The organism is Pseudomonas sp. HR1 (assembly GCF_030175875.1).
Taxonomy (GTDB): Bacteria; Pseudomonadota; Gammaproteobacteria; order Pseudomonadales; family Pseudomonadaceae; genus Chryseomonas; species Chryseomonas oryzihabitans.
In genome coordinates this window covers 734105-832296 of sequence record NZ_JASNRF010000003.1, presented here as the reverse complement: position 1 = coordinate 832296, position 98192 = coordinate 734105, and the positions used below count along the sequence as shown (strand labels likewise).

At 67.0% G+C, this 98192-nt stretch carries 95 protein-coding genes and 2 tRNA genes (1 of these 97 cut by a window edge); 42 read left to right on the top strand and 55 right to left on the bottom strand.

Translation table 11 applies throughout. The features are described 5' to 3' along the window. Position 1: 1 nt before the first annotated feature. The 6 genes from QKY98_RS15285 to QKY98_RS15260 all read right to left on the bottom strand — a co-directional run bounded on the left by QKY98_RS15285 (position 2) and on the right by QKY98_RS15260 (position 3925). A tRNA-Ala gene (locus QKY98_RS15285) sits at positions 2-77 on the bottom strand. A gap of 99 nt (positions 78-176) precedes the next feature. Beyond that, positions 177-1055 (bottom strand): ParB/Srx family N-terminal domain-containing protein, encoded by an 879-nt coding sequence (locus tag QKY98_RS15280; RefSeq protein WP_284671177.1) that lies wholly within the window; start codon positions 1053-1055, stop codon positions 177-179. Between the two features lie 70 nt (positions 1056-1125). After that, positions 1126-2247: a beta-ketoacyl-ACP synthase III gene (locus tag QKY98_RS15275; RefSeq protein WP_027597597.1), complete on the bottom strand. Its 1122-nt coding sequence runs from the start codon at positions 2245-2247 to the stop codon at positions 1126-1128. Positions 2248-2319: 72 nt separating this feature from the next. Beyond that, on the bottom strand, positions 2320-3309 hold the full coding sequence (locus QKY98_RS15270) for a DctP family TRAP transporter solute-binding subunit (RefSeq protein ID WP_027597596.1): 990 nt from the start codon (positions 3307-3309) through the stop codon (positions 2320-2322). A gap of 187 nt (positions 3310-3496) precedes the next feature. Beyond that, complete coding sequence (locus QKY98_RS15265; RefSeq protein ID WP_007162893.1) at positions 3497-3628, bottom strand: hypothetical protein; 132 nt, start codon at positions 3626-3628, stop codon at positions 3497-3499. Positions 3629-3685: 57 nt separating this feature from the next. Further along, positions 3686-3925 (bottom strand): DUF2789 domain-containing protein, encoded by a 240-nt coding sequence (locus QKY98_RS15260; protein WP_007162892.1) that lies wholly within the window; start codon positions 3923-3925, stop codon positions 3686-3688. Positions 3926-4063: 138 nt separating this feature from the next. Between QKY98_RS15260 and cprA the strand changes: the two genes are divergently transcribed. Next, positions 4064-5215 carry a cationic peptide resistance protein CprA gene (gene cprA, locus QKY98_RS15255; RefSeq protein ID WP_037007239.1) on the top strand — a complete coding sequence of 384 codons (1152 nt, stop codon included), beginning with the start codon at positions 4064-4066 and terminating at the stop codon, positions 5213-5215. A gap of 42 nt (positions 5216-5257) precedes the next feature. Here the strand turns inward: cprA and QKY98_RS15250 are convergent, their stop codons facing one another. Further along, the gene (locus QKY98_RS15250; protein ID WP_027597594.1) at positions 5258-6196 is read right to left on the bottom strand and encodes a bestrophin family protein; all 939 of its coding nucleotides are present in this window, start codon (positions 6194-6196) and stop codon (positions 5258-5260) included. Positions 6197-6479: 283 nt separating this feature from the next. On the opposite strand from QKY98_RS15250, the gene QKY98_RS15245 reads away from it, so the two are divergent. Then, positions 6480-7118, top strand: coding sequence for a DsbA family oxidoreductase (locus tag QKY98_RS15245; RefSeq protein WP_027597593.1), 639 nt, complete (start codon positions 6480-6482; stop codon positions 7116-7118). Here QKY98_RS15245 and def read toward each other — a convergent pair. Next, entirely contained in the window at positions 7115-7654 is a 540-nt protein-coding gene (def, locus tag QKY98_RS15240) for a peptide deformylase (protein WP_144955179.1), read from the bottom strand. The two genes, QKY98_RS15245 and def, sit on opposite strands and share 4 nt — an antisense overlap. A 59-nt stretch (positions 7655-7713) precedes the next feature. Between def and QKY98_RS15235 the strand changes: the two genes are divergently transcribed. Continuing rightward, a complete protein-coding gene (locus tag QKY98_RS15235; protein WP_284671176.1) occupies positions 7714-8904 on the top strand; it encodes a serine hydrolase domain-containing protein in 1191 nt (396 codons plus the stop codon). On the opposite strand, the gene QKY98_RS15230 is transcribed toward QKY98_RS15235, so the two are convergent. The 8 genes from QKY98_RS15230 to QKY98_RS15195 form a co-directional block, all read right to left on the bottom strand. Next, the gene (locus QKY98_RS15230; protein ID WP_284671175.1) at positions 8892-9746 is read right to left on the bottom strand and encodes a hypothetical protein; all 855 of its coding nucleotides are present in this window, start codon (positions 9744-9746) and stop codon (positions 8892-8894) included. The genes QKY98_RS15235 and QKY98_RS15230 overlap by 13 nt on opposite strands. A 3-nt stretch (positions 9747-9749) precedes the next feature. Continuing rightward, on the bottom strand, positions 9750-10652 hold the full coding sequence (locus QKY98_RS15225; protein ID WP_027597590.1) for a response regulator: 903 nt from the start codon (positions 10650-10652) through the stop codon (positions 9750-9752). A 67-nt stretch (positions 10653-10719) separates the two neighbouring features. After that, positions 10720-12579 carry a M48 family metallopeptidase gene (locus tag QKY98_RS15220; protein WP_284671174.1) on the bottom strand — a complete coding sequence of 620 codons (1860 nt, stop codon included), beginning with the start codon at positions 12577-12579 and terminating at the stop codon, positions 10720-10722. A 4-nt stretch (positions 12580-12583) separates the two neighbouring features. Then, positions 12584-13171 carry a LemA family protein gene (locus QKY98_RS15215; RefSeq protein WP_007162885.1) on the bottom strand — a complete coding sequence of 196 codons (588 nt, stop codon included), beginning with the start codon at positions 13169-13171 and terminating at the stop codon, positions 12584-12586. Between the two features lie 123 nt (positions 13172-13294). Then, a complete protein-coding gene (locus QKY98_RS15210) occupies positions 13295-13903 on the bottom strand; it encodes a hypothetical protein (RefSeq protein ID WP_284671173.1) in 609 nt (202 codons plus the stop codon). Positions 13904-14285: 382 nt separating this feature from the next. Next, positions 14286-16925: an aminopeptidase N gene (pepN, locus tag QKY98_RS15205; RefSeq protein ID WP_284671172.1), complete on the bottom strand. Its 2640-nt coding sequence runs from the start codon at positions 16923-16925 to the stop codon at positions 14286-14288. An 11-nt stretch (positions 16926-16936) separates the two neighbouring features. Beyond that, the gene (locus QKY98_RS15200; protein ID WP_027597587.1) at positions 16937-17779 is read right to left on the bottom strand and encodes a DUF2797 domain-containing protein; all 843 of its coding nucleotides are present in this window, start codon (positions 17777-17779) and stop codon (positions 16937-16939) included. Positions 17780-17864: 85 nt separating this feature from the next. Beyond that, positions 17865-18128 carry a YeaC family protein gene (locus QKY98_RS15195; RefSeq protein WP_007162881.1) on the bottom strand — a complete coding sequence of 88 codons (264 nt, stop codon included), beginning with the start codon at positions 18126-18128 and terminating at the stop codon, positions 17865-17867. Positions 18129-18510: 382 nt separating this feature from the next. Between QKY98_RS15195 and pdeM the strand changes: the two genes are divergently transcribed. Next, positions 18511-19170, top strand: a complete 660-nt coding sequence (gene pdeM, locus QKY98_RS15190; RefSeq protein WP_108581923.1) for a ligase-associated DNA damage response endonuclease PdeM — start codon at positions 18511-18513, stop codon at positions 19168-19170. Positions 19171-19188: 18 nt separating this feature from the next. On the opposite strand, the gene QKY98_RS15185 is transcribed toward pdeM, so the two are convergent. Both QKY98_RS15185 and QKY98_RS15180 read right to left on the bottom strand, forming a co-directional pair. Continuing rightward, positions 19189-19413: a hypothetical protein gene (locus QKY98_RS15185; protein WP_027597585.1), complete on the bottom strand. Its 225-nt coding sequence runs from the start codon at positions 19411-19413 to the stop codon at positions 19189-19191. A 67-nt stretch (positions 19414-19480) separates the two neighbouring features. Next, a complete protein-coding gene (locus tag QKY98_RS15180; RefSeq protein ID WP_284671171.1) occupies positions 19481-20362 on the bottom strand; it encodes a polyprenyl synthetase family protein in 882 nt (293 codons plus the stop codon). A gap of 135 nt (positions 20363-20497) precedes the next feature. Between QKY98_RS15180 and fni the strand changes: the two genes are divergently transcribed. From fni to QKY98_RS15150, 6 genes are all read left to right on the top strand, one after another. Continuing rightward, positions 20498-21547, top strand: coding sequence for a type 2 isopentenyl-diphosphate Delta-isomerase (gene fni / locus QKY98_RS15175; RefSeq protein WP_284671170.1), 1050 nt, complete (start codon positions 20498-20500; stop codon positions 21545-21547). Beyond that, a complete protein-coding gene (locus tag QKY98_RS15170) occupies positions 21547-22842 on the top strand; it encodes a nucleotide disphospho-sugar-binding domain-containing protein (protein WP_284671169.1) in 1296 nt (431 codons plus the stop codon). Before fni ends, QKY98_RS15170 begins: the two co-directional genes overlap by 1 nt. After that, positions 22805-23998, top strand: coding sequence for a lycopene beta-cyclase CrtY (crtY, locus tag QKY98_RS15165; protein ID WP_150338428.1), 1194 nt, complete (start codon positions 22805-22807; stop codon positions 23996-23998). Before QKY98_RS15170 ends, crtY begins: the two co-directional genes overlap by 38 nt. Then, a complete protein-coding gene (locus tag QKY98_RS15160; RefSeq protein WP_284671168.1) occupies positions 23995-25491 on the top strand; it encodes a phytoene desaturase in 1497 nt (498 codons plus the stop codon). Before crtY ends, QKY98_RS15160 begins: the two co-directional genes overlap by 4 nt. Positions 25492-25493: 2 nt before the next feature. Further along, entirely contained in the window at positions 25494-26429 is a 936-nt protein-coding gene (locus QKY98_RS15155) for a phytoene/squalene synthase family protein (RefSeq protein WP_284671167.1), read from the top strand. A gap of 172 nt (positions 26430-26601) precedes the next feature. Beyond that, positions 26602-27135, top strand: a complete 534-nt coding sequence (locus tag QKY98_RS15150) for a gluconate 2-dehydrogenase subunit 3 family protein (protein ID WP_007162872.1) — start codon at positions 26602-26604, stop codon at positions 27133-27135. 40 nt (positions 27136-27175) lie between these two features. Here the strand turns inward: QKY98_RS15150 and QKY98_RS15145 are convergent, their stop codons facing one another. From QKY98_RS15145 to QKY98_RS15125, 5 genes are all read right to left on the bottom strand, one after another. Beyond that, entirely contained in the window at positions 27176-27703 is a 528-nt protein-coding gene (locus tag QKY98_RS15145) for a sterol desaturase family protein (protein ID WP_027602819.1), read from the bottom strand. A 22-nt stretch (positions 27704-27725) separates the two neighbouring features. Further along, entirely contained in the window at positions 27726-28670 is a 945-nt protein-coding gene (gene yegS, locus QKY98_RS15140) for a lipid kinase YegS (protein ID WP_007162870.1), read from the bottom strand. 126 nt (positions 28671-28796) lie between these two features. Next, on the bottom strand, positions 28797-29993 hold the full coding sequence (locus tag QKY98_RS15135; protein ID WP_074584674.1) for a molybdopterin molybdotransferase MoeA: 1197 nt from the start codon (positions 29991-29993) through the stop codon (positions 28797-28799). Then, positions 29990-30529 (bottom strand): molybdenum cofactor biosynthesis protein B, encoded by a 540-nt coding sequence (moaB, locus tag QKY98_RS15130; protein ID WP_007162868.1) that lies wholly within the window; start codon positions 30527-30529, stop codon positions 29990-29992. Before moaB ends, QKY98_RS15135 begins: the two co-directional genes overlap by 4 nt. A 218-nt stretch (positions 30530-30747) precedes the next feature. Next, the gene (locus QKY98_RS15125) at positions 30748-31239 is read right to left on the bottom strand and encodes a hypothetical protein (RefSeq protein ID WP_027597574.1); all 492 of its coding nucleotides are present in this window, start codon (positions 31237-31239) and stop codon (positions 30748-30750) included. A gap of 204 nt (positions 31240-31443) precedes the next feature. Here QKY98_RS15125 and mobA point away from each other — a divergent pair, with 204 nt between their 5' ends. The 3 genes from mobA (at position 31444) to QKY98_RS15110 (ending at position 32503) form a co-directional block, all read left to right on the top strand. Continuing rightward, the gene (gene mobA, locus QKY98_RS15120) at positions 31444-32019 is read left to right on the top strand and encodes a molybdenum cofactor guanylyltransferase MobA (RefSeq protein ID WP_284671166.1); all 576 of its coding nucleotides are present in this window, start codon (positions 31444-31446) and stop codon (positions 32017-32019) included. 109 nt (positions 32020-32128) lie between these two features. Continuing rightward, positions 32129-32350: a YgdI/YgdR family lipoprotein gene (locus QKY98_RS15115; RefSeq protein WP_059314378.1), complete on the top strand. Its 222-nt coding sequence runs from the start codon at positions 32129-32131 to the stop codon at positions 32348-32350. 76 nt (positions 32351-32426) lie between these two features. Beyond that, positions 32427-32503 (top strand) — tRNA-Pro (locus QKY98_RS15110). A gap of 100 nt (positions 32504-32603) precedes the next feature. Here QKY98_RS15110 and QKY98_RS15105 read toward each other — a convergent pair. The 3 genes from QKY98_RS15105 to QKY98_RS15095 all read right to left on the bottom strand — a co-directional run bounded on the left by QKY98_RS15105 (position 32604) and on the right by QKY98_RS15095 (position 34423). Beyond that, a complete protein-coding gene (locus QKY98_RS15105) occupies positions 32604-33224 on the bottom strand; it encodes a LysE family translocator (protein WP_284671165.1) in 621 nt (206 codons plus the stop codon). A gap of 109 nt (positions 33225-33333) precedes the next feature. Continuing rightward, positions 33334-33822 (bottom strand): hypothetical protein, encoded by a 489-nt coding sequence (locus tag QKY98_RS15100; RefSeq protein WP_027597570.1) that lies wholly within the window; start codon positions 33820-33822, stop codon positions 33334-33336. Positions 33823-34036: 214 nt separating this feature from the next. After that, complete coding sequence (locus QKY98_RS15095; protein WP_052504098.1) at positions 34037-34423, bottom strand: response regulator; 387 nt, start codon at positions 34421-34423, stop codon at positions 34037-34039. A 235-nt stretch (positions 34424-34658) separates the two neighbouring features. Between QKY98_RS15095 and QKY98_RS15090 the strand changes: the two genes are divergently transcribed. The 4 genes from QKY98_RS15090 to QKY98_RS15075 all read left to right on the top strand — a co-directional run bounded on the left by QKY98_RS15090 (position 34659) and on the right by QKY98_RS15075 (position 40640). Then, positions 34659-36272: a histidine kinase famiy protein gene (locus QKY98_RS15090; protein WP_007162860.1), complete on the top strand. Its 1614-nt coding sequence runs from the start codon at positions 34659-34661 to the stop codon at positions 36270-36272. A 254-nt stretch (positions 36273-36526) separates the two neighbouring features. Next, entirely contained in the window at positions 36527-38020 is a 1494-nt protein-coding gene (locus QKY98_RS15085; protein ID WP_144946199.1) for an ATPase domain-containing protein, read from the top strand. Next, positions 38017-40119: an ATP-binding protein gene (locus QKY98_RS15080; RefSeq protein WP_042135548.1), complete on the top strand. Its 2103-nt coding sequence runs from the start codon at positions 38017-38019 to the stop codon at positions 40117-40119. The genes QKY98_RS15085 and QKY98_RS15080 overlap by 4 nt, the downstream gene beginning before the upstream one ends. 35 nt (positions 40120-40154) lie before the next feature. Then, the gene (locus QKY98_RS15075) at positions 40155-40640 is read left to right on the top strand and encodes a GNAT family N-acetyltransferase (protein WP_027597567.1); all 486 of its coding nucleotides are present in this window, start codon (positions 40155-40157) and stop codon (positions 40638-40640) included. 584 nt (positions 40641-41224) lie between these two features. Here the strand turns inward: QKY98_RS15075 and codA are convergent. Both codA and codB read right to left on the bottom strand, forming a co-directional pair. Continuing rightward, a complete protein-coding gene (gene codA, locus QKY98_RS15070) occupies positions 41225-42466 on the bottom strand; it encodes a cytosine deaminase (RefSeq protein WP_044341383.1) in 1242 nt (413 codons plus the stop codon). Positions 42467-42476: 10 nt separating this feature from the next. Next, the gene (codB, locus tag QKY98_RS15065) at positions 42477-43739 is read right to left on the bottom strand and encodes a cytosine permease (RefSeq protein WP_027602796.1); all 1263 of its coding nucleotides are present in this window, start codon (positions 43737-43739) and stop codon (positions 42477-42479) included. 198 nt (positions 43740-43937) lie between these two features. On the opposite strand from codB, the gene QKY98_RS15060 reads away from it, so the two are divergent. The 9 genes from QKY98_RS15060 to QKY98_RS15020 all read left to right on the top strand — a co-directional run bounded on the left by QKY98_RS15060 (position 43938) and on the right by QKY98_RS15020 (position 52940). Beyond that, positions 43938-44855, top strand: coding sequence for a 3-hydroxyacyl-CoA dehydrogenase family protein (locus tag QKY98_RS15060; protein WP_284671164.1), 918 nt, complete (start codon positions 43938-43940; stop codon positions 44853-44855). After that, positions 44852-46288, top strand: a complete 1437-nt coding sequence (locus tag QKY98_RS15055; RefSeq protein ID WP_284671163.1) for a sigma-54 interaction domain-containing protein — start codon at positions 44852-44854, stop codon at positions 46286-46288. Before QKY98_RS15060 ends, QKY98_RS15055 begins: the two co-directional genes overlap by 4 nt. Before the next feature lie 41 nt (positions 46289-46329). After that, positions 46330-46524: a hypothetical protein gene (locus QKY98_RS15050; protein WP_144946184.1), complete on the top strand. Its 195-nt coding sequence runs from the start codon at positions 46330-46332 to the stop codon at positions 46522-46524. A gap of 123 nt (positions 46525-46647) precedes the next feature. Beyond that, the gene (locus QKY98_RS15045; protein ID WP_074584685.1) at positions 46648-48042 is read left to right on the top strand and encodes a GntP family permease; all 1395 of its coding nucleotides are present in this window, start codon (positions 46648-46650) and stop codon (positions 48040-48042) included. Between the two features lie 10 nt (positions 48043-48052). Next, complete coding sequence (locus QKY98_RS15040) at positions 48053-48805, top strand: 3-hydroxybutyrate dehydrogenase (RefSeq protein ID WP_044341388.1); 753 nt, start codon at positions 48053-48055, stop codon at positions 48803-48805. 19 nt (positions 48806-48824) lie between these two features. Then, on the top strand, positions 48825-49526 hold the full coding sequence (locus QKY98_RS15035; protein ID WP_007162850.1) for a CoA transferase subunit A: 702 nt from the start codon (positions 48825-48827) through the stop codon (positions 49524-49526). A 1-nt stretch (position 49527) separates the two neighbouring features. Continuing rightward, complete coding sequence (locus QKY98_RS15030) at positions 49528-50154, top strand: CoA transferase subunit B (RefSeq protein ID WP_007162849.1); 627 nt, start codon at positions 49528-49530, stop codon at positions 50152-50154. A gap of 13 nt (positions 50155-50167) precedes the next feature. Beyond that, positions 50168-51349 (top strand): acetyl-CoA C-acetyltransferase, encoded by a 1182-nt coding sequence (locus QKY98_RS15025; protein ID WP_027602792.1) that lies wholly within the window; start codon positions 50168-50170, stop codon positions 51347-51349. 169 nt (positions 51350-51518) lie between these two features. After that, a complete protein-coding gene (locus QKY98_RS15020) occupies positions 51519-52940 on the top strand; it encodes a short-chain fatty acid transporter (RefSeq protein ID WP_278388745.1) in 1422 nt (473 codons plus the stop codon). Positions 52941-52996: 56 nt separating this feature from the next. Here QKY98_RS15020 and QKY98_RS15015 read toward each other — a convergent pair whose 3' ends face one another. The 5 genes from QKY98_RS15015 to QKY98_RS14995 all read right to left on the bottom strand — a co-directional run bounded on the left by QKY98_RS15015 (position 52997) and on the right by QKY98_RS14995 (position 56842). Then, complete coding sequence (locus QKY98_RS15015; RefSeq protein WP_007159037.1) at positions 52997-53221, bottom strand: hypothetical protein; 225 nt, start codon at positions 53219-53221, stop codon at positions 52997-52999. 132 nt (positions 53222-53353) lie between these two features. Beyond that, positions 53354-54106 (bottom strand): TerC family protein, encoded by a 753-nt coding sequence (locus QKY98_RS15010; protein WP_007159038.1) that lies wholly within the window; start codon positions 54104-54106, stop codon positions 53354-53356. 111 nt (positions 54107-54217) lie between these two features. Beyond that, positions 54218-55033 (bottom strand): quaternary amine ABC transporter ATP-binding protein, encoded by an 816-nt coding sequence (locus QKY98_RS15005; protein ID WP_284671162.1) that lies wholly within the window; start codon positions 55031-55033, stop codon positions 54218-54220. Beyond that, the gene (locus tag QKY98_RS15000) at positions 55030-55881 is read right to left on the bottom strand and encodes an ABC transporter permease (protein ID WP_027602790.1); all 852 of its coding nucleotides are present in this window, start codon (positions 55879-55881) and stop codon (positions 55030-55032) included. The genes QKY98_RS15005 and QKY98_RS15000 overlap by 4 nt, the downstream gene beginning before the upstream one ends. Position 55882: 1 nt before the next feature. Beyond that, positions 55883-56842 carry an ABC transporter substrate-binding protein gene (locus tag QKY98_RS14995; protein ID WP_284671161.1) on the bottom strand — a complete coding sequence of 320 codons (960 nt, stop codon included), beginning with the start codon at positions 56840-56842 and terminating at the stop codon, positions 55883-55885. A 284-nt stretch (positions 56843-57126) separates the two neighbouring features. Here QKY98_RS14995 and QKY98_RS14990 point away from each other — a divergent pair, with 284 nt between their 5' ends. After that, positions 57127-57963, top strand: a complete 837-nt coding sequence (locus QKY98_RS14990; protein WP_077173204.1) for an MBL fold metallo-hydrolase — start codon at positions 57127-57129, stop codon at positions 57961-57963. A 340-nt stretch (positions 57964-58303) separates the two neighbouring features. Here QKY98_RS14990 and QKY98_RS14985 read toward each other — a convergent pair whose 3' ends face one another. The 3 genes from QKY98_RS14985 to hpxO all read right to left on the bottom strand — a co-directional run bounded on the left by QKY98_RS14985 (position 58304) and on the right by hpxO (position 61379). Continuing rightward, positions 58304-59086 carry a phosphate/phosphite/phosphonate ABC transporter substrate-binding protein gene (locus tag QKY98_RS14985; protein ID WP_284671160.1) on the bottom strand — a complete coding sequence of 261 codons (783 nt, stop codon included), beginning with the start codon at positions 59084-59086 and terminating at the stop codon, positions 58304-58306. Between the two features lie 46 nt (positions 59087-59132). After that, positions 59133-60146: an ABC transporter substrate-binding protein gene (locus QKY98_RS14980; RefSeq protein WP_007159045.1), complete on the bottom strand. Its 1014-nt coding sequence runs from the start codon at positions 60144-60146 to the stop codon at positions 59133-59135. 75 nt (positions 60147-60221) lie between these two features. After that, a complete protein-coding gene (gene hpxO / locus QKY98_RS14975) occupies positions 60222-61379 on the bottom strand; it encodes an FAD-dependent urate hydroxylase HpxO (RefSeq protein WP_284671159.1) in 1158 nt (385 codons plus the stop codon). Between the two features lie 291 nt (positions 61380-61670). Between hpxO and QKY98_RS14970 the strand changes: the two genes are divergently transcribed. Then, positions 61671-62264 (top strand): Yip1 family protein, encoded by a 594-nt coding sequence (locus QKY98_RS14970; protein ID WP_007159047.1) that lies wholly within the window; start codon positions 61671-61673, stop codon positions 62262-62264. Between the two features lie 69 nt (positions 62265-62333). Here the strand turns inward: QKY98_RS14970 and QKY98_RS14965 are convergent, their stop codons facing one another. Together QKY98_RS14965 and QKY98_RS14960 are read right to left on the bottom strand one after the other, a co-directional pair. Next, positions 62334-63110, bottom strand: a complete 777-nt coding sequence (locus tag QKY98_RS14965) for a DODA-type extradiol aromatic ring-opening family dioxygenase (protein WP_284671158.1) — start codon at positions 63108-63110, stop codon at positions 62334-62336. A 23-nt stretch (positions 63111-63133) separates the two neighbouring features. Continuing rightward, the gene (locus QKY98_RS14960) at positions 63134-63532 is read right to left on the bottom strand and encodes a DoxX family protein (RefSeq protein WP_007159049.1); all 399 of its coding nucleotides are present in this window, start codon (positions 63530-63532) and stop codon (positions 63134-63136) included. 102 nt (positions 63533-63634) lie between these two features. Between QKY98_RS14960 and QKY98_RS14955 the strand changes: the two genes are divergently transcribed. The 3 genes from QKY98_RS14955 (at position 63635) to QKY98_RS14945 (ending at position 65691) form a co-directional block, all read left to right on the top strand. Then, positions 63635-64543, top strand: coding sequence for a LysR family transcriptional regulator (locus tag QKY98_RS14955; RefSeq protein WP_284671157.1), 909 nt, complete (start codon positions 63635-63637; stop codon positions 64541-64543). Between the two features lie 106 nt (positions 64544-64649). Further along, positions 64650-65021, top strand: coding sequence for a YkgJ family cysteine cluster protein (locus QKY98_RS14950; protein WP_027596811.1), 372 nt, complete (start codon positions 64650-64652; stop codon positions 65019-65021). 397 nt (positions 65022-65418) lie between these two features. Next, positions 65419-65691 carry an HU family DNA-binding protein gene (locus tag QKY98_RS14945; RefSeq protein ID WP_007159052.1) on the top strand — a complete coding sequence of 91 codons (273 nt, stop codon included), beginning with the start codon at positions 65419-65421 and terminating at the stop codon, positions 65689-65691. 113 nt (positions 65692-65804) lie between these two features. Here the strand turns inward: QKY98_RS14945 and QKY98_RS14940 are convergent, their stop codons facing one another. The 4 genes from QKY98_RS14940 to lpxO form a co-directional block, all read right to left on the bottom strand. Continuing rightward, positions 65805-68879, bottom strand: coding sequence for an error-prone DNA polymerase (locus QKY98_RS14940; RefSeq protein ID WP_284671190.1), 3075 nt, complete (start codon positions 68877-68879; stop codon positions 65805-65807). Continuing rightward, on the bottom strand, positions 68876-70285 hold the full coding sequence (locus QKY98_RS14935; protein ID WP_284671156.1) for a Y-family DNA polymerase: 1410 nt from the start codon (positions 70283-70285) through the stop codon (positions 68876-68878). The genes QKY98_RS14940 and QKY98_RS14935 overlap by 4 nt, the downstream gene beginning before the upstream one ends. Positions 70286-70292: 7 nt before the next feature. Next, complete coding sequence (gene imuA / locus QKY98_RS14930; RefSeq protein WP_007159055.1) at positions 70293-70907, bottom strand: translesion DNA synthesis-associated protein ImuA; 615 nt, start codon at positions 70905-70907, stop codon at positions 70293-70295. Between the two features lie 122 nt (positions 70908-71029). Next, a complete protein-coding gene (gene lpxO / locus QKY98_RS14925) occupies positions 71030-71929 on the bottom strand; it encodes a lipid A hydroxylase LpxO (RefSeq protein ID WP_027596814.1) in 900 nt (299 codons plus the stop codon). Positions 71930-72109: 180 nt separating this feature from the next. On the opposite strand from lpxO, the gene QKY98_RS14920 reads away from it, so the two are divergent. Next, positions 72110-72595, top strand: a complete 486-nt coding sequence (locus QKY98_RS14920) for a DUF4124 domain-containing protein (protein ID WP_007159057.1) — start codon at positions 72110-72112, stop codon at positions 72593-72595. 2 nt (positions 72596-72597) lie between these two features. Here QKY98_RS14920 and QKY98_RS14915 read toward each other — a convergent pair whose 3' ends face one another. The 3 genes from QKY98_RS14915 to QKY98_RS14905 form a co-directional block, all read right to left on the bottom strand. Next, positions 72598-73542, bottom strand: a complete 945-nt coding sequence (locus QKY98_RS14915; RefSeq protein ID WP_027602777.1) for a SphA family protein — start codon at positions 73540-73542, stop codon at positions 72598-72600. A gap of 70 nt (positions 73543-73612) precedes the next feature. Continuing rightward, entirely contained in the window at positions 73613-74380 is a 768-nt protein-coding gene (locus QKY98_RS14910; RefSeq protein WP_284671155.1) for a coniferyl-alcohol dehydrogenase, read from the bottom strand. 199 nt (positions 74381-74579) lie between these two features. After that, on the bottom strand, positions 74580-76052 hold the full coding sequence (locus QKY98_RS14905; RefSeq protein ID WP_284671154.1) for a benzaldehyde dehydrogenase: 1473 nt from the start codon (positions 76050-76052) through the stop codon (positions 74580-74582). A 227-nt stretch (positions 76053-76279) separates the two neighbouring features. On the opposite strand from QKY98_RS14905, the gene QKY98_RS14900 reads away from it, so the two are divergent. Together QKY98_RS14900 and QKY98_RS14895 are read left to right on the top strand one after the other, a co-directional pair. After that, positions 76280-78007: a sigma-54-dependent Fis family transcriptional regulator gene (locus QKY98_RS14900; protein WP_284671153.1), complete on the top strand. Its 1728-nt coding sequence runs from the start codon at positions 76280-76282 to the stop codon at positions 78005-78007. Between the two features lie 54 nt (positions 78008-78061). Continuing rightward, a complete protein-coding gene (locus tag QKY98_RS14895; RefSeq protein ID WP_027602773.1) occupies positions 78062-78526 on the top strand; it encodes a MarR family winged helix-turn-helix transcriptional regulator in 465 nt (154 codons plus the stop codon). Between the two features lie 271 nt (positions 78527-78797). Here the strand turns inward: QKY98_RS14895 and QKY98_RS14890 are convergent, their stop codons facing one another. The 3 genes from QKY98_RS14890 to QKY98_RS14880 all read right to left on the bottom strand — a co-directional run bounded on the left by QKY98_RS14890 (position 78798) and on the right by QKY98_RS14880 (position 82174). Then, complete coding sequence (locus tag QKY98_RS14890) at positions 78798-79730, bottom strand: amidohydrolase family protein (protein WP_284671152.1); 933 nt, start codon at positions 79728-79730, stop codon at positions 78798-78800. A gap of 51 nt (positions 79731-79781) precedes the next feature. Further along, positions 79782-81116 carry an MFS transporter gene (locus QKY98_RS14885; protein ID WP_284671151.1) on the bottom strand — a complete coding sequence of 445 codons (1335 nt, stop codon included), beginning with the start codon at positions 81114-81116 and terminating at the stop codon, positions 79782-79784. Between the two features lie 80 nt (positions 81117-81196). Continuing rightward, positions 81197-82174, bottom strand: coding sequence for a hydroxyacid dehydrogenase (locus QKY98_RS14880; RefSeq protein WP_027596823.1), 978 nt, complete (start codon positions 82172-82174; stop codon positions 81197-81199). Between the two features lie 215 nt (positions 82175-82389). Between QKY98_RS14880 and QKY98_RS14875 the strand changes: the two genes are divergently transcribed. Beyond that, positions 82390-83064, top strand: coding sequence for an RraA family protein (locus tag QKY98_RS14875; RefSeq protein ID WP_074584700.1), 675 nt, complete (start codon positions 82390-82392; stop codon positions 83062-83064). A 381-nt stretch (positions 83065-83445) separates the two neighbouring features. Here QKY98_RS14875 and QKY98_RS14870 read toward each other — a convergent pair whose 3' ends face one another. Both QKY98_RS14870 and QKY98_RS14865 read right to left on the bottom strand, forming a co-directional pair. Beyond that, a complete protein-coding gene (locus QKY98_RS14870) occupies positions 83446-84801 on the bottom strand; it encodes an MFS transporter (protein WP_284671150.1) in 1356 nt (451 codons plus the stop codon). 53 nt (positions 84802-84854) lie between these two features. Further along, a complete protein-coding gene (locus QKY98_RS14865) occupies positions 84855-85775 on the bottom strand; it encodes an SMP-30/gluconolactonase/LRE family protein (protein ID WP_284671149.1) in 921 nt (306 codons plus the stop codon). A 217-nt stretch (positions 85776-85992) separates the two neighbouring features. Here QKY98_RS14865 and QKY98_RS14860 point away from each other — a divergent pair, with 217 nt between their 5' ends. Genes QKY98_RS14860 through QKY98_RS14845 form a run of 4 tightly spaced genes read left to right on the top strand, consistent with a single transcriptional unit; the run spans position 85993 to position 89843 of the window. After that, complete coding sequence (locus tag QKY98_RS14860) at positions 85993-87036, top strand: ABC transporter substrate-binding protein (RefSeq protein WP_027596826.1); 1044 nt, start codon at positions 85993-85995, stop codon at positions 87034-87036. 1 nt (position 87037) lies between these two features. Further along, entirely contained in the window at positions 87038-87862 is an 825-nt protein-coding gene (locus QKY98_RS14855) for an ABC transporter ATP-binding protein (protein ID WP_284671148.1), read from the top strand. Next, positions 87855-88733 carry an ABC transporter permease gene (locus QKY98_RS14850; protein ID WP_284671147.1) on the top strand — a complete coding sequence of 293 codons (879 nt, stop codon included), beginning with the start codon at positions 87855-87857 and terminating at the stop codon, positions 88731-88733. The genes QKY98_RS14855 and QKY98_RS14850 overlap by 8 nt, the downstream gene beginning before the upstream one ends. 42 nt (positions 88734-88775) lie before the next feature. Next, the gene (locus tag QKY98_RS14845) at positions 88776-89843 is read left to right on the top strand and encodes an amidohydrolase family protein (protein ID WP_077173192.1); all 1068 of its coding nucleotides are present in this window, start codon (positions 88776-88778) and stop codon (positions 89841-89843) included. Here the strand turns inward: QKY98_RS14845 and QKY98_RS14840 are convergent. Further along, positions 89827-91029 (bottom strand): alpha-hydroxy acid oxidase, encoded by a 1203-nt coding sequence (locus QKY98_RS14840; RefSeq protein WP_284671146.1) that lies wholly within the window; start codon positions 91027-91029, stop codon positions 89827-89829. The genes QKY98_RS14845 and QKY98_RS14840 overlap by 17 nt on opposite strands. Before the next feature lie 120 nt (positions 91030-91149). Between QKY98_RS14840 and QKY98_RS14835 the strand changes: the two genes are divergently transcribed. Beyond that, positions 91150-92016 carry a LysR family transcriptional regulator gene (locus QKY98_RS14835; protein WP_284671145.1) on the top strand — a complete coding sequence of 289 codons (867 nt, stop codon included), beginning with the start codon at positions 91150-91152 and terminating at the stop codon, positions 92014-92016. 44 nt (positions 92017-92060) lie between these two features. Here the strand turns inward: QKY98_RS14835 and QKY98_RS14830 are convergent, their stop codons facing one another. The 3 genes from QKY98_RS14830 to QKY98_RS14820 are packed head-to-tail and all read right to left on the bottom strand — an operon-like array spanning position 92061 to position 94971. Then, positions 92061-93569, bottom strand: coding sequence for a tripartite tricarboxylate transporter permease (locus tag QKY98_RS14830; RefSeq protein WP_027596832.1), 1509 nt, complete (start codon positions 93567-93569; stop codon positions 92061-92063). After that, entirely contained in the window at positions 93569-94030 is a 462-nt protein-coding gene (locus QKY98_RS14825; protein ID WP_027596833.1) for a tripartite tricarboxylate transporter TctB family protein, read from the bottom strand. Before QKY98_RS14825 ends, QKY98_RS14830 begins: the two co-directional genes overlap by 1 nt. Further along, positions 94018-94971 (bottom strand): tripartite tricarboxylate transporter substrate binding protein, encoded by a 954-nt coding sequence (locus QKY98_RS14820; RefSeq protein ID WP_051399074.1) that lies wholly within the window; start codon positions 94969-94971, stop codon positions 94018-94020. Before QKY98_RS14820 ends, QKY98_RS14825 begins: the two co-directional genes overlap by 13 nt. A 435-nt stretch (positions 94972-95406) precedes the next feature. Between QKY98_RS14820 and QKY98_RS14815 the strand changes: the two genes are divergently transcribed. Beyond that, positions 95407-95625, top strand: a complete 219-nt coding sequence (locus tag QKY98_RS14815; RefSeq protein WP_284671144.1) for a hypothetical protein — start codon at positions 95407-95409, stop codon at positions 95623-95625. A gap of 96 nt (positions 95626-95721) precedes the next feature. Continuing rightward, entirely contained in the window at positions 95722-96456 is a 735-nt protein-coding gene (locus QKY98_RS14810; RefSeq protein ID WP_037007228.1) for an IclR family transcriptional regulator, read from the top strand. 447 nt (positions 96457-96903) lie between these two features. Here QKY98_RS14810 and QKY98_RS14805 read toward each other — a convergent pair whose 3' ends face one another. After that, positions 96904-98192 carry the 3' portion of a feruloyl-CoA synthase gene (locus tag QKY98_RS14805; RefSeq protein ID WP_284671143.1) on the bottom strand. It continues 580 nt past the right edge of the window, so only the last 1289 of its 1869 coding nucleotides appear in the window; its start codon lies beyond the right edge, outside the window; the stop codon is at positions 96904-96906.

The following is a 98192-nucleotide window of genomic DNA, read 5'->3' as shown; positions in this document are numbered from 1 at the left end:
TTGGTGGAGCTAGACGGGATCGAACCGTCGACCTCTTGCATGCCATGCAAGCGCTCTCCCAGCTGAGCTATAGCCCCGTCGGTCAGGACGGGGCGCATGTTAAGAGGCCCGGCCTCCCCTGTCAACACCAATAAGAAAAAAACCTGCTAGTAACAGACACTTAAGCCGGAAACCGACTAGATCGCCCGGCACAGGGCCGCACGCTGGGCGCGGGCGGCCAGCAGGTAGGTGAACTTGCCATCGCTGGAGGAGAGCTTGCGCAGGACCTTCTTGTCCAGGGCGCGATAGGCCCCCATTTCCAGCGCCGTACGGCCCGAGCTGCCGATCAGCATGCCCGGGTTGGCCACCATCAGCCTGGCGGCCTGCTCCACCGCCTTGGCGTAGCTCTTGCGATCGTCGAGATCGTAGTCCCGCAGCGGCAGTAGCATGCGCAGCCACTCGGCCCAGTAGAACTCGAGGAATTCCGACGGCAATACCCGGCCATCCGGGGTGCGCGGCTTGTCGTAGCCGATCTGGCGGGTGAAATAGACCAGGGCCCGGTAGGGGTCGTCGGCCATGGCGGAGAGCCCTAGGGTCGGCGGCAGCTGCTCGGGCAGGATGGGCCGGCCCTGGGGATCCTTGAGCCAGGCCTTGCGCTCGTCGAGCAGGCGGATCCAGAAGTCGGCCATGGTCGCGGCGTCGCTGAAATCGTCGGTGACCCTGACCCACACCGGGGTCTCGGGGCCGCCACCGGGGTGCTCCCAGAAGGCGGAAAAGGTGTGGTGGCCGTCGGTGAGATAGAGCTGCCGCCCCGGACCTATGACGACGGTCTTCATTTCATCCGGACAGCTACCCGGCGGCCGTACCCCGAGGGCGTCGCCGGCCGAGCGCAGACTGGTGCTCGGCTGGAAGCCACCACTCAGGTGCTGGCCGTTGGCTTCGCAGTAGTCGTCGAACAGCTTGCGCCGGTCGCAGGCGTACTTGCCGAGCTTGTACAGCACCTGGTCGTGGCCGATCGCGGGCTGGGTGGGGCGCAGCTGATGCAGTTGCACCTGGAGCAGACTTCCTGGCGGCACGGGGTCTTCCTATTTCAAGAGGTCTTCCCAGGTCCGACAACGGTCATCCCGGGAAGACTCCTGCCGTCGATCAGACCTTGCGCAGCACCACGCTGCCGATGGAATAGCCCGCGCCAAAGGAGCTGAGCACGCCCAGGCTGCCGCTGGCCAGATCCTCATGGTGCAGATGCAGCGCGATGACCGAACCGGCCGAGCTGGTGTTGCCGTAGGTATCGAGAATGACCGGCGCCTCGTTGGGCTCGGGTTCGCGCCCCAGCAGGCGTTTGACGATGAGCTGATTCATCGCCAGGTTGGCCTGGTGCAGCCAGAAGCGCGAGACCCGCTCGACGGGGATGTCCAGTTCGGCCAGGTGATTGCCGATCAGCTCGGCCACCAGGGGGCAGACCTCCTTGAACACCTTGCGCCCTTCCTGGACGAACAGCTTGTCCGGGTGGGTCATGCCCTCCTCCGCCGCGCGGTTGAGGAAGCCGAAGTTGTTGCGGATGTTGTTGGAGAACTGGGTGAACAACCGGGTACCGAGGATCTCGAAGCGGTGCGCCGAGGTCGCCTGGTCGGCACGCTCCACCACCAGGGCGGTGGCAGCATCGCCAAAGATGAAATGGCTGTCGCGGTCGCGGAAATTCAGGTGGCCGGTGCAGATCTCCGGATCGATCACCAGTACCGCCCGCGCCTGCCCCAGTTGCACGGCGTTGGCCGCGGTCTGCAGGCCGAAGGTCGCCGAGGAGCAGGCGACGTTCATGTCGAAGCCGTAGCCCTGGATACCCAGCGCGGCCTGGACCTCGATGGCCACCGCCGGATAGGGCCGCTGCAGGTTGGAACAGGCGACGATGACGCCGTCGATGTCGGCGGCCGTCCGTCCGGCGCGATCCAGGGCCTCGCGTGCCGCGGCGACACCCATCTCGCAGAGGATCGAGGGCTCGTCGTTGGAACGCTCGGGGATACGCGGCACCATGCGCGCCGGATCGAGGATGCCGGCCTTGTCGACCACATGGCGGCTGCGGATGCCGGAGGCCTTCTCGATGAAGGCGGCGCTGGATTCAGGCTGGGGCGCCAGGCTGCCCTGGGCGATGGCGTCGGCATGCTCGGCATTCCACTGGCCTGCCCACTGGTTGAAGGACGCAACCAGCTCGTCGTTGGAAATGCTTTCGGGCGGCGTATAGAGCCCACTACCGCTGATGACCGCGTGCTGCACGGCTATTCCTCTTGTTGTCGGGATGACGCCGTGCCAGTTTGCCGCAAATCCAGGGTGGACGCCCGTGCAATCTCAGCGCCGATTGGCCGCCTCGGCGGCGCGCAGGACATCGCTGCCCACTTCGCTTTCGTACCCCTTGATCAGGGGCGCCACCGCCGCGCGCCAGGCCTCGCGCTCGGCAGCCGTCGGCACCAGGATCTTGCTGGTATTGGCCGCCACCACCCGCTCGCGTGCCTTGGCATTGATCGTTTCGGCATCGCGATTCACCGACTGGGACACCTCGTCGAGGATGGCCTCCAGCTCGCTGCGGATTTCGAAGGGCAGCCCGTTCCAGAAGGTGGTGTTGGTGATGAGCATGTAGGTGAGGAAGCTGTGGTTGTCCTCGACGATGTAGGGCTGCACGGTATTGATCTTCTGCCCCAGCAGGTTCGACCAGGGGTTTTCCGCGCCCTGGACCTTACCGGTGCGCAGGGCGTCGTAGACCTGGGCGAAGGGCAGCTTGACCGCCTGGGCGCCGAGCTGCTGGTAGTAGGCCGCCAGCACATCGGAGGACTCGACGCGGAAGCTCAGGCCCCTGAGGTCGGCGGGAACGTGGATTTCCCGGGTGGCCGAGAGTTGCCGGCCACCGTTGTTCCAATAGGCCAGCCCGGTGATGCCATGGGGGACCAGGCTGCCCAGCAGCTCGCGACTCTTGTCGCGGCGCTGAAAGCGCTTGACCGCCTCGATATTGTCGAACAGGAAGGGCAGATCGTAGACCTTAAGCGGCTTGGCCAGGGCATTGAGCTTGGAAACCGAGGGTGCCAGCAGCTGGACCCTGTTGCTGCGCAGCGCCTCCAGTTCGTCGGCATCGCCCACCAGGCTGGAGTTGGGATAGACCTCGATCTTGACCTTGCCCGCCAGGCGTTCCTGCACCAGCTTCTGCAACTGCAGGGCACCGCGCCCCTTGGGCGTGTCGTCCGTCACCACATGGGCGAACTTGATGACGATGGGTTCGGCCACGGCGAAGGGCATGGCCAAAGCGATAAGCGAGCCGGCCAGGGTGGCGAAAAAGGTCTTGATCATGAGATTCCCTGCGTTGAACGATCCATCGGATCGCCTGCGCGACCCCGGTCGCGATGCGTGCGCGACGCGATTACCTTAGCAGCCGCGGCGGGAAAGGCTGGTCAGCGGAGGAAAACGGCACGACGAAAGTGCAGGAAAGCCGGATCAGGGGTAGGAACAGCGCCGTCGAAACGGCGCCAAGAATCCATCAGGGCGAGATGGGATCGCTCGCGGGAAAGGTTTCCTCGACGGATTCGTCGAGTTGCTCTTCGCTGACCTCGTCCTCGTCATCGGCGACGGGCGGATCGTTGGGCTGCTGCTGGGCATGGACGGCGTTCATGGCAAATCTCCGGACACGAGAGGTGTGGCAGGGCTGGAGACCTCCAGCCCTACAGCATTAGTCATGACTATGCAGACGGACGTTCAGCTCGTCGACGATCGGCGCCCAGTCGGCGTCGCCCATGATTTCGTCCTTGAGAAAGGCCTTTTGCGCCGGCGACCAGAAGTCGGCCTCGGACACCTTGACCTCGTCGGGCAGTGGCGAATGACTGGCGATGAAGTCGTCGATGGCAGCCGGATCGGAGTCCAGGCCCAGTTGTTCGAAGAGGGTCGTCAGATCGTGAACGGGAAGTTCCATGGGGGTCTCCAGGCGGTTATCGGTCGTTACGCTGGGCATCTAGAAAGACGCCAGCCTGGAGGGGTTCCCCGGCCTTAATAAATCCTTCAGCGTCGACCCTTAAGGTACGCCCACGTTCCGCCAACCAGGGCCTCCGCCATGTCGCTTCCCGTCTCTTCCATCCAATTCACCGCCGCGCCGCGCCGTATCCTCGTCACCGGCGCCACCGGCTTTCTCGGCGGCGCCGTCACCCTGCGCCTGCTGGAGCTGGGCCATGTCGAAGGGCTGAGATTCCTGGTCCGGGCCGCGACTCCCGCAGAAGGCCTGGAGCGCCTGCTGCAGAATCTGCGCGTGCATGACGTCGACGAGCGCCTGGCCGCCCTGCTCAGGCCCGAACAGATCCTCTGTGGCGACCTGCTGGACACCCACTGGATCGACGCCGCCAAGCCGCTCCTGCAGACGCTGGACGAGGTCATCAACTGCGCGGCGGTCGCCTCCTTCTCGCGCAATCCGAAGATCTGGCCAGTCAACGTCGAAGGCACCTTCGCCCTGGCCGAGGCCTGCGCCCAGTCGCGGCGGCTGAAGCGCTTCCTGCACGTCAGCACCGCCATGGCCTGCGGTCCGCAGCGCCAGTCACCGGTCGCCGAGACCTGGGACTTCCCCGAGCCGGAGCAGCAACTGGTGGACTACACCGCCTCCAAGGCGGCCATCGAACTCAAGCTGCGCAACGAGTTGCCGCTGCTGCCGCTGGTGGTGGCACGCCCTTCCATCGTGGTGGGTCACCGTCGTTCCGGCTGCAAGGCGTCGGGCAGCATCTTCTGGGTGTTCCGCATGGGTTTCGCCCTGGAGCGCTTCACCTGTGGCCTCGACGAGCAGATCGATGTCATTCCGGTGGACTACTGCGCCGAAGCCCTAGTAGAACTGGCCCTCAAGCCCAAGCTGAACTACAGCCTGTATCACATCTCGGCGGGCAATGCCGGCGCCTGCACCTTTGGTGAAATCGACGAGGCCTATGCCGGCGCCATGGGCGATGCCCCGGTGGGCGAGCGCTATCGCCAGGTGGACAGCGCCGATCTCAAGGAACTGGCGGCCGACTTCAACGAACGTATCGGCCCGGCGAATCCGCGGCTGGTGCTGCGGGCGCTCAAGCTGTACGGCGGCTTCGCCGATCTGAACTACCTGTTCGACAATCAGCGTCTGCTGGACGAAGGCATCGCCGCCCCGCCGCGCTTCACCGACTACCTGGATGTCTGCGTGCATTCCTCGCGCGACATCAGCATCCCGGCGCAGATGCAGTGGGACTTCAAGTAAGGCCCATGCCCGGGGCTGGCGATGGCCAGCCCCGGGCGCCGCTCAGACGGAATCCTTCTCCGGCGAGCTCAACCGCGAATCCCGCACGATCTCGCTGACCGAGGCGTAACCCCCGCGGGCATCGCGCAGCATGGTGCGCAGGTTGCCTTCGATGGTATTGCAGATGGTGCCCATGGTGATCTGGTGCCGACTGCGCTGGAAGGGACTCTGCAGATCGGTTCCGACCTTTTCCAGCGCCAGGAACATGAAGCCCACCACGGTGGAGGCCAGCGGCGTGTACCACTCCAGGCTTTCCACCAGGCCGATGGGCATCAGCACGCAGAACAGGAAGACGAATAGCCGCGGGAAGTTGACGTAGGGATAGGGCAAGGGCGTGTTGGCGATGCGCTCCATGCCGCCCTGCCAGTTGGACATGTCGACGAAGGTGGCTTCCAGGCGCTCCAGGCGGATGCTGTCCAGGCGACCGGCGCGGTACTCCAGGGCGATCAGACTGGAAGAGCCGCTGAGGATGGCGTTGGCGAAGTTGTTGGTCTCCTTGCGCATCGCCCACTCCTCCTTGCCTAGGTAGGTGCGGACTTCCTTGGGCAGCGGGTCGCCGCTGAGCTGGCAGGCCAGGCAGCGGACATAGGCGAGATGGCGCTCGATGAGCACCGTCTTGATGGCGTTGAAATGCTCGTCGCCATCGTCGATGAGCGTCAGCGCCTGCCGGGCGAAGCTGCGCGAGCTGTTGACCATGCCGCCCCAGAGGGTGCGCGCTTCCCACCAGCGCTGATAGGCACTGGTGTTGCGAAAGCTGGTCAGCACGATCAGCGCCGAGCCGATCAGGGTCAGGGGGATGTTGGGCAGCTGCGCCCGTTGGTCGACGAAGATCATGTAGTCGACGGTGACGGCGATGTCCCACAGCAGCAGCCAGAAAACCGACCAGCCGACGTAGCTGAAGGTTTGCCGAAGGAATGTCAGTTTGCGTTCGAAAAAACCCAAGGTGATAGTCCTTAGCGCGTGAAAGAAAGGATGCAGCCATAGGAACCTGGGGTCGGGGACAGGTTCAAGGCAAGCGTCTAGAGCGCGGATCGCCACCCATTTCACGCAATTGGCCGGTGGCCATTCCGTTTCCGGATATGAAGAGGACGTCGGTTGCTGGCTGCCAACCTCCGGCTCGCAACCCGTACTTGGGGGCCCTATCGGCCGTGGATATCGGCACGTTCACCGAACATCCGCTTTCGGGTGCGGTCCGACAGACACCATGCCCTTCCGGAGCACTGCCATGACCGCCACCCCGCGCGTTCGTCTGGATGTCTGGAGCGATTACGTCTGTCCGTTCTGCTACCTGGAGCTGCCCCAGCTGGCGCGTCTGCAGGAGGAATTCGGCGACCAGCTGGCCATCGAGTGGCATGCCTTCGAATTGCGTCCCGAGCCCACGCCCACCCTCGACCCTGCCGGTGACTACCTGCGCCGGACCTGGGATCGCGCCGTCTATCCCATGGCGGCGGAATACGGCATGGTGCTGCGGCTGCCGCCCGTGCAACCCCGCAGTCGCCTGGCGCTCGAAGCGGCGGAATTCGCCCGCGAGCAGGATCGCTTCGACGCCTTCCACCTGGCGGTCTTCCAGGCCTTTTTCGAAGAGGGTCGGGATATCGGCGAGCTGGATGTGCTGCTCGACCTGGCGCGTCACAGCGGTCTGGACAGCGAGGCGTTGAGAGCCAGCCTGGCCCGGGGCGACCATACCGATGTCGTGCTGCACGCCGAGGATCGCGCCGAAGCCCTGGGCATCACCGCGGTGCCGACGCTGCTGCTGCGCTCCGCCGGGGCGCCCGTCGAAGAGGCTCGCGCCCTGGATGGCGCGGTGCCCTTCGCCCAGTTGGCGGCGGCCGTCAGAGCGCAGCTGGAGGCCGCCGGCGCCTAGCGCTGCGCGGCCGCGGTCAGCTCGGGAAACAGTACCTCGGTGAAGCCGAAGCGGGCGAAATCCTGGATGCGCGAGGGATAGAGTCGCCCGATCAGGTGATCGTATTCGTGCAGCACCACCCGTGCATGGAAGCCTTCGGCCTCCTGGTCCACCGGACGACCGTCGCCATCCACGCCCCGATAGCGGATCCGCCGCGGCCGTGGCACCTCGCCGCGCAACCCCGGGATCGACAGGCAGCCTTCCCAGCCCAGCTCCTCGCTGGCGTCCAGCACCTGGATCCGCGGATTGATCAGCACCTGCAGGGGCACCGGCGCCGCCTCGGGATAGCGGACATTGCGCTCGAAACCGAAGACCATCAGTTGCAGGTCTTCGCCGATCTGCGGCGCCGCGAGGCCCACGCCACCGGCGGCGGCCATGGTGTCGAACATGTCCTGGATCAGCCCCTGCAGCTCGGCCGAACCGAAGCGCTCGGCCGCCACCGGCGGTGCCACCCGCAGCAGGCGGGGATCGCCCATCTTCAAAATGTCACGAATCATGCGAGGATTCCTCCTTTGGCCGGTCCAGCCGCCGGCGATTCGCCAGGAGCTTAAACCAGATGTCTTCCCTACTGCTCGCCAGCGCACTCGGCCTCGGCCTGAGTACCCCCCTTGCCCAGGCCGAGGACGCGGCCCTCGCCGCCCGCCTCGATCCGATCCTGGAACAGGCCATCGCCCAGCAGCGCATCGTCGGCACCGTGGTCATGGTCGCTCACCAGGGCCGCGTGGTGTATCGGCGCGCCGCCGGTTTCGCCGATCGCGAAGCCCGGCGGCCGATGCAGGAAGACCAGCTGTTTCGCTTCGCCTCCCTGACCAAGCCGCTGGTGGCCGTGACCGCCTTGCGGCTGGCGGACCAGGGCCGCCTGGATCTGCAGGCGCCGGTCAGTCGCTACCTGCCCTACTTCACCCCGGCTCTGGCCGATGGCACTGCGGCCACGCCGACCCTGGCGCAGCTGCTCAGCCACACCGCCGGCCTGCACTATGGTTTCGGCGAAGACCAGCACGGTCCCTATCACCGTGCCGGGGTATCCGACGGCCTGGATGATGCCTCCCTGACCCTGGAAGAAAACCTCCGACGCCTGGCGGGGGTGCCGCTGGACTTCCAGCCGGGCACCCAGTGGCGCTACTCCCTTGGGCTGGACGTGATGGGCGGCGTGCTGGCGGCCGCCACCGGGCAGCCCCTGCCGGCGGTCGTCCAGCGGGAGGTGGCCGCACCGCTGGGTCTGCACGACCTGAGCTTCCACGTCAGCGAAGCCGGGCGCCTGGCCACGGCCTATCGCGACGGCTATCCGCGCCCCGAACCCATGAGCGAGCCCTATCTGCTACCCATGCCCAAGGGCGGCATTCTCTATTCGCCGGCACGCGCCCTTTCGGCGCAGGCCTTCGCCTCGGGCGGCGGTGGCATGCAGGGCAGCGCGGGCGACTATCTCGCCTTTCTCGAGGCGCTCCGCCAGGGGCGGCTGCTCCAACCGGCCAGCCAGCGCCTGTTCATGGAAGACCAGATCCCTGAGCTGCAGCGCGACGACGCCCCGGGCTGGGGCTTTAGCCTGGGCGCGGCGGTGCTGCGCGATGCCCGGGTGGCGAAGACCCCGCAGACGCCTGGCACCCTGCAATGGGGTGGCGTCTACGGCAATGCCTGGTTCATCGACCCGGCGCGCGAGCTGAGCGTGGTCATCCTCACCAACACGGCGATCGCCGGCATGAGCGGCCCCTTCCCCGACGCCATCCGTGATGCCCTTTACCGCGACTGAGCGGCGTCCAGCCGGGCCTGCAGCGCCTGCAGCTGCTCCTGCAGCGCGGCATGCTCCTGTTGCAGGGCTTGATAGCTGTCGGTGACGGCGTCGGTATCGATGAACACCTGCTCGATGAACTCCTTTTCCACCAGGGTGCGCGACAGCTTCGCCCGCTCCTCTTCGAGACTCTCGCGCAGGGTCTCCAGCTCCTCCTGCGGGCGCCCATCCACCTCGGCCACGCCCGCCGCGGCCGGCGCCGCGGGCTGTTGCCGCAGCCGCAGCAGCTCTTCGCCGAGTCGCTGTACCTTCACCTTGAGCTGATCGCGCTCGCGGCGCACTTCCAGCAGGGTGCCCTGCACCCGATCGTGATCGAGACTGAGGCGCTGCAGCTTGGCTTCCGCACCGCGCATCTCGCGATTCTGCACATGCAGGTTGGTGATCAGCTTGTGCGCCCGGTCCAGCTTGGACTTGAGATCGTCCAGCTTGAATTCCAGACTCTCGCGATGGGACAGCAGGTCGTCGATATAGGGCTGGTTGGTCTTCTTCCAGTCCGGATAGTCGTCACCGCCCACCCCGTCGAGGCGGCCTACCAGATCCAGGCTGTCGCTGATGGCCTGCCCCAGGGGCTCGACATCCGCCTGCCGCGCCGCGTCGATCAGGCTGGCAGCGGTCTCGGCCTGACTGGTGAGCGGCAGCGGCGCGCCGGGCGCAGACGCCGCAGGGACCTCGGGGTCCTCGACCGCGGCCTCGGGGCGTGGAAAGAGGCGCTGCCAGAGCAGGGTCAGGACCAGGGCGATGAGCAGGACATTGGACAGGGTGACCAGCAGGAAACCCCATTCGACGAAGCGCGAGTCGGCCATCCCCTAGCTCAACAGGAAGGCGATGAAGCCGTCACCCAGCCCGGGAAAGGACAGGCTGAAATCGGCGCGACCATTGTTCTGCCGCCAGAGGCTGTAGAGCTTCTCGAAGGGCTTCTGCACCAGGTGACTGGTGCTGAGTACCAGCGGCGCACCACCCTTGCCGGCGGAGATCATGCCGCTGAGGTCGGCGAGGAAGGCGGTGGCGTTCTCGTAGATTTCCCGGCTCAGGGTCGCGCTGGCAATGGCGCTGTGGATGGCTGCCGGCGCGAGTCCGGCCAGGGAGCCACCGAGAATGCAGGCCGCGTTGAGGTCCAGCAGGCAGACGGCTTCCAGTGCCTTGCTCTGCGGATGGCCATAGATGCCGATCACATAGGGCAAGGCCAGCCGATCAACCGGAATCGGCGCCATGGGCTCTATCTGGCAGACGATGGACGAGAGGCCGAGCAACTGGCGGATGCGCTGTGGGTCAGGGTTGAAACGAGTCGGGATCGGCAGGCTCTCGCGACCGGAGGATTCAATGGCCTGTTCGGCGCTGGCGCCATCCTGCAGCACGGTGAGCACCGCCTGCTGCAGGGTTTCCTGGGCGAAGGGCTTAGTCACCACGAAGGCTGCGCCATTGCGGTAGGCCGCCTCGATGTTGCGCGCCGACGACTCGGTGGTGACAAAACCCACGTGGATGTCGGCGCCCACCCGCTGACGGATCGCCTGGAGCAGTTCCAGACCGGTCATGCCGGGCATGTGCCAGTCGGTGAGCACCAGGTTGGGCGTCCAACTCTCCAGCAGCGCCACGGCTTCCTCACCGGTGGACGCCACGCGCAATTCGATATCCCTGTAACCGGTATTCGCCAGAATCCGCTTGATGATGGTCTGGACCGCTCGACTGTCGTCTACCACGAGGAACTTCATGCATCATCCTGAATTATGAACGCCACGTTATCCCTCGGCGAGCTGTCGCCGCGGGCGCCAGTGTGGATCACAGTGCAGATATCACCTGGCCAGTATCAGCCGAACGGCAACCTTTTTGCGAGAGCTTGTCATCGGCGAGTGAAAGGTATTCGTCCAGGGCGGGATACGGCAATTCGAGGACCGTACAATAGAGCCTCAGCAGCTCCAGCTCTGCGGTTTGCACCCTTTCGTCCGCCTCGATGAGACAGAGCAGGCCCTCCAGTACCAGGGTGCGCGCCGCCACGCTCAGTTGGGCGAGCTGCGCCAGGGCGCCGTCCAGCGCCGGACGCCAGGGACGCGGCGGCGCGTAGCTACAGTGCAAACCGGGAAAGGTACGGGCGACGGCGAGCAGGAAGGCCCGACGAGCGGCCTGGACGTCATCGTGGCTCTGTTCGGCGGCCACCGCATAGAAGGTAAGGACCGCGGTCCGGGCCTGCGCCAGCTTGCCCCGCCCCGACAGCCGTTGGCGACCAGGCGCCAAGCTGGCAATCAGCTGACGCTGGATGATCTGCGCCAGGCAGTAGCGGGACAACTCCAGGTCCGGCGCAGCGGCGAAGCCTGCCTTGAGATCGATCAGCAGCTGGCGCAGGACCGGCCGCGGCAGTTGGCGGATGGCTGGAAAGGTCAGTTGCGCCACCGGCAGCCGCAGAGAGGCATGCAGACTGTTCACCCAGCGCGCGCCCTCCCCGCCGCCCGCTGCCGGCGGCGTGCCGGCCAGTGCCAGCAACAGCTCCGCCGCCTGCTGCGGCTGGCGCAGCACTTCGAGCAGGGCCGGTGGAAGGGTGCGCAGGGGCGTATCGGCCAGTGCCGGTGCAACCGGCAGCGCTACGGCGGTCGGCGGCGGCGAAGCGGGCGGCGTACCCCCTGCCACATAGGCGACGCCCATGGGCAGCAAGGCTTCCGCCCGGAGGCGCTCCAACTGCCATTCGTCGAAGTCCGGTTCCAAGAGCTGGATGCGCTCCAGCACCGGGGGATGGGTGGCGAACCAGGAGGCGCCCGAGTCGCCCAGCACCATGTGCGCGACGCTGCGCGCCCGACGGTGATAGAGCCGCCCCTGCAGCGGATGGGCGGCGATCTTCTTCAGGGCATTGGCCAGACCCTGGGGCTGGCGGGTGAACTGCACGGCGGAGGCATCCGCCAGACGCTCGCGTGAGCGCGCCGCCGCGGCCTGGATCAGGTTGGCGAAGAACAGTCCGCAGCCGCCGACCGCCAGCAGCACGGTGCCCAGCAACCAGCCCAGCAGGTGGTTGCCATCGACCCGGGTGATGGTCGAGGTGCGATCCGAGAAGAGCTCCTGTCCGAGGTCGGCGATCAGGCTGATGCCATGCAGCCAGCCCAGCAGGCGCAGATTCAGGCGCATGTCGCCGTTGAGCAGATGACTGAATTCATGGGCGACGACACCCTGCAATTCGTCCCTGTTCAAGAGCTTGAGCGCGCCGCGGGTCAGGCACAGGCTGGCATCTGCCGGTCCGTAGCCGCTGATGAAGGCATTGATGGCCGGCTCGTCCGGCAGCAGGTACAGCCGCGGCACCGGTACGCCGGCGGCCAGGGCCATCTCCGCCACCACGTTGTGCAGCTGACGGGTACGGGGGTCGGTCTGATCGTCCAATGGCACGGCGCCCAGCTGCCTGACCACGGCCTCGCCGCCCTGGCGCGCCAGTTGCCGCACCTTCCAGAAGGAAGCGCCGGCGATGATGCCGGTGAATGCCAGGCCGGTCTTGACCAGCGTCGCCCCACGCCCACCGAGGTAGTCGATCACCTCCCGCGGCAGGAACACCAGGGCCAGACCGGCGCTGGCCAGCGCCATGAGCAGCACCACCAGGGCCAGCAAGGCAAGACACAGCCGGGTGCGCCGGCGCGCCGCGGCCTGGTCGTCGAGAAAGCGCACGCGCTCAGCTCAGGCTGATGCGCGGGGTCTGGCGGGCGGCCCCGTCCGGCAAGGTCAGCGGCTGCGCCAGGCGAAAGCCGAAGCGACGGGCGAGCAGCGATCCGGGGAAAGTCTCGCAGCGATTGTTGTAGTCCATCACCGCATCGTTATGGGCCTGACGGGCGTAGGCCAGGCGATTTTCCGTGGAGCTCAGCTCTTCCATCAGCTGCAGGACCGTGTCGTTGGCCTTGAGCTCCGGATAGGCCTCGCTCACGGCGAACAGCCGCCCAAGGGCGATGCCGAGTCCCTGCTCGCCCTGCTCCAGGGCGTGCAGGGCGACGGGATCCTCCGGCCGGGTCTTGGCCTGGTGCAGGCCGGACTGCGCCTGCTGGCGCGCCGTCATCACCGCCTGCAGCGTTTCGCGCTCGTGCTGCAGATAGCCCTTCACCGCTTCCACCAGATTGGGGATGAGATCGTGCCGGCGGGTGAGCTGGACATCGATCTGGGCGAAGGCGTTGCGGTAGGCGTTACGCGCCGTGACCAGAGCGTTGTAGAGGCTGATCGCGAACAGGCCGAGAGCGACCAGGGCAGCCAGCAGGAGCAGCAGTTTCATCGAATCGTCCTTGAAGGTGCTGAGAATTTCCAGTCTAGGGCGCGCGCCGCTGCGCCCGCTGCACAGCGCGACGGATGCGGCGGTTGAGGGGATGGCTGGTGAATCCGGGGGGCATACCGCGGTTCAAGACGGGGATGGCGTGCCCGGGTCGGTGGGCTGGCGTGGCGCTGCGTCCGCCTTGCGGCCGGGCTGGAGCTGCAGCAGCAGGGCATCGCGCTCCTGACGCATCTGGGCGAGGCTGGTCTGGGTCCGGGTCAGTTCCTCCTGCAGTCGCTGGGCCTGGGCCTCGGAGGCGCGCAATTCGCGATTCTGCGCGCGCAGGCCGGTCACCACCTTGTGCGCCCGCGTCAGCCGCATGACCATGTTGTCGACCTTGAGCTCCAGGGCTTCGCGGTGCGACAGCAACTCCTCGACATAGGGGTCGTCGCTTTTCTTCCACTCGGGATAGTTGCCGTCGTACACCTCTTCCGGACCCTCGTCGAAGAGGTCGACGTTGCGGTTCGCCGCCGGGGCGGGACTGGCGGGAAGTGGCGGCGGCGGAGCGTTGGCAGGCGCGCTGTCGACCACCTCAGGGGCAACCGGCGCCTGCTCCTCGTTAGCGCCCTCGGCCTTGGAAGCCGCGTCGCTGGCGACGTACCGCTGCCACAGCAGAAACACCACCAGCGCGATCAGCAGGATATTGCACAGGGTTATCAGGACGAATCCCCAATCCATCAGCTGTGCATGACTCATCTGCCGCTCCGTGCTCTTCCGGTGACTGGATCCAGGCCTGTCGAGACCTCTCGCCTACCCTGTCGGCGGCGGCGCCTCGTTCTGCAGCCGATTTGAATACAGCTGGCAGCCTAAAGCATTTCTATCAGCCAAGCGGCGCCAGAGCGGAGACGAGTTGTCAGGCACGGGGGTGTGCGCGGTTTTTCCACTGGCCGGCAGAGGCGCTACAGGCTAGGGCCGCGCGGGAAAATCCGGGCGAAAAAAAGCCCGACGCTGGACGTCAGGCTTTGCAACGGTGGGCGGATGTTGGGCTTCGCTGCGCTCAACCCAACCTACGGGAGGAGGTAGGTTGGATTGAGACGGCTCTGTCGTCAAAGCCCCACAAGCAGCCCAGTCGGATCTCCTACGCCAGGCTCTTGCTCACCACCTCGTAGACGTCGCTGGACAACTCGCCGCTGGCCAGGATGCGCTCCAGCTCGGCGCGCATCAGCGCCTGACGCGCCGGGCCGTACTTCTTCCAGCGGGTCAGGGGCGTCAGCAGCCGCGAGGCGATCTGCGGATTGAGGCGGTTGAGGATGATGATCTGGTCGGCCAGGAAGCGATAGCCGCTGCCATCCTCGGCGTGGAAATTGACCAGGTTGCTGTTGGCGAAGGCACCGATCAGCGCCCGCACCTTGTTGGGGTTCTTCAGGGTGAAGACCGGATTTTCCATCAGCGCCTGGACGCGCGCCAGACCACCCGGCAGGGGGCTGGACGCCTGGACGCTGAGCCAGGTGTCCATGACCAGCGGATCGCTCTTGAACTCTTCGAAGAAGCGCGCCAGGACGTCGGCCTTTTCCTGCTCGAAACCGGAATTGACCAGGGCACTCAGGGCAGCCAGGCGCTCGGTCATGTTGTCGGCGTTGTCGAACTGCTCCAGGGCGGCGTCGCGCGCCTCCGGCTCTTCCAGCAGCATCAGATAGCCGAGTACGGCGTTCTGCAGACTGCGGCGGGCGATATGGTCGGCGCTGGCCTGGTAGGGCGTGGTACGCGAGGCCTCGCGGGCGCTGCGATAGCGCTGCCAGAGCACGTCGCGCAGGGCTTCGGCGATGGCCCGACGCGCCTGACGGCGGGCGCCGTGGATGGCCCCGGGATCGGCCTGCTCGGACAGTTCCACCAGATAGGCTTCGGACGGCAGCGAGAGCATCTCGGCGACCATGGCCGGATCGAGGGACTCGTCCGCCGCCACGGTGCGCAGGGCTTCCACCAGCCGGGTGTCCAGCGGCTCGCCGGCGATCATGCCCTGCAGCACCTGCACGGCCAGCTGCTGGCCGGCGTCCCAGCGGTTGAAGCCGTCGCTGTCGTGCTGCATGAGGAAGGTCAGCTGTTCACGGCTGTAGGGGAAGCTGAGCTTGACCGGCGCGGAGAAGCCACGCAGCAGCGACGGCAGCGGGCGCTCGGGCACGTCGACGAAGGTAAAGGTCTGCTCGGCCTGGGTGACCGACAGCACCCGGTCGGTGCCCTGGGCAGCGCCCTCGCCTTCCAGGCGCAGCGGCAGGTCGCGCCCCTGGCCATCCAGCAGACCGAGCTGGACCGGGATCACGAAGGGCTCCTTGGTCGGCTGGCCCGGGGTGGGCGGGCAGCTCTGGCTGAAGGTCAGCCGATAGGTCTGGGCCGCGGCGTCATAGCCGTCGCTGACCGCCAGGCGCGGGGTGCCGGACTGGCTGTACCAGCGCTTGAACTGGCTGAAGTCGGCGCCATTGGCGTCTTCCAGGGCCTTGATGAAGTCGTCGCAGGTCACCGCCTGACCGTCGTGGCGCTCGAAGTAGAGATCGGTGCCCTTGCGGAAGCCCTCGGCGCCCAGCAGGGTGTGCAGCATCCGCACCACCTCGGCGCCCTTCTCGTACACCGTCAAGGTGTAGAAGTTGGAAATCTCGATGAAGTGGTCCGGGCGCACCGGGTGGGCCATGGGACCGGCGTCCTCGGCGAACTGGTTGGTGCGCAGGAAGGCCACGTCCTCGATGCGCTTGACCGTGGGCGAATTCATGTCGGAGCTGAAGCCGGCGTCGCGGAACACGGTGAAGCCTTCCTTGAGCGACAGCTGGAACCAGTCGCGGCAGGTCACGCGATTGCCCGACCAGTTGTGGAAGTATTCGTGGGCGACGATGGCCTCGACGCGCTGATGGGCGGCGTCGGTGGCGGTGCGCGGGCTGGCCAGCACGGCGCTGGAGTTGAAGATGTTGAGGCCCTTGTTCTCCATGGCGCCCATGTTGAAGTCGTTCACCGCGACGATCATGAAGATGTCCAGATCGTATTCGCGGCCATAGACCTCCTCGTCCCAGCGCATGGACTTCTTCAGGCTGTCCATGGCGTGCTGCAGCTTGCCGATGTTCTCCGGCTCGACGTAGATGCGCAGGGCCACGTCGCGGCCACTGCCGGTACGGTAGCTGTCTTCGACGCACCAGAGGTCACCGGCGACCAGGGCGAACAGGTAGGCCGGCTTGGGGAAGGGATCTTCCCAGGTGGTCCAGTGACGGCCGCCCTCGGCTTCGCCGCTGGCCACCGGGTTGCCGTTGGAGAGCAGGATCGGGTACTTGGCCTTGTCGGCTTCCACCGTGGTGGTGAAGACGCTCATCACGTCCGGCCGATCCAGGTAGTAGGTGATCTTGCGGAAGCCTTCGGCCTCGCACTGGGTGCAGAACATGGTGCCGGAGACGTACAGGCCTTCCAGGGCGGTGTTGCTTTCCGGATGGATGCGCACCGAGGTCTTGAGCACGAAGGCCTCGCCCTGGGGCTGCAGGGTCAGGCTGCCCGCCTCGACCTGATAGTCGTCGGCGGCCAGGGCCTGGTCGTCCAGGGCCACCGCCAGCAGCTCCAGTTCCTCGCCATGCAGCACCAGCGGCGGCAGGCCCGCGCCACGGGCCGGATTGCGCTGCAGCCGCAATTCGGCATGTACCAGGGTCTGGTCGTCGTGCAGCTCGAATCTGAGGCGGGTCTCCTCGATGAGGTACTCGGGCGCCTGGTAGTCCTTGAGGTAGATGGTCTGGGGCTGGTCGGTGCGCATGGCTTACGTCCTTACATCTCTGCTGCGGAGGCGGACACGGCCAGCTGATAGGCCGTGTACTTGCGAATGTTGATCACGCCGGTATCGAACATCAGGTATTGACCCTTGATGCCCAGCAGCGTGCCTTCCACCACGGGGGTCTTTTCCAGGTCGTGGCTGACCACCTTGGTGGGATAGACCGTCACCGGATAATGGATCTCGATGGGCGCCATGTCGACCACCGGCTGGATCGCCTGCAGACCGAAGCGGCCCTGGAGATCGTCCAGACCCTGGGCGCAGGCATCGAAGATGCGCTCGCGCACCGCCACCAGGTCTTCCGGTGCGGCCACGCCCTTGAGCATGGCGCGCCAGTTGGTGCGATCGCCCACCTGGCTGCGCAGCAGGTCTTCCACCAGGCCGGACTGCTGGCGCGTGGCGACCCTCAGGATCGGCAGCGCCTGGTAGGCGCCCTGGTCGATCCAGCGAGTGGGCAGCTGGGTGGCGCGGGTGATGCCCACCTTGAGGCCCGAGGAGTTGGCCAGGTAGACGACGTGGGGCACCATGCAATGGGCTTCGCCCCACTCCGGCTGGCGACAGGTGCCATGCTCGTAGTGGCACTTTTCGGGGCTGACGATGCAGCTATCGCACTGGGCCAGGGCGGTGAAGCAGGGATAGCAGTAGCCCTGGCTGAAGCTCTTGCGGGTCTTGCGGCCGCAGTGGGTGCAGTGGATGGCGCCCAGGTATTCCAGGCGCAGGCGACGGCCGATCAGCGGATTGACCGGCACCTCGCGCTCATCGAGGCGAAAGGCGTAGTTGACGGGGTCGGCCAGGGTCACGGCCATCTTGCGCAGGGCGCCACGGCCCAGTTCGGTCATCACGGTAGGAATTTCTCGGTTTCTAAAAGACGCGAGGTGCCTCTTCGTCGCCGAAGGGCACCTCGTCGGGGTAAGGCGCGGACAATCAGTGGATGGCGTCGGACTTGAACAGGATGTTCTCGATGGGCACCGACTTGGAGGCGCACTCCTGGGGACCCATGTAGCCGGTCCGCTGGTCTTCGGGCAGGTGCTTGGCCTCGTAGGCGATCACCGCCTGCAGACAGAGCTCGACCTGGTCGCGACTAAGCTTGCGGCCGTCCGGCCACTTGCCGATCTCCACGGCCAGCTTGAGGCCTTCGTAGATATCGGGGGTGATGTTTTCCAGCATCTGGGCGAAGGATGTCGACATGGGTCGCTCCGGACTCTAGTGAACCGCCAGTTTACCGGGCTGCAGGCGACGGCGCACCTGGCCTGGTTCAATGGTGGTCATAGGTTGTATTTCGGCTCGCGGCCCGGTGTCGCGATAGGCTGGGTTGAGACGGCTCCATCGTCGAAGCCCGACAGGGGCGATGCCGATTGGGCTGTGCTGTGCTCAACCTAACCTACGCGGGTGCGTATTCCGTGGCGTGGAAAACGGCCTGGCCTTTTCCACTGAAGAATTCGGGGCAGGGTCGCCCTCACCCCAACCCTGCCGCAGGGAGAGGGCGTTAGCAGAGCGGCCCTCCCCTCCAACAGGGCTGAACCCCGGCACCTGGCCGCCATCAGAGCAGGAAGCGCTTCCTGGAGAACCCATGCCTGCCTATCACCCTCTCATCCTCGCCGGTGTCGAACTCTGGCTGCTCGCAGAAAAGGCGATCTACTGGCCCGCGCGCCAGGCGCTGCTGGTGGCCGACATCCATTTCGGTAAGGCGGCCGCCTTCCGGGCATTGGGCCAGCCGGTGCCCCATGGCACCACCGCGGGCAACATCGCGCGGCTGGACGGCCTGCTAGCGCGTTATGACTGCCGGGAGATCATCTTTCTCGGTGACTTCCTGCACGCCCCGGAATCCCGCGCGCCCCTGACCCTGGACACCCTCGAACGCTGGAGGGAACATCAGGCCCATCTGCGGCTGCTGCTGATCCGCGGCAACCATGACAGACGCGCTGGCGATCCACCGGCGGCGCTGGGCATCGACGTAGTGGGCGAGCCGCTGGAACTGGACGGCCTGTCGCTGCAGCACGAACCCGATCCACACCCGCGCCTGCCGGTGCTGGCCGGCCACATCCATCCGGCGTTTCGCCTGCAGGGGCGTGGGCGCCAGGCGCTGCGCCTGCCCTGCTTCTGTCTGGAAAATGACGAGGTGCTGATCCTGCCGGCCTTTGGCGACTTCACCGGCGGGCACCTGCTGGCACCCGATCCGGCGCGACGGATCTTCGTGGTGGGAGATGGCGGTATCTGGCCCTTGCGCTAGAGCCAGATACCCCGGCGATCAGCCTTCTTCGGTGATCCCGGTGATGGTGATGCCGTGGCGTTCCAGCAGGGCTACCGTGGGTTCGTCGTAATCCCGGGGGACTTCGCTGTCGTCGTATTCTTCCAAGGCATCGTCTCGGACGATCTGGGCGATCCGCTCCATGTCCGGTTTCTGGTCAGCGTCGGTGGTGACCACCGAGGTGTTGCCGTCAACGTTGCTGTAAGCAATTTTCCACTTCGACATCTCAGGACTCCTCAGGGGGAAACAAGGCTATCGAGAGATTAGAGGGCCGGATCCCCAGTAATTCGCCCTAACGCGGACGAAAGACGATATCCAGCAGGCCGGCCAGGGCGCCGTCGGCGCAACCAGCCTGGGCCAGAGCCTCGCGGGCCTGCTTGAGGTGACCGTGCAACTGGCGTTGCGCATGGTCGCGGCCGAGCAGGCTGACCAGGGTGGACTTGTCGCCATCCTTGCCGGCGTCCTTGCCCAGGCCCTTGCCGTCGTCCAGATCGTCGAGCAACTGGAAGGCCAGGCCGAGCTGGCAGGCGAAGACGTGGAAGGCCTCGCGCTGCACGGCGGTGGTGACCAGGGTGGCACCGGACATGGCCATGGCCGCGGAGAACAGCGCGCCGGTCTTGAGCTGGTTGGTCAGGGCGATGGCATCGGCCGGCCGTGCCTGGCGGCCGCCGTGCAGGTCATGGTACTGGCCGCAGACCAGCCCGGCGGTGCCGACCGCATCGGCCAGTTGACAGACCATCTGGGTGCGGGTTTCCGCCGGTACCCCGGCGAGGCCCGCGACCAGGCGCAGGGCGTGGCTGAGCAGGGCCACCGCAGCCAGCATGGCGACGTCCTCGCCGAACTCGACGTGCAGGGTCGGCCGCCCGCGGCGCAGGCGGGCGTCGTCCATGCAGGGCATGTCGTCGAGGAACAGCGAGGCGGCGTGCACCATTTCCACGGCGCAGCCCAGATCGAGGACGGCCTCGTCGGCCTGACCCAGGTCCTCGGCGGCCAGCACCATCAGCAGCGGACGCAGCCGCTTGCCGGGTGCCAGCACACCACTGCGAATCGCTGCGGCGACCGGATCGCTGCCGGCCGGTAACAGCTCTGCCAGACGCTCGTCGATACGGGTACGCTGCCATTGCAGCGCAGCGGCAAAATTGTCTGTCGCGTTCGGCACTAATACGGTCGCCATGAGTCGAGATACTCCATATGTGGAACCGACGAACGGTCGCACCTTGGTGGATTAGGTCTTCGCAAAGCGAACCCGTCGTCCCCTACCAGACCACAACGACCGACGAAAGGTCATTCAGGGCGGACTCTAGAAGACATGGTGGATTGGGAACTGGCAAGCCGCAAGAACGATCATCTGGACATCGTGCTGGATCCCCACAAGGCCCGCAGCGCCGTTACTACGGGCTTCGACGCCTACCGCTTCACGCATTGCGCCCTGCCCGAGCTGAACCTCGACGAGATCGACCTCGGCACCCGCCTGTTCGAGCGTCCCCTGGCCGCGCCGCTGCTGATCAGCTCCATGACCGGCGGCCCAGAGCGGGCCGCGCTGATCAATCGCCATCTCGCCGAAGCGGCCCAGACCCTGGGCATCGCCCTGGCAGTCGGGTCCCAACGCATCGCCCTGCAGCAGGGTGGCGACCAGGGCCTCACCGGCGAATTGCGCCGTCTGGCGCCGGACGTGCCGCTACTGGCCAACTTCGGCGCCGCACAGCTGGTGGCTGGCTACGGCCTCGACGAAGCCCGCCGCGCAGTGGAGATGATCGAGGCGGACGCCCTGATCGTGCATCTCAATCCCCTGCAGGAAGCCGTGCAGGCCGGTGGCGATCGCCGCTGGCACGGCATCCTCCTCGCCTTGGAAAATCTGGTTACACAACTGGCCGTGCCGGTCGTCGTCAAGGAAGTCGGTGCCGGCCTGTCGGGCCGGGTCGCCACGCAATTGTTGGAGGCTGGTGTGGCGGTGCTGGATGTCGCTGGCGCCGGGGGCACCAGCTGGGCGGCGGTGGAAGCCGAACGGGCCCGTGACGACCAGCAGCGCGCCGTTGCCCGCGCCTTTGCCGACTGGGGCATCCCCACCGCCGAGAGCTTGCGCCAGGTGCGCACCGCCTGCCCGCAGGCGACGGTGATCGCCTCGGGTGGCATCCGCGATGGCATCGATGTGGCCAAGGCGATCCGTCTCGGCGCGGATATGGCCGGTCAGGCTGCCGCGGCCCTGCCCGGCGCCACCGAATCCACCGAGGCGGTGATCGCGCATTTCCAGGTGGTGATCGAACAGCTGCGCATCGCCTGCTTCTGCACTGGCTCGGCCAATCTGGCCGGCCTGCGCCAGGCCGAGCTGCTAGACGCCGCGCCGCTGCGGTGCCCATAGTGGCCGACACCCGACCGGACGCCGCCATGCATGTCGCCCTGATCTCGCCGCCGCTGCCGAGCCACCTGTCCACCCATCTGGTGCTGGGCGAGGCGCTGGTCGCGCTCGGCCACCGGGTCACCCTGCTGCACCAGGTGGAGGTGGGCGACCGGGCGCTGCCGGCGGGCATCGAGTTCGAGGCGATAGGCGCGACCAGTCATCCGCGCGGCAGCCTGGCGCCGCTGCTGGCCCGTACCGCCAGCAGCAAGCCCTGGTCGGTATTCGGCGTGATCGCCGACATGGCGCGCAATACCGAACTGTTCTGCCGCGAAGGCCCTGCCGCCCTGCGTGACATCGAGGTCGACTGCCTGATCGCCGACCAGATGGAACCGGCCGGCGGACTCCTCGGCGACCACCTGGGCCTGCCCTATGCATCCCTGGCCTGCGCCGTGCCGATGAATCGCGAGCCCCATCTGCCCCTGCCCACCCTGCCCTTCGCCTACCCCGCCAGCGAGCGGGAGCGGCAGATCGTCCAGGGCGCCACCCAGGTGTTCGACCTGATGATGCGCGGCCAGGGCAAGGTCATCCAGCGCCAGGCCCAGGCCTTCGGCCTTGGCGACCGCCGGACCCTCGACGACTGCTTTTCGCCCTATCTGCAGCTGAGCCAGTGCCTGCCGGGCTTCGACTTTCCGCGTCGTACCCCGCCGCCCCATTTCCACGAAGTCGGGCCGCTGCGTTCGCCGGCGGTACGCGAGCAACGGCTGGAGCTGGAGATCGATCCGCGCCGGCCCTTCGTCTTCGCCTCCTTCGGCACCCTGCAGGGTGGCCGGCTGCCGCTGTTCCGCCGCATCGCCCAGGCCTGTCGCCAGCTGGGCATCCAGGTGCTGATCGCCCACTGCGGGCGTCTGGATGCCAGCGGCGAGCGCCGCCTGCTCGACGACGGCGCCACCTGGGTCACCGACTTCGCGCCCCAGGAAGCGGCCATTGCCCGCGCCGATGCGGTCATCACCCACGGCGGCTTCAATACCGTGCTGGACGCCCTGGCGGCCGGCAAGCCCATGCTCGCCCTGCCCATGGTGTTCGACCAGCCGGGCATCGCCCGGCGCCTGGAGCGGGTCGGCGCCGGCATCTGCCTGGCTCCGCGGCTGGCCAGCAAGGCCCGCCTGACCCAGGCCCTGGGCGCCGTGCTGGCCGACCCCAGCTATCGCCAGGCGGCCGAACGCTTCGTGCCCATCGCCAGAGCGGCAGGCGGCGTCGCCACGGCCGCTCGCCTGGTGGATGGCCTGGCCCGGCGAGGACTCGAACGTGCGTCCTGACCTGCTGATCGTCGGCGGCGGCCTGGCCGGCGGCCTGCTCGCCCTGCGCCTGGCCGAAACCCGCCCGGAGCTGGACTGGCGCCTGGTGGAAGCCGGTCCGCGCCTGGGCGGCAACCACACCTGGTCCTTCCACGAGCCGGACCTCACCGCGCCGCAGCATGCCTGGATCGATCCGCTGGTCGCCCATCGCTGGCCGGGCTACGAGGTGCGTTTCCCCCAGCGCCAGCGGCAACTCGGCAGCGGCTACGCCAGCATCAGCGCCGAACGCTTCCATGAGGTATTGAGCGCGCGCCTGCCCGCCGAGCGCCTGCTGCTGGGGCGCCACGTGCTGCGCCTGCAGGACGATGGCGTGGTCTTCGCCGATGGCTACACCCTGGCCGCCGGCGCGGTGATCGACGCCCGCGGACCGCGGCCCGATCCGGCGCTCTGGCTCGGCTATCAGAAATTTCTCGGCCAGGAGGTACGCCTCACGCGGCCCCATGGCCTGGCCGAACCCATCGTGATGGACGCCACCGTCGATCAGTTGGACGGCTATCGCTTCGTCTACAGCCTGCCACTGGCCCCCGACCGGCTGCTGATCGAAGACACCTACTATGCCGATGGCGAGAGCCTGCCGGTCGAGCGCCTGCGCCAGCACCTGGCCGACTATGCCGGGCAGCAGGGCTGGGAGATCGCCGAGGTGCTGCGCGAGGAACAGGGCGTGCTGCCCATCACCCTGGGCGGCGATCTGGACCGCTACTGGGACAACGTCACTGCCGGCGCCCCCATCGGCCTGGCCGCCGGGCTGTTCCATCCCACCACCGGCTATTCGCTGCCCGAAGCGGTGCGCCTGGCGGAGCACCTGGCTGCCCAGCCCTTCACCTCCAGCGCCGTGCTGCGCGACGGCCTGCGCCAGTACGCCCAGGGCCGCTGGCAGGGCCAAGGCTTCTTCCGCCTGCTCAATCGCATGCTCTTTCTCGCCGGCCGCCCCGAGCACCGGGTGCGCGTCATGCAAAGGTTCTACGGCCTCGGAGAACCGCTGATCCAGCGCTTCTACGCCGGCCGCCTCACCGCCTTCGATCGGCTGCGCATCCTTTCCGGCAAACCGCCGGTGCCGCTGAAACCGGCCCTGGATGCCGCGCTGGCTCGTCCTCCTCAGTTCAAGGAAGCACCATGACCCAAGGTAACGCGCCCAAGCGGGCCATCGTCATCGGCGCCGGCTTTGGCGGTATCGCCCTGGCGATCCGTCTGCAGTCGGCCGGCATCGCCACCACCCTCATCGAGGGCCGCGACAAGCCCGGCGGCCGTGCCTACGTCTACGAGGACGCGGGCTTCACCTTCGACGCCGGTCCGACCGTCATCACCGATCCCTCGGCCCTGGAAGAACTGTTCACCCTCAGTGGTCGGCAGATGCGCGACTATGTGGAGCTGCTGCCGGTCAGCCCCTTCTACCAGCTGTGCTGGGAAGACGGCACCCGCTTCGACTACGTCAACGACCAGGCCCGGCTGGACGAGCAGATCCGCGCCCTGGAACCGGACGACGTCGCCGGCTACCAGCGCTTCCTGGCCTATTCCCAGGCGGTATTCGAAGAAGGCTACATCCGCCTCGGCGCCAAGCCCTTCCTCAAGGTCGGCGACATGCTCGCCGCCGGTCCCAAGCTGGCCCAGCTCAGCGCCTGGCGCAGCGTCTACACCCAGGTGTCGCGCTTCGTGAAGAGCGAGAAGCTGCGCCAGACGCTGTCTTTCCATACCCTGCTGGTGGGCGGCAACCCCTTCGCCACCTCCTCGATCTATGCGCTGATCCATGCGCTGGAACGCAAGTGGGGCGTCTGGTTCGCCAAGGGCGGTACCCACCAGCTGGTGCTCGGCCTGCTGAAGCTCTTTACCGACCTTGGCGGCGAGGTGCGGCTGAACGCGCCGGTGGAACGCATCCTCACCGAAGGCAATCGCGCCACCGGCGTTTGCCTGGCCGACGGCAGCCAGCTCGCGGCCGATCTGGTGGCCTCCAACGCCGACGTGGTGCACACCTATCGCAAGCTGCTTGGCCACCACACCCATGGCGTGGTCGAGGGCAATCGCCTCAAGCGCAAGAGACACAGCATGTCGCTGTTCGTCATCCATTTCGGCCTGAGCCAGCCGCCGGTGGGTCTCGAACACCACATGGTCTGCTTCGGCCAGCGCTATCGTGGCCTGATCGACGAACTGTTCAAGGGCCCGGGCGTGCCGGACGACTTCTCGCTCTACCTGCACTCGCCCTGCGTCACCGATCCGTCGCTGGCACCGCCCGGCCACAGTTCCCACTACGTGCTGGCGCCGGTGCCGCACCTGGGCAATGCCGACGTCGACTGGAGCGTGGAGGGCCCGCTCCTGAGAGACAAGATCTTCGCCTACCTGGAAGAGCGCTACATGCCCGGCCTGAGGGCCAAGCTGGTCACCTCGCGCATCTTCACCCCGGCCGATTTCCGCCAGGAGCTCAATGCCCATGTCGGCTCGGCCTTCTCCCTGGAGCCCATCCTCACCCAGAGCGCCTGGTTCCGGCCGCACAATCGCGATAGTGTCATTCCCAACCTCTACCTGGTCGGCGCGGGCACCCATCCCGGGGCCGGCGTTCCGGGCGTGGTCGGCTCGGCCAAGGCCACCGCCAGCGTCATCCTCGAGGAGCACGGTTAGCCATGCCAGCCACCCCTGACGTCGTCGACCACGCCGAGCAGAGCATTGCCGTCGGTTCCAAGAGCTTTGCTGCGGCTGCCAAGCTGTTCGCCCCCGAAACCCGCGAGAGCGCCGTGCTGCTCTATGCCTGGTGTCGCCACTGCGACGACGTCATCGATGGCCAGGAACTGGGCCATGGCCAGGTCGACGGCGATCGCCGCGCCGGGGGGGAACGCCTGGCCGAGCTGGAACGCCTGACCCGCGCCGCCTACGGCGACGAGCCGCTGCAGGATCCGGCCTTCGCCGCCTTCCAGCGGGTGGTCAAGCGCCACGGCATTACCCTTGCGCTGCCGCTGGATCACCTGGCCGGCTTTCGCATGGACGTCGAGGAGCGCGTCTATGTGGAACTGGAAGACACCCTGGAGTACTGCTATCACGTCGCCGGGGTGGTCGGGGTGATGATGGCGCGCATCATGGGCGCCGAAGACGAGGAAACCCTGGATCGTGCCTGCGACCTGGGCATGGCCTTCCAGCTCACCAACATCGCCCGCGACATCGTCGAGGACGCCCGCATCGGCCGCGTCTATCTGCCGCGGCTATGGCTCGACGAACTCGGGGTGCCGGCGGACGAACTGGCCGCGCCGCGCCATCGCGAAGCCGTCGCCCAGCTGGCCGAGCGTCTGGTGCGCCTGGCCGAGCCCTACTACGACTCGGCACGCCAGGGCCTGGCCGCCCTGCCCCTGCGTTCGGCCTGGGCCATCGCCACCGCCCGCGGCGTCTATCGCGAGATCGGCGTGCAGGTGCTGCACCTGGGCGCCCATGCCTGGGATCAGCGGGTCAGCACCAGCACCGCCGACAAGCTGCGCCTGGTCTGCCGCGGCGCCGCGCGCGCCATGCTGTCCCGCCACCAGCGCGACGAGCCACGCGCGAGCGAGCTCTGGACCCGGCCGCGGCGCTGACGCCAGCGATCGCGCTTCGGTCACATTTGTGCGCATCTTGGGGCTGCCCACCTGCAAACTTTTATGCGATAAACGGGTCGGATTAAAGCGACCCCTGGTGGGCCGCGGATGGATGGATGCCTGAGCCAGAGCGCTGCATCCGGTAGTCAGCCTACGAGTATGGGATTTGCACATGCACAAGACGGAAACGGCTGTTTCACACGATCGCTTCGCTGCCTCCTCGTCACTACTTGCCCTTGGCCTTTCCGCTAACGCGCAGTCCGGTTACAAGCCCGAATTCTTCAACGCCACCCAGTGGCGCACCCTGGTCGCCCTCTGCGCTCACCTGCAGGCCGACAGCGAGCAGGCCGATGCCCGGCTGCCCGAGTTCATCGATCGCCACATGCTGACCCCCTACGCCCACGGCGACCGTTCCAACATCGTCGATCCCTTCGACGAGCAGGCGCAGGTCCAGCAGGGCGCCAACCTGCGCGATCTGCTGCGTGACGGTCTGGCCGTGGTGGACAGCTATTGCACCGAGCGTCTGGGTGCCGGTTTCGCCGAACTGGCGGCCGGAGAACAGGCCCAGGTGGTCACCGCTGCCGAAGCGGGTACCCTGAATCCGCCGGCCAAGGAATTCATCGATCTGCTGCGTAACGAAAGCGAACGCAGTCAGTACGCCCACTCCCTGTTCGCCGCCTACGACGACACTCCCGCCGTCGCCTGACCCTGCTTAGCGCCTCCTCGGAGGCGCTCCCCTCTCCCGCCTAATCCGCACCTTCCTGCACCTGATCCCGCGCCTTGCGCTCGCGCGAAGAATCCAGGGCGCCGCCGTGTATCTCGCGCAGCTGCTGCTTGAGTTGCTGGGTGGTGGGCGCCAGCAGGAAACCGAAGGACACGCAGCCGTCCTTGCCGTCCACCGCATGATGCATGCGATGCGCCTGATAGAGCCGCTTCAGATAGCCGCTGCGCGGGATGTAGCGAAATGGCCAGCGCTGATGCACCAGGCCGTCGTGGGCGATGAAGTACAGCAGGCCATAGAGGGTCATGCCAGCGCCGATCCACTGCAGGCGCCAGTAGCCGGCATTGCCCAGGGCGATCAGCAGGATCGCGAGGCCAGCGAAGACCACCGCATAGAGATCGTTCTTCTCGAACCAGCCGGTACGCGGGCGGTGGTGGGATTCATGCCAGCCCCACCCCCAGCCATGCATGATGTACTTGTGCGACCACCAGGCGAAGGCTTCCATGCCGGCCACGGTGGCCAGCACGATTCCCGCATTGATCAGTAGCTCCAACGTTACCTCCGCAGGCGCCTGCTCAGGACGTCGCCGCCGGCTCGGCCAGGGTGCCGGCGGTCTCGCCCAGCAGGGGCGAATCCACCGGTAGACAGACCTGCAGGATACCCGGACGCACCTCGAATCTCACCCGGTCTCGCTTGACCGGTTCGCCATCGAGGTTCATGTCCAGGCCTTCGGCGGCTTCCAGCTCCACCCAGGGCAGTCGCGCGCGGATGAACATCTCCTCGGTGCTGAAGCCCTTGCTGAGAAATTCGCCCAGGGTGCCGAGCACGTCCTGGGACGCCGGCAGGATACCCACGTCGAGCAGGCCATCGTTGACCACGGCGGTGGGACAGAGCACGTGACCACCGCCGGCCTGGCGACCGTTGCCGATGCCCAGGGCGAGGAATTCGCCTTCCCATTCGAAACCGGGACCGCGGAAACGGCCATGGGCCGAATGCACCTCGGCGAAGCGGGTCAGGCCGGTGAGGAAGTAGGCCGCACCACCCAGCAGGCGCTTGAGTTCACCCGGGGTGTTGGCGGTGACCTGGGAGCCGAAGCCGCCGGTGGCCATGTTGAGGAACAGCTGACCCTCCGCCTCGACCAGGTCGATGGCGCTGGTCGGACCGTCCAGCAGGGCCAGGGCCGCGGCAGGCTCCACCGGCACACCCGCCGCGCGGGCGAAGTCGTTGGCGGTCCCCAGGGGCAGCAGGCCGAGACGGGCCTGGCTGTGGTTCTGCGCCATGGCCTCGGCCACCGCCCGCAGGGTGCCGTCGCCGCCGGCCGCGACCAGGGTACCGTAGCCTTCGCGGGTCGCCTGCTCGACGAAGCGCGCGGCATCGTCTTCTTCCCAGGTCACCCGCACATCGATGCGATGACCGGCGGCACGCCGTTCGAGAATGGCCTCCCGAACGTCCTCGTTACCGGTTTCCTTGCCATTGAGAATGACCAGGGCTGCGTCAGCCAGGGTGCCTGTCGTCGTCATGTCTGTCGTCCAAGGTTGGCGCTGCGCGGCGAGATGCCGCGTCAGGTACCGGGCAGCGCCCGGCGAGCGAATCTGGAGACTAGGACTGTGGCCCAACGGCCACGTTCAGTCCTGACCGCCGGTTGGCTAGGCCTTGAGCAATTCCGCGAGCGGAATGAAGCGCACCGGGTCACCCACGGCGAAGGTGCGGTCCTCGCGGATCTCCACCAGGCCATGGGCCCAGGCCGCCGTCTGCAGCACATTGGAGCCCTGGTTACGGTGGGGTACCGCCCGGCCATTCTCCAGGCGCGCCCGCTGGTATTCGCGGCGCGCACCGGCACGCGGCCAGTCGAAACCGGCCGGCACCTCGACGCTCAAGGGTGCCACGTCGATCTTGCCGGCCCGCCGCAGCAGATAGGGCCGCGCCAGCAGACCGAAGGTCACCAGGGTCGAGGCGGGATTGCCCGGCAGGCCGATCAGCGGGATCCCACGGAAGCGCCCACAGGTCAGCGGCTTGCCCGGCTTGAGCGCCAGCTTCCACAGGGTCAGCTCGCCCTCCTCGCGCAGGGCCTGCCCCAGGTAGTCGGCTTCGCCCACCGAGACACCGCCGGTGGAAAGGATCAGATCGGCCTGCAGCGCGCCCAGCCGCCGGCGCGTCTCGGCGAGATCGTCGGGCAGGATGCCCTGGTCCGACACCTCGCAGCCCAGCCGCCGCAACCAGCTGATCAGCAGGGCGCGATTGCTGTTGTAGATCTGCCCCGGGCCGAGCGGCTGGCCGGGCGCGACCAGTTCATCGCCGGTGGACAGCACCGCGACCCTGAGGCGCCGAAAGACAGTCAGCTGGGCCCGGCCGAGGGACGCAGCGACGCCCAGCTCCGCAGGACCCAGGGCGGTGCCGGCCGACAGGACCTCGTCCCCCACCTTGACCTCGTTGCCGCGGCGCCGGATGTTGCGGCCCGACCGCAGTTGCTCGACGAAGCGCACCCGGCCATCGTCCAGCACCTCGGTGTTTTCCTGCATTTCCACGCAGTCGGCACCCGCCGGCACCGGCGCACCGGTAAAGATGCGGGCGCAGGTTCCCGGCTCCAGCGGGGCCGGTGCCTGGCCGGCGAAGATGCGCTGGGAGACCCGCAGCGGTTCGCCCTGCCAGTCGTCCAGGCGCAGGGCGTAGCCGTCCATGGCGCTGTTGTCCCAGGGCGGCAGATCCAGGTCGGCTACCAGGGGCGCGGCCAGGATGCGGCCGTCGGCGTCTTCCAGGGCGACCTGCTCCAGAGGCAAGGGACCGTCTTCGGCCGCCAGGGCCAGCAGTCGCGCCAGGGCCTCTTCCAGCGACAGCAGGCTCATCCGCGTGGCCCGCAGGGTTCGGCCTGCTTAAGGTGCGGCACGAAGTTGCAGGGGCGATGACGGTTGTCCAGCTGCTCGGCGAGGATGCCGTCCCAGGCGGTGCGGCAGGCATTGGTCGACCCCGGCAGGCAGCAGACCAGGGTGCCGTTGGCCAGGCCGGCCAGGGCGCGGGACTGCACGGTGGAGGTGCCGATGTCGGCCACGGAAATCTGGCGGAACAGTTCGCCGAAGCCATCCACCTGCTTGTCCAGCAGGCAGGCCACGGCTTCCGGGGTGCTGTCGCGACCGGTGAAGCCGGTGCCGCCAGTGATCAGCACCACCTGCACCTGGTCTTCGGCGATCCAATGGGCGACCTGGGCGCGGATCCGGTAGAGGTCATCCTTGAGCAGCACGCGGTCGGCGAGGAAATGGCCGGCGGCCTCCAGGCGGTCGACGAACAGCTGACCCGAGGTGTCGGTCTCGAAGGTGCGGGTATCGCTGACCGTCAGGACGGCGATGTTCAGCGGTACGAAAACCGCCTCGGCTTTATGGCTCATCTGCTTGGGTTTCCGAAGTGTGCGAAAGAAAGGGTGCAGCGGAAGACCGCCGGACGGGCCGCGGGTTTCCCGAAAGGGGGAGCGCCGGACTGGCACCGGCCAGGAGATAGCCGCGCCGACTGTCGGCCAGGATCGCGGGGAAGGTCCGAGAAGGCTGCATCGTCACAGCCTAGAGGAAAAGCCGGCGCCCCTTCAACCGAGAGGGCGCCTGGCCACGCCTAGCGCTGGCGTTGTTCGCCTTCGGCATGGGTCTCCCATTTGATGGGACGCGGATCGGCGATGTCGTTGGCATCCTGGCTGAAGCGGCCGTACTGGGGCGCGATATTCGGGTCTTCCTCCCAGGTTGCCTGCTGGGTGAAGGTGCCGGCCTTCCGATCGAACTTGAGAAAATGCCGGGCCGTCTTGCCACCCCAGTCCGCGGACGGCAGGGAGATGAAATCCACCTGGTACTGGTCGTCGGTCAGCTTGCCGTGCACCACGTAGACGCCGTAGTGCTCCTCGCCGGGCGAGATGATCTTGTAGACGCCGTTGCTGTAGTAATAGAGGGTGGCGTCGGGATAGGGCTTCTTCTCGTAGAGCTTTTCGTAGAACAGCTTCTGGCGGATGGTCGGCTGGCCAAAGGTGACCTTGACCGAGGGAGGTTCACCACCGCCCGCACCAAAGGCGGGCAAGGCGGCCAGAGCCAACGCAGGGAGCAGCATCGTCTTCATCGTTTCCAAACTCCTTCTGGGCAGGGACTCCCCGCCAGCGCACGGCAGGGATCAAAGGTGTCTAGCACGCCCCTTTGCACGGGGCGCGCCCGAGTCTAGCCCAGCCGTTGCGCCCGGACAAACCCCACTCCAGCCGACCGCCAGCGGCGAAACCGGGCTAGGATGAAAGCCCGCTCCCCACGTCCGAAAGCCGAGGTCCGCTGCATGTCCCTTCTGCCCGCTTCCATCCTGATCCTCGCCGGCGGTCGCGGCCAGCGCATGGGCGGACGCGACAAGGGACTGGTGGAATGGCGCGGCCAACCCCTGGTGGCCCAGGTGCAGGCCGCGGTAAGGCCACTGACCGATGACCTGGTGATCTCCTGCAACCGCAATGCGCCGCGTTATGCCCAGTGGGCCGACCAACTGGTGGCCGATGACCAACCGGACTTTCCCGGCCCGCTGGCCGGCATCCTCGCCGGCCTCGCCGTGGCGCGGCATGACTGGGTGCTGCTGCTGCCCTGCGATGCGCCGCGCATCGATGCCGCCCTCGCCCTGCAACTGCTCGCGGCGGCCCAGGCGAGCGCGGGCCCGGTGATGGCGCGCCAGAGTGGCTTCTGGCAACCGCTGTTCAGCGCCCTGCCCCGGCGCCTGTTGCCGGCCTTGCGCCAGGCCTGGGCGGATGGCGAGCGCAGTCCGCGTGGCGCCCTGCTGCCCCTTGGCCTGGCCGCCGTGGACTTCACTGAAGACGATATTCGCCTGGCCAACTTCAACGACCCCGCGGCGCTGGAAAGCGCGGTCTGAACGCGGCGAACCACCCGGCCAGACGGCGTGACCCACCGGTTCCCGGACGAACTCGGCCCTGCACCCGCGGTCCTAAGCCCGCTTGGTTGCCAAGAAAGGAGACCGTCACATGAACAAGCACCTGCTCCCCGCCGCCCTGCTGGTCGTCGCCAGCGCCCTGCTCGCCGGCTGCTCCACGCCCAGCGTCATCACCCTCAACGATGGCCGCGAGATCCAGGCCACCGACACGCCGAAGTACGATGACGACTCGGGCTTCTATACCTTCAAGCAGCTCGACGGCAAGCCGACCCGCATCAACAAGGACCAGGTTCGCACCATCAAGGAGCTCTGATTCCTGCCCGGCGCGATTTTTTTACCTAACCCCTTGTGCTTGCATGAGTTTTAGGTAGAATGCGCGCCATCCATCACGGAGCGTAGCGCAGTTTGGTAGCGCGTCTCGTTCGGGACGAGAAGGTCGCTGGTTCGAATCCAGTCGCTCCGACCAATTTGATCCGCAAGGATCACCCCAAGGCCCGCCTAGTGCGGGCTTTGTCGTTTCTGGGGTTTGGCCTTGGCGCCCCAAGGAGCGCCGCCCTCCCCCCTCTCTATCGCCGGCTAAACGCCAGCTTGGCGGCGAACAGCAGAAAGACCACCCCCGTCACCCGATCCAGCCAGCGGATCACCGCGGCCTTGCGCAGGGTCTCGCCCAGGGTACTGGTGGCGCCGATCAGGGTCAGGGACCAGAGCAGGCCCAGCGCCACATGGATGGCGACCAGGCCGAAGGTCCAGGCGATCAGAGGTTGGCCCTGGGGAATGAACTGGGGCAGGAAGGACACGTAGAAGATGCCGACCTTGGGATTGAGCACGTTGCCCAGCATCCCCTTGAGGAACCAGTTGGAGCCTGAGCCGCCCGCGCCTGCCGTGGGGGCAATGGCATTACGGGGGCGCAGCAGCAGGTTGAGGCCGAGCCAGCAGAGGTAGGCCGCGCCGCAATACTTGAGCAGCGTATAGGCCCGTTCCGAGACCGCCAGCAGCGCGCCCAGGCCGAAGGCCACGGCGGCGCCCCAGAGCAGGCAGCCGGCGTTGATCCCCAGGGCCGCGCGCCAGGCCTGGGCGCGGCCCTCTACCGCGGCGGTGCGCAGGATCAGCGCGGTATCGAGACCCGGAGTAAGGGTGAGCAGGGACGCGGCCAGGGTAAAGGCCAGCAGGTTGTCGGCGAGGGACATGGCGGGGCTCGTTTCGGCGGGAGAGGCTCGAAACGGTAGCACGGGGTCAGGACGACGATCAGCCTGTCCTCGTACCGCGATGGCCGCCCGCAGGCGGCCATGGCAAGGCTCAACCGGCGGCGCGGAAGGCGGGTTCCTGGTCGGCGATGTAGCGGGCGGCGGCGCGGCGGGCTTCCAGTTCGAAGGCCTGGGGATTGCGATCGACGATGCGCTCCAGGGTGCCGCGGGGAATGCCGTCGGCTTCGAAGTCGGTGCGGCACTGCAGGGCGCCGGCGTGGCAGACGTTACGCTCGACCGCTTCGATCAGACCACCTGCACGCAGGGTCTTGACGATGTTATGGGGCAGACGGCGGCTGCGACGCAGAGCGGCGGTGGCCATGGCCAGGACGTCGAGGATCTCGTTTTCCACCGGGGTGAAGGGGCCGTTGCCGAGCTTTCCCTTCTGCATCAGGTAACGGCGCGAGAGCAGATTGCCCTGGCGTTCGAGGGCTTCTCGCGCGGCCAGGTCGAGGCGACCGCGGCTCTCCAGGCTGCGCTCCAGCGCAATGAGAAATTCCCAATCGGTGATCTGAGAAATCTGGGTGATGACTGCGTCCATGAAGCGCTCCTTGCCAGTCGGGAATAGATGGCACATTGATAGCGTTCAGCGCATTTGGTTCCCTGCAAAACCAGCATGCCGACGGACGTCATATCATTTGGCCAGTCACGACCGGTCGAGGCCGACGAGCGTGTCTATTCGGGGGACAAAAGGCAGGATGACAGGTGCGGGGAGGAAGCCACGGTCAAGCCGCTCTATTCCATGAAGCAGGACACTAGCGACGCGGCAGCAGGCTCTCGACCAACTGGCTGAGGTCGGCCACGCTCCAGGGTTTGGGCAGGAAGGCAGCGCGCCGCGGCAGGACGGCGAGATCCTGGTCGATGTAGCCGGAAATGATGATGAAGGGCACCGTGGGCCAGCTCACCGCCGCGAGCTGGGCGAAGGCCAGACCGTCCAGCATGCCCGGCACGTTGACGTCGGCGATGACCATCTTGGTATCGCTGCCGCGGGTGTCCATATGAGCCATCGCTTCATCGCTGGAGGCGACTGCCACGACATTCAGCCCCTGCTCGGTGAGGATTTCGGTCAGCAGCTCGCGCTGCCCCGGATCGTCTTCCAGAACAAGAATTTGTCTTTGTATTTCAAGGCTTCTCGGCTTCATGGCAGCTCAGACAGCGAAGGCGGGAGAGGTTCTCCCCGAACCTACCTAACGGTCACCTGAGGCAGGTGAGCGGTAGGCTGGCCAATTGCCTTCAAACCCGCGCCACGCCTGGCTTTCAGCCCTTAAAAGAACCATGCCAGACGGCCTCGTGAGGGGCGCGGATGAAGTTTTTTCGCCGCTTGGCTGTCTGAGGGCCAAGACGCCCATTTTTCGCCTGCGCAAGGACCCCGCCTCCGTGAGCCGACAGCCCCCCTCCCGCAAGGCGCGGGTCGACAATTCCGCTACCAGCGATGTTTCGCACGAGGGCAAGAACATCTTCTTTGCCGCGGTGGAAACCACGCGGATGCCGATGCTGGTGACCGATCCCAAGCAGCCGGACAACCCGATCATCTTCGCCAACAACGCCTTCACCGACATGACCGGCTACCAGGTGGACGAGTTGCTGGGGCGCAACTGCCGCTTCCTGCAGGGACCAGAGACGGATCGTTCGGTGGTCGGCCAGATTCGCGAGGCGGTGGAGCAGGAGCGCGAGATCTCGGTGGAGATCATCAACTACCGCAAGGACGGCTCGACCTTCTGGAATGCGCTGTTCGTCTCGCCGGTGTACAACGACGCGGGCGAGCTGACCTACTACTTCGCGTCCCAGCTGGATGTCAGCCGGCGGCGCGACGCCGAGGACGCCCTGCGCCAGGCGCAGAAGATGGAGGCGCTAGGCCAGCTCACCGGCGGCATCGCCCACGACTTCAACAATCTGCTGCAGGTGATGATGGGCTATATCGACATCATCCAGCGCACTGCGGAAAAGCCCAGCTTCGACCAGGAACGCATCGTGCGCAGCGCCACCCACGCCAAGTCGGCGGCGGAGCGCGCCAGTACCCTCACCCAGCAGCTGCTGGCCTTTTCCCGCAAGCAGAAGCTCGAAGGCCGGGTACTCAACCTCAACAACCTGATCCGCACCTCCCATGAACTGGCGGAGCGGACCCTGGGCGACGTGGAAATCCGCACCCAGCTGGACCCCGAGCTGTGGAATTGCCGCATCGATCCCACCCAGGCCGAGGTGGCGCTGCTCAATATCCTGATCAACGCCCGCGACGCCCTGGCGGATTGCCCGCAGCCCAGCGTGGGCATCGAGACGCGCAACGTCGAGGTGCGCGAGCTGGCGAACATGTCCTACGACGGCCTCATGCCCGGGCGCTATGTCAGCCTGGCGATCACCGACAACGGCCACGGCATGCCGGCCAGCATCCGCGATCGGGTGATGGATCCCTTCTTCACCACCAAGGAAGAAGGCAAGGGCTCGGGGCTCGGCCTGTCGATGGTCTATGGCTTCGCCAAGCAATCCGGCGGCACGGTGCGCATCTATTCGGAAGAAGACGTCGGCACCACCCTGCGCCTTTACTTTCCGGTGGATGACAGCCATGTCACCCAGCAACAGGCCGAGCAGCGCTCGGAGCGCCGCAGCGGTACCGAGCGCATCCTGGTGGTGGAAGACCGTCCGGACGTTGCGGAACTGGCCAAGCTGGTGCTGGAAGACTACGGCTACACCGCGCAGATCGCCTTCAATGCCAGCGAAGCCCTACGCCTGCTGCGCGAAGACGAGCAGCCGTTCGACCTGGTGTTCACCGACCTGATCATGCCGGGCGGCATGAATGGGGTGATGCTGGCGCGCGAGGTGAAACGCCTGCACCCGGCGATGAAGATACTGCTCACCACCGGCTACGCCGAGAATTCGCTGGAGCGCACCGACATCGGCGGTTCGGAATTCGATGTGATCTCCAAGCCCTATATCCCCAACGATCTTGCGCGCAAGATTCGCCGGGTGCTGGACGGACCCAACGGGATCGCCTGAGGGTGCGAGCCCTCTTACCCGCGCCGGGGCCGGGCCGTGTCGATGGGTCGGAGTGGCCTTGGACTAGCGACACGATTAGACTTGCGATTAACGGGGCGCGGATCGCGCCCTCCGTTTTTTCCGCTGCATGGTTCCAACGCAGCTCCATCGCTCCCTTCACCTCAGCGTAACGCACGGCGCCTCTGCTCCAGCAGCCGTCTGCGCCGCATGTTTTCCGTGCTCTTCGTTTCCGACGCCGCGAGGTTTGGCCATCCATGAATTCTTCTAGCGCGTCCATTATCGCGACAGGCAATGCCGGCCTGGATCAGGTCCTGCGCGGCGGTCTACCCAAGGATCGGCTCTACCTGCTGGAGGGCACCCCAGGTTCGGGCAAGACGACCCTGGGCTTGCAGTTTCTCTTCGAAGGCGTCCGCCAGGGCGAGTCGGTGCTCTATATCACCCTGTCGGAGACCAGCGAAGAGCTGCGGTGCGTGGCCGAGTCCCACGGCTGGAGCCTGGACGGCGTGCACCTGTTCGAGCTGTCCGCCGCCGATGCCGTGCTCGGCGGTGCGCAGGAGCAGACCATCCTGCATCCCTGGGAGTCCGAACTGGGTGACACCATCGAGCTGATCCAGGCCCGCGTCGACGACCTCCAGCCGCGCCGCCTGGTGTTCGACAGCCTGTCGGAGATGCGCCTGCTGGCCCAGGATCCCTTGCGCTATCGCCGCCAGGTGCTTGCGCTCAAGCAATTCTTCGCCGGGCGCGGCCTGACCGTGTTGCTGGTGGACGACCTGACCACCAGTGGGGGCGAGCGAGACAATCATCTGCACAGCCTCTGCCACGGGGTGCTGACCCTAGAGCGCCTGACCCTGGACTTCGGCGCCGCCCGCCGGCGCCTGCAGATCCAGAAGTTGCGTGGCGTGGACTTCATCGCCGGCTATCACGACTTCGTCCTGCGCCGCGGCGGCCTGGAGATCTATCCGCGCATGATCGCCGCAGGGCACTACCAGGAATTCGTGGGCCAGCCCGTGCCCAGCAACATCGCGGACATGGATGCGCTGCTGCATGGTGGCCCCCTGCGCGGCACCAGCACCCTGATCACCGGCCCGGCCGGTACCGGCAAGACGACCCTGGCCCTGCAATATGTCACCGCGGCCTGCGCGCGCGGCGAAAGGTGCGCCGTCTATGAATTCGACGAGCGTATCGGCACCCTGCTCAAGCGCGCGGAAAGCATGGGTATGCCGCTCCATCGCTATATCGACGAGGGTCTGCTGGTGGTCCACCAGATCGATCCGGCCGAACTGTCTCCCGGCGAATTCGCCTGGCGCGTACGGCGGGATGTCGATGAGAACGACTGCCGACTGCTGGTCATGGACAGCCTCAACGGCTACCTCGCCGCCATGCCCCAGGAGCAACACCTGATCCTGCAGATGCACGAGTTGCTTTCCTACCTGAGTCAGTCCGGGGTGGTGACCTTTCTCATCAATCCCCAGCACGGTCTGGTCGGGACGATGACCTCCAGCCTCGACATCTCCTACATCGCCGATACCGTGGTGCTGATCCGTTTCTTCGAGGCCCAGGGCCGACTGCGCAAGGCCATTTCCATCCTCAAGCACCGCGGTGGCGGCCACGAGGACGCGATTCGGGAATTGCGCATCGATACCCGGGGCATCCGGGTGGGTCAGCCCCTGGTGGACTTCCGCGGCGTGCTGACCGGCACCCCGGAGTACTTCGGTGCCAAGCAACCCCTGATGGAAGAGCGCGATTGACCGAGACCAAGACGTCTTCCTGCGAGCTGATCATCTGTGCCCCGCTCCGGGGCGATGCCGCCAGCCTGCAGCGACTCTTCACCCAGGGCTATCACACGCGCTACCTGTCCACGCTCAACGAGGTTGCAGCCGCGCTGGGCGACGAGACGGGCATCATCGTGTTTACCGAGGAGGCTCTGCGCCAGGAGCTGAACGCTCTGGCGCAGGCCTTGGAGCGCCAGCCGACCTGGTCGGACATCCCGCTGGTGCTGCTGGCTTCCGACTCCAAACGCTCGGGCCGCGGCAACGATCTCCTGCGTCGTCAGCTGCCCGCGGCCGCCACCAATCTGGTCATCCTGGAGCGGCCCCTGAGTGGGGCCTCCCTGCTGAGCAGCGTGGCCGCCGCCTGGCGGTCGCGACTGCGCCAGTTCGAGATGCGCGACCGTCTCGCCGAACTCGCCCAGGAGCGCGAACGCCTGCAGACGCTGCTGGAGAACCTGCCGGTGGGGGTGTGCTTCATGGATGCCCAGGGCCGCACCCTGGTCAGCAATCCCTTCTATGAGCAGTACGTGCCGGGTCAGCGCATTCCGTCCCAGCAACCGCAGGAAGTGGCGCGCTGGACCGCGCTCGACAGCAATGGCCGGCTGCTGCCGCCCGAACGTTTCCCGGGCGCTCGGGCGCTGGGTGGCGAGCGGGTCAAGGGGCAGGACTTCTATCACACCAGTGCCACCGGCGAGGAATCCTGGCTGCGGGTGAGCGCGGTGCCGCTTCACGACGCCGGCCAGCAGATCATCGGTGCGACCACGGTGATCGCCGACATCAGCGAGGAGAAACGCGCGGAACTGGCCTTGCGCCGCTTCAACGAAGAACTGGAAGTCCAGGTCGAGGAGCGCACCCGTACCCTGGCGCTTACCCTTAGCGAATTGCAGCGGGAAACCGCCGAACGCAGTCGCGCCGAAGAGCAGCTGCGTCAGTCACTGAAGATGGAAGCGGTCGGCCAGCTCACCGGCGGCATCGCCCATGACTTCAACAACATGCTCACCGGGGTGCTGGGCGCCCTGGACCTGATGAAGATCAAGAACAAGGGGCAACTTGCCGGCCTGGAGCGCTACATGGAGGCGGCGCAGCACTCGGCGCATCGGGCGGCGGCGCTCACCCAGCGGTTGCTGGCCTTCTCGCGCAGGCAATCGCTGGAATCGCGCCCGATGTCGGCCAACGACCTGATCCTGGCGCTGCAGGATCTGCTGCAGGGCACCGTGAGCGAGCAGATCTCGGTGACGCTGGAACTGGACCCGACGGCGCCCTGGATCCTGGCCGACGCCAACCAGCTGGAGAATGCCCTCCTCAACCTGGTGATCAATGCCCGCGATGCCATGCCGGATGGCGGCGTCGTCACCCTGGCGACCTATCCGGTGACGGTCACCGAGCCGGCGGCCGAAGACGAGGCGCTGCCTCCAGGAGACTATGTCTGCATCGAGGTGCGGGACAGCGGAACCGGCATTCCGGAGCGGTTGCTGGACAAGGTGCTCGAGCCCTTCTTCACCACCAAGCCCCAGGGCCAGGGCACCGGTCTGGGGCTGTCGATGGTCTATGGCTTCGCCCGGCAGAGCAATGGCCGCCTGACCCTCGCCAGTGACGCCAGCGGAACCCGGGTGTGCGTCTATCTGCCCACGGCGGAACAGCGCCGCGAGCCGCAGCGCGCCGAGCCGGCGGAGCTCGTCCAGGGTGCCGGCCAGACCATCCTCCTGGTGGAAGACGACGATGCGGTACGGCTGGTCAATCAGGAGGCGCTGCAAGCCTTGGGCTATCGGGTCTGGAGCGCGGCCGAGGGCAAGGCCGCGCTGCGTCTTCTGGATCAGATCCCGCAGCTGGACCTGCTGGTAACCGACGTCGGTCTGCCGGGCCTCAATGGTCGCCAGCTGGCGGAGGTCATCCAGCAGCTCAGGCCGCGGCTGCCGGTGCTGTTCCTCACCGGCTACGCCGAGGGCGCACTCAGTAGGACCTCCTTCCTGGGTGGTAACATGGAGCTGATGACCAAGCCCTTTACCCTGGACCAGTTGGCTGCGCAGGTCGCCGCCATGCTGTCCGGGTCCGCCAATCGGGCCGTGGCGCCCTCCTGAGGTCGCCGCCGCCCCGCGACCTAGCCAAGGACCCCATGACCTCCCAGATCCGCCCCGCCCGCCGCGAAGACGCCACCCGGATTCACGAACTGATCGTCGAACTGGCCGACTATGAAAAGGCCGTCCATGAGGTGCTGGCCAGTCCGGCCCAGATCGAGGCGACGCTGTTCGCCGCCGACACCCCGACCCGGGCGCTGGTCGCCGAGCACGACGGCGTGGTGGTGGGCTATGCCGTGTATTTCTACAGCTATTCCACCTGGCTGGGCCGCAACGGCATCTACCTGGAAGACCTCTATGTGAGCCCCAGCGCCCGCGGCACTGGCCTGGGCAAGGGCCTGCTGCGCGAACTGGCCCGGGAAGCGGTGGCCAATGACTGCGGCCGCCTGGAATGGAGCGTGCTGGACTGGAACACCCCGGCCATCGACTTCTACGAAAGCCTGGGCGCCCAGGCCCAGAGCGAATGGGTGCGCTATCGTCTGGACGGCGCGGCGCTGCGGGATTTCGCCGAGAGTGGGCGGTAGGATTCACAGGTTGAATTGAGCACCAGCGAAGCCCGACGCGATGGGACGCGACATGGGTAATGTTGGTTGCGGTTATGGCGATCCGCTGTTGCCGGGGGACGCCGATCGCGGCCATGGGCCGCTCCTACGGATTCCGATTCTCCTGCAGGAGCGCCCCATGGCCGCGATCAACGCCGTAGCGTGGAAAACGGCACAGCCTTTTCCACCGGGGACGTCGGCATGGGGCGCGCCCTCACCCCAACCCTCTCCCAAAGGGAGAGGGGGATTTTCGACCAAGGATCAGCGTCGTAGCGTGGAAAACGGCGCAGCCTTTTCCACCGGGGACTGCGGCATGAGGCGCGCCCTCACCCCAGCCCTCTCCCAGAGGGAGAGGGGGTTGTCCGAATGGGTCTCAGTGTCGTAGCACCGTAGCGTGGAAAACGGCGCAGCCTTTTCCACAGGGGACCGCGGCATGAGGCGTACCCTCACCCCAGCCCTCTCCCGGAGGGAGAGGGGCTCTGTCCGAGCGATAATCAGATCTTCGCCAGCCCCGAAAATCGCAGGCGACCGGCACAAGCCTGTCCGCATCGGCGGACCGCCACCCGTTACCGATCCGCCAATTCCACCTGTGCCGGGCGGCGCTGCATCAGTACCTTGCCGTTACGGATGGAGTACAGCGGCAGGCCCTGACTGCGGACCATCTCGTAGTCGCTGTCAGCGGAGAGCACCAGCAGGTTGGCCGGTCGCCCCTCCTCCAGGCCGTAGCGATCGCCCAGGCACAGGGCCTTGGCGCTGTTGACCGTGACCAGATCCAGCGCCGATTGCAGGTTGCGATAGCCGAGCATGTGGCAGATGTGCAGCCCCGCTTCCAGCACCCGCAGGATGTTGCCGTTGCCCAGCGGATACCAGGGATCGACGATGGAATCCTGGGCGAAGCAGACGTTGAGGCCGGCCTCCAGCAACTCGTTGACCCGGGTCACGCCGCGGCGCTTGGGAAAGGTGTCGAAGCGGCCCTGCAGGTGGATGCTCTCGGTCGGGCAGGAGATGAAGTTGATGCCGGCGTGGGTCAGCAGGCGGAACAGCTTGGCGCAGTAGGCGTTGTCGTAGGAGCCCATGGCGGTGGTGTGGCTGGCGGTGACCCGCGAACCCATGCCGCGGCTGCGTGCCTCTTCGGCCAGCACCTCGAGAAAGCGCGAGTGGGGATCGTCGGTCTCGTCGCAATGGACGTCCACCAGGCAGCCGGTGCGCTCGGCCAGGTCCATGAGGAATTTCACCGAGCTCACGCCCTGGTCGCGGGTGTATTCGAAGTGCGGGATGCCGCCGACCACATCCGCGCCCAGGCGAATGGATTCCTCCATCAACTCGCGCCCGTTCTTGAAGGACTCGATGCCCTCCTGGGGAAAGGCGACGATTTGCAGGTCGATCAGGTGGCGGGTTTCCTCGCGCACCTCCAGCATGGCCTTGAGTGCGGCCAGCGACGGATCTGTGACGTCGACGTGGGTGCGCACGTGCTGGATGCCGTGAGCGGCCAGGGCGCGGATGGTGCGTGTGGCGCGGGTCTTGGTGTCTTCCTGGGTGATGGTGGCCTTGCGCTCGCCCCAGCACTCGATGCCCTCGAACAGGGTGCCGCTCATGTTCCAGCGCGGCTCGCCGGCGGTCAGGGTGGCGTCGAGGTGGATGTGCGGCTCGACGAAGGGCGGCACTACCAGGTTGCCAGCGGCGTCGATGTCGTCCGGCCCTACCGCAGGCGGCATGAGCTGCTCGGCGATGGCGGCGATGCGTCCGCCTTCGAGGCGGATGTCATACAGGCCTTCGCGGTCACGCAGGCGGGCGTTGAGGATGCGCATGGTCGATCTCCTAGAGCGAAGCGGGGGCGGCGGCACGACGACCGCGACTCAGGCCATTGAACACGCCATAGCCGAGCGCCGCCACCCCGATGCCCACCAGGGGCGCCACCCAGGGCGAACCGAAGGCGGCGATGGTGCCCAGGCCGTAGGCCGCCAGCCCCGGCCAGTTGTAGTGCGGCAGGCGGGCCTCGGCGAGCAGCGGATAGCGCCCGCGATGGCGCAGCCAGAAGTCGGCGACGATCACCCCGCCGATGGGTGGGATCACCGTGCCGAGCAGTACCAGATAGGGCACCAGCAGGTCGTACATGCCCAGCACGGCCAGGGCGGTACCGATCAGGGCGCCGGCAAGGGTCACCGTCTTGCGGCGGCTGGTACGCACCAGATTGCAGCCGGCCACGGCGAAGTTGTAGATGGTGTTGTCCTGGGTGCTCCAGATGTTGAGCAGCAGCATGGCCAGGGCGGCGGTGGCGAAGCCCTGCAGCATCAGCACCTCCACCACGTCCGGCTGCTGGTAGACGATGGCGCCATAGGCGCCGATCAGCACCATCAGGCCGTTGCCGATGAAGAAGCCGATCAGGCTGGCCAGCACCGCCACCCGGGTGGAACGGGCGAAGCGGGTCCAGTTGGTGGCCTGGGTGGCGCCGCTGACGAAGGTGCCGAACACCAGGGTGATGGCGGTGGACAGGTCCAGGCTGGCGCTGGGCTGGATCGCCAGCAGGCCGGCCAGACCGCCGGCCTTGGCGGTGGTCACGCTCATGGACAGGATCAGCAGCAGCGCCATGGCCGGCACGGCGATCCAGGAGAGGATCTCCAGGCCGCGGTAGCCGATGTAGGCGGTGGCGCAGAAGCCCAGGCCGAACACCGCCATCAGCGCCAGCACCGCGCCCTGCTCCAGGCCGAAGTACCTGCCCAGCACCACGGCAGCGGTGGCCGTCCCCCAGGCGTACCAGCCGATCTGGGTGAAGCCGAGGATGAGGTCGCACAGCTTGCTGCCGCGTTCGCCAAAGGCGAAGCGCCCCATCAGCACCGAGTTGAGGCCACTGCGACAGGCGATATGGCCGAGGGCGGCGGCATAGAGACCCAGCAGCAGATTGCCGAGGGCGATCACCCACAGCAGGTCGGTGAAACCGAAGGCCACCCCCAGCTTGCCGCCGGCGAACATGGTGGCGGTGAAGAAGGTGAAGCCCAGCAGCACCATGGCCAGGGAGGCCAGCCCCTTGCGGGCGTGGGGCGGGACTTCGCTCAGGGGATAGTCGTTGCCGGCGTTGCTCATAAGGCATTCCTCGGGATGGGCGTACCTGAGACTTAGCAGTGGCCGTGCCAGGCTTCGCCAAGCGGCATGGCAGAGGCCAGGACGCCCTCGCCGGCCGGTCCCTGGAGCCCGGCTTTGGTGCAAGGCACAGCCCCGTGCCTTGGCCGGGGGCGGTCAAGTGTGAGACGGTTGCCGCGGCCGTCTCACAAGGAAAAGATCATGACCACGCCACGCCTCGCCGTCCTGGGTTCCGGTCTCATGGGCATCGGCATCGCCGTGCACCTGGCGCGCCACGGCCATGCCGTGCAGCTGCAGGACGTCGACCCCGCCCGCCTCGCCGAGGTGGCCGCCACCGCGCGCACCCTGCTCGCCGAGCTGGAAGAAGCCGACATCGCGGTGGACACCGAGGCAGTCATCGCCCGCCTCAGCACCACCACCGAGCTGGCCGATCTCGCCGACTGCGACCTGCTGTTCGAAGCCGTGCCCGAGCGCCTGGAGCTCAAGCATCGCCTCTATGCCCAGCTCGAAGCCATGCTGCGCCCGGACGCCCTGATCGCCAGCAACACCAGCGGCCTGCCACCGGACGAGTTGGCCGCGCACTTGCGTCATCCCGAGCGCCTGCTGATCGCCCACTTCTGGAATCCACCGCACTTCATTCCCCTGGTGGAGCTGGTGCCCGGCACGGCCACCCTGCCCGCCCATCTGGAATCCGTGCGCCTACTGCTGGAAGCCGCGGAACTGGAAGCAGTGGTCCTGCAGCGCGCCATTCCCGGCTTCGTCGGCAATCGCCTGCAATTCGCCCTGCTGCGCGAGGCCCTGCACATCGTGCAGAGCGGCGCGGCGGACGCCGAGACAGTGGACCGGGTGATGCGCGCCTCCCTGGGTCGGCGCTATGCCATGGCCGGGCCGCTGGAAGCGGCGGACATGGGTGGCCTGGATACCTTTCGCGACATCGCCCGGCATCTCTGGCCGACCCTGGCGCGGGACGAGGCGCCGCTACAGCTGCTGGAAGACCAAGTGGCGGCCGGCCGTACCGGCCTGCGCAGCGGCCACGGCTTCCATGAGTGGGACGCGGCGCGGCGCGAGCGCATCGTCCAGCGACGCCTGCACCAGCTGCGCCATGCGCTGAAGCCATGAGCCGCACCCCGCCGGGTCTGCCCGGGCTGGAAGACTACGCCGACATCCGCCAGCGGGCGATCCGCTCGCTGTTCGAGATCATCGAGCAGACCAGCAACGGCACGGTGATCGTCGACCGCGAGGCGCGCATCGTCTGGATCAACCAGAGATACGCCCAGCACTTCGGCCTGCCGGATGCCGCCGCCGCCATCGGTCAGCCGGTGGAACAGATTATTCCCCACAGCCTGCTGCGCGAGGTGGCGCGCAATGGCCAGCCGATCCTGCTGGACATGCTGGAGACCCGCAACGGACCGCTGGTGGTGATGCGCCTGCCGATCCATACCGACGAGGGCGAGCTGATCGGTGCCATCGGTTTCGCCCTGTTCGACCAGTTGCAGCAACTGGCGCCGCTGGTGACCCGCTACCTGCGTATCCAGGAAGAGCTGGCCACCACCCGGCGCTCGCTGCAGCATGCGCGCACCGCCAAGTACGGTTTCGGCCACTTCGTCGGCAGCGGCCCGGTCAGCCTGGAGGTCAAGCGCCGCGCCCGGCGCGCCGCCGCCAGCGAGGCTGCGGTGCTGCTCTTGGGCGAGACCGGCACCGGCAAGGAGTTGCTGGCCCACGCCATTCACGGCGCCTCGCCACGGGCCGGGCGGCCCTTCGTCAGCATCAATGCCGCAGCCATCCCGGAAAGCCTGCTGGAAGCGGAATTCTTCGGCACCGCGCCGGGCGCCTTCACCGGTGCCGAACGGCGCGCCCGCCCGGGCAAGCTGCAGATCGCCCAGGGCGGCACCCTGTTTCTCGACGAGATCGGCGACATGCCCCTGGCCCTGCAGGCCAAGCTGCTGCGGGTGCTGCAGGAAAAGGAGTACGAACCCCTGGGCTCCAACGAGGTGCTGGCCTGCGACGTGCGCATGATCGCCGCCACCTCCCGCGACCTGGAGACCGCCGTGGCCGAGGGACGCTTTCGCGCCGATCTCTATTACCGCCTCAACGTGCTGCCGATCCGCATCCCGCCGCTGCGTGAACGCCTGGACGACCTGGCGCTGCTGGCCGAGGCCATCCTCGACGGGCTGCCGCAGGTGGGCGGACAGTCGACGCCCGACCTCACCGCCGACGGCCTGGCCCTGCTGCAGCGCCAGCCCTGGCCCGGCAATGTGCGCGAGTTGCGCAACGTGCTGGAGCGCGCCGTATTGCTGGGCGACGACAGCCAGCTGGACGCCGCGGCGCTGGCGGAGGCCTTGGGCGTTTCCGCCGAACTGCCAGCCAAGCCTGTGACGAGCGCTACCGGCGAAACCTACGCCGAAGCGCGCCAGCGCTTCGACCGGGAATTGTTCCAGGCGACCCTGGCCGCCTGCGGCGGCAAGGTGGACGAAGCCGCCCGGCGCCTGGGGTTGGGGCGTTCTACGCTATACAAGAAGCTGGTGGCGTTGGGGCTGATGTCTCGAATATGAGACAGATCCATAGATAGAGACAAAGCCTGTAGGAGCGGCCCATGGCCGCGATTGACGATCTATCGCGGCCATGGGCCGCTCCTACCGAGTCATGCGCAGGCTGGGTGGAGAAGGCTTTATCGTCGAAGCCCAACATGGCCGGCGTCGAGCTGTTGCTGGGCTTCGCTGCGCTCAGCCCAACCTACGGTGTCCAGATTTTGAGACAAAATGGCGGTAATTGGCAGCGATCAAAATAAAAATCCATACAAAACAATAACCTATGAATCTGGCACGGTTCTGGCTCCTGCCTTCGGGCGATCTCTGCATCGCCCTATAACAACAAGAACCGCTTCGCCCCAGGCGAAGCTCTAGGAGAAGCCATGAGTGTCCTGATCGCACTCGCCGCCCTGGCGCTGCTGATGTTCGCGGCCTACCGGGGTTTCAGTGTCATCCTCTTCGCCCCTCTCGCCGCCCTCGGCGCCGTGCTGCTCACCGACCCGTCCGCCGTGGCGCCCGCCTTCACCGGGGTGTTCATGGACAAGATGGTGGGCTTTCTCAAACTCTATTTCCCGGTGTTCATGCTGGGCGCCCTGTTCGGCAAGCTGATCGAGCTGTCGGGCTTTTCCCGCGCCATCGTCGCCGCGGCCATTCGTCTGCTCGGTCGCGAGCGGGCCATCCCGGTGATCGTCGCGGTCTGCGCCCTGCTCACCTATGGCGGCGTCTCGCTGTTCGTGGTGGTCTTCGCCGTCTATCCCTTCGCCGCGGAGATGTTTCGCCAGAGCGACATCCCCAAGCGGCTGATCCCGGCGACCATCGCCCTGGGCGCCTTCTCCTTCACCATGGACGCCCTGCCCGGCACGCCGCAGATCCAGAACATCATCCCCACCAGCTTCTTCCAGACCACCGCCTGGGCCGCGCCCTGGCTGGGCCTGGCCGGATCGCTGTTCGTCATCGCCGTGGGCCTGGCCTACCTCGGCAGCGCTCGCCGCAAGGCGCGCAACAGTGGCGAAGGCTATGCCAGCGTACCGCTGCGCAACGAACCCGAGACCGCTGCCGACCTGCCGCTGCCCAATCCCTGGCTGGCCCTGGCGCCGCTGGTGCTGGTGGGCGTGCTCAACCTCTTGCTGACCCGCTGGATTCCCGACTGGTACGGCGCCACCCATAACCTGGCCCTGCCCGGCATGGCCAAACCGGTGACCCAGGAAGTCGCCAAGCTGACCGGCATCTGGGCGGTGGAAGGCGCGCTGCTGGCGGGCATCCTGCTGGTGCTGGCGACCGGCTTCGGCGCCATCCGTGGACGCCTGGCGGAAGGCAGCAAGACCGCCGTCTCCGGTGCCCTGCTGGCCGGGATGAACACGGCCTCGGAATACGGCTTCGGCGCGGTGATCGCCGCCCTGCCCGGCTTCGTGCTGTTCGCCCAGGGCCTCAAGGCCATCCCCGATCCGCTGATCAACGAAGCCGTCAGCGTGACCCTGCTGGCCGGCATCACCGGCTCGGCGTCCGGTGGCATGAGCATCGCCCTGGCCGCCATGAGCGACACCTTCATCGCCGCCGCCAACGCGGCCGGCATCCCCCTGGAGGTGCTGCACCGGGTGGCGGCCATGGCCAGCGGCGGCATGGACACCCTGCCGCACAACGGCGCGGTCATCACCCTGCTGGCGGTGACCGGCCTGACCCACCGCGAAGCCTATGGCGGCGTGTTCAAGATCACCCTGATCAAGACCGTGGCGGTGTTCTTCGTCATCGCCCTCTACTACCTGACCGGCCTCGTCTAAGGAGACAGCCATGGACCTCACCGGCAAGACCGCCCTGGTCACCGGCTCCACCAGCGGCATCGGCCTGGGCATCGCCCAGCGCCTGGCCGCCGCTGGCGCCACCCTCATCCTCAACGGCTTCGGCGATCCCGCTGCGGCCCAGGCCAGCCTGCCCGGCCGCAGCGGCTTCCACGGCGCCGACCTGTCCAGGCCGGAGGAGATCGAAGAGCTCTTCGCCTACGCCCAGCGCGACTTCGGCGGCGTGGACATCCTGGTCAACAACGCCGGCATCCAGCACGTGGCGCCGGTGGAAGACTTTCCGGTGGAGCGCTGGGACGCGGTGATCGCGCTCAATCTCTCGGCGGTGTTCCACACCACCCGCCTGGCGCTGCCGGGCATGCGCGCGCGCGACTGGGGGCGCATCATCAACATCTCTTCGGTGCATGGCCTGGTGGCCTCCACCGGCAAGGCCGCCTATGTGGCCGCCAAGCATGGCGTGGTGGGCCTGACCAAGGTCACCGCCCTGGAGACCGCGCGCACCGGCATCACCTGTAACGCGCTCTGCCCGGGTTTCGTGCTCACCCCGCTGATCCAGCAGCAGCTGGACAGCCGCGGCAGTGATCCGGACCAGGCCCGTCGCGACCTGCTTAGCGAGAAGCAGCCGTCGCAGGAATTCGTCACCACCGACCAGTTGGGCGAACTGGCGCTGTTCCTGTGCAGCCAGGCCGCTGCTCAGGTACGGGGCGCCGCCTGGACCATGGACGGCGGCTGGACCGCCCAATAACGACAAGAGGATCTCCATAATGAACAAGCTCTATCCCAACGCCGCGGCCGCCCTAGACGGGCTGGTCAGTGACGGCATCACCCTGGCCGTGGGCGGCTTCGGCCTCTGCGGCATCCCCGAGGCGCTGATCGCCGCCCTGAGAGACACCGGCGCCCGCGAACTGACCGCCATCAGCAACAACGCCGGGGTGGACGGCTTCGGCCTCGGCCAGCTGCTGGAGACCCGGCAGATCCGCAAGATGATTTCCTCCTACGTCGGCGAGAACAAGGAATTCGAGCGCCAGTACCTGGCCGGCGAACTGGAGCTGGAATTCACCCCCCAGGGCACCCTGGCCGAGAAGCTGCGCGCCGGTGGCGCGGGCATCCCGGCGTTCTATACCCGCACCGGCTACGGCACCCTGGTGGCCGAGGGCAAGGAGGTCCGCGACTTCAATGGCCAGCCCCATGTCATGGAGCTGGCGCTGACCGCCGACGTGGCTCTGGTCAAGGCGCAGCGCGCCGACAAGGCCGGCAATCTGGTCTTCAACAAGACCGCGCGCAACTTCAATCCGCTGTGCGCCATGGCCGGTCGCGTCTGCGTGGCCGAGGTGGAAGAGCTGGTGGAGGTCGGCGAGCTGGATCCCGACCAGATCCACCTGCCCGGCATCTTCGTGCAGCGCCTGGTGGTCAACGCCAGCCCCGAGAAACGTATCGAGAAACGCACCCTGAGCGAGGAGAAGTAAGATGGCCTGGACCCGCGAACAGATGGCGCAACGCGCCGCCCGGGAGCTGCAGGACGGCTTCTACGTCAACCTCGGCATCGGCTTGCCGACCCTCGTCGCCAACTATATCCCCGCCGGCATGGACGTCTGGCTGCAGTCGGAAAACGGCCTGCTCGGCATCGGCCCCTTTCCCACCGCCGAGACGGTCGATCCGGACCTGATCAACGCCGGCAAGCAGACCGTCACCGCCCTGCCCGGCAGCAGCTATTTCGACAGCGCCGCGAGCTTCGGCATGATCCGCGGCGGCCACGTGAACCTCGCCATCCTCGGCGCCATGCAGGTGTCGGAACAAGGCGACCTGGCCAACTGGATGATCCCCGGCAAGATGGTCAAGGGCATGGGCGGCGCCATGGACCTGGTAGCCGGCGTGCAGCGCGTGGTGGTGCTGATGGAGCACACCGCCAAGGGCGCCCACAAGATCCTGCCAGCCTGCGACCTGCCGCTGACCGGGGTCGGCGTGGTCGACCTGATCATCACCGACCTGGCCGTGCTGGAGGTGACCGAAGGCGGCCTCAAGCTGGTGGAACTGGCCGAAGGCGTGAGCCTCGATGAACTGCGCGCCGCCACCGGCGCCCCCATCCAGGCCTGAGGAGACCCCAGCCATGCAAGACGTCGTCATCGTCGCCGCCACCCGCACCGCGGTCGGCAGTTTCCAGGGCTCCCTGGCCAACGTACCCGCGGTGGAGCTCGGCGCCACCGTCATCCGCGCCCTGCTGGCGCAGACCGGTGTGGCACCGGCCGAGGTGGATGAAGTCATCCTCGGTCAAGTGCTCACCGCCGGCGCCGGCCAGAATCCCGCCCGCCAGGCGGCGGTCAAGGCCGGCCTACCCCACGAGGTGCCGGCCCTGACCCTCAACAAGGTCTGTGGCTCCGGCCTCAAGGCGGTGCAACTGGCCGTCCAGGCGATCCGTTGCGGCGACGCCGATATCGTCATCGCCGGTGGCATGGAGAACATGAGCCTTGCGCCCTATGTGCTGCCCAAGGTGCGCAGCGGCCTGCGCCTGGGGCATGCCGAGCTGGTCGACTCAATGATCAGCGATGGGCTGTGGGATGCCTTCAACGACTACCACATGGGCCAAACCGCGGAGAATCTGGTGCAGCAGTACCAGATCAGCCGCGAGGCCCAGGATGCCTTCGCTGCCCGCTCCCAGCAGCGCGCCGCGGCGGCGGTGGAATCCGGGCGTTTCCGCGAGGAGATCACCCCGGTGGCCATCCCCCAGCGCAAGGGCGAGCCGCTGCTGTTCGACACCGACGAAGGCATCCGCGCCGACACCACCGCCGAGGGCCTGGCCCGCCTGCGGCCGGCCTTCGCCAAGGACGGCAGCGTCACCGCCGGCAACGCCTCCAGCCTCAACGACGGCGCCGCCGCGGTGCTGGCAATGAGCGCGACCAGGGCCGAGGCGTTGGGCCTGACGCCGCTGGCCCATATCGCCGCCTATGCCAGCGCCGGGGTCGACCCGGCGATCATGGGCATCGGCCCGGTCTCGGCCACCCGCAAGACCCTGGAAAAGGCCGGCTGGCAACTGGCCGACTTGGACCTGATCGAGGCCAACGAAGCCTTCGCCGCCCAGGCCCTGGCCGTGGGTCAGGAGCTGGGTTGGGATGACGAGAAGGTCAACGTCAACGGCGGCGCCATCGCCCTGGGCCACCCCATCGGCGCCTCGGGGTGCCGGGTGCTGGTGACGCTGCTGCACGAATTGCGGCGGCGCGAGGGCCGGCGTGGCCTGGCGACCCTGTGTATCGGCGGTGGTCAGGGCGTGGCCCTGGCGGTGGAGCGGCGCTAGTCCCTATCGCGGCCGTGGGCCGCTCCTACAGATACGGACACACTGTAGGAGCGGCCGCATCGGCGGACCGCCATGGCCGCGATATGACCCCAACCGCGTGGAAAAGGCTGCGCCGTTTTCCACGCTACGCCTGATGTTCCCCTGAAAAACAACAACAAAAGGATCTCCCATGAGTTCAACCCCCTCCCGCGATTCGCGCAGCGCGCGGTTCGCCCTGGCCTGTTCCAACTGGGCCGAGCGCTGGTTTCCCGATTCCTGGGTGTTCGCCGTGCTCGCCGTGGCCGTGGTGGCCCTGGCCGCCCTGGGCATGGGCGCGCCGGCGGCCAAGACCGCCAAGGCCTTTGGCGACGGTTTCTGGAGCCTGATTCCCTTCACCATGCAGATGGCCTTCGTGGTCATCGGCGGCTATGTGGTGGCCAGTTCCGGTCCGGCCGGGCGCCTGATCGAGCGTCTGGCGCGGGTGCCCCGTACCGGACGCGGCGCGGTGTGCTGGGTGGCCCTGGTGGCCATGCTCGCCTCCCTGCTCAACTGGGGCCTGAGCCTGGTGTTCGGCGGCCTGCTGGTGCGCGCCCTGGCCCGCCGCGAAGAACTCAAGATGGACTATCGCGCCGCCGGCGCCGCGGCCTACCTGGGCCTGGGCGCGGTCTGGGCGCTGGGGCTGTCGTCGTCGGCGGCGCAGCTGCAGGCCAATCCGGCCAGCCTGCCGCCCTCGATCCTCGCCATCACCGGGGTGATTCCCTTCAGCCAGACGCTGTTCCTCTGGCAATCCGGCGCCCTGCTGCTGGTGTTGCTGGTGGTCTCGGCGGTGATCGCCTATGTCACCGCGCCCGGGCCGGACAGCGCACGCGATGCCCGTGCCTGTGGCGTCGATGTCACCCCGGCGCCCAAGCCGGCCGCTACGCCGACCCGCCCAGGAGAATGGCTGGAATACAGTCCGATCCTGATCGTGCTGCTGGTGCTCCTGGCCGCTGGTTGGTTGATCCAGGAATTCTCCAGCAAACCAGCCATCGAGGCCATCTCCGGGCTGAACACCTACAACCTGCTGTTCATCTCCCTGGGCGCCCTGCTGCACTGGCGGCCGCGGCATTTCCTCGACGCCGTGGCCCGCGCCGTGCCGGCCACCACCGGAGTGCTGATCCAGTTTCCGCTGTACGGCTCCATCGCTGCCATCCTGACCAAGGTCAATGGCGCCGATGGCCAGACTCTGGCGCACCATATCGCGGCATTTTTCACCCAGATCGCCACCCACGACACCTTCGCCCTGCTGATGGGCGTCTACTCGGCGCTGTTGGGATTCTTCATCCCCTCGGGCGGGGGCAAGTGGATCATCGAGGCGCCCTACGTCATGCAGGTGGCCAACGACCTGCAGTACCACCTGGGCTGGGCCGTGCAGATCTACAACGCCGCCGAGGCACTGCCGAATCTGATCAATCCCTTCTATATGCTGCCGCTGCTGGGCGTGCTGGGGCTGAAGGCGCGCGACCTGGTCGGCTTTTCCTTCGTGCAGCTGCTGGTCCATGCACCCCTGGTGCTGGTGCTGCTATGGCTGTTGGGGGGAACGTTGGCCTATCTGCCGCCGGTACACCCGTAGCTCGGGTGGGGCGCAGACGGTAAAGCGGGAGGGGTGGAGCGGGAGCCGGCTGAATCTCAGCCGGCGATGGCCAGGCGGGTGCTGTCGATGATGGCCTGCAGGCGGCTCGGGTTGCTGTATTCGTCGCGGTAGATCCGGCGGGTGTGCTTGGCCACGCCATGCTCGTTGACGACGATGAAGGAAAAACCACGCTTGCTGGGCGCGTCGATGACGCAGCTCATCGGCGCGAAAGCGGCGCTGAGGGCATGCATGGCGTTCTGGGCTTGGGCTTGTATGTTCATGACTTCAGTTGTAAACCTCACGTGTGACGCTGCTATGACAAAGGTCTTGACCGATAGTGCCTAGACTTGCCAGTTATTGTTAGCAATAGGCGTGCCGGAATGTAACAAGGCCTTTTCCGACACGCCCTGCCCTCACTTGCCGGCAGCCTGCTGGCGACGCTTGGCTCGCCGCGACAGCATGTTCAGGCCCTCGATCAGCGCCGAGAAGGCCATGGCCGCGTAGATGTAGCCCTTGGGCACATGGGCGCCGAAACCTTCGGCGATCAGCGTCATGCCGATCATGATCAGGAAGCCCAGCGCCAGCATCACGACGGTGGGGTTGTCGTTGATGAACCTGGCCAGGGGGTCGGCCGCCAGCAACATGACGGTCACCGCCACCACCACCGCGATCACCATCACCGGCAGGTGCTCGGTCATGCCGACGGCGGTGATGATGCTGTCCACCGAGAACACCAGGTCCAGCAGGAGGATCTGCACGATGGCCGAACCGAAGGCCAGGGTCGCCGTCTCGCCGCCCTTGCTCAGGGCGCTGTCGGGCTCGGGATCGACGTTGTGGTGGATCTCCTTGGTCGCCTTCCACAGCAGGAACAGGCCACCGGCGATCAGGATCAGGTCCTTCCAGGAAAAGCTCTTGCCGAACACCTCGATGATGGGCTCGGTGAGCTGGACGATCCAGGCCACGGTACCGAGCAGACCAAGGCGCAGGATCAGCGCCAGGCTGATGCCGATGCGGCGGCCCTTCTGCTGTTGGTGCGCGGGCAGCTTGTTGGTCAGGATGGAGATGAAGATGAGGTTGTCGATGCCCAGCACCACTTCCATCACGATCAAGGTGGCGAGAGCAGCCCAGACGGTCGGGTCGGCGGCGAGTTGTAGCAGATAGTCCATTGCGGCGCGGTTCCAGTGGGAAGAGAAAGGCCTGACAGGGTCAGGCCGCAGGTCTCACCATCAGAGCCTCGCATCTGTGAAATGCTCGTGAAGGCCTCTGCCGCAATTGTTTCAAACTGTCGCAGCGGTACGCCGCTGAACGAAGCGCGCCACATAGTCGTCGGCCGGCTGGCCGAGGATGTCCGCCGGGGTGCCCACCTGCACCAGCCGACCGTCACGCAGGATGGCGATGCGATTGCCCAGGCGCAGGGCCTCGTCCAGGTCATGGGTGATGAAGACGATGGTCTTGTGCAGGCGCTGTTGCAGCTCCAGCAGTTGCTCCTGCATCTCGGCGCGGATCAGTGGATCGAGGGCGGGAAAGGCCTCGTCCATCAGGATGATCTCGGTATCGGCCGCCAGGGCGCGGGCAAGGCCGACGCGCTGGCGCATGCCGCCGGAGAGCTGGTGCGGCCATTTGCGCTCGTAGCCGGCCAGACCCACCACCTCCAGCCAGTGCAGCGCCCGTTCGCGGCAGACCGCCTTGGGCTCGCCGCGCACCTTGAGACCGTAGGCGACGTTGTCCAGCACTCGCCGATGGGGCAGCAGGCCGAAGCTCTGGAACACCATGCTGATGCGCTGGCGGCGCAATTCGCGCAGCGCCGGCAGCGGCAGCTGGAGGATGTCCTGGCCATCGATGAGGATGCGCCCGCTGCTGGGATCGATCAGCCGGTTGAGGTGGCGCACCAAGGTCGATTTGCCGGAACCGGAAAGGCCCATGATGACGAAGATCTCGCCCTCGGCGATCTCCAGGGAGAGATCGTCCACCCCCACCACGCAACCGGTGCGGGCGAGGATCTCGGCCTTGTCGTGCCCCTCGCGCAGCAGCGCCAGGGCCGCCTGTTCGCGCTTGCCGAAAATCTTGGAGACCCGCTCGACGACGATCTTCATCGCTCCACCTCATGGCGCTGGCGGCCATAGGCCTGGGTGATGCGGTCGATGACCACGGCGAGGATGACGATGGCCAGGCCCGCCTGCAGGCCCTTGCCCACGTCCAGGGTCTGGATGCCCACCAGCACCTCTTCACCGAGGCCGCGGGCGCCGATCATGGAGGCGATCACCACCATGGACAGCGCCATCATGGTGGTCTGGTTGATGCCGGCCATGATGCTCGGCAGCGCCAGCGGCAGCTGCACGCCGAACAGCTGCTGCCAGCGACTGGCGCCAAAGGCGTTGACCGCTTCCATGACCTCGCGATCGACCTGGCGGATGCCCAGATCGGTGAGGCGGATCAGCGGTGGCGCGGCGTAGATCACCGTGGCGAAGATCGCCGGCACCTTGCCCAGGCCGAACAGCATCAGTACCGGGATCAGGTACACGAAGCTGGGCATGGTCTGCATGATGTCCAAGAGCGGCATCAGCACTAGGCGCAGGCGGGCGCTGCGGGCGCAGAGGATGCCCAGGGGCACACCGATGATGACCGCGATGGCGGTGGCCACCAGCACCAGGGCCAGGGTCTGCATCAGCTTGTCCCACAGCCCCAGGGCGCCGACCAGAAACAACAGGCCGGTGATCAGTAGCGTCGGCACCACCCGGCGGGTGGCGTGGGCGGCCAGGGCCGCGACGATCAGCAACAGCGCCCACCAGGGGGTGCCGCGCAGCAGGCCCTCGAGCCAGACGATGGCCTGCAGCAGGGTGTCGGAGATGGTTCGGAAGACGTCGCCGTAGCGCGTCACCAGCCAGTCGACGCCACGATTGACGGCGTCGGCGAAGGAAAAGGTCAGGCCTTCGGGAAACATCCTAGAGCGCCGCCTGGATCTTGCTGCGCGCCGCGGCGTCGGTCACCCAGGCCTGCCAGAGTTCCGGATGGGCCTTGAGCAGCGCCTTGGCGGCGGCGGGGGCGTCCTGCTTGGTTTCGGCCTGCTCGGCCAGGGTGCGGTTGAGCAGTTCGATGGGCACATTGACCCGACTCAGCACGGCCACCAGTTCGGGGGCGCCATCGTGGAAAGGCTTGGACAGGCCTGCCTGCACCTGGATGCGCTTGGCTTCGCCGTCGCGCGGCTTGAGCTGGACCATGTCGACCCGACCCAGCAGGGGCGTTGGCGACCAGTAGTAGGTGAGGATCGGCTGCTTGCGCTTGGTGGCCGAGACGATGGCCGCATCCAGCGCCGGACCGGTGCCGGGGCGGAAGTTGGTGTACTTGTCGCTCAGGCCGTAGCTCTGCAGCATCTGGGTGTTTTCCAGTTCGCAGGTCCAGCCGGCGGGGCAGTTGTAGAAGCGGCCCTTGCCCGGCTCTTCCGGATCGCGGAACAGCTCCGCGTACTGGCCCAGGTCGGCGATGTTCTTCAGCTTGGGCGCCTTGGCGCCCTCGCCTTCCACCAGATAGCGCGGCACGTACCAGCCTTCGGTGGCGCCTTCGATGGGCGCGCCCACGCCGACCACCTTGCCGGCCGCGGCGGCCTTGTTCCAGGCCTCGCTGCGGCCGATCCACTCCTCGGCGAACACCTGGATGTCGTTGTTGCCCAGGGCCTGCTCCAGGGTGATGGAGTTGCCCGGGATGCTATCCACCTTGCAGTCGTAGCCGTGCTGCAGGACGAAGCCCATCAGTTCGGTGAGCAGCATGCCGCTCTCCCAGTTCACCCCGGCGAACTTGACCGGCTTGCTGGCGCACCAGCTGTCGGCCTGGGCGGTACCGGCGGCGAGCAGGCCAAGGGAAAGGCCGGCGGCCAGGAGGGAACGGCGGGGAAAGGCTGTGGGCATAGGTGGCTCCGTCTGCACTGGGAGGGCCAGGGCGGCAGAGCCGGTCCGCTGGCGATCCTATCTTGGTCAGCGCCAACGGCTCAGGGTTCAGCCAGAGGCCCTGGCACTGCCCTTACCCGCCTCGGCGGCGCTGAATCCGGGAGCGTGCTCCGGTCGATCGATCGTCGCCACCCGGGTCCGTCGATCTCTCTTCACTGGCTGCGACACCCGCGCGAATGGCCGCTGCGCTCGAACTTTGCCCACGCGCGCCTCTTCTACCGGAGGTCACCTTCGCGGAGCCGAGCATGCGTATCCATCACCTAAACTGCGGCTGCATGTGCCCCCTGGGCGGGGCGCTGTACGACGGCTTCAGCCGCGGACTCGCCGCCCACCTCGCCTGTCACTGCCTGCTGGTGGAAACCGACCGGGACGGCCTGGTGCTGGTGGATACCGGCTTTGGCGAAGCCGATCTCCGGGAGCGCGGCCGGCGCCTGAGTCCCTTCTTCCGGCTGATGAATCGCATCCAGTACGATCCCGAACTCAGCGCCCTGGCGCAGCTCCGCCGCCTGGGTTTTCGTCCGGGCGATGTCCGCCATATCGTGCTGACCCATCTGGATTTCGACCACGCCGGCGGCCTGGACGACTTTCCCCAGGCCCAGGTCCATGTGCTGCAGCGGGAGTGGGATGCGCAGCGCCAGCGCCACGGCTTCATCGGTCGGCGCCGCTACAGTCCGGCGCAGTGGCAAGGCATCCGCCATTGGCATTTCCACGAGCCCCGGGGCGAGGCCTGGCACGGCTTCGCCAGCGTGCGAGACCTGCCTGGCCTGCCGCCGGAAATCCTGATGATCCCCCTGCCCGGCCACACCCCGGGCCATGCCGGCATCGCCGTCCAGCACGACGGGGGCTGGTTGCTGCACGCCGGCGACGCCTATTTCTACCGCGACGAGATGCGCCAGCCCGAACGCCACTGCACGCCGGGGCTGAGGTTCTACCAGCGACTGATGGAAGCCGACCGCGCCAGCCGCCTGGACAACCAGGCCCGCCTGCGCGAACTTTCCCTGCGCCAGGACTTGGGGCTGACGCTGTTCTGCAGTCATGATCTGGTGGAGTTCAAGCGGTTGCAGGAGGGTGAGCGGGTTTAGATTGCATGCGTACGGGGCTGACTGCGGTACAAGCACCCAATCGCGGCCATGGCGGTCCGCCGATGCGACCGCTCCTACAGTTCAGATTGGATGCAGGAGCGAATGTCTTGGCGTTTTAGGGGTACATCAGGTGTAGAACCGTAGCGTGGAAAACGGCGCAGCCTTTTCCGCTGGGGACTTCGTGGCGAGGGACGCCCTCACCCCAACCCTCTCCCAAGGGGAGAGGGAGTCATCCGTGCAGACGCTCATCGCCACTAGCCCCCGCAGGATCGCGGTCGGCCGACGTGCCTGCGTCCGCAGGAGCGGCCGCATTGGCGGACCACTATGGCCGCGACAGGTCTTAAGCAATCACTGGATAACCCTGCTCCACCGCTTCTCGCCGCCAGTCCAGCAGCGGTAGATAGGTCGTCTCGTCCACCGCCGTGACACCCTTGATGGCCAGGATGTCGGCCAGGGCAGGATCGGCGGCCAGGCTGTCGTTCAGGGCGGCGCGCAGGGCTTCCACGTCCGCATCCGAACGACTGGCGGCGGTGATGAAGGGCAGCGTCGGACTGGGGCGGGTGCGTTGCAGCAGGCGCAGACCGGCGACCCGCTCAGGTTGGGCGCGCTGCAGATAGCCGTAGGTCACGGCATCCACCGAGGCCACATCGGCATGACCCTGCTGCAACAGCGCCAGGCTGTTGGCATGGCTCTCGCTGACGATCATCTCGCCAAAGAAGCGGGCCCGCTCCGCCAGGGGCGCCACGGCGTGGCGCAGCAGATTCATGCCGGTGTTGGAATCCAGGCCGTTGAGCGCCACGCGCTTGCCGCGCAGATCGGCCAGGCTGGTCGCCTCCAGCGTCTCGGGCACCAGGATGAAGGCGCAGTGCTCGGCCGCCTGGCAGCCCGCGAAGCGATAGCGCGGCGCCGCCACCAGGCGCACCTGGCCGCGCAAGCGGGTGGCCCAGGGATAGCCGCAGGTCTGCGCCAGCAGCAGCTCGGGATGCGTCCAGAGCGTCGACAGCTCCTCGGGCGCGGGGTCGAGCGTCTCGTCCAGGCGCAGCGCCACGGCTTCGGCCAGCTGGCGATAGGCGTCGCGCACCTCGGCAGGCTCGACGTACATGGTAAGGGCGGCGACGGTCATGGGCGGCTCCAGCACGGAAAACCGCCATTATCCCCTATCACCGCACTCAGAGCGCCGCCTTTACCCGTTCGGCGTTTTCCGCCGGCAGCCAGGTCGTCCAGACCTCCGGATGCTCCTTGAGGAAACGCTTGGCCACCACCTGGGCGTCTTCGCGTTTCTCGGCCATGCCGGCGAGGATGCCGTTGAACTGGTCGAGGGGGAATTCGACCTTCTCGAACAGCGCCACCAGGGCCGGTGCCTTGTCGTGCAGGTCGCGGGAGACGCCGATGGTGATCTTGGCCGGCAGCGAGCGCGACGGCAGCGGATCGGGATTCTTCGGATCCGACAGGGTCTCCCAGGCCTTCTCGCTGAAGGGTGGCTCTTCCAGCTGGACCAGCTTGTAGCGGCCCATCAGCGGGGTCGGCGACCAATAGTAGAAGAGCACCGGCTCGCCACGGCGCATGGCGGTGGCGATGGCCGCGTCCAGCGCGGGACCGGTACCGGTGCGGAAGTTGGTGTAGCTGTCGGTCAGCTTGTAGGCCTTGAGCTTCTGGCTGTTGACGATCTCGCAGGTCCAGCCGGTGGGGCAGTTGAGGAAGCGGCCCTTGCCGGGCTCTTCCGGATCGCGGAACAGCTCCTTGTAGCGCGGCAGATCGGCGACGCTCTTGAGGTCCGGCGCCTTGGCCTGGATGCCACGCGCGGGATCGCCCTTGACCAGGTATTCCGGTACCCACCAGCCTTCGGTGGCGCCCTTGACCGTCTCGCCGACGGCAAAGACCTTGCCGGCCTTTTCCGCCGCGCGCCAGGCCGGACTGCGCCCGGCCCACTGCTCGCCAGTGACCTGGATGTCGTTTTGCGCCAGGGCGTTTTCCAGGGTCACGGTGTTGCCCGGCACGCTGTCGGTCTGGCAGCCATAACCCTTTTCCACCAGCAGGCGCAGCACCTCGGTGGTGAACATGCCGCTCTCCCAGTTGGGGCCGGCGAACTTCACCGTCTGCGGATAGGGACAGCCGCCGTCGGCGGCAAAGGCCAGCGGGGTGATGGCAAGGCTGGCGAGGGTCAGGGCGAGACGCAGGCGCATGGGCTAACTCTCCGACGAGGACGTGGGCCTTTCGACCCCCGGCACTGCCATTCGTCCCCGCGGCCCAGAGCTATTTCACAGCGGACCGCCCTCGGCGGTCTTGCGCAGGCCGGCGATCACCGTCTCGCCGGTTTCCCGGGCCAGCTCGGCGTACCAGGCCTGGGTGGCCAGGGGCTCATGTCCGTGGGTGATCTCGCAGCGTTTGCGCGCCCGCTCGACGATGCCGGCCACCCGCTCCAGCCGCGCGGCCTGATAGGCCTGGAGCGCGGCCAGGGGATCCTGTTCGGCGTCCAGACAGCGCGCCAGCACCCAGGCATCCTCCATGGCCTGGCAACCGCCCTGTCCCAGGTCCGGGGCCATGGCATGGGCGGAATCGCCCAGGAGCGCCACCCGCCCCTGCACCAGGGTCGGCAACGGCCGGGTATCGTGGATCTCCACCCGGGCCACGCCCTGGGGGTCCAGCCGTTCGATCAGGCGCTGCACCGGCGGTGCCCAGCCGGCGAAGTGCTCGGCCAGTTCCGCGCGGTAACGGCTGCGGTCGTTGGGCGTGCCCTTGGGCAGGGGCACGTCGAAGAAGAAATAGAATTCATCGCCGCCCATGGGCATCAGCGAGACCCGCTGATGCGCCCCGACGAATTGCGCCCAGTCCTGGGCCTCGGCCAGATCCGGCGCGATCTGCACCCGCCCGTTCCAGTTCACGTAGCCGCAATACTCGCGGGTGATGGCCTGGCCCACCACCCGCTCCCGCAGGCGCGAGTGGGTGCCATCGGCGGCGATCAGCAGGTCGGCCCGTTCGCGCCGACCATCGCCGAGCAGCACGGTCACCCCGGCCGTATCCTGCTCGAAGCCCTCGCAGCCGACACCCAGGGTCACCCGCTCGGCGCCCACCGCTTCGAGCAGGAGGCGCTGCAGGTGGGCGCGGGCGATGGGGCGCGCCGGTCGACCCACGGCCTCATAGAGTGGCAGCAGGCTGAACCGGGTAAGCAACTGTCCCTCATGGTCGCGATAGCTCATGGTCTGCATGTCGCCGCTGACCGCGGCGATGGCGGACCCGAGCCCCAGCTGCTCCAGCACCTTGACGCCGTTGGGCCAGATGGAGATGGCCGCGCCGATGGGGGCCAGATCCTGCGCGCGCTCGAACAGACGGACCCGGTGGCCGGCCTGTTGCAGCGCCAGGGCGGCGGTGAGACCGCCCATGCCGGCGCCGGCGATGATGATGTCGAGAGATGGCATGACGGACCTCGTTGACCGGTAACAGATGCCTTGGGCAAGCAATTTCCTGACCAAGTGGTCAAGTATTGCCGCCCGGGCGTTGCCCGCTTGCCAGGGGCCCAGAAACGCACCAGGGTGGTGCCCCTTGACCATTGGTCGCTTCGTTTCCAGGCAGGCTGCCCTTCGTCGGCTCGCATGACGCATTCCAGAGCTCTTCTATACTCCTAAGGTAGTCGCCAGTCGCGTTGTACCCAGCGTTCGCCATCCACAGAGGCCCGCTTGCGGCGACCACAGCGGGTGAGGAGCAGGATCATGATCAATCATGTCTGGGGCCTGCTGGCCCATCCCGATCGCGAGTGGCAGCAGATTCGTCGCGAAGGGGAAACGGTCGGGCACTTCTTTGCCCATCATGTCGCCTTCCTGGCGGCCATTCCCGTCGTCGCTTCCCTCGTGGGTACCACGACCTTCGGCTGGCGCTTCGGTGGCGGTGAGGCCCATGTGCTGGACCTGCCTACGGCGGTGGTTCTGGCGGTCATCAGCTATGCGCTGATCATGGCGGCGGTGGTGGCAATGGGGCACGTGATCCACTGGCTGGCGCGGCGCTATCCGGATCGGCCTAGCGCCAACCGCTGCATCCTGTTCGCCGGCTACGTGGCTACGCCCATGCTGCTGAGCGGCCTGGTGGGCTTCTATCCGCTGGTGTGGCTGTGCGCCATCGCCGGGATCGTCGGCCTGGCCTATTCGGCCTACCTGCTCTATACCGGCATCCCCTCCTTCCTCAATATCGATCAGCGGGAAGGCTTCATCATGTCCGGCTCCACCCTGGCCATTGGGGTGCTGGTGCTGGAGGTGCTGATGGCCACCACGGTGCTGATGTGGGGGTATGGACCCGAGTTGTTTGGCTGATCGAATGTCGTTTTGACATAGCAAAAAGCCCGGATCCGTCAATCGATCCGGGCTTTTTGTCGTCAGGGGCTAGTGGCGGGAGAAGCCGTAGAGGTCCATGGCCAGGATGCGATGGGCGATGCCATCGTGATGGACGCTGAAGGTGCCCTCGGGATCGGCCGCGCCTAGGGCGACGAACAGCGGCAACAGGTGCTCGTCGGTGGGATGGGCCTGACGGGCCTGCGGCGCCTGACGCCGGTAGTCGAGCAAGGCGTTCAGATCCCGCTCGCGCAGGCGGCTCTGGATCCAGTGCTGGAAGTCCCGCACATAGCCGGGAGACTCGGCGCCGCCACGGCGGAAGTCACCGAGGTTGTGGGTCAGGCTGCCCGAACCGATCAGCAGGGTATCCGCCGGTAGCACCCTGGCCAGTGCCCGGCCCAGGGCAAAGTGGTAGTCCGGTCCACGGGCGGCGCTCATCGACAGCGGCACCACGGGGATTTGCGCGTCGGGATAGAGATAGCGCAAGGGCACCCAGGCGCCATGATCCAGTCCCTGCTCGCCCGTCTCGGCCTCCCAGCCCTGCTCGCGCAGGCCCTGGGCCAACTGCTCGGCCAGGGTCGGAGCGCCAGGCGCGGGATAATCCAGCTGATAGAGGGCCTCGGGAAAGCCATAGAAGTCATGGACGGTGGCCGGCCACGTGGCGTTGCCGAATACCGGTATCCGGGTGTCGAAGTGCGCCGAGACCACGACGATGGCGGCCGGGGTCGGCAGCGACCGCCCCAGGGCGCGCCAGGCCGCTCCCGCCGCACCGGCGTCGAGCGCCTCCATGGGCGAGCCGTGGGAAACGAACAGGGTGGGAAGCGACATGGTGGCGACCTCTCGAGCAGGATTCAGGAGCGCTTGCGTGCATCCCAGGAGAGCTGGCCCGCGCCCAGCAGCGCCAGGGCGGCAGCGGTCACGGCGAGAAAGACCGGATATTCCCAGCCACCGTGGGGATTGGAAAAGGACCAGCCGTTGCCGAAATGGACCGTCGCCGCCGCGAACAGTTGGACGGCGGCGACTGCGGCGACCGGACGCACCCAGGCGCCCAGGATCAGCAGCACGCCGGCGCCCAGCTCGAAGAAGGTGACCGGATAGGCCAGCCAGCCGGGAAAGCCCACCGAGGCGAAGAAACCCGCCGTGCCCGGCAGGGTGAACACCAGCAGCTTGGTCAGGCCATGGGCCAGGAACATGGCGCCCAGGGCCAGGCGCAGCAACAGGGGAGCATAGGAAGAGGTACGGTCGGTCATGCTGATTCTCGAACTGAGGAAAGATGACCCCATTGTCCTGTTTCCAAGACGCGAATAAAGGGGCACGCTGGGAATTAACTGTGCACGTTATGGAAACAATCTTTGGATACCCTGAAAGCTCTGCAGGCCTTCGTCAAGATCGTCGAACTGGGCAGCCTGACCGCGGCGGCGGAGCGGCTGGAGCTGTCCCGCTCGGTGCTGACCAAGCACCTGGCCGCCCTTGAACGGCATTACGGTACCCGGCTGCTGCAGCGCACCACCCGTACCCTGAGCCTGACCGAAGCCGGGCGCACCCTCCATGAAGGACTGGTGCCCCTGCTGGGTGATCTGGAGGCCCTCGAACAGCGCCTGCAGGAAGGCCACGAACGGCCCCGCGGGCGTCTCAGGGTCAGTGCGCCCCTGACCTTTGGCGTGCGTCACCTGGCGCCCCTGGTGAGCAGCTTCCTGCACGAATATCCCGAAGTCGCCATCGACCTGGAGCTGAGCGATCGCCAGGTGCGCCTGGTCGAGGAAGGCTTCGATCTGGCCGTGCGCATCGGCGACCTCAGCGATTCCAGCCTGGTGGCGCAGCCCCTGGGGGCGGTCGAGCTGTTCATCTGCGCCGCGCCCGCCTACCTGCAGCGCCACGGTCGCCCCGAGCATCCTGCCGAGTTGCGCGAGCACCGCTGCCTGCTCTACAGCTATGCCAACGACGGCGATCTCTGGGAATTCCGGCGCGACGACGAACGCCTGCAGATCAAGGTCAGCGGGCCGCTGCGCGCCAACAACGGCAGCGTCCTGCACCAGGCGGCGCTGGACGGCCATGGCATCATTCGCCAACCGGATTTCCTGGTGGGTGATGACCTGGCGGCGGGTCGGCTGGAGCGGCTGTTCGCGCCCTGGTACACCCAGGCCATCGCCATCCATGCCCTCTATCCCCATCGGCGCCTGGTGCCGGCCAAGGTGCGGCTGTTCATCGCCTGGCTGCAGCGACATCTGGTCACGCCCGGGCCGCGAAAAGGCCTGCCGTAGGTCGCCGCCGAACGGTCGTTGAGAGGGGCTTCGCAGCCTCGCGGGGCTTGCCTAGAATCCCGGTCTGTCCCGCCGGCGCTGCCGGTTTCTGCGATGGCTGTCGTCCATGTCGACCGAGAATCCCTGCCTCAGCTGTGGCGCCTGCTGCGCCCATTTCCGCGTGTCTTTCTATTGGGGCGAATGCCAGTCGGCCGGTGGCCTGGTGCCCGACCACCTGACCGTCGCGATCAGCCCGCATCTGGTGGCCATGCAAGGTACCGAGCAGAAGCCGGTACGCTGCGCCGCCCTGCTCGGCGAGGTCGGCTGCGGCACGCGCTGCACCGTCTACGAGAACCGTTCCAGCACCTGCCGCGAGTTCACCGCCGCCTGGGAGAACGGCGAAGCCAATCCCCATTGCGATGCGGCCCGCGCCGCCTATGGGTTGCCACCCCTGACGCCGCCGTTGCAGCCGCATCTATCGCCCGATCGCGTAGCTTAGGCACTGTACGAAAACTGCCTGCGCTCGGTGATGCTTCGTTGAAAAACCTTTCGGAATGCTCATTTACCACTCGTAAACTCCGCTTCCTCAAGGTTTTTCGCCTCGCCTCACCATCGCTCGGCGACTTTTCGTTCAGCGCCTAGAGGAAACCAAACGGCCATCGCCGCTGCCCAAAAAGGCGACGGCTGGGCTGTAAAGCGTGGAAAATGCAGTGCGGATCAGGTTTTCACGGCCCTGCTTGATCGAATACCCTATCGCTCTTTCGCCCGCTATGCGTATCCTGTAGCGCCGAACAACAAGGCTGCTTCAACCGGCCACGTAGAGGCTCACAAAGGCTCTACGCAAGGCAAAGCTGCCGCTATACTGCCTGGCCAATACTCACACATGGAGTTTTTACATGAATAAAGCTGAGCTGATCGACGCCATTGCCGCGTCTGCCGACCTGCCCAAGGCCACCGCTGCCAAAGCCCTGGACGCCTTCACCACTGCGGTGACCGACGCCCTGAAGCAAGGCGACAGCGTCAGCCTGGTCGGTTTCGGAACTTTCGCAGTAAAAGAGCGCGCTGCTCGCGAAGGCCGCAACCCGCAGACCGGTGCCACCATCAAGATCGCCGCTGCCAAGCTGCCCGGCTTCAAGCCCGGCAAAGGCCTGAAAGACGCCGTCAGCTAAGACTGCGTTGGTCGATTCTTGTCTTCCGGGCGCTCCAGAGCGCTTCGGAAGACAGTCCCCCCGCTCCACCCGCTCTCTCCCTCCTCCGCTTTTCCCCCTCTCCCCTCTCCGTCCTAGTGAAAATCCCGACTCGACACCATGAGCTCGTCGAGCAGCGGACTCAGATCGGTCAGGCGACCGGCGATCAGGTGCTGCACCCCCGCCTCCCGTTCCAGATGCCCCTCGACCTGTAGCAGCCGTGCCTGCAGCAGGGGTCGACGCTGCTGTTCGCCCACCGCGCGCCAGACCACCACATTGAGCATGCCGTGCTCGTCTTCCAGGGTCACGAAGATCACCCCGCTGGCCGTGCCAGGGCGCTGACGTCCGCGCACCAGTCCGGCTACCCGCACCAGGGCACCGGGCTTGATCTCATCCAGCTGCCGGAAATCCCGACAGCGCCGCGCCTGGAGTTCGCCGCGCAGCAGACTCAGCGGATGCGGCCCCAGGGTGGTGCCCAGCATGCGGTAGTCGGCATGGACGTTTTCCGCAACACTGGGCGCGGGCAAGGCTGGTCGTTCCTCCAGGGCGCTGTCCGCCGATGCGAACAGCGGCAGCTGGCGCTCCACCCCGGCCATGGCCCAGCGCGCCTGATGGCGATCACCGGCCAGCTCCGCCAGGGCGCCGGCCTCGGCCAGCTGTCCGCGCGCCCGGGCATCCAGCTCGGCCCGGCGACAGAGGTCCTCGACGTCGCGAAAGGGCTGCGTACCCCGCGCCGCCACCAGGCGCCGACCCACCGCCTCCGCCAGTCCCTGCACCAGGCGCAGGCCCAGGCGGATCGCCGGCTGGTGGCCGGCCCCCGCCTCCAGCCGGCAGTCCCAGTCGCTGGCCTGCACGGTCACCGCGCGCACCTCGATGCCGTGGCGCCGGGCGTCCTGGAGGACCTGGTCGGGACTGTAGAACCCCATCGGCCAGCTGTTGACCAGGGCACAGGCGAAGGCGGCCGGCTCGTGGCACTTGAGCCAGGAGCTGGCATAGGTCAGCAGGGCAAAGCTGGCGGCATGGGATTCGGGAAAGCCGTAGCTGCCGAAGCCCTTGATCTGCTCGAAGAGGCGCGCGGCGAATTCCGGGCGATAGCCGCGTTCGACCATGCGGTTGTGCAGGCGTTGACGATGGGGTTCGAGGCCGCCATGACGCTTCCAGGCCGCCATGGAGCGGCGCAGCTGATCGGCCTCGCCCGGCGAATATTCGGCGGCGACCATGGCGATCTGCATCACCTGTTCCTGGAACAGCGGCACTCCCAGGGTGCGTTCCAGCGCCGGCCGCAATTCGTCATGGGGATAGTCGGCCTCTTCCTCGCCATTCCGGCGGCGCAAATAGGGATGCACCATGTCGCCCTGGATCGGCCCGGGGCGGACGATGGCCACCTCGATCACCAGGTCGTAGAGGGTTCGCGGCCGGAGGCGCGGCAGCATGGCCATCTGGGCGCGGGATTCGATCTGGAACACCCCAACCGTGTCGGCGCGGGAGATCATGGCGTAGGTGGGCGCATCTTCCTGGGGCAGGCTGGCCAGGGTCCAGCGCTGGCCGCGCCAGTTGGCGACCAGGTCGAAGCAGCGGCGCAGAGCGCTGAGCATGCCCAGGGCGAGGATGTCGACCTTGAGCAGGCCCACGGCATCGAGGTCGTCCTTGTCCCACTGGATCAGGGTGCGCTCGGGCATGGCGGCGTTTTCCACCGGCACCAGCGTGGCCAGGGGCGCCTCGGAGATGACGAAGCCGCCGGGATGCTGGGAGAGATGCCGGGGAAAGCCGATCAGTTGACCGGCAAGGATGAGCACCCGCTGCAGCAGGGGGCTGTCGGGATCGAAACCCGCTTCGCGCAGGCGCGCGGGGCCGGGGATCTCGTCGGTCCAGCGCCCGGCGCACCCGGACAGGGCGTCGAGCTGGTCGCCCGGCAGGCCCAGCGCCTTGCCGACATCGCGCAGGGCGCCGGCGGCATGGTAGGTGCTGACCACCGCGGTGAGCGCGGCCCGCTCGCGGCCATAGCGGCGAAAGACGTACTGGATGACCTCTTCGCGGCGCTCGTGCTCGAAGTCGACGTCGATGTCGGGCGGTTCGTCGCGCTCGCGGGAGATGAAGCGCTCGAACAGCAGATTGCCGGTGAGCGGATTCAGCTCGGTGATGCCCAGCACGTAGCAGACCACCGAGTTGGCCGCCGAGCCGCGGCCCTGGCAGAGGATGTGCTGGCGGCGGGCGTAGTCGACGATGTCGTGCACGGTGAGAAAGTAGTTCTCGTAGCCCTTCTCGGCGATCAGCGCCAGCTCCCGGGCCACCTGGTCGGTGACCCTTGCCGGCGCCCCCTCCGGCCAGCGCCATACCAGGCCGCGGCGGGTCAGCTCGGCCAGCCAGGAGCCCGCCGTCTCGCCGGTGGGTATCACCTCCCGGGGATAGCGATAGCGCAACTCGCCCAGTTCGAAGCGGCAGCGGGCGGCGATCGCCAGGGTCTCGGCGCGCAGCGCCGCGGGATAGAGGCCCTCCAGCACTGCCAGCGGCCGCAGATGACGCTCGCCGTTGGGATGCAGGTGATAGCCGGCCTCGGCCACCGGCAGGTGATGGCGGATGCCGGTGAGCACATCCTGCAGGGCACGGCGTCCGCGGGTGTGCATGTGCACGTCGCCGCAGGCCACTGCCGGCACGCCCAGCTGCCTGCCCAGCGACTGCAACTGCAAGAGTCGGGCGGCATCGTCGGCGCCGCGCAGCAATTCGACGCCGAGCCAGAGGCGCTCGGCGAAGACGCTCCTGAGCCATTCGCCCTCCTCGGTCGCGGGTTCGCCGCCCGGCAGCCAGATCGCCAGCAAGCCGGGCAAGGGCTGCTGTAGATCCGCGCGACCCAGCTGGTAGCGGCCCTTGGGTGCTCGGCGGCGGGCCCGGGTGATCAGCGCGCAGAGGCACTCGTAACCCGGCAGATCCTCCACCAGCAGCACCAGGCGCAGACCGTCGTCGAGGGTCAGTTCGCTGCCGATGATCAGGGGCAGCCCGACCTGGCGCGCCGCCTGCCAGGCGCGGACGCTGCCGCTCAGGGTGCATTCGTCGGTGATGGCCAGCGCCGCGTAGCCCAGCGCCTTGGCCCGTTCGAACAATTCCAGGGCACTGGAGGCACCGCGCTGGAAGCTGAAATTCGACAGGCAGTGCAACTCGGCATAGCCGCTCATGCGAACCAGCCCTGGATCCACCAGGGCGCCTCCTCGCCATAGCGGCGAAAGGCCCAGGCCTGGCGTCCGTCGGCCACCTCGATGCGGTAGTAGTCGCGCCGCTGATCGCCCCCGTCCCACCAGCCGCTTTCGATGCGCTCGGGACCGGCGAGGACCCGGCGCGGCTGGCCGTCGAGGGGACGCGGTTCGCTCAGCAGCCAACCCGGACGCAGGCCGGGCAAGGCGGTCTCCAGACGCCGCTGGTGGCGCCAGACCAGGGCGCGCTCGGGACGATGATCCGCCTGGATGCCGAGCCCCAGCACCGCTTCCTCGCCCAGCCGGGCACGCAGGCGTTCGCGTAGCACTTCCCAGCCCACGGCCTGGGCGGGACGCTCGTCGAACAGGCCATGGCGTTCCGGCACGAAGAGCGGCAACTCCTCGCTTTCCAGGCGCAGCGCCAGCACCGGGGCCACCACCTGCAGCTGTTCGAGGCGACCGCGGGCGAATTCGAACAGCAGGGCGGCATCGCGTTCGGGGGCCAGCAGGCCGATGGTGAGGGTGGTGGCCGGCCCCTGGCGATGTTCCAGCCAGAGCAGGAAGCGCTGCACGCCCCGGTCGCGACTTGCCAGCCAGACCGCCAGATCGGCGGTGAGGCGACGCAGGGGGAACAGCAGCGCCTGGTGGGATTCCACCTCGAAATTGAGCTCCACCCGCGCCACGAAACGATCGGGCGGCCGATAGAACTCCAGCGCCAGGCTGCGACTGCCGCCCAGCAGATCCAGCTGCTGCAGCAGCTCGGGGGCGAAGCGCCGGGCCAGGGCGGCCCTGGGCAGGGCCTTGAGTTGCTCCAGGCGGCGGATGCCCATGCGCACCAGCGCCTGGGCCTGCTGGGGGGCGAAACCGGCGCGCTCCACGGGCAGCCGATCGAGCAGGCGCGGCAGATCGTCCGGCGCGGCGATGAGGCCATCGGCGACATTGGTCAGCATGCGCGCCGCCACCGGATTGGGCGCCAGCGCCAGCCGGTGGCGAAAGCCCAGGCCCTGGAGCTCCTGGCGCAGGCGCCGCTCCAGCCGTGGCCAGGGCCCCAGCAGCGGCAGGCTGGACTGGATCTCCAGCAGCAGCGCCCGCGGATAGTGGCGACTGACCTGGGAGCTGAAGCCGTAGCCCCAGGCCGCCAGCAGCGCCTCGGCCGTCTCGATGAGCGCCGGGTCGTATTCATGCTGCTCGAAGTCGCGGGTCAGCGCCTGGGCGGCGGTCAGGGTCAGGCCGGGGCGCAGCCCCAGGGCCCGCGCGGCCGGATTGACCGCCTGCAGCAGGCGGCGCTGTGGCGGACCGGAAAGCAGCACCAGCGGCCGCTCCGGCTGGGGATGACGGCGCAGCACGGCATCCAGCGCCAGCTGCGGAAAGAGGATGCAGGCCCAGCGCATGGCAAGCTCAAGCGCCGCCGGCCAGATCGAGCACGCCGGGCTGACCGCCGCGGCATTTGCGGATGTGCAGCCGTTCCAGCGGCGCCCTGAGTTCCAGGCGCAAGGCCGCCGGCGAAGGATTGTCCAGGGCGGCGGCCGGGCGCAGGGCGAAGGCCAGGGTGCGGCCGCTCTCGGCGGCGACCTGCAGCCGGCGCAGCTGGCGATCGTCGGCGCGTTCGGGCCAGCAGAGCACCGCGCCGAAGCAACCGGAGCGCAGGCACTGCTCGGCGGCCCAGAGCACCTCGGCGCCCTGGGCGCGGATCACCACCAGGGCATCCAGCGCCACGCCGGCCGCCTGCCAGGCCAGGGGATAGGGCAACAGCGGCGGCCCGATCAGGGCGATGCGCTCGGCGGCCTGGCTCAGGCGCGCCAGGGTCGGCCAGAGCAGCCGCAACTCGCCATGGCCAGGGCCGGCGAGCAGCAATTCGGTCAGGGCCGCTTCCGGCCAGCCGGCGCCGGGCAAATGGGCATCCAGGGCGGCGACCCCGGTGGGCTGGTCGCTGCGCCGGGCGTCGGGACTGGTCTGCCCCTTCCACAGGCGCCGCTCCTCGAACAGCCGGGCCAGGCTGGCGCCGCCGCTCATGCCGCCAGACCTGCAGGGATATTGTCCATGGCCATCGCCTCTATCTGTATATGCATACAGTATTAGAGGCGATTCGCATCGGGGTCAAGTCGAACCGCTGTCTTTGCGGTTGCAGGGATCGCTCAGATCCAGATCACCACGCCGACCAGCGCGGCCAGCAACAGCCACTGTTCGAGGTAGTAGCGGAAGCGGTTGCGCTTCTTCAGCGCCTTGCCGCGCTGGCGGATGCGATAGAGGTGCCGGAAGGCGCGATTGAGGCCGCCGGTCTTGTCGCTGGCGTCATTGGGCGAGGCCGCCGAGGCCAGCAGGGTGCCACTGACCCAGCGGTTGAAGGCGCTTGCCCAGCGATAGCGCAGCGGCCTTTCCACGTCGCAGAACAGGATGATGCGATCCTGGTCGGTGGTGTTCTCGGCGTAGTGGATGAAGGTTTCGTCAAATACCACCGCCTGGCCATCGCGCCAGTGATAGCGCTGGCCGTCCACCTCGATGAAGCAGCGTGGATCATTGGGCGTGGCCAGGCCCAGGTGATAGCGCAGGGAGCCGCCATAGGGATCGCGATGGCGCACCAGCCGCGATCCGGGCGGCAACTCGGCGAACATGGCCGCCTTGACCGTGCCGATGCCGCGCAGCAATTCGGTGGTCCTGGGGCACAGCTGCATGGCGGAAGGATGGCTGTCGCCGTACCACTTCAGATAGAAGCGCTTCCAGCCGCTCTTGAAGAAGGAGTTGAAGCCGGCATCGTTGTGCTCGGCGGATTTCTTGATCTGGCCGGCGCGCAGCAGGTCGAGGGCCTCGTCGCGGATCAGCTGCCAGTTGTCCTGCAGCACCTGGAGTTCGGGAAAGCGCTCCACCGGGTGATAGGGCGCGTTGGGCACCCGCGAGGTCAGGAACATGAAGGTGTTCAGCGGCGCCAGAAAGGTCGAATGGTCACTGAGCTGACGCAGCAAGCGATGGCGCACCCGGCCGCGAAAGTGCACATACAAAACACAGAGAAAAAAACCGCCAATCACGAACCACTTCACGCGTCGCTGCCCTGAAAAGAATGTTTCCGGATGTTATACGCCTCACCTCGGGCCGGGCCTAGTCTTTACAGTCTGACGATAAGCTGAATGCCTGGTGTCGAGCCGGACAGCAGCACTGGGAGCCGTAGCGGGCATCTTGTATCCTGCAGGTGACAATTCGAGTGCCCGGAGGGCCTCATCATGCGTTCGCTGCTCTATGGCCTGCTGCTCGCCAGTGGCGTCGTGGCCGCTCAGGATGTCTACAAGTGCGTGGACGACCAGGGCCGGACGACCTATACCCAGGGCGCCTGCCCAACGAATAGTCAGATCACCACCATTCCGCTGCAGAGCCTGCCCGAGAGCAACGGTTTCACGCCGCCGCCCCGGCCTGCCACGCCGCCGCCGGCCGCCGCGCCGCGGGAGGTCACCGTGGTACCCGCCCCCGCTTCCAGCCGCCAACGTCCGGTCGACGACGTCACCGTGGTCGGTGGCTCTTCGTCCTCTTCCAGCTTTCGCCAGGAAAGCGAGGTGCGCGGCTCCGGCATCATCTATCAGCCGGTGCCGGTCTACATCGACCGCCGGCCGCGCAACGAGACCTGGCACATGGTGCCCCATCCCCAGGCGCAGCAGCCCCAGCCGCCGGCGCCTCCGCCGCCGCCGAACCGGGGCATTCCCATCGATCGCTAGCACTAGAGCTTGTGCAGGAAGTTGACGACGAACTTGCGCCCTTCGGTGCGGTTCTCGGCGTCCTGCTCGAAGTAGCTGTTGACGGTGATCAGATTCTCCCGGGAAAAGGCGTAGGTGAAACCCGGCCCCCAGGCCCAGACCTTTTCCCGCCGCCCGCTGACGTCGTGACCATCGACCTGGGTGTCGGTGATCTGCCGCAGCCAGTAGCCGCTCAGACCGACGCTGAGGCGATCGTTCAGCGCGTACTGGGTGGCGAAGTTGGCGTGCAGCGCCTGGCCGGCCTGGGTGTCGGAGACCGCGCCGAAGCTGCGCAGCGGCTGGTCGTTCTTGCCGTTCCACAGGTACCAGAAGCGTCCGGTCACCGACCACTGGGGCGTCAGCCAGTAGGTAGTAGCGTAGTAGGGATTGAAGGACCAGAAGTTGCTGCCCGGATTGATCGCCCGGTCGCGGTCGTAGCGACCGGTGGGGGCGACGATCTCGGCCTCGATGCGTTGCGCCCAGCGCGGTCCGCCGTCGGGGCGGGTGGTGGTGGGCAGTTGCAGGAAGGCACCCAGGGTCAGGTCCCCTACCCCTTCGCGGGCGCTCAGCGCCTGGCCGCCGAGGCCGTCATCGACATCGGCGTGGGCCAGCCAGGGCAGGATGGCGGTGAATCCGGGCATGGCGCCATTGGCCAGGGGCTGGCCGACATAGATGATCTGGCTGACCGGGGCGAAGGTGGTCAGCTCCTGCTTGGGCAGGGGCAGCTTGCGGCCGTCCTGGTCGTTGAAGCGGCTGGTCTTGCCGTAGATCAGGTACTCCTCCCAGTACCAGCCGGGACCGTCCGGCGCCGGGGCGCCGTCGTAGAAGCTGGTGGAGCCGAGATTGAGACCGGGCAGGTCGTAGGCCTGGGCCAATGTGGAGGCGAGACTGGCCGCGGCCAGCAGACCGAATCCGAAACGTGTGCGCATGACGTCGTCCTGAAGTTGTTCTTGTTGTGGGAAAACGCGATCGCCGCACCGGCCGGCGCGGCGATCCGGGTCAGACGTAACTGGCGGCGAGACCGCCATCCACCGGCAGGTTGGCGCCGTTGATCCAGCGCGAGGCATCGCTGCAGAGAAAGGCGATCACCGCGGCCACCTCGTCGGCCAGCGCCGGGCGCAGCATGCGCTGGCTGTCGCGGGCGACGCGCTCTTCGCCGAGCATGCTGACGAAGTCGCCGAGGATGGGGGTGAATACCGGCCCGGGCGCCACGCAATTCAGGCGCACGCCGAATTCGCGCAGCCAGGTCTGGGACTGCACGAAGCTCCAGACGATGAGCGCTTCCTTGAAGTACTGGTAGCAGGTGGCCTGGTCCACCGGATGACACTCCAGCCAGGCCTGGGCCGGGGCGAAGTCGGCGATCTGCGCCAGCTCGCGGTGCTGTTCCAGGCGCTCTGGCCATTCGGCGCCGAGGATGGAGGCGACATTGACGATGGCGCCGCCCGGCCCCAGCCGCGCGACCAGTTGCTGGCTGAGCAAGCGCAGGCCGAGGTAGTTGACGCGCGCCACCGTCTCCCGGGGCGCCGTGCCCGGTACCCCGGCGATGTTGCACAGGCCGTGCAGGCGCGCCGGCAGGCGACTGACCAGGGCGGCGATGCTGTCGGGGTCGCCCAGGTCGGCCTGGTGGAAGTCGTCCAGGCTGAACTGGGGCTGGTTGCGGTCGACGCCGATCACATAGGCGCCCTGGAAGCGCGCCAGCCGCGCCAGCTCGGCGCCGATGCCGGAGGCCACGCCGGTGACGACCAGGGTCTTGCCATTCAGGGTCATGGGATTTTCCTCTTGTTGTTATTGGTTGGGTAACACGGGCTTGGAGCCTGCTCAAAGGCTCGCGAGCTAGAGCCAAACAAGGCGAACACAGCTGAGGAAGCGGAATTTACGAGTGGTAAATGAGCATTCCGATCGGACTGGCGACCCAGGTCGTGTTCAACGCGGTTTGGCCGACGCGCAGCAGCCTTTGAGCAGGCCCTCAGAAGGGATAGCGTGGCGGCTCGTTATGCTCGGTCACCCATTGCCACTGGCTGTAGTCGTCCCAGTTGCACAGGCCACCGACGCTGCCGCCGTTGCCGGACTGGCCACGGCCGCCGAAGGGGTTGACCACCTCGTCGTTCACCGTCTGGTCGTTGAGGTGCAGCATTCCGCACTCCAGCCGTTCGCCCAGGGCCCGGGCGCGGGCCAGGGAGCCGGAGAGCACGCCGGCCGCCAGGCCGTAGGGGGTGCGATTGGCCAGGTCGACGGCCTCGGCCTCGCTGGCGAAGGTCACCACGCTGGCCACCGGTCCGAAGATCTCTTCGTCGAAGGCGCGCATGCCGGGACGGACGCCGCTCAGTATGGTCGGGGCATAGAACAGCCCTTCGTGCCGACCGCCCTGCTCCAGCCGGGCGCCGGCCGCGAGGCTGTCGGCGACGATGCCCTGCACCCGCTGCAGTTGCCGGGCATTGATCAGCGGACCCAGCTGGGTAGAGGGTTCCAGCGGGTCGCCCAGACGCAGGGCGGCGGCGCGGGCGGCCAGGCGTTCGGTAAAGGCGGCGGCGAGGCGCTGGTGCACCAGGATCAGCCCGGTGGCCATGCAGATCTGGCCCTGGTGCAGGAAGCTGCCCCAGGCGGCGCAGCCGACGGCGCGGTCGAGATCGGCGTCGTCGAGCACGATCAGCGGATTCTTGCCGCCCAATTCCAGGGCCACCTTCTTCAGGTGGCGCCCGGCGCTTTCCGCCACCTGGCGTCCGGCCTGGGTCGAGCCGGTGAAGGCGATCATCCGCACCTGGGGATGGGCGCAGAGCGCCGCGCCGGCCTCGGCACGCCCGGGCAGCACCTGCAGCACGCCCCGAGGCAGACCGATGGCCTCGAACAGCCGGGCGATGAGGATGCCGCCGCTCACCGGCGTCTGGTGATCCGGCTTGAGCACCACGGCATTGCCGCAGGCCAGGGCCGGGGCCACGGCGCGCAGGGAAAGGATCAGCGGAAAGTTGAAGGGCGAGATCACCCCTACCACGCCATGGGGCAGGCGCCGGGCATAGGACAGGGCCCCGCGCTCGCTGGGCAGGACCACGCCATGGGCCTGCAGCAACTGACCGGCGACCTGCTGCAGGATGACCCCGGCTTCACGCAATTCCAGCTCGGCCTTGGGCAGGATGCCACCGGTCTCCCGGGCGATCAGGGGGGCCAGTTCGGCGCGATTCATCTCCAGGTGCGCGGCGGCGGCCAGGAACAGCCCGGCCTTTTGCCGGGCGGTCCAGGCCGCCCAGGCCGGTTGCGCCCGGGCCGCCTTGGCGCAGGCCTGGTCGATGTCGGCGACGCTGGCCAGACCGGTGCAGTGCAGGGGCTGGCCGGTGGCAGGTTCGACGACCTCCAGGGTGCCGCCCTGGGCGGCGATCCAGTCGCCATCGAAGATCCGCTCGCGCCAGGGGGCGCCGTCCAGGAACGGCGTGGATGATCTGCTCATAGCCTTCTCCTTGTTGTTATCGGGCCGCGGTGGGCACAGGCAAGGGAGCAAGGGCTGTGCCCAGACCGGGCTGACAGGAAAAAGCGCCGTTCAATCAGGGACTTGCTGGCTCAGACAGGCAAAGGTCCCGGGGCCAGCCGGCAAACGCCTTGCTCAAAAGATAAAGTTATGAGGTATAACCTTTTCCTCGATTGCGCATTTGCGCAATTCACCCGAGAGGTCGTGCCATGGCCCGTTCCGAACGTCTGTCCCTCAGCGATCTGCAGCAGGCCGCTACCGGCTTCCAGCGTGGCGACAGTGCCGCCTGGGATGGCAGCGCCAGCCCGACCCAGGCGGAACTGGCCGAGTGCCTGTTCTTCTCCCCCGGTGATGGGCGCATCTGGCTCAACGACCAGCGCATGCTGCTGGTACACGCCTCCGCCTTTGGCGCCCTGCGGCGCGAGCTGATCGGCGCCCTGGGGCAGGAACGTGCCCGCGGCCTGCTGACCCGGGTCGGCTATCTTTCCGGGGTGCGCGACGCCGAGCTGGTGCGCAAGCGCTGGCCCCAGGCCGACGCCGCGGCGATCTTTGCCGCCGGTACCCGGCTGCATGGCCTGGAAGGTCTGGTGCGGGTCGAGCCGCTGCATTTCGAATTCGATGTCGACCAGGGGCGCTATGGCGGCGAATTTCTCTGGCATCACTCGGCCGAATGCGACGAGCATCAGATCGCCCACGGTCAGGGCAGCGATCCGGCCTGCTGGATGGAGATCGGCTATGCCATCGGCTACGTCAGCAGCCTGTTCGGCCGCCTGGTGATCTTTCGCGAAGTGGAATGCCGCGCCATGGGGCATGCCGTCTGCCGGGTCGAAGGCCGCAACGCCGAACGCTGGCCCGACGTGGCGGAAGACCTGCGCTATCTCAATGCGGCCGGCGATGGCGCTCCGGCGCTGACGCCGGCGGAACGCCTGCCCGCGCCCCTGCCCCACGCCGCCGACGGCCAGCAGCCGCTGGTGGGGGCTTCAGCGGCCTTCAACAGCGCGTTCCAGGCGCTGCAGCGGGTCGCCCCGACGCCGGCCACGGTGCTGCTCACCGGCGAATCCGGGGTGGGCAAGGAACTGTTCGCCAGCCACCTGCACCGCCTCAGCCGCCGCGCCGACGGCCCCTTCGTCGCCCTCAACTGCGCGGCCATTCCCGAGAATCTCATCGAAGCCGAATTGTTCGGCGTGGAGCGCGGCGCCTTCACCGGCGCCAACCAGTCCCGCGCCGGACGTTTCGAACGGGCCCAGGGCGGCACCCTGTTCCTCGACGAGATCGCCTGCCTGAGCCTGCCCGGTCAGGGCAAGCTGCTGCGCGCGCTCCAGGAGCGCGAGATCGAGCGGGTCGGCGGCAGCCGCACGCTCAGGGTGGAAGTCCGGGTGATCGCCGCCACCAACCTGGACCTGCGCGAGGCGGTACGTCGCGGCGACTTCCGCGAAGACCTCTTCTATCGCCTCAACGTCTATCCCATCGGCATCCCGCCCCTGCGTGACCGGCGCGACGACGTGCCCCTGCTGGTGGACCTGTTCCTGCGGCGCTTCTGCGCCGCCTACGAGCGGCCGCCGGTAGGCCTGACCATGCGCGCCCTCAAGGCCCTGCTGCGCTACGACTTTCCCGGCAACGTGCGGGAATTGCAGAATCTGGTGGAGCGCGGGGTGATCGCCAGCGATCCGGGCGAACTCATCGACCTGCCCCACCTGTTTCGCGGCGAGCCGCTGCCGGCCGAGCTCGTCGACGAGGCGCCGCCTGCCACCGGCTGGCTGGAGCGCCTGGGCGTGGACGGCGAACGCCCGCTGCCGCTGGCGCAGTTGGAAGCCGAGCTGCTCGACGAAGCCCTGGCGCGCAGCCAGGGCAACATGGCCGCCGCGGCGCGCCTGCTCGGCCTGAGCCGCGCCCAGTTCGCCTATCGCCATCGCCGCGCCCGCCAGGATCTGGACTAGAATGACCCCTCGATACCCTCCCCTCGCCATCTCCGACGGAAGCCCTTCCCGCCGATGAGTTCCCCTGACGACGCCACGCCCCTGGACCCTGCCGCCACCCCCTGGCTGGACACCGCCGTAGGCTATGCCCTGCGCCGCGCCCAGATGAAGATGTTCCAGCATCTGGTGGACAGCCTGGCCGCCTATGACCTGCGCCCCGCCCAGTTCACCGCCCTGGTGATCCTCGAACAGGAGCCCGGCCTGATGCAGGCCGACCTGGCCCGGCGTCTGGCCATCGAGCCGCCGCAACTGGTCCTGCTGCTGAACAAGCTGGAACGCCAGGGCCTGGCCGAGCGGGTGCGCGGCACCCAGGATCGCCGCGCCTATGCCCTGCACCTCACCGAGCAGGGCCGCGCCCTGGTCGGCGAACTCAAGGAACGCGCCGCCGCCAGCGACCGCGCCGCCAGCGCCCCGCTGGACGACGCCGAGCGGGCCGAGCTGTTGCGGCTGCTACGCAAGCTCAATGGGGAGTTGGGGTAGTACGCCACGCCTATCCGGGTGTCCTCTGCCTCCCGCCATCACTCAGGTATGCGCCCCCTATCGTTGCCGCTCCTACAAGAGCACTACCCCTATAGGAGCAACTATATTGTCGCTACGGGGATACATCACGTAGCGTGGAAAACGGCGCAGCCTTTTCCACTGGAGACTTGGTGGCAAGGGGGCGCCCTCACCCCAACCCTCTCCCGAGGGGAGAGGGTTCTATCCGAGCAGATGTTCAGTTACATCAGCTCCGGCAACATCACGATGAGCGTCAGAAACCGTACAGACTGACCGGGTTATCGCGCAGGATGGCATTGCGTACCTGCTCATCCGGCGCCCAGTCGGCCAGCAGGTCGAAGATGCGTCCATCGTCCGGCTTGTTGCCGGTCGCGACCGTGGGATGCGGCCAGTCGCTACCCCACAGCAGCCGCTCCGGGTGGCGACGCACCAGCTCCCGGGCCACCGCGCCCACATCGGCGTAGTCCGGCGCACCGCTGCGCGACTTGATATAGGGGCCCGACAGCTTCACCCAGGTACGCTCGCCGTCCAGCAGGCGGGTCACCACGGCGAAGGTCGCCGAATTCACCCCCTCCGGTTGAGGCACATGGCCCATGTGGTCGATCACCAACCGCGCCGGCAGCCGTTGCAGCCGACTCTCCAGCTCTGTCAGCTGATTGCCCGTGGCGACCACCTGGACATTCCAGCCCAGCTCATCGACCCGTGCCGCCAGGGGCTCCAGATCGGCCAGGTCGGCGCCCCCATAGCTGAGGTTGAAACGGATCCCGCGCACCCCGGCCTTGTGCAGCGCCTGCAACTCGGCATCGGTGATGCTCTGGTCGAGGACAGCTACACCGCGGGCCTGGCCCTGGCTGCGCGCCAGGCCGTCGAGCATGCAGCGATTGTCGGTGCCGTAGGTGGACGGGGTGACGATAACCATCCGCTGCAATCCCAGCAGCGCCTGCAGCTGGTGATAGTCGTCCAGGGAGGCATTGGGCGGGAGCAGCTTGGCGCCCGGCGCCGCCGGGTAACGGTCGTCATAGAGGTGCATGTGACAGTCGACACTGCCGGCCGGCGCCTTGAGTCTCGGTGCCGTTTGGATACTGGAGAACGGAGTGGCGGCCTGGACGCCGAGGGCATCGAAAAGGCACAGGGCGGCACTCGCCTGGGCGCTCGCTTTCAGGAAGCGCCGACGATTGAAGGTCATGATGGATTCCTTGAAAGGCTGCCGGCCCGGACGGGCCGGCAGTGATCAGCTTTAACCGGCGTTGGTCGCTACGGCCTGGGCGTCTGCCTTGGCGCGCGCCGCGGCTTTACGACCCATGACCAGCACCAGCAGGCCACTGATGGCGCACAGGGTGGCCAGCGGCAGTACCGCCAGGGCGTGGCTGTGGGTGGCGCCATGGATGGCGCCATAGACGTTGACCATCACCCCGCCGCCGATGAGGTTGGCCAGGGCACCGATGGCGGCCAGACCCGCCGCTGCGGTGGAGGACGACAGCCAGCCCGAGGCCAGTGCCCAGAACGGCCCCTTCATCGAATAGGCCCCGATCAGCACCAGACTCAGCAGGATCACCGTGGCGGCCAGGGACGAGGTGAACATGCCCGCCAGCAGGCCCACGGCGATCAACAGCATGGTGAGCGAGGTGTGCCAGCGACGCTCGCCGGTGCGATCCGAACTGCGGCCCCAGAGGACCATCGCCACCGAGGCCAGGCCATAGGGAATGGCATTGGTGAGGCCGACCTCCAGGTTTGACAGGCCAAAGGACTTGAGCAATTGCGGCGCCCAGACGCTCATGGTGCTACCGGCCGCCGAGGCGCCGGAATAGATCAGCGCCATTACCCAGATATCCTTGTGCTTGAGCAGCTGCCACAGCGAGATATGGCCGATGCTGGTCTTGCGATTGCGCTCCTCGGCCAGCTTGAGCGTCAGCCAGTTGCGCTGCTCGTCGCTCAGCCATTTGGCCTGCTCCGGACGGTCGGTCAGCACGAACAGGCAGGCGATACCCAGCAGCACCGCCGGAATGCCTTCCAGGATGAACAGCCAGTGCCAGCCACGCATGCCCATCCAGCCGTCCAGGCTCAGCAGCAGGCCGGAGAGCGGTGAACCCAGGAAATTGGCGCCCGGGATCGCCACCATGAAGATGGCGACCATGCGCGCTCTATAGTTGGAGGGCAGCCAGTAGGTGAGGTACAGCAGCACGCCAGGGAAAAAGCCGGCTTCCGCGGCGCCCAGCAGAAAGCGCATCACATAGAGCGAGTTGGCGCCCTGGACGAAGGCGGTGCCCGCCGAGATCAGGCCCCAGGTGATCATGATCCGGGCGATCCAGATGCGCGCACCGAAGCGCTGCAGCGCCAGGTTGCTCGGCACCTCCACCAGGAAATAGGAAAAGAAGAACAGGCTGCTGGCGAAACCGAAGATCGCCGGCGTCAGGCCGAGATCCTGGTTCATCTGCAGCGAGGCCATGCCGATGTTGCCACGGTCGATGATGGCGATGAGGTAGCAGACGATCAGGAACGGCAGGAGGCGCCAGGCGACGCGGCGCATCGTCGCGCGTTCCAGTTCACTGATTTCGGACGTGGAAGAGGTCATGCAGGCTCTCCGTCTTATTGTTGTGGAGATAGACGTAGCGAGCGGCTCCGGGAAGGAGACCGCCCGCCCTGACGCGAGGATCAGGCTGCGATCAGGTGACGATTGACCACAGCACGGGTTTCCACCGCCTTGCCGTTCCAGCGATCGAGTACCTGCTGCACCGCCACCAGCCCGACCCGGTCGCGGGCCTCGGTGGTGTTGGCGCCCACGTGCGGCGTGGCGACCAGGTTGGTCAGGCCCCAGAGGGCGCTGTCGGCCGGCGGCGGCTCGGGGTGGAAGGTATCCAGGCCGGCACCGCCGATCTGGCCGTCGCGCAACGCCGCGACCAGCGCCTGGGTGTCGATCAACTCGCCGCGGGCGGTATTGATCAGCAGGCTGCCGGGACGCATCCGGGCGAACTGGGCGGCGCCGAACAGGTGGCGATTGGCCTCGGTGAGCGGGCAATGCAGGCTGATGATGTCGCACTCGGCCAACAGGTTATCGAAGCTCTCCTCCCGGCGCACGTGGTCACGCACCGGCAGGCTCTGAAGGTAGGGATCGTAGACCCGCACCTGCATCCGCAACGGCGCCACCAGGTCCATCAGCACGCTGCCGATGGAACCCAGGCCCACCAGGCCGAGGGTCTTGCCAAACAACTCGGTGCCATTGGCCTGGGCCTTGTCCCAGTGCCCGGCATGCATCCGCGCGTTCAGCCAGGGGGTCTGTCGAGCCACGCTGAACATCAGGGCGAAGGCGTGCTCGGCCACCGACTGGGCATTGGCACCCAGGGCGATGGTGACCGGAATGTTTCGGTCGGCCGCCGCCTGCAGATCGATGGTGTCGTAGCCGACGCCGTGCTTGGCGATGATCTCGAGCTTAGCCGAGGCCTCGATCATCTCGCGGGTCAGCTTGCCCTGGCGGACGATGATGGCGTCGGGCTGCTCCTGGCGGATCAGCGCGACCAGCTCGTCATGGGGCATGTAGGGCTGGGTGGGTACCACGCGGATGCCGTGGGCGGCAGCCAGGGCCATGGCGTCGGGCGCGAGTTCGGGGCCGGTGAGAAGCAGGGTGCGGGTCATGTGGGTTATCCCTTGTTGTTATGACGTCGTCCGTCGAGCGGACAGCCAGATGAGCAGGCCTTGACCTTAGCATAATGGAATAGCGTTGCAATACTGAACGTAACCTGGAATTTAACGCCACTCATCCGACCGTTGAATGTTTAAAAAAGAAATGCCATTCTGAAATTCGACACCCGCTCCAGCGGCATCCAACAAAGCCCACAAGAGAAATGCCCATGACCATCGGATTCAGAGTTCTCAATGCCCAACGCAAGGTCGCAGCCGAATGGGTCGCGCGTTATCGTGAGGTTCCGGTCGCCAATGTCAGCGACTCGATGAACCGCATGACCGCCGGCGGCTCGCGCCTGCGTCCCATGCACCGCCAGGGCGTGCTGGCCGGCCCGGCACTGACCGTGAAGGCGCGCCCGGGTGACAACCTCATGCTGCACTACGCCCTGGACATCGCCGAGCCGGGCGACGTCATCGTGGTGGATGCCGGTGGCGACCTGACCAATGCCCTGATCGGCGAGATGATGGTGGCCTATGCGGTCAAGCGCGGCGTGGCCGGCATCGTCATCAATGGCGCCATCCGCGATGCCGCCAACATCGGCGCGGGTGACTTCCCCCTGTTCGCCGCCGGCATCTCCCACCGCGGCCCCTACAAGGATGGCCCGGGCGAGATCAACGTCCCCATCGCCATCGACGGCATGGTCATCGAGCCGGGCGATCTGATCATCGGCGACGACGACGGCCTGCTCTGCGTGCCCTACGACCAGGTCGCCGAGGTCTATGACCGCGCCACCGCCAAGCACGCGGCGGAAGAAAAGCAGATGCGGCAGATCGCCGAAGGCACCAATGACCGTAGCTGGGTGCTGGAATCGCTCAAGAAGAAGGGTTGCGCCCTCCCCTAGTCCGTATCCCGAATGAAGAAAGGCAGCCTGGTGCTGCCTTTTTTATTGTGCATCGGGTCCATTGGCGCTCGTCGAACTCAACGTGTCCCTTCTGGACGGGCACGACAGGTCGCGCAGTAACCGGGACAGGAGGGTCGCACCTCGACGACTCAAGCCAACCAGCCTCGCGACGTGTCAGGAGCATAGGGCAAGGCGGCCAGCCCCCTTGCTGCGAAGAGACGCGCCATCGAGAGGCGTCAACGCTCGAGGACGCCAGCTGCCGGCATCCCGCCAGCATCTCCTGCCCGGTCCTATCCGGAGCGCTGGCCTCTCGCCCAAGAGCAGCCAGCCACAAAAGCAGAAGGCGGCTCATCGCCGCCCCCTTCCTGGCTCGCCTCTGAATCAGGTGCGACCCGCAGGCTCCAACCCAGTCCCACCAACTGGCTTCACCGGCGCCCGGCGACTCGGGTCGCCCAGCCAGAGCATCATGACGACACCCAGCGCCAGTACCGAGGCCACCACGTAGAAGGGTCCGGAGTAACTCTGGGTCGCATCCTTGACCAGGCCGATGGCGAAGGGCCCGACGAAGCCGCCGAGGTTGCCGATGGAGACGATCAGCGCCAAGCCACCCGCTGCCGCCCGACCGGTCAGGAAGCTGGAGGGAATGGCCCAGAAGGTCGCCTGGAAGGACAGGATGCTGGCCACCGTCACGCTCAGACAACTCATGCGCAACAGCGGATCGGCCGAGAGCGCAGCGCCCACCAGACCGCAGGCGGCCAGCCCCAGCGCGCCGGCCACATAGGGCAGTCGGTGCGCACTCAGGTTGGCCTGCCGCGCCCAGAGGGTCATGGCGACGGCGCCGAGGATATAGGGGATGGTCGCCACCAGTCCCACGGTGGTGTTCTGCATGCCCAGGCTCTTGATGATCTGCGGCATCCAGATCCCGATCCCCACGGAGCCGACGATGCCGCAAAAGTTGATGGCGGCCAGCACGAAGACCTTGGGATTGGTGAGGGCAGCGCGCAGGGTGGAGCCATGGGCCGCGCCTATCTCGCGCTGCTCGCGGGCCAGTCGTTCGGTCAGCCAGGTGCGTTCGCGGATCGACAGCCAGCGCGCCTTGGCCGGCGAATCCACCAGCACGAAAAGACAGAGGATACCCAGCAGCACCGCTGGCAAGGCTTCCACCACCAGCAGGAATTGCCAGTTCTTCAACCCCATGAAGTCATGGATGTCCAGCAGGAAGCCCGACAGCGGCGAGCCGATGATGTTGGCGGTGGGGATGCCCAACAGGAAGGCGGCGGTCGCCTTGGCGCGCCACTTCCCCGGGAACCAGTAGGTGAAGTAGAGGTAGACCCCCGGGGTGAAGCCGGCCTCGGCCACCCCGAGCAGGAAGCGCAGGATGCTGAAGCTGACCGGGCCGGTGGCGAAGGCCGTGGCCATGGAGATGAGGCCCCAGCTGATCATGATCCGGGCAATCCAGATCCGCGCGCCAAAGCGCTGCATGAGCAGGTTGCTGGGAATCTCGAAGATGAAATAACCGAAGAAGAACAGACCCGCTGCCCAGCCGAACATGGTTGCCGTCAGGCCCAGGTCCTTGTTCATGCTGATGGCGGCGAAGCCGACGTTGGTGCGATCCAGATAGCTGATCACATAGCAGGCGAAGATGAACGGCAGGATGCGCCACAGGGCGCGATGCAATACCTGTTCGCCTTCGGCATCGGTCAAGGGCGCCTGGGCGCCCAGCGGGGTCTGACTCATGGATAACCTCTGTTGTAATTATTGTGGTGCTGACAGGGGCGCCGGAGCGCTGTTTACAGATGAGAGAACAGGGGTAGGCCCCGCACGCTGGTCTCCACCCGCAGGATGCTGCCGGTCTCGGATTCGGTGATGAACAGGCTGCGCCCCTCGGGGCCGCCGAAGGCCAGGTTGGTGTTGCTGATCCCGGCACAGGACCGCAACCGCGCCAACGGCTCGGCCACCTGCGACAGCTGCCAGACCGAGCCGAAACCGGTATGGGCGATATAGAGGTTGCTCTCCTCATCCAGCGCCAGGCCGTCCGGACCGCCGAGGCCACCGTGGAGCTGGGCGAAGACCCCGACCTTGCCGATCAGCGAGCCGTTGCCCAGGGGAATACGCCAGATCTGCTGCGCCCGGGTCACCGCGATCAGCAGGTGGTTGAGCCGCGGATCGAAGACGATGCCATTGGGGCTGGGCACCGTGTTCAACAGACAGCTGAGCTGGCCGTCGGCCGCCAGGCGATAGATCCGGCCGCTGGCATCCTGCAGGCCGGTCTGGCCCTGGTCGGTGAAGTAGAGATCCCCGGCCGGCGAGAACACCAGATCGTTGACCCCCTTGAAGCCTTCCGAGCCGGCGCTGCCCAGTAGCGTCTCCACCTCGCCGCGCAGCGGATCGAGCAGCAGGATGCCGCGCTTGTAGTCGGCGATGAAGATGCGCCCGTCACGATGGATCTTCAGGCCATTGGGCCAACCGTCGTACTCGCAGACCAGTTCCCACTCCCCTTGGGGATCGATGCGGAAGATGCGTCCATTGGGGATGTCGGTGACATAGAGATTGCCCTGTCGATCGAAAGAAGGGCCTTCGAGGAAGGAATCGATCGCCCTGCCCTGGCGGTTGGCATCCGCCCAGGCCGTGCGCTTCGGCTGGCGATAGCGATCGGGCAGGCGGGTGAAGACAGAGGTTTGGATAGTCGGCGGCGCAGCGAAAAAGCTCATGACCAGGCACCTGAGAGAGGCTGAAGCCCCTCGGCAAAAAGGGCTATGCAATTTTATTTTTAACGAAATGCCGTTGCAAAAATAAAACACTCAAGGCCAATTGCAAGCAAAAGTTTTCAGCTGACGAAGGCTGCATCCTCAAGGCTGCTTGACAGGCAAGGCTTTTCTAAATACTCATTAAAAGAAATGGCATTTCAAAAATAACAAGGAGAACGCCATGCTGCACCCGTCCGGTCGCTCGTCCCGTCCCGCCCTGCGTCAGCTCGCCCGCGTCCTGGGTCTGGCCGCCAGCCTCACCTTGGCTACCGTCCTCCCCGCTCAGGCCCAGACCGAACAGAGCCAGGTCACCCTGGCCATCCAGTACGGCTACGCCTATCTGCCCGTGACCCTGGCGGACAAGCTGGGCTTCTTTCGCGAGCAGGCCAAGGCCGCCGGACAGCCCGACACCCAGTTCGAGATCAAGCGCATCAGCGGTTCGCCGGCCATCAACGACGCCCTGATCAGCGGCAACATCGACATCGGCGGCTACGGCCTGCCCGGTACCCTGGTGGCCTGGCAGAAGACACAGAAGTCACTCGATATCCGCGCGCTCTGCGCCCTTGTCGCCGGCGACAACGCCCTGTTCGTCAACGACCCTTCGATCAAATCACTCAAGGACTTCAAGGCCGACCAGAAGATCGCCGTGAGCTCTCCCACCGGCCAGCAGGCCCTGCTGCTGCAGATGGCCGCCGAGCGTACCTTCGGCCCGGGCCAGGCACACCGGCTGGACAACCTGATGGTGGCCCTGCCCCATCCCGACGCCACCGCCAGCCTGCTCAACAAGGCCGGTATCACCGGCTACATCGGCCCCAACCCCTACAGCTATCTGCTGGCCAAGGACGCCAAGGTCACCAAGCTCTTCGACTTTTCCAAGGAACTCGACCTGCGCATGACCAGCGGGGTGCTGACCACCACCGGCAAGTTCGTCAAGCGCAACCCGAAACTCAGCGCCGCCGTAGTCGCCGCCATCGGCCAGGCCCAGGACTTCATCAAGGCCGAGCCGCGCAAGGCTGCCGAACTCTTCCTGCAGTCGGAGCCCTCCAGCCTGAGTCTCGATCAGGTGGAAGAGATGCTGCGCGGCGTCAGTGGCGAATGGTCGGTGCAGCCTATCGGCGTCATGACTCTGGCCACCTTCATGGTCGGCAGCGGTGCTCTCAAGGAGGCACCGCAACGCTGGCAGCAGGTCTTCTTCGATCCCGTGGCCACCGGCGAGGGCAACTGACATGAACGCCGTACCGACCTCCGCACCCACCGCCGTACCGGATAGCCCTGCCTGCCTGCTGCAGGTCGACAACGTGACCCTGCAATACAAGACCCGCGAACAGCTGATCACCGCGACGCACCAGGTGTCCTTCGCGGTCCGCGAATACGACCGCTTCATCCTGCTCGGCCCCTCGGGCTGCGGCAAATCCAGCCTGCTCAAGAGCGTCGCGGGCTTTCTCGAACCGGCGGCGGGCCACATCCGCCTCCAGGGCCAGGACGTCCGCGAACCCGGTCCGGATCGCATGATGGTGTTCCAGGAATTCGACCAGTTGATGCCCTGGAAGACCGTACTCGGCAATATCCTCTTCCCGCTCCAGGAAACCCGGCGCTTCCCCGCCGGCGAATTGCGCGACCGCGCTCGGGCCGCCGCGGTCAAGGTGGGCCTGGAGAAGTTCGTCGACGCCTATCCGCACCAACTCTCCGGCGGCATGAAGCAGCGCGTGGCCATCGCCCGCGCCCTGGCCATGGAGCCGGCGATCCTGCTGATGGACGAACCCTTCGCCGCCCTCGACGCCCTCACCCGGCGGCGCATGCAGGAGGAACTGCTCGGGCTCTGGGAGCAGTCGCCCTTCACCCTGATGTTCGTCACCCATTCCATCGAGGAGGCCATCCTGCTCGGCTCGCGCATCCTGGTGCTCAGCCCCCATCCCGGCCAGGTCCGTGCCGAGCTCGATGCCAGCCAGTACGGCTTCCGTCAGCAGGGCGCGGCCGGCTTCACCGCCTTCCACCAGCGCATCAGCCAGATGCTGTTCGGCCCCAACGCCAGCGAGACCGCCCATGACTAAGCCCGCCGTCATCCTGCAACCGCGCCCGGACCTCGAATACACCCCTGTCGCCCCCGGCCAGGTCGGCGACATCGCCCGGCGCCTGGGCCTGGCCGAGCGCCTGTTCGCCCAGGCCGGCGTGCGCCGCACCCTGGTGCTGATCGCCCTGGCGCTGATCTGGGAGATCTATGCCCGCTACCTGGACAACCCGCTGATGTTCCCGACCTTCAGCGACACCGTGGTGGCGCTGTGGACCGATCTGGTCAATGGCGCCCTGCCCCTCGCCGTGCTCAGCTCGCTCAAGGTACTGATGGTGAGCTATGGCCTGGCCATCGCCCTGGCGATGCTGCTCACCACCCTGGCCGTATCCACCCGGGTGGGCACCGATATCCTCGCCACCCTCACCGCCATGTTCAACCCGTTGCCGGCCATCGCCATCCTGCCGCTGGCCATGCTCTGGTTCGGGCTCGGCGTGCAAAGTCTGATGCTGGTCATCGTCCATTCGGTGCTCTGGGCGGTGGCGCTCAACACCTATTCGGGCTTCCTCTCGGTCAGCCAGACCCAGCGCATGGCCGGGCGCAACTATGGGCTGCGCGGCATCCGCCTGGTAGCCAAGGTGCTGATCCCGGCGGCGGTTCCCTCGATCCTCGCCGGCCTGAAGATCGGCTGGGCCTTCGCCTGGCGTACCCTGATCGCCGCCGAACTGGTGTTCGGCGTCTCCGGCAACTCGGGCGGCCTGGGCTGGTACGTCTTCCAGCACCGCAACGCCCTGGAGACCTCCAACGTCTTCGCCGGCCTGCTGATGGTCATCATCATCGGCCTGGTGGTGGAAGGCCTGGTGTTCCGCAGCATCGAGGTGCTCACGGTCCGTCGCTGGGGCATGCAGAATTGAGCCTTCGCTCAGCGTCCAAAGGAAGCTCCTGGAGCCGTCACCATGGCTGAGGCTCCGGCTTCCCCCCACGCCCCGGTCCGCGAGGCCTGGCTGGCCCAGGTCCAGGAACCGATCCTGGAGCCCGAGCTGCCCATCATCGACGCCCATCACCACCTCTGGGACCGACCCGGCCAGCGCTACCTGCTGCCCGAGTACCTGGCGGACACCGGTAGCGGCCATCGCATCCTGGCCTCGGTCTATGTGCAGTGCCGGTCTATGTACAGCGCGGACCGGGCCGCGCCCTTCGACGCTGTGGGGGAAGTGGAATTCGCGGCCGGAATAGCGGCCCAGAGCGCCAGCGGTCTCTATGGCGAGAGCCGGCTCTGCGCCGCCATCGTCGCCGGCGCCGACCTCCGCCAGGGCGAGGGGATCGTCCCGGTTCTGGAAGAAATGCAGGCGCGCAGCGGCGGACGCCTGCGCGGCATCCGCAACGCCACTGCCTGGCATGGCGATCCGCGCCTGGTATCCAATCCGCGACCACCGCCGGCCAAGGTGCTCACGGACGAGCGCTTCCACGAAGGCGTGGCCTGTCTTGCCCGGCATGACCTCTCGCTCGACATCTGGGCGTACCACACCCAGCTCGACGAGGTCCTGGCCCTCGCCCGCAGATTCCCCGACCAGTTGATCGTCCTCGATCATTTCGGCGGCCCGCTCGGCGCCGGACCCTATGCGCACCAACGCCAGGAGGTGTTCCAGACCTGGTCCCTGGCCATCAGGGAACTGGCCAGGTGCAGCAACCTGCGCCTGAAACTGGGTGGCCTGGGCATGAAGGTCGGTGGCTTCGCCTTCGACGAGAGAGCCACGCCGCCCAGCTCAGCGGAGCTGGCGGACCTGTGGCGGCCCTATGTGCTGACCTGCGTGGAAGCCTTTGGCGCCGAGCGCTGCCTGTTCGAAAGCAACTTCCCAGTGGACAAGGGCATGTTTTCCTATGGGGTGCTCTGGAACGCCTTCAAGCGCCTGACCCAGGGCTGGGACAAGGATGACCGGGTAGCGCTGTTCAGCGGCACGGCCGAGGATACCTACCGCCTATCATCAAATAGCAGATCGGCCGTGGTTACCGCACGATCCTGAGGCTGTCGCGACGGACCTCGCCGGGACTCTGGATCCCCAGCAGCGCCATGTTGCGCGACAGTTCGGTGGCCAGGATGCCGATCGCATGCTTGATGCCGGGCTGGCCGCCCACGGCGCCCGCGTAGTTCATCGGCCGGCCGATGAAGACGAACTTCGCCCCCAGCGCGAGCGCCATGAGGATGTCACCGCCGCGGCGGAAGCCGCTGTCGATCATCACCGGATAATCCGAACCGACCGCCTTGACCACCTGCGGCAGGATGGCGAGGGGCGCGACACTGCCATCCAGCTGGCGTCCGCCGTGGTTGGAAACGATGATGCCCTCCACGCCGACCTCCCGGGCGCGCACGGCATCCGCCGGATCGAGGATGCCCTTGACCACCAGGGTGCCCGGCCAGTGGCGGCGGATCAGCGCCAGATGCCGCCAGCTCAAATGATCGCGGGCGCCGAAATCGCGCATCACATTGGCCGACACGATGGGCGCGCCACGGCCGACGCCGGAATTCTCGAAGTGCGGCATGCCCCGCCGGACCAGGGTGCGCAAGGCGGTACCCAGCAGCCAGCGCGGGTGGGTGATGCCCTCCCAGGCCAGGTGCAGATCCGGCTTCAACGGCGTGGAAAAGCGTGCGCGAATCAGATTCTCCCGATTGGCCGACACCGGTACGTCGGCGGTGACCACCAGCGTCTTGAAACCGGCGCGCTGCACCCGCTCGAGGAGAGCGAGGATCTTGGCGTCTTCGCCCGGCATATAGGCCTGGAACCAGGCGTCCGGATTTTCCTGCACCACCGCCTCCATCGGCAGCAGGGAGGAGCCGCTCATGATCGCCGGGATATTGGCCTCCCTGGCCGCCCGGGTCTGGATGAGGTCACCCTCGAAGGCGGTGAGGGCACTGATGCCCATGGGCGCGATGCCGAAGGGCGCGCTGTAGCGCTGCCCCAGGAGCGTCGTTTCGAGGCTGCGCGCCGAGGTATCGGTGAAGACGCGCGGGACCCAGGCATAGCGATCGAATCCCGAGCGGTTCCCGTGCAGCGACTTTTCCTCTTCCGCGCCACCGCTGACGTAGGCGAACAGCGGCGTGGGCAGGTGGCGGCGAGCGGCCACCTCGAAGTCATCGAGGGACAGAATCGCCTGCAGGCGTCGGGGTATCCGGTAGCCGCCGCTGCCCTTGGGCAGGGTGTGGGACGCCAAGGGATAGTCTTGCAGTCTGCTCGTCTGGTTCATGCCGCTGGCCTGGTCGTTTTGGCCATCTTAGGCGCCCGACCCGCCAAGAAAAGTTATTCTTCGTCGATCCAAAGACGAGAAAAACTCATGAAGATCGAAGCCTTCCTGACCTTGCAGGCGGCAGTGGAGCGCGGCTCCTTCGCCGCCGCCGCGGAGGCGGTGAGCCTGACCCCCAGCGCTGTCAGCCTGCAGATCAAGCAGCTCGAGGCCTACTTCGGCCAGTCACTGTTCGATCGCTCGGGTCGGGCGGTGCAAGCCACGGGGTTCGCCCGGCAATTGATCGACACCATGGCCCGGCCGTTGGCCGATCTCGAGAAGTTGCGCAATCAGCGCGCCCAGCCGCTGACCGGTCGCGTCCGTCTCGGGGTGACGGGTTCGGTCCTGACCACCCTGCTCCCCAAGGCGGTCGCCGAACTGCAGCAACGCGCTCCCGGCATCACCCTGCAACTGGAGCGGCACAATACGCCCGAATTGATCGCCGCCCTGAAAGCGGATCGCCTGGATGCCGCCATCCTGATCAGACCACCAGGCGGCGGCTCGGCCCGGCTGCATTGGCATGACCTGCTCCGCGAGCCGCTGGTACTGGTGGTGCCAGCGCAGCTCGCGCCCCTGGAGCCAGAGGCGTATCTGCGGCGCTATCCCTGGATCAGGCTGGATCGCAAGCTGGTGGTCGGTCGCCTGGCGGCGCGCTTCGTCGATGGCCTGGTGCCCCAGTGCGAGGCCCTGCTCGATGTCCCCAGCGCCGACGCCATCGTCGCCATGGTCGGCCTGGGTCTGGGCGTCTCGGTGCTGCCGCGACTGCGCCCGGAACACCTGGGGCCCTATGAGATAAGGGAGGTCTCCCTCGGCACCGCCGCGCCCACTCGCCAACTCGCCATGGCGCGCCGCAAGCAGGACTCCGAAAGCGCCTTGCTCCACACCATCGCCCAGGCCTTCGACGTCGCCTGTCGCTAGCACGCCGAGGGGGCGGCGAGCTCAGCCCGTCGCCCCCTCCCCGCTCAGGCCTCTTCCTCCTGGAAGGCCTCTTCCCGCTTCCGGCGAAACGCCGGCAACACCATCATCACCAGCAGGATGGCCGAGGCGGCGAACAGGGTGGCGCTGATCGGCCGCTGGACGAGCACGGACGGATCCCCCTGGGAAATCAGCAGGGCGCGTCTCAGGTTGGTCTCCAGCAAGGGGCCGAGGACGAAACCCAGCAGCAGCGGACCCGGCTCGCACTTGGCCTTGCGGAACAGATAGCCCAGCAGCCCGAAGATGATCACCAGGGCGACATCGAAGCCGCGGTTGTTGACGCTGTAGACCCCGACGCAGCAGAACAGCAGGATGGCCGGGAACAGCAGCCGATACGGCACCTGCAGCAGCCGCACCCAGACGCCGATGAGCGGCAGGTTGATGACCAGCAGCATCAGGTTGCCGATCCACATGCTGGCGATCAGACCCCAGAACAGCGCCGGCTGGTTGGTGATCACCGAGGGCCCCGGGGTGATGCCGTGGATCATCATGGCGCCGAGCATCATGGCCATGATCGAATTGGACGGAATGCCCAGGGTCAGCAGCGGAATGAAGGACGACTGGGCGCCGGCGTTGTTGGCCGACTCCGGCGCGGCGACGCCTTCCACCATCCCGGTGCCGAATTGCTCCGGCGTCTTGGAGACCTTCTTTTCCAGCGAATAGGCACTGAAGGCGCTCAGGGTCGCACCGCCGCCGGGCAGGACGCCGAGGAAGGTACCCAACGCCGTGCCCCTCAGGGTAGCCGGCCAGGCCCTGCGGAAGTCCTCGCGGGTGGGCCACAGCCGGGTGATCTTGCCGGCCAGGGTGCCGCGGGCTTCGCGGGATTCGAGGTTGACGGCGATCTCGGCGATGCCGAACAGGCCCACGGCGATCACCACGAAGTCGATGCCGTCGTAGAGATCGGTGGAACCGAAGGTCAGGCGCGTGGTGCCGCTGCTGACATCCATGCCCACCATGCCGAGCAGCAGTCCCAGGCAGACCATGCCGACCGCCTTGATCACCGATCCGCTGGCCAGGATGGTCGCCGCCAGCAGACCGAAGACGGTGAGCGCCACGTATTCCGCCGGCCCGAAGGACAGGGCGAAGCGCGACAGCACCGGGCCGGCCACCGCCAGGGCCACGGTGGCGACGGTCCCGGCGAAGAAGGACGCCAGGGCGGCGGTGGCAAGCGCTGCTCCCGCCCGCCCCCGCTTGGCCATGGCATGGCCGTCCAGCGCCGTGACCACCGCCGAGGCCTCGCCCGGCAGATTGACCAGGATCGCCGTGGTCGAGCCGCCGTATTGCGCACCGTAGAAGATGCCGGCGAGCATGATCAGGGCGGCCAGCGGTGGCAGGAAGTAGGTGATCGGCAGCAGGATCGCCACGGTGGCCGTGGGCCCGATGCCTGGCAGCACGCCGATCAGGGTTCCGAGCAGGGCGCCGATCAGGCAGAACGCCAGGTTGGTCGGGCTCATGGCTTCGGAGAAGCCCAGGTAGAGCGCGTCGAAGATCTCCATCAGAAAGGCCCCACACGCATTTGGACATCCAGTCCATAGATGAAGACCAGCACGCCGAACAGGGTCAGCACCACGCTGGAGATCAGCACCTCGCGCAGCCGCCACTCGCGGTCGGCCATGCTGCCGAAGATCACCAGCCCGGCCGCCGCGACGATGAAGCCGGCATACTCGGCCGCCAGGGCGAAGCCGCCCACGGAAGCCAACAGGATCAACAAAGGCCTGAGCTGTACGGCGCCGATGGACTCCGCGTGCTGCCACAGACCCAGCAGACCGATGACGACGCCGAGGATGATCACCAGCGAGCCGACCAATACCGGTAGATAGCCCGGCCCCATCATGGCCGCGCTGCCGAACGGCAGATCCTTCGACGACCAGAGCACCAGCGCCCCCAGGCCGATGAAGATGGCACTGGCGAGCAAGTCGGGGCGGCTACCGCGCGCCGCGCGTGTCACTGCACCCATGGCGAGACGCTCCACAGCTTCTGGTAACCCGCGAGCTGCGCCGGCATCTGGGCGGCCCAGTCCTCGCCGGACAGATAGGCCAGCGGCAGCGACAGGTCCCCGGCCTGCTTGACGAAGGCCGGATCCTCGATGACCTCTTTCACCGCCTGCGCCATCCGCTGCTCGATGGCCTCGGGCACCCCGGACGGGGCGGCGATGCCCCGTTCGGAGGTCATGACCAGGTCGACGCCCTGCTCCCTGGCAGTGGGTAGATTGGGCTGCTGCGGCATGCGCTCGGCGGAGAATTGCGCCAGCACGCGGAAGTCGTCGTCCGCGTTCATCTCGCTGATGTTCTGCCCGGCCGCGCTGATATGGCCGCCCATCAGGGCGGTGCGGGATTCGGAAGCGCCGCTGAAGGGCACGTGGGTGAGCTTGATGTCGGTCAGCTGCTGCAGCTCCACCATCATTAGGTGGTCATCCGTCCCGACGCCGGAGGTGCCGACCGAGAACTTGCCGGGTGCGGCCTTGGCGGCCGCGGTGAAATCGGCCAGGGTCTTGTAGGAGGAATCCTTGGGGACCGCCAGCACGGTGGGGTCGTCGACGATGCGTGCCACCGGGCGAATCTTCGCCGGGTCGTAGCCGACCTTGCGCTGGACCCGGGTACTGAGGAAGCCGGGGGTATTGATGAAGGCGAAGGTGTAGCCATCGGGTTTCGCCTTGCTCAGCATGGTGTAGGCGATCTCGCCCGCCGCGCCGGGGCGGTTGACGATGACGATCTTCGCGCCCAGGCGCTTCTCCAGATAGGGCTGCATCGCACGCGCCATGACATCGGTGCTGCCACCGGGGGCATAGGCGACCAGGAATTCGATCGGCCGGTCTTCCGGCCAGGCGGCCTGCGCACTGAAGGAGCTGAGGGACAGCGCCAGGAAAGAGGCAAGCACAGCACTCGCGGTCTTGGTCATGGATAGCTCTCTATTGTTTTTGTTGGAATGGACGTGGCCAGGCGTCACGCGCGGCAGCGGCGTCCAGGGCGACGCTGCCGGCGTTGGCTGATCACGGGATAGCGTTTCCGGCCGCAAGGAAGATCGCTCGGCCGGCGCCTGCAGAAGCAAGATAATGGAATGCCATTTCGTAAACGAGACAGGGCATTGGCTATGCCGCCGAAAATTCGTAACCAAAAAAGTCCTATCAAGCCTTTTACGGCTTAACGGTCAGCGTGAGCCAGGCTCCTGAAACCGTCAAAAAATACACTTTGAAATGACATTTCTTTTTTAAAGGATCGCTCATGAATTCCCACAGCTTCACTCGACAGCCCGGAACGCCCTTCCCACTTCAAAAAGGAATACAGGACCCATGATGAGGGCCGCCGCCTGGTCATTCGTTGCCTGGAAACGAGGGTGCAATACCTCTTCGGCATTCCCGGGGGAGAGAGCCTGGACTACTCCGAGAACGACCGGCTCCTGCGTCAGGAGATCCAGGAACGCAGCGCGGCGATCTGCGCGGCGGCGCAAGCAAAGCAATGCCCTGACGGCATGATCGGGGCATTGGTGGACGCTCACCTCGGGGCGGGTGGGCCATTGCCATTGAAATGTCTAGCTATCAATAAAGGCGGATAGCAGCGCCTGGACAGCTGACCGGTGTGAGTGACTCACTAGGCGCACACCGGGCGCTCGCGGATAATGGGGCGATAGCTGCCCTTTAGGAACACTCGCTTGAACACCAACCGTCCTCGCCCAGGCGTTTCCGGCGTTGCCTCTGCTGATCGCGTCTTGACCGTTCTCACCGCCTTTCGCATCGGCGATGCCGCCCTGAGTCTCGCCGAACTGGCCAATCGCACCGGCCTGATCAAGAGCACCATCATGCGCCTGGTGGTGTCCCTGGAAAAATACGGTCTGGTGACCCGGCTCGCCGATGGCAACTACATCCTGGCCAGCGAGGTCGTGCGCCTCAATGCCGTCTACCAGGATTCTCACGATGTCGGCCGCCACATCATGCCGCGGCTGCATCAGCTCACCGAAGAGAGCGGCGAAACCGCCTCCTTCTATGTACGACACGGCGCCTACCGACTCTGTCAGTACCGGGTGAATTCCCCGCATCGCCTGCGTCTGCACCTCCAACCCGGCGACATGCGTCCCATGGACCAGGCGGCCGGTGCCCAGGCCCTGCAGACGCCCTACGCGGTGGCCAAGGCGGGGATCATCCCCTTCTATTCCTGCGGTGCCACCGATCCGCACGCCTCTTCCGTCGCCCTGCCCATTTATGACGCCCAGGAAGAGCTGCTGGGTGCTCTGGTGATCTCGGGGCCGGCCAATCGCCTCAGCCTGGAACGCGCCCAGACCCTGTACGAGGTCCTGCGCGAAGCCGCGGATGAACTCACCCGCAGCCTGGGCGGCAAGCCCCTGTACGGCACGGATCAGGCGAAGCGCAAGCCGCGCAAGGATGAGTGATCGGACATAAGGGCCGGCGGCCCCTGGCGCCAGTCTCCGCCGCCCTCGCGTAACGCCCCTCTCCCACGGAAGAGGCTGGGATGAGGGATGTCGTCAGCCCCCCCTTGTAGGGCTTCGCTACGCTCAACCGCAACCTACGAAAGTCGCGCAGTGGCACTGAACGCTCCTTCTCCCTCTGGGAGAGGGCTGGGGTGAGGGATGTCGTCAGCCACTCACCCCCTTGTGGGGCTTCGCTACGCTCAACCGCAACCTACGAAAATCGCGCAGTGGCACTGAACGCTCCTTCTCCCTCTGGGAGAGGGCTGGGGTGAGGGATGTCGTCAGCCACTCACCCCCTTGTGGGGCTTCGCTACGCTCAACCGCAACCTACGAAAATCGCGCAGTGGCACTGAACGCCCCCTCTCCCTCTGGGAGAGGGCTGGGGTGAGGGCGACCCCAGCCGCCGAATTACGCCCTGATCAACAGCGGCGCCGTTCCCCGGTAGCAAGCGTCCAGCCGCTCGGCGCGATGGGTCAGGACGCTGCGCTGGTTGAGCGAGCCCTTGTCGGTGATCTCGCCGCGGTCGGCGGATGGTGGCTCTTCCTGCAGGGCGACCCATTCCAGGCGGCTGGCGTTGCCCGAGGCCTCGCGATTGAGGCGCCCCAGCCAGGCGGCGAACCAGTCCTGCACGGGGGCGCTGGCCAGCACCGTGACGGCATCGACCCCATCGTCCAGCCCGGCCAGTTGCCGGCAGTCCGCCAGGCGCGGAAAGACCAGCAGCCCCAGGCACTCGCGATCCGGCGCCGCCACCACCACGTCCTGCACCAGCGGCGTCCCCTCCAGCACCGCGCGATTGCGCAGGGGACCGACGCTGACGAAGACCCCGGACGAGAGCTTGAAGTCCTCGGCGATGCGGCCGTCGAACATCAGGCCCAGTTGCGGATTGGCCGGATCGACCAGCTTGAGCGCATCGCCCGAGCAGTAGAAGCCTTCCTCGTCGAAGCAGGCGGTGGTCTGGGCGGCATCGCGCCAGTAGCCGGGCATGATGTGCGGACCGCGGAAGCGCCCTTCCAGCTTGCCGTCCACCGGTACCAGCTTGAGTTCGCAGCCCGGCGCCGGCACCCCGACATAGCCGGCCACCGACAGCGGGCCGGTGGTGAAGGTGCAACTGGGCGAGGCCTCGGTCATGCCCAGGCCGGCCATCATGCGGATGCGTTCGCCGCAGTGGGCCTCGGCGATGCGATCCAGGCGATCCCAGACGCTTTGCGACAGCCCCGCCGCGGCAAAGAAGAACAGTCGCATGCGGGCGAAGAAGCGCTCGCGCAACTTGGCGTCGCGCTCCAGCGCATTGGCCAGCTCCTCCCAGCCGCGCGGCACCGTGAGGTAGGCGGTGGGCGATACCTCCTGCAGGTTGCGCAGGGTTTCGCCGAAGCCCTGGGGCGTCGGCTTGCCCTCGTCCAGGTAGAAGGTGCCACCGTTGTAGAGCACGATCCCCAGGTTGTGGCTGCCGCCGAAGGTGTGGTTCCAGGGCAGCCAGTCCACCAGCACCGGCGGCTCTTCGCCGAACACCGGAAAGGTCTGCAACAGCATCTGCTGGTTGGCGCAGAGCATGCGCTGGGTGGTGGTCACCGCCTTGGGCAGCTTGGTGGAACCTGAGGTGAAGAGAAACTTGGCGATGCTGTCCGGCCCGGTGGCGGCGAAGGCGCGCTCGGCGGCGGCCAGTTCGCCGCGGGCGAGCAGCGCCGCGAAGGCCAGGG

Excerpts from the sequence above, each read along its gene's own strand:
- QKY98_RS15270 (WP_027597596.1), bottom strand. The coding sequence starts at position 3,309 with ATGATCAAGACCTTTTTCGCCACCCTGGCCGGCTCGCTTATCGCTTTG.
- QKY98_RS15265 (WP_007162893.1), bottom strand. The coding sequence starts at position 3,628 with ATGAACGCCGTCCATGCCCAGCAGCAGCCCAACGATCCGCCCGTCGCC.
- QKY98_RS15260 (WP_007162892.1), bottom strand. The coding sequence starts at position 3,925 with ATGGAACTTCCCGTTCACGATCTGACGACCCTCTTCGAACAACTGGGC.
- cprA (WP_037007239.1), top strand. The coding sequence starts at position 4,064 with ATGTCGCTTCCCGTCTCTTCCATCCAATTCACCGCCGCGCCGCGCCGT.
- QKY98_RS15245 (WP_027597593.1), top strand. The coding sequence starts at position 6,480 with ATGACCGCCACCCCGCGCGTTCGTCTGGATGTCTGGAGCGATTACGTC.
- def (WP_144955179.1), bottom strand. The coding sequence starts at position 7,654 with ATGATTCGTGACATTTTGAAGATGGGCGATCCCCGCCTGCTGCGGGTG.
- QKY98_RS15235 (WP_284671176.1), top strand. The coding sequence starts at position 7,714 with ATGTCTTCCCTACTGCTCGCCAGCGCACTCGGCCTCGGCCTGAGTACC.
- QKY98_RS15230 (WP_284671175.1), bottom strand. The coding sequence starts at position 9,746 with ATGGCCGACTCGCGCTTCGTCGAATGGGGTTTCCTGCTGGTCACCCTG.
- QKY98_RS15225 (WP_027597590.1), bottom strand. The coding sequence starts at position 10,652 with ATGAAGTTCCTCGTGGTAGACGACAGTCGAGCGGTCCAGACCATCATC.
- QKY98_RS15215 (WP_007162885.1), bottom strand. The coding sequence starts at position 13,171 with ATGAAACTGCTGCTCCTGCTGGCTGCCCTGGTCGCTCTCGGCCTGTTC.
- QKY98_RS15210 (WP_284671173.1), bottom strand. The coding sequence starts at position 13,903 with ATGAGTCATGCACAGCTGATGGATTGGGGATTCGTCCTGATAACCCTG.
- pepN (WP_284671172.1), bottom strand. The coding sequence starts at position 16,925 with ATGCGCACCGACCAGCCCCAGACCATCTACCTCAAGGACTACCAGGCG.
- QKY98_RS15200 (WP_027597587.1), bottom strand. The coding sequence starts at position 17,779 with ATGACCGAACTGGGCCGTGGCGCCCTGCGCAAGATGGCCGTGACCCTG.
- QKY98_RS15195 (WP_007162881.1), bottom strand. The coding sequence starts at position 18,128 with ATGTCGACATCCTTCGCCCAGATGCTGGAAAACATCACCCCCGATATC.
- pdeM (WP_108581923.1), top strand. The coding sequence starts at position 18,511 with ATGCCTGCCTATCACCCTCTCATCCTCGCCGGTGTCGAACTCTGGCTG.
- QKY98_RS15185 (WP_027597585.1), bottom strand. The coding sequence starts at position 19,413 with ATGTCGAAGTGGAAAATTGCTTACAGCAACGTTGACGGCAACACCTCG.
- QKY98_RS15180 (WP_284671171.1), bottom strand. The coding sequence starts at position 20,362 with ATGGCGACCGTATTAGTGCCGAACGCGACAGACAATTTTGCCGCTGCG.
- fni (WP_284671170.1), top strand. The coding sequence starts at position 20,498 with ATGGTGGATTGGGAACTGGCAAGCCGCAAGAACGATCATCTGGACATC.
- crtY (WP_150338428.1), top strand. The coding sequence starts at position 22,805 with ATGGCCTGGCCCGGCGAGGACTCGAACGTGCGTCCTGACCTGCTGATC.
- QKY98_RS15160 (WP_284671168.1), top strand. The coding sequence starts at position 23,995 with ATGACCCAAGGTAACGCGCCCAAGCGGGCCATCGTCATCGGCGCCGGC.
- QKY98_RS15155 (WP_284671167.1), top strand. The coding sequence starts at position 25,494 with ATGCCAGCCACCCCTGACGTCGTCGACCACGCCGAGCAGAGCATTGCC.
- QKY98_RS15150 (WP_007162872.1), top strand. The coding sequence starts at position 26,602 with ATGCACAAGACGGAAACGGCTGTTTCACACGATCGCTTCGCTGCCTCC.
- yegS (WP_007162870.1), bottom strand. The coding sequence starts at position 28,670 with ATGACGACGACAGGCACCCTGGCTGACGCAGCCCTGGTCATTCTCAAT.
- QKY98_RS15135 (WP_074584674.1), bottom strand. The coding sequence starts at position 29,993 with ATGAGCCTGCTGTCGCTGGAAGAGGCCCTGGCGCGACTGCTGGCCCTG.
- moaB (WP_007162868.1), bottom strand. The coding sequence starts at position 30,529 with ATGAGCCATAAAGCCGAGGCGGTTTTCGTACCGCTGAACATCGCCGTC.
- QKY98_RS15125 (WP_027597574.1), bottom strand. The coding sequence starts at position 31,239 with ATGAAGACGATGCTGCTCCCTGCGTTGGCTCTGGCCGCCTTGCCCGCC.
- mobA (WP_284671166.1), top strand. The coding sequence starts at position 31,444 with ATGTCCCTTCTGCCCGCTTCCATCCTGATCCTCGCCGGCGGTCGCGGC.
- QKY98_RS15115 (WP_059314378.1), top strand. The coding sequence starts at position 32,129 with ATGAACAAGCACCTGCTCCCCGCCGCCCTGCTGGTCGTCGCCAGCGCC.
- QKY98_RS15105 (WP_284671165.1), bottom strand. The coding sequence starts at position 33,224 with ATGTCCCTCGCCGACAACCTGCTGGCCTTTACCCTGGCCGCGTCCCTG.
- QKY98_RS15100 (WP_027597570.1), bottom strand. The coding sequence starts at position 33,822 with ATGGACGCAGTCATCACCCAGATTTCTCAGATCACCGATTGGGAATTT.
- QKY98_RS15095 (WP_052504098.1), bottom strand. The coding sequence starts at position 34,423 with ATGAAGCCGAGAAGCCTTGAAATACAAAGACAAATTCTTGTTCTGGAA.
- QKY98_RS15085 (WP_144946199.1), top strand. The coding sequence starts at position 36,527 with ATGAATTCTTCTAGCGCGTCCATTATCGCGACAGGCAATGCCGGCCTG.
- QKY98_RS15075 (WP_027597567.1), top strand. The coding sequence starts at position 40,155 with ATGACCTCCCAGATCCGCCCCGCCCGCCGCGAAGACGCCACCCGGATT.
- codA (WP_044341383.1), bottom strand. The coding sequence starts at position 42,466 with ATGCGCATCCTCAACGCCCGCCTGCGTGACCGCGAAGGCCTGTATGAC.
- codB (WP_027602796.1), bottom strand. The coding sequence starts at position 43,739 with ATGAGCAACGCCGGCAACGACTATCCCCTGAGCGAAGTCCCGCCCCAC.
- QKY98_RS15060 (WP_284671164.1), top strand. The coding sequence starts at position 43,938 with ATGACCACGCCACGCCTCGCCGTCCTGGGTTCCGGTCTCATGGGCATC.
- QKY98_RS15055 (WP_284671163.1), top strand. The coding sequence starts at position 44,852 with ATGAGCCGCACCCCGCCGGGTCTGCCCGGGCTGGAAGACTACGCCGAC.
- QKY98_RS15050 (WP_144946184.1), top strand. The coding sequence starts at position 46,330 with ATGGCCGCGATTGACGATCTATCGCGGCCATGGGCCGCTCCTACCGAG.
- QKY98_RS15045 (WP_074584685.1), top strand. The coding sequence starts at position 46,648 with ATGAGTGTCCTGATCGCACTCGCCGCCCTGGCGCTGCTGATGTTCGCG.
- QKY98_RS15040 (WP_044341388.1), top strand. The coding sequence starts at position 48,053 with ATGGACCTCACCGGCAAGACCGCCCTGGTCACCGGCTCCACCAGCGGC.
- QKY98_RS15035 (WP_007162850.1), top strand. The coding sequence starts at position 48,825 with ATGAACAAGCTCTATCCCAACGCCGCGGCCGCCCTAGACGGGCTGGTC.
- QKY98_RS15030 (WP_007162849.1), top strand. The coding sequence starts at position 49,528 with ATGGCCTGGACCCGCGAACAGATGGCGCAACGCGCCGCCCGGGAGCTG.
- QKY98_RS15025 (WP_027602792.1), top strand. The coding sequence starts at position 50,168 with ATGCAAGACGTCGTCATCGTCGCCGCCACCCGCACCGCGGTCGGCAGT.
- QKY98_RS15020 (WP_278388745.1), top strand. The coding sequence starts at position 51,519 with ATGAGTTCAACCCCCTCCCGCGATTCGCGCAGCGCGCGGTTCGCCCTG.
- QKY98_RS15015 (WP_007159037.1), bottom strand. The coding sequence starts at position 53,221 with ATGAACATACAAGCCCAAGCCCAGAACGCCATGCATGCCCTCAGCGCC.
- QKY98_RS15010 (WP_007159038.1), bottom strand. The coding sequence starts at position 54,106 with ATGGACTATCTGCTACAACTCGCCGCCGACCCGACCGTCTGGGCTGCT.
- QKY98_RS15005 (WP_284671162.1), bottom strand. The coding sequence starts at position 55,033 with ATGAAGATCGTCGTCGAGCGGGTCTCCAAGATTTTCGGCAAGCGCGAA.
- QKY98_RS15000 (WP_027602790.1), bottom strand. The coding sequence starts at position 55,881 with ATGTTTCCCGAAGGCCTGACCTTTTCCTTCGCCGACGCCGTCAATCGT.
- QKY98_RS14995 (WP_284671161.1), bottom strand. The coding sequence starts at position 56,842 with ATGCCCACAGCCTTTCCCCGCCGTTCCCTCCTGGCCGCCGGCCTTTCC.
- QKY98_RS14990 (WP_077173204.1), top strand. The coding sequence starts at position 57,127 with ATGCGTATCCATCACCTAAACTGCGGCTGCATGTGCCCCCTGGGCGGG.
- QKY98_RS14985 (WP_284671160.1), bottom strand. The coding sequence starts at position 59,086 with ATGACCGTCGCCGCCCTTACCATGTACGTCGAGCCTGCCGAGGTGCGC.
- QKY98_RS14980 (WP_007159045.1), bottom strand. The coding sequence starts at position 60,146 with ATGCGCCTGCGTCTCGCCCTGACCCTCGCCAGCCTTGCCATCACCCCG.
- hpxO (WP_284671159.1), bottom strand. The coding sequence starts at position 61,379 with ATGCCATCTCTCGACATCATCATCGCCGGCGCCGGCATGGGCGGTCTC.
- QKY98_RS14970 (WP_007159047.1), top strand. The coding sequence starts at position 61,671 with ATGATCAATCATGTCTGGGGCCTGCTGGCCCATCCCGATCGCGAGTGG.
- QKY98_RS14965 (WP_284671158.1), bottom strand. The coding sequence starts at position 63,110 with ATGTCGCTTCCCACCCTGTTCGTTTCCCACGGCTCGCCCATGGAGGCG.
- QKY98_RS14960 (WP_007159049.1), bottom strand. The coding sequence starts at position 63,532 with ATGACCGACCGTACCTCTTCCTATGCTCCCCTGTTGCTGCGCCTGGCC.
- QKY98_RS14950 (WP_027596811.1), top strand. The coding sequence starts at position 64,650 with ATGTCGACCGAGAATCCCTGCCTCAGCTGTGGCGCCTGCTGCGCCCAT.
- QKY98_RS14945 (WP_007159052.1), top strand. The coding sequence starts at position 65,419 with ATGAATAAAGCTGAGCTGATCGACGCCATTGCCGCGTCTGCCGACCTG.
- QKY98_RS14940 (WP_284671190.1), bottom strand. The coding sequence starts at position 68,879 with ATGAGCGGCTATGCCGAGTTGCACTGCCTGTCGAATTTCAGCTTCCAG.
- QKY98_RS14935 (WP_284671156.1), bottom strand. The coding sequence starts at position 70,285 with ATGCGCTGGGCCTGCATCCTCTTTCCGCAGCTGGCGCTGGATGCCGTG.
- imuA (WP_007159055.1), bottom strand. The coding sequence starts at position 70,907 with ATGAGCGGCGGCGCCAGCCTGGCCCGGCTGTTCGAGGAGCGGCGCCTG.
- QKY98_RS14920 (WP_007159057.1), top strand. The coding sequence starts at position 72,110 with ATGCGTTCGCTGCTCTATGGCCTGCTGCTCGCCAGTGGCGTCGTGGCC.
- QKY98_RS14915 (WP_027602777.1), bottom strand. The coding sequence starts at position 73,542 with ATGCGCACACGTTTCGGATTCGGTCTGCTGGCCGCGGCCAGTCTCGCC.
- QKY98_RS14910 (WP_284671155.1), bottom strand. The coding sequence starts at position 74,380 with ATGACCCTGAATGGCAAGACCCTGGTCGTCACCGGCGTGGCCTCCGGC.
- QKY98_RS14905 (WP_284671154.1), bottom strand. The coding sequence starts at position 76,052 with ATGAGCAGATCATCCACGCCGTTCCTGGACGGCGCCCCCTGGCGCGAG.
- QKY98_RS14900 (WP_284671153.1), top strand. The coding sequence starts at position 76,280 with ATGGCCCGTTCCGAACGTCTGTCCCTCAGCGATCTGCAGCAGGCCGCT.
- QKY98_RS14895 (WP_027602773.1), top strand. The coding sequence starts at position 78,062 with ATGAGTTCCCCTGACGACGCCACGCCCCTGGACCCTGCCGCCACCCCC.
- QKY98_RS14890 (WP_284671152.1), bottom strand. The coding sequence starts at position 79,730 with ATGACCTTCAATCGTCGGCGCTTCCTGAAAGCGAGCGCCCAGGCGAGT.
- QKY98_RS14885 (WP_284671151.1), bottom strand. The coding sequence starts at position 81,116 with ATGACCTCTTCCACGTCCGAAATCAGTGAACTGGAACGCGCGACGATG.
- QKY98_RS14880 (WP_027596823.1), bottom strand. The coding sequence starts at position 82,174 with ATGACCCGCACCCTGCTTCTCACCGGCCCCGAACTCGCGCCCGACGCC.
- QKY98_RS14875 (WP_074584700.1), top strand. The coding sequence starts at position 82,390 with ATGACCATCGGATTCAGAGTTCTCAATGCCCAACGCAAGGTCGCAGCC.
- QKY98_RS14870 (WP_284671150.1), bottom strand. The coding sequence starts at position 84,801 with ATGAGTCAGACCCCGCTGGGCGCCCAGGCGCCCTTGACCGATGCCGAA.
- QKY98_RS14865 (WP_284671149.1), bottom strand. The coding sequence starts at position 85,775 with ATGAGCTTTTTCGCTGCGCCGCCGACTATCCAAACCTCTGTCTTCACC.
- QKY98_RS14860 (WP_027596826.1), top strand. The coding sequence starts at position 85,993 with ATGCTGCACCCGTCCGGTCGCTCGTCCCGTCCCGCCCTGCGTCAGCTC.
- QKY98_RS14855 (WP_284671148.1), top strand. The coding sequence starts at position 87,038 with ATGAACGCCGTACCGACCTCCGCACCCACCGCCGTACCGGATAGCCCT.
- QKY98_RS14850 (WP_284671147.1), top strand. The coding sequence starts at position 87,855 with ATGACTAAGCCCGCCGTCATCCTGCAACCGCGCCCGGACCTCGAATAC.
- QKY98_RS14845 (WP_077173192.1), top strand. The coding sequence starts at position 88,776 with ATGGCTGAGGCTCCGGCTTCCCCCCACGCCCCGGTCCGCGAGGCCTGG.
- QKY98_RS14835 (WP_284671145.1), top strand. The coding sequence starts at position 91,150 with ATGAAGATCGAAGCCTTCCTGACCTTGCAGGCGGCAGTGGAGCGCGGC.
- QKY98_RS14830 (WP_027596832.1), bottom strand. The coding sequence starts at position 93,569 with ATGGAGATCTTCGACGCGCTCTACCTGGGCTTCTCCGAAGCCATGAGC.
- QKY98_RS14825 (WP_027596833.1), bottom strand. The coding sequence starts at position 94,030 with ATGGGTGCAGTGACACGCGCGGCGCGCGGTAGCCGCCCCGACTTGCTC.
- QKY98_RS14820 (WP_051399074.1), bottom strand. The coding sequence starts at position 94,971 with ATGACCAAGACCGCGAGTGCTGTGCTTGCCTCTTTCCTGGCGCTGTCC.